Origin of the sequence: Sphingomonas alba (assembly GCF_023516555.1) — a bacterium.
Classification (GTDB): domain Bacteria; phylum Pseudomonadota; class Alphaproteobacteria; order Sphingomonadales; family Sphingomonadaceae; genus Sphingomicrobium; species Sphingomicrobium album.
Genome location: NZ_JAMGBD010000002.1, coordinates 559,907 through 652,980 on the forward strand (window position 1 = coordinate 559,907; position 93,074 = coordinate 652,980).

85 protein-coding genes and 1 pseudogene (1 of these 86 cut by a window edge) are annotated in these 93,074 nt (G+C 64.4%); 47 read left to right on the forward strand and 39 right to left on the reverse strand.

Going from position 1 to position 93,074, the window contains the following annotated elements:
- From LZ536_RS12575 to LZ536_RS12605, 7 genes are all read left to right on the forward strand, one after another.
- Positions 1-674, forward strand: partial view of an AMP-binding protein gene (locus LZ536_RS12575; protein ID WP_249849121.1) — the 3' portion only. The gene continues 907 nt to the left of window position 1, outside the view; 674 of the gene's 1,581 nt are visible here — the last part of the coding sequence; its start codon lies off the left edge, out of view; its stop codon occupies positions 672-674.
- Positions 675-750: 76 nt separating this feature from the next.
- On the forward strand, positions 751-2,994 hold the full coding sequence (gene scpA / locus LZ536_RS12580; protein ID WP_249849122.1) for a methylmalonyl-CoA mutase: 2,244 nt from the start codon (positions 751-753) through the stop codon (positions 2,992-2,994).
- Entirely contained in the window at positions 2,991-3,227 is a 237-nt protein-coding gene (locus LZ536_RS12585; protein WP_249849123.1) for a hypothetical protein, read from the forward strand. The genes scpA and LZ536_RS12585 overlap by 4 nt, the downstream gene beginning before the upstream one ends.
- Positions 3,217-5,214 carry an acetyl-CoA carboxylase biotin carboxylase subunit gene (locus tag LZ536_RS12590; protein ID WP_249849124.1) on the forward strand — a complete coding sequence of 666 codons (1,998 nt, stop codon included), beginning with the start codon at positions 3,217-3,219 and terminating at the stop codon, positions 5,212-5,214. The genes LZ536_RS12585 and LZ536_RS12590 overlap by 11 nt, the downstream gene beginning before the upstream one ends.
- 174 nt (positions 5,215-5,388) lie before the next feature.
- Positions 5,389-5,790: a hypothetical protein gene (locus LZ536_RS12595; RefSeq protein WP_249849125.1), complete on the forward strand. Its 402-nt coding sequence runs from the start codon at positions 5,389-5,391 to the stop codon at positions 5,788-5,790.
- Between the two features lies 1 nt (position 5,791).
- Positions 5,792-6,361, forward strand: a complete 570-nt coding sequence (locus LZ536_RS12600) for a hypothetical protein (RefSeq protein WP_249849126.1) — start codon at positions 5,792-5,794, stop codon at positions 6,359-6,361.
- A complete protein-coding gene (locus LZ536_RS12605; protein ID WP_249849127.1) occupies positions 6,358-6,867 on the forward strand; it encodes a hypothetical protein in 510 nt (169 codons plus the stop codon). Before LZ536_RS12600 ends, LZ536_RS12605 begins: the two co-directional genes overlap by 4 nt.
- A 7-nt stretch (positions 6,868-6,874) precedes the next feature.
- On the opposite strand, the gene mce is transcribed toward LZ536_RS12605, so the two are convergent.
- The 3 genes and pseudogenes from mce to LZ536_RS12620 all read right to left on the reverse strand — a co-directional run bounded on the left by mce (position 6,875) and on the right by LZ536_RS12620 (position 9,392).
- Positions 6,875-7,294 carry a methylmalonyl-CoA epimerase gene (gene mce / locus LZ536_RS12610; protein WP_249849128.1) on the reverse strand — a complete coding sequence of 140 codons (420 nt, stop codon included), beginning with the start codon at positions 7,292-7,294 and terminating at the stop codon, positions 6,875-6,877.
- A gap of 96 nt (positions 7,295-7,390) precedes the next feature.
- Positions 7,391-7,849: an OsmC family protein gene (locus LZ536_RS12615; RefSeq protein WP_249849129.1), complete on the reverse strand. Its 459-nt coding sequence runs from the start codon at positions 7,847-7,849 to the stop codon at positions 7,391-7,393.
- Positions 7,850-7,858: 9 nt separating this feature from the next.
- Positions 7,859-9,392, reverse strand: a pseudogene (locus LZ536_RS12620) (acyl-CoA carboxylase subunit beta).
- Positions 9,393-9,552: 160 nt separating this feature from the next.
- Here LZ536_RS12620 and LZ536_RS12625 point away from each other — a divergent pair.
- From LZ536_RS12625 to LZ536_RS12635, 3 genes are read left to right on the forward strand one after another with little or no spacing between them, the layout of a single operon-like run.
- A complete protein-coding gene (locus LZ536_RS12625) occupies positions 9,553-10,725 on the forward strand; it encodes a glycosyltransferase (protein WP_249849130.1) in 1,173 nt (390 codons plus the stop codon).
- On the forward strand, positions 10,725-11,882 hold the full coding sequence (glf, locus tag LZ536_RS12630; protein ID WP_249849131.1) for a UDP-galactopyranose mutase: 1,158 nt from the start codon (positions 10,725-10,727) through the stop codon (positions 11,880-11,882). Before LZ536_RS12625 ends, glf begins: the two co-directional genes overlap by 1 nt.
- Positions 11,869-12,936: a glycoside hydrolase family 43 protein gene (locus LZ536_RS12635; protein ID WP_249849132.1), complete on the forward strand. Its 1,068-nt coding sequence runs from the start codon at positions 11,869-11,871 to the stop codon at positions 12,934-12,936. Before glf ends, LZ536_RS12635 begins: the two co-directional genes overlap by 14 nt.
- On the opposite strand, the gene LZ536_RS12640 is transcribed toward LZ536_RS12635, so the two are convergent.
- Positions 12,937-14,097 (reverse strand): glycoside hydrolase family 26 protein, encoded by a 1,161-nt coding sequence (locus LZ536_RS12640; RefSeq protein WP_249849133.1) that lies wholly within the window; start codon positions 14,095-14,097, stop codon positions 12,937-12,939.
- Positions 14,098-14,236: 139 nt separating this feature from the next.
- On the opposite strand from LZ536_RS12640, the gene LZ536_RS12645 reads away from it, so the two are divergent.
- Both LZ536_RS12645 and LZ536_RS12650 read left to right on the forward strand, forming a co-directional pair.
- Positions 14,237-14,998 carry a histidine phosphatase family protein gene (locus tag LZ536_RS12645; protein WP_249849134.1) on the forward strand — a complete coding sequence of 254 codons (762 nt, stop codon included), beginning with the start codon at positions 14,237-14,239 and terminating at the stop codon, positions 14,996-14,998.
- A complete protein-coding gene (locus LZ536_RS12650; RefSeq protein WP_249849135.1) occupies positions 14,995-15,864 on the forward strand; it encodes an NAD(P)H-hydrate dehydratase in 870 nt (289 codons plus the stop codon). The genes LZ536_RS12645 and LZ536_RS12650 overlap by 4 nt, the downstream gene beginning before the upstream one ends.
- Here the strand turns inward: LZ536_RS12650 and pyk are convergent.
- Positions 15,861-17,327: a pyruvate kinase gene (gene pyk / locus LZ536_RS12655; RefSeq protein ID WP_249849136.1), complete on the reverse strand. Its 1,467-nt coding sequence runs from the start codon at positions 17,325-17,327 to the stop codon at positions 15,861-15,863. The genes LZ536_RS12650 and pyk overlap by 4 nt on opposite strands.
- Positions 17,328-17,428: 101 nt before the next feature.
- Here pyk and LZ536_RS12660 point away from each other — a divergent pair, with 101 nt between their 5' ends.
- The 6 genes from LZ536_RS12660 (at position 17,429) to LZ536_RS12685 (ending at position 20,730) form a co-directional block, all read left to right on the forward strand.
- The gene (locus LZ536_RS12660) at positions 17,429-17,671 is read left to right on the forward strand and encodes a DUF2312 domain-containing protein (RefSeq protein ID WP_249849137.1); all 243 of its coding nucleotides are present in this window, start codon (positions 17,429-17,431) and stop codon (positions 17,669-17,671) included.
- Positions 17,672-17,681: 10 nt separating this feature from the next.
- On the forward strand, positions 17,682-18,425 hold the full coding sequence (locus LZ536_RS12665; protein ID WP_249849138.1) for a YebC/PmpR family DNA-binding transcriptional regulator: 744 nt from the start codon (positions 17,682-17,684) through the stop codon (positions 18,423-18,425).
- Positions 18,400-18,942 (forward strand): crossover junction endodeoxyribonuclease RuvC, encoded by a 543-nt coding sequence (gene ruvC / locus LZ536_RS12670; protein WP_249849139.1) that lies wholly within the window; start codon positions 18,400-18,402, stop codon positions 18,940-18,942. Before LZ536_RS12665 ends, ruvC begins: the two co-directional genes overlap by 26 nt.
- Position 18,943: 1 nt before the next feature.
- A complete protein-coding gene (locus LZ536_RS12675) occupies positions 18,944-19,606 on the forward strand; it encodes a class I SAM-dependent methyltransferase (protein ID WP_249849140.1) in 663 nt (220 codons plus the stop codon).
- A 129-nt stretch (positions 19,607-19,735) separates the two neighbouring features.
- Positions 19,736-20,332, forward strand: coding sequence for a Holliday junction branch migration protein RuvA (ruvA, locus tag LZ536_RS12680; protein ID WP_249849141.1), 597 nt, complete (start codon positions 19,736-19,738; stop codon positions 20,330-20,332).
- Positions 20,329-20,730 (forward strand): GFA family protein, encoded by a 402-nt coding sequence (locus LZ536_RS12685; protein ID WP_249849142.1) that lies wholly within the window; start codon positions 20,329-20,331, stop codon positions 20,728-20,730. The genes ruvA and LZ536_RS12685 overlap by 4 nt, the downstream gene beginning before the upstream one ends.
- A gap of 3 nt (positions 20,731-20,733) precedes the next feature.
- Here LZ536_RS12685 and LZ536_RS12690 read toward each other — a convergent pair whose 3' ends face one another.
- A complete protein-coding gene (locus LZ536_RS12690) occupies positions 20,734-21,861 on the reverse strand; it encodes a dipeptidase (protein WP_249849143.1) in 1,128 nt (375 codons plus the stop codon).
- A 191-nt stretch (positions 21,862-22,052) separates the two neighbouring features.
- Between LZ536_RS12690 and ruvB the strand changes: the two genes are divergently transcribed.
- Genes ruvB through pal form a run of 8 tightly spaced genes read left to right on the forward strand, consistent with a single transcriptional unit; the run spans position 22,053 to position 28,542 of the window.
- Positions 22,053-23,096, forward strand: a complete 1,044-nt coding sequence (gene ruvB / locus LZ536_RS12695) for a Holliday junction branch migration DNA helicase RuvB (RefSeq protein ID WP_249849144.1) — start codon at positions 22,053-22,055, stop codon at positions 23,094-23,096.
- On the forward strand, positions 23,096-24,286 hold the full coding sequence (locus LZ536_RS12700; protein ID WP_249849145.1) for a DUF3089 domain-containing protein: 1,191 nt from the start codon (positions 23,096-23,098) through the stop codon (positions 24,284-24,286). The genes ruvB and LZ536_RS12700 overlap by 1 nt, the downstream gene beginning before the upstream one ends.
- A 41-nt stretch (positions 24,287-24,327) precedes the next feature.
- A complete protein-coding gene (locus tag LZ536_RS12705; protein WP_249849146.1) occupies positions 24,328-24,795 on the forward strand; it encodes a YbgC/FadM family acyl-CoA thioesterase in 468 nt (155 codons plus the stop codon).
- A complete protein-coding gene (gene tolQ / locus LZ536_RS12710; RefSeq protein ID WP_249849147.1) occupies positions 24,788-25,477 on the forward strand; it encodes a protein TolQ in 690 nt (229 codons plus the stop codon). The genes LZ536_RS12705 and tolQ overlap by 8 nt, the downstream gene beginning before the upstream one ends.
- Positions 25,477-25,920 (forward strand): protein TolR, encoded by a 444-nt coding sequence (tolR, locus tag LZ536_RS12715; RefSeq protein ID WP_249849148.1) that lies wholly within the window; start codon positions 25,477-25,479, stop codon positions 25,918-25,920. The genes tolQ and tolR overlap by 1 nt, the downstream gene beginning before the upstream one ends.
- On the forward strand, positions 25,917-26,699 hold the full coding sequence (locus tag LZ536_RS12720) for a superantigen-like protein SSL4 (RefSeq protein ID WP_249849149.1): 783 nt from the start codon (positions 25,917-25,919) through the stop codon (positions 26,697-26,699). The genes tolR and LZ536_RS12720 overlap by 4 nt, the downstream gene beginning before the upstream one ends.
- Before the next feature lie 8 nt (positions 26,700-26,707).
- Positions 26,708-28,003 (forward strand): Tol-Pal system beta propeller repeat protein TolB, encoded by a 1,296-nt coding sequence (gene tolB, locus LZ536_RS12725; RefSeq protein WP_431357954.1) that lies wholly within the window; start codon positions 26,708-26,710, stop codon positions 28,001-28,003.
- Between the two features lie 17 nt (positions 28,004-28,020).
- Positions 28,021-28,542: a peptidoglycan-associated lipoprotein Pal gene (gene pal, locus LZ536_RS12730; RefSeq protein WP_249849151.1), complete on the forward strand. Its 522-nt coding sequence runs from the start codon at positions 28,021-28,023 to the stop codon at positions 28,540-28,542.
- Positions 28,543-28,548: 6 nt separating this feature from the next.
- Here pal and LZ536_RS12735 read toward each other — a convergent pair whose 3' ends face one another.
- Both LZ536_RS12735 and panC read right to left on the reverse strand, forming a co-directional pair.
- Positions 28,549-28,851 (reverse strand): SEL1-like repeat protein, encoded by a 303-nt coding sequence (locus LZ536_RS12735; RefSeq protein WP_249849152.1) that lies wholly within the window; start codon positions 28,849-28,851, stop codon positions 28,549-28,551.
- Positions 28,852-28,910: 59 nt separating this feature from the next.
- Positions 28,911-29,786, reverse strand: coding sequence for a pantoate--beta-alanine ligase (gene panC, locus LZ536_RS12740; protein ID WP_249849153.1), 876 nt, complete (start codon positions 29,784-29,786; stop codon positions 28,911-28,913).
- Between the two features lie 92 nt (positions 29,787-29,878).
- Between panC and LZ536_RS12745 the strand changes: the two genes are divergently transcribed.
- Both LZ536_RS12745 and pgmG read left to right on the forward strand, forming a co-directional pair.
- Positions 29,879-30,676: a division plane positioning ATPase MipZ gene (locus LZ536_RS12745; RefSeq protein WP_249849154.1), complete on the forward strand. Its 798-nt coding sequence runs from the start codon at positions 29,879-29,881 to the stop codon at positions 30,674-30,676.
- Positions 30,677-30,708: 32 nt separating this feature from the next.
- Positions 30,709-32,088, forward strand: a complete 1,380-nt coding sequence (gene pgmG / locus LZ536_RS12750) for a phosphoglucomutase/phosphomannomutase PgmG (protein WP_249849155.1) — start codon at positions 30,709-30,711, stop codon at positions 32,086-32,088.
- Here the strand turns inward: pgmG and LZ536_RS12755 are convergent.
- Entirely contained in the window at positions 32,085-33,809 is a 1,725-nt protein-coding gene (locus LZ536_RS12755) for a lysine--tRNA ligase (RefSeq protein ID WP_431357955.1), read from the reverse strand. The two genes, pgmG and LZ536_RS12755, sit on opposite strands and share 4 nt — an antisense overlap.
- On the opposite strand from LZ536_RS12755, the gene LZ536_RS12760 reads away from it, so the two are divergent.
- Complete coding sequence (locus LZ536_RS12760; protein ID WP_249849157.1) at positions 33,706-36,405, forward strand: ATP-dependent DNA helicase; 2,700 nt, start codon at positions 33,706-33,708, stop codon at positions 36,403-36,405. The two genes, LZ536_RS12755 and LZ536_RS12760, sit on opposite strands and share 104 nt — an antisense overlap.
- Positions 36,393-36,902 carry a SixA phosphatase family protein gene (locus LZ536_RS12765; RefSeq protein WP_249849158.1) on the forward strand — a complete coding sequence of 170 codons (510 nt, stop codon included), beginning with the start codon at positions 36,393-36,395 and terminating at the stop codon, positions 36,900-36,902. The genes LZ536_RS12760 and LZ536_RS12765 overlap by 13 nt, the downstream gene beginning before the upstream one ends.
- Here the strand turns inward: LZ536_RS12765 and LZ536_RS12770 are convergent.
- The 7 genes from LZ536_RS12770 to LZ536_RS12800 form a co-directional block, all read right to left on the reverse strand.
- On the reverse strand, positions 36,899-37,300 hold the full coding sequence (locus LZ536_RS12770) for a MerR family transcriptional regulator (protein WP_249849159.1): 402 nt from the start codon (positions 37,298-37,300) through the stop codon (positions 36,899-36,901). The genes LZ536_RS12765 and LZ536_RS12770 overlap by 4 nt on opposite strands.
- 8 nt (positions 37,301-37,308) lie before the next feature.
- Positions 37,309-37,635 (reverse strand): integration host factor subunit alpha, encoded by a 327-nt coding sequence (locus LZ536_RS12775; RefSeq protein WP_249849160.1) that lies wholly within the window; start codon positions 37,633-37,635, stop codon positions 37,309-37,311.
- A 94-nt stretch (positions 37,636-37,729) separates the two neighbouring features.
- Positions 37,730-38,689, reverse strand: a complete 960-nt coding sequence (locus LZ536_RS12780) for a beta-ketoacyl-ACP synthase III (RefSeq protein WP_249849161.1) — start codon at positions 38,687-38,689, stop codon at positions 37,730-37,732.
- Positions 38,686-39,735 carry a phosphate acyltransferase PlsX gene (gene plsX / locus LZ536_RS12785; protein ID WP_249849162.1) on the reverse strand — a complete coding sequence of 350 codons (1,050 nt, stop codon included), beginning with the start codon at positions 39,733-39,735 and terminating at the stop codon, positions 38,686-38,688. Before plsX ends, LZ536_RS12780 begins: the two co-directional genes overlap by 4 nt.
- Before the next feature lie 22 nt (positions 39,736-39,757).
- On the reverse strand, positions 39,758-39,937 hold the full coding sequence (gene rpmF / locus LZ536_RS12790; protein ID WP_249849163.1) for a 50S ribosomal protein L32: 180 nt from the start codon (positions 39,935-39,937) through the stop codon (positions 39,758-39,760).
- 152 nt (positions 39,938-40,089) lie between these two features.
- Positions 40,090-40,761 (reverse strand): MBL fold metallo-hydrolase, encoded by a 672-nt coding sequence (locus LZ536_RS12795; protein ID WP_283938556.1) that lies wholly within the window; start codon positions 40,759-40,761, stop codon positions 40,090-40,092.
- Positions 40,758-42,065: a dipeptidase gene (locus LZ536_RS12800; protein WP_249849164.1), complete on the reverse strand. Its 1,308-nt coding sequence runs from the start codon at positions 42,063-42,065 to the stop codon at positions 40,758-40,760. The genes LZ536_RS12795 and LZ536_RS12800 overlap by 4 nt, the downstream gene beginning before the upstream one ends.
- Between LZ536_RS12800 and pabB the strand changes: the two genes are divergently transcribed.
- Positions 42,064-43,800, forward strand: coding sequence for an aminodeoxychorismate synthase component I (gene pabB / locus LZ536_RS12805; protein WP_249849165.1), 1,737 nt, complete (start codon positions 42,064-42,066; stop codon positions 43,798-43,800). The genes LZ536_RS12800 and pabB overlap by 2 nt on opposite strands.
- Here the strand turns inward: pabB and pdeM are convergent.
- Positions 43,797-44,459 carry a ligase-associated DNA damage response endonuclease PdeM gene (pdeM, locus tag LZ536_RS12810; protein WP_249849166.1) on the reverse strand — a complete coding sequence of 221 codons (663 nt, stop codon included), beginning with the start codon at positions 44,457-44,459 and terminating at the stop codon, positions 43,797-43,799. The two genes, pabB and pdeM, sit on opposite strands and share 4 nt — an antisense overlap.
- A gap of 54 nt (positions 44,460-44,513) precedes the next feature.
- On the reverse strand, positions 44,514-45,020 hold the full coding sequence (locus LZ536_RS12815) for a hypothetical protein (protein WP_249849167.1): 507 nt from the start codon (positions 45,018-45,020) through the stop codon (positions 44,514-44,516).
- A gap of 20 nt (positions 45,021-45,040) precedes the next feature.
- Between LZ536_RS12815 and LZ536_RS12820 the strand changes: the two genes are divergently transcribed.
- Positions 45,041-46,546: a M20/M25/M40 family metallo-hydrolase gene (locus LZ536_RS12820; RefSeq protein WP_249849168.1), complete on the forward strand. Its 1,506-nt coding sequence runs from the start codon at positions 45,041-45,043 to the stop codon at positions 46,544-46,546.
- A 108-nt stretch (positions 46,547-46,654) separates the two neighbouring features.
- Here LZ536_RS12820 and LZ536_RS12825 read toward each other — a convergent pair whose 3' ends face one another.
- The 3 genes from LZ536_RS12825 to LZ536_RS12835 form a co-directional block, all read right to left on the reverse strand.
- Positions 46,655-46,930: a hypothetical protein gene (locus LZ536_RS12825; RefSeq protein WP_249849169.1), complete on the reverse strand. Its 276-nt coding sequence runs from the start codon at positions 46,928-46,930 to the stop codon at positions 46,655-46,657.
- A 35-nt stretch (positions 46,931-46,965) separates the two neighbouring features.
- Positions 46,966-47,967, reverse strand: coding sequence for an extracellular catalytic domain type 1 short-chain-length polyhydroxyalkanoate depolymerase (locus LZ536_RS12830; RefSeq protein WP_249849170.1), 1,002 nt, complete (start codon positions 47,965-47,967; stop codon positions 46,966-46,968).
- A 163-nt stretch (positions 47,968-48,130) separates the two neighbouring features.
- Positions 48,131-50,635, reverse strand: coding sequence for a ligase-associated DNA damage response DEXH box helicase (locus LZ536_RS12835; RefSeq protein ID WP_249849171.1), 2,505 nt, complete (start codon positions 50,633-50,635; stop codon positions 48,131-48,133).
- Positions 50,636-50,664: 29 nt separating this feature from the next.
- Between LZ536_RS12835 and LZ536_RS12840 the strand changes: the two genes are divergently transcribed.
- Positions 50,665-51,654 carry a ligase-associated DNA damage response exonuclease gene (locus LZ536_RS12840; RefSeq protein WP_249849234.1) on the forward strand — a complete coding sequence of 330 codons (990 nt, stop codon included), beginning with the start codon at positions 50,665-50,667 and terminating at the stop codon, positions 51,652-51,654.
- Here the strand turns inward: LZ536_RS12840 and LZ536_RS12845 are convergent.
- The 8 genes from LZ536_RS12845 to LZ536_RS12880 form a co-directional block, all read right to left on the reverse strand.
- Positions 51,651-51,860, reverse strand: coding sequence for a hypothetical protein (locus tag LZ536_RS12845; RefSeq protein WP_249849172.1), 210 nt, complete (start codon positions 51,858-51,860; stop codon positions 51,651-51,653). The two genes, LZ536_RS12840 and LZ536_RS12845, sit on opposite strands and share 4 nt — an antisense overlap.
- 55 nt (positions 51,861-51,915) lie before the next feature.
- Complete coding sequence (locus tag LZ536_RS12850) at positions 51,916-52,095, reverse strand: hypothetical protein (RefSeq protein ID WP_249849173.1); 180 nt, start codon at positions 52,093-52,095, stop codon at positions 51,916-51,918.
- Positions 52,096-52,232: 137 nt separating this feature from the next.
- On the reverse strand, positions 52,233-52,949 hold the full coding sequence (locus tag LZ536_RS12855) for a GH25 family lysozyme (protein ID WP_249849174.1): 717 nt from the start codon (positions 52,947-52,949) through the stop codon (positions 52,233-52,235).
- Positions 52,950-53,095: 146 nt separating this feature from the next.
- A complete protein-coding gene (locus LZ536_RS12860) occupies positions 53,096-53,296 on the reverse strand; it encodes a hypothetical protein (protein ID WP_249849175.1) in 201 nt (66 codons plus the stop codon).
- Positions 53,297-54,038: 742 nt separating this feature from the next.
- On the reverse strand, positions 54,039-54,494 hold the full coding sequence (locus LZ536_RS12865; protein ID WP_249849176.1) for a hypothetical protein: 456 nt from the start codon (positions 54,492-54,494) through the stop codon (positions 54,039-54,041).
- 249 nt (positions 54,495-54,743) lie between these two features.
- The gene (locus LZ536_RS12870) at positions 54,744-56,573 is read right to left on the reverse strand and encodes a DUF885 domain-containing protein (protein ID WP_249849177.1); all 1,830 of its coding nucleotides are present in this window, start codon (positions 56,571-56,573) and stop codon (positions 54,744-54,746) included.
- A 104-nt stretch (positions 56,574-56,677) separates the two neighbouring features.
- A complete protein-coding gene (locus LZ536_RS12875) occupies positions 56,678-57,535 on the reverse strand; it encodes an RcnB family protein (protein ID WP_249849178.1) in 858 nt (285 codons plus the stop codon).
- Between the two features lie 27 nt (positions 57,536-57,562).
- A complete protein-coding gene (locus LZ536_RS12880) occupies positions 57,563-58,096 on the reverse strand; it encodes a (2Fe-2S)-binding protein (protein ID WP_249849179.1) in 534 nt (177 codons plus the stop codon).
- A gap of 64 nt (positions 58,097-58,160) precedes the next feature.
- Here LZ536_RS12880 and LZ536_RS12885 point away from each other — a divergent pair, with 64 nt between their 5' ends.
- Positions 58,161-58,943, forward strand: coding sequence for an alpha/beta fold hydrolase (locus LZ536_RS12885; protein ID WP_249849180.1), 783 nt, complete (start codon positions 58,161-58,163; stop codon positions 58,941-58,943).
- A 72-nt stretch (positions 58,944-59,015) separates the two neighbouring features.
- A complete protein-coding gene (locus LZ536_RS12890) occupies positions 59,016-59,894 on the forward strand; it encodes a transglutaminase-like cysteine peptidase (RefSeq protein ID WP_249849181.1) in 879 nt (292 codons plus the stop codon).
- On the opposite strand, the gene LZ536_RS12895 is transcribed toward LZ536_RS12890, so the two are convergent.
- From LZ536_RS12895 to LZ536_RS12915, 5 genes are read right to left on the reverse strand one after another with little or no spacing between them, the layout of a single operon-like run.
- Positions 59,891-61,150 (reverse strand): HlyD family type I secretion periplasmic adaptor subunit, encoded by a 1,260-nt coding sequence (locus LZ536_RS12895; protein WP_249849182.1) that lies wholly within the window; start codon positions 61,148-61,150, stop codon positions 59,891-59,893. The two genes, LZ536_RS12890 and LZ536_RS12895, sit on opposite strands and share 4 nt — an antisense overlap.
- A 21-nt stretch (positions 61,151-61,171) precedes the next feature.
- Complete coding sequence (locus tag LZ536_RS12900) at positions 61,172-62,197, reverse strand: cell wall hydrolase (protein ID WP_249849183.1); 1,026 nt, start codon at positions 62,195-62,197, stop codon at positions 61,172-61,174.
- Complete coding sequence (locus LZ536_RS12905; protein ID WP_249849235.1) at positions 62,194-64,344, reverse strand: type I secretion system permease/ATPase; 2,151 nt, start codon at positions 64,342-64,344, stop codon at positions 62,194-62,196. Before LZ536_RS12905 ends, LZ536_RS12900 begins: the two co-directional genes overlap by 4 nt.
- Positions 64,345-64,371: 27 nt before the next feature.
- The gene (locus LZ536_RS12910) at positions 64,372-65,802 is read right to left on the reverse strand and encodes a TolC family protein (protein ID WP_249849184.1); all 1,431 of its coding nucleotides are present in this window, start codon (positions 65,800-65,802) and stop codon (positions 64,372-64,374) included.
- A 60-nt stretch (positions 65,803-65,862) separates the two neighbouring features.
- Complete coding sequence (locus LZ536_RS12915) at positions 65,863-74,424, reverse strand: DUF5801 repeats-in-toxin domain-containing protein (RefSeq protein ID WP_249849185.1); 8,562 nt, start codon at positions 74,422-74,424, stop codon at positions 65,863-65,865.
- Positions 74,425-75,033: 609 nt separating this feature from the next.
- Between LZ536_RS12915 and LZ536_RS12920 the strand changes: the two genes are divergently transcribed.
- Entirely contained in the window at positions 75,034-75,351 is a 318-nt protein-coding gene (locus LZ536_RS12920; protein WP_249849186.1) for a 2Fe-2S iron-sulfur cluster-binding protein, read from the forward strand.
- Between the two features lie 33 nt (positions 75,352-75,384).
- The gene (locus tag LZ536_RS12925) at positions 75,385-77,688 is read left to right on the forward strand and encodes a bifunctional salicylyl-CoA 5-hydroxylase/oxidoreductase (protein ID WP_249849187.1); all 2,304 of its coding nucleotides are present in this window, start codon (positions 75,385-75,387) and stop codon (positions 77,686-77,688) included.
- Here the strand turns inward: LZ536_RS12925 and LZ536_RS12930 are convergent.
- The gene (locus LZ536_RS12930) at positions 77,685-77,951 is read right to left on the reverse strand and encodes a hypothetical protein (protein WP_249849188.1); all 267 of its coding nucleotides are present in this window, start codon (positions 77,949-77,951) and stop codon (positions 77,685-77,687) included. The genes LZ536_RS12925 and LZ536_RS12930 overlap by 4 nt on opposite strands.
- 210 nt (positions 77,952-78,161) lie before the next feature.
- On the opposite strand from LZ536_RS12930, the gene LZ536_RS12935 reads away from it, so the two are divergent.
- The gene (locus LZ536_RS12935; RefSeq protein ID WP_249849189.1) at positions 78,162-78,860 is read left to right on the forward strand and encodes an energy transducer TonB family protein; all 699 of its coding nucleotides are present in this window, start codon (positions 78,162-78,164) and stop codon (positions 78,858-78,860) included.
- Position 78,861: 1 nt separating this feature from the next.
- Here LZ536_RS12935 and LZ536_RS12940 read toward each other — a convergent pair whose 3' ends face one another.
- A complete protein-coding gene (locus tag LZ536_RS12940; RefSeq protein WP_249849190.1) occupies positions 78,862-80,211 on the reverse strand; it encodes a L,D-transpeptidase scaffold domain-containing protein in 1,350 nt (449 codons plus the stop codon).
- Positions 80,212-80,217: 6 nt separating this feature from the next.
- Positions 80,218-80,778, reverse strand: a complete 561-nt coding sequence (locus tag LZ536_RS12945; protein WP_249849191.1) for a YMGG-like glycine zipper-containing protein — start codon at positions 80,776-80,778, stop codon at positions 80,218-80,220.
- Positions 80,779-81,013: 235 nt separating this feature from the next.
- On the opposite strand from LZ536_RS12945, the gene zwf reads away from it, so the two are divergent.
- The 5 genes from zwf (at position 81,014) to LZ536_RS12970 (ending at position 87,714) form a co-directional block, all read left to right on the forward strand.
- Positions 81,014-82,456, forward strand: a complete 1,443-nt coding sequence (gene zwf, locus LZ536_RS12950) for a glucose-6-phosphate dehydrogenase (RefSeq protein WP_249849192.1) — start codon at positions 81,014-81,016, stop codon at positions 82,454-82,456.
- A complete protein-coding gene (gene edd, locus LZ536_RS12955) occupies positions 82,453-84,267 on the forward strand; it encodes a phosphogluconate dehydratase (protein ID WP_249849193.1) in 1,815 nt (604 codons plus the stop codon). The genes zwf and edd overlap by 4 nt, the downstream gene beginning before the upstream one ends.
- An 83-nt stretch (positions 84,268-84,350) precedes the next feature.
- Positions 84,351-84,686, forward strand: coding sequence for an STAS domain-containing protein (locus tag LZ536_RS12960; protein WP_249849194.1), 336 nt, complete (start codon positions 84,351-84,353; stop codon positions 84,684-84,686).
- 30 nt (positions 84,687-84,716) lie between these two features.
- On the forward strand, positions 84,717-85,679 hold the full coding sequence (locus tag LZ536_RS12965; protein ID WP_249849195.1) for an MBL fold metallo-hydrolase: 963 nt from the start codon (positions 84,717-84,719) through the stop codon (positions 85,677-85,679).
- A 22-nt stretch (positions 85,680-85,701) separates the two neighbouring features.
- Positions 85,702-87,714, forward strand: coding sequence for a CHASE2 domain-containing protein (locus LZ536_RS12970; protein ID WP_249849196.1), 2,013 nt, complete (start codon positions 85,702-85,704; stop codon positions 87,712-87,714).
- Here the strand turns inward: LZ536_RS12970 and LZ536_RS12975 are convergent.
- Together LZ536_RS12975 and LZ536_RS12980 are read right to left on the reverse strand one after the other, a co-directional pair.
- Positions 87,711-88,295 carry an OmpA family protein gene (locus tag LZ536_RS12975; RefSeq protein WP_249849197.1) on the reverse strand — a complete coding sequence of 195 codons (585 nt, stop codon included), beginning with the start codon at positions 88,293-88,295 and terminating at the stop codon, positions 87,711-87,713. The two genes, LZ536_RS12970 and LZ536_RS12975, sit on opposite strands and share 4 nt — an antisense overlap.
- Positions 88,292-88,726 (reverse strand): FecR family protein, encoded by a 435-nt coding sequence (locus LZ536_RS12980; protein WP_249849198.1) that lies wholly within the window; start codon positions 88,724-88,726, stop codon positions 88,292-88,294. The genes LZ536_RS12975 and LZ536_RS12980 overlap by 4 nt, the downstream gene beginning before the upstream one ends.
- A gap of 44 nt (positions 88,727-88,770) precedes the next feature.
- Between LZ536_RS12980 and LZ536_RS12985 the strand changes: the two genes are divergently transcribed.
- The 4 genes from LZ536_RS12985 (at position 88,771) to LZ536_RS13000 (ending at position 92,944) form a co-directional block, all read left to right on the forward strand.
- On the forward strand, positions 88,771-89,193 hold the full coding sequence (locus LZ536_RS12985) for an ATP-binding protein (RefSeq protein WP_249849199.1): 423 nt from the start codon (positions 88,771-88,773) through the stop codon (positions 89,191-89,193).
- Between the two features lie 85 nt (positions 89,194-89,278).
- Positions 89,279-90,745, forward strand: coding sequence for an efflux transporter outer membrane subunit (locus tag LZ536_RS12990; RefSeq protein ID WP_249849200.1), 1,467 nt, complete (start codon positions 89,279-89,281; stop codon positions 90,743-90,745).
- Positions 90,742-91,905, forward strand: a complete 1,164-nt coding sequence (locus LZ536_RS12995; protein WP_249849201.1) for an HlyD family secretion protein — start codon at positions 90,742-90,744, stop codon at positions 91,903-91,905. The genes LZ536_RS12990 and LZ536_RS12995 overlap by 4 nt, the downstream gene beginning before the upstream one ends.
- A 1-nt stretch (position 91,906) precedes the next feature.
- Positions 91,907-92,944 carry a DUF2955 domain-containing protein gene (locus tag LZ536_RS13000; protein WP_249849202.1) on the forward strand — a complete coding sequence of 346 codons (1,038 nt, stop codon included), beginning with the start codon at positions 91,907-91,909 and terminating at the stop codon, positions 92,942-92,944.
- The last annotated feature ends 130 nt before the right edge of the window (positions 92,945-93,074 follow it).

Sequence of the window (93,074 nt, forward strand, 5' to 3'; positions counted from 1 at the left end):
GCCTCTCCGCGGGCGAGCATCTTCCTGAAGCGATCTGGCACTCGTGGAAGGACCGCACTGGCATCTCCATCGTCGACGGCATCGGAGCGACCGAGATGATGCATATCTTCATCTCCGAAAGCGGTGACGCGATCCGCCCGGGCTCCACCGGCCGCGCAGTCCCCGGCTATGTAGCCACCGTCCTGGATGAGGCCGGCGAGCCCCTCGCCGAAGGCATCGGCCGCCTCGCCATCAAGGGCCCGACCGGGTGCCGTTATCTCGATGACCCGCGGCAGCGCGATTACGTCCAGCACGGCTGGAACATCACAGGCGACACCTACCGCAAGGATGCCGACGGTTATTTCTGGTATGTGGCGCGCAGCGACGACATGATCGTCAGCTCCGGCTACAATATCGGCGCGCCCGAGGTGGAGAACGCGCTCCTCGCCCATCCCACCGTTGCCGAATGCGCGGTCATCGGCGTCCCCTGCCCGGAACGCGGCCAAAAGGTGAAGGCGTTCATCGTCCTTGCCGGTTTCGCCGAGCCGAGCGACGAGCTCGCCCAGAAGCTGAAGGACTTCGTCAAGGACGAGATCGCCCCCTACAAATATCCGCGCGAGATCGAGTTCGTCGACGCCCTGCCCAAGACGGCGACCGGCAAACTGCGCCGGGTCGAGCTGCGCAACGCTTCCTGACACTGTCGCCCAATCGCAATCCCGTGACGTCCGATTGATTGGCTTTGCGCGCGCCCGGCGCTAGACCGCGCCCGACATGACGAACAAGCATACACGCGACGATTGGGAAGCTTTGGCCGACAAGGAGGCGAAGGGCGCCGATTTGTCGCGCGAAACGCCCGAAGGCATCCGCCTCAAGACCGTCTACGGCCCCGGCGGCGTCGCCCATATCGACAGCGGCTACCCCGGCCTGCCGCCCTACACGCGCGGCCCATATGCGACCATGTACGCGGGCCGGCCCTGGACCATCCGGCAGTACGCGGGTTTTTCGACCGCCGAGGAGAGCAACGCCTTCTACCGCCGCAACCTGAAGGCGGGGCAGAAGGGCCTCTCCGTCGCCTTCGACCTCGCTACCCACCGCGGCTACGACAGCGACCACCCGCGCGTTGCCGGCGACGTCGGCAAGGCGGGCGTCGCCATCGACAGCGTCGAGGACATGAAGCTGCTGTTCGACGGCATCCCGTTGGACAAAATGTCGGTCAGCATGACGATGAACGGCGCGGTGCTGCCGATCATGGCCTTCTTCATCGTCGCTGGCGAAGAACAGGGCGTCGAGCGAGTGAAGCTCACGGGCACCATCCAGAACGACATCCTGAAAGAGTTCGCGGTCCGCAACACCTACATCTACCCGCCCGAGCCGAGCATGCGCATCGTCTCGGACATCATCGCTTTTTGCGCGGCGGAGATGCCGAAGTTCAACAGCATCTCCATCTCCGGCTATCACATGCATGAGGCCGGGGCGACGGCGGTGCAGGAACTCGCCTACACGCTCGCCGACGGCATGGAATACGTTCGCTGCGCCATCGCGGACGGTTTGGACATCGACGACTTCGCGCCGCGCCTTAGCTTCTTCTTCGGCATCGGCATGAACCTGTTCATGGAGATCGCCAAGCTGCGGGCTGCGCGAACCTTATGGGCTAGGATCATGACCGATCTTGGTGCCAAATCGGAGAAATCGAAGCTGCTCCGCACCCACTGCCAGACCAGCGGTGTGTCGCTGACCGAGCAGGACCCGTACAACAATATCGTCCGCACGACGGTCGAGGCGCTGGCGGCGGTTCTGGGCGGCACTCAGTCGCTGCACACCAACAGTTTCGACGAAGCCATCGCGCTGCCGACCGACTTCTCGGCGCGCATCGCCCGCAACACGCAGCTGATCCTTGCCGAAGAGAGCGGCGTGACCGCCGTCGCCGATCCGCTCGGAGGAAGCTGGTATGTCGAGGCGCTGACCCGCGAGTTGGAGGACAAGGCCTGGGCGCTGATCGAAGAGGTCGAGCAGCATGGCGGCATGACCAAGGCGGTTGCCGAAGGCCTGCCCAAACATCGCATCGAGGAGGCCGCCGCCGAGCGCGCCGCCAAGGTCGACACCGGCGAGACGGTGATCGTCGGCGTCAATCGCTACCGGCTGGAAGACGAGCCGCACCTCGACATCCTCGAGGTCGACAATGCCAAGGTCCGCGCCGGCCAGATCGCGCGGCTGGAGAAGATGCGCAGCGGCCGCGACGAGACCAAGGCACGCGCGGCGCTGGATGCGCTGGAAGCGGGCGCAAAAGCTCCTCCCCGGAACGGGGAGGGGGACCAAGCGCAGCTTGGTGGAGGGGACCGGGCAGAACATTCCCCTCCGTCAGCCGCTTCCGCGGCTGCCACCTCCCCCCTTGGGGGAGGATCAAATCTCCTCGCCCTCGCCGTCGATTGCGCGCGAGCACGCTGCTCACTGGGCGAGATTTCGGATGCGCTGGAGCGGGCCTTTGGCCGCTACCACACCAACCCCGAGCCGGTGCGCGGGATTTACGGCAAGCGCAGCGATGCGCGCTGGTCGGAGGCCGTGGAGGGCACGCAGCGCGTGGCGGACCGCCTCGGCCGCAAGCCCCGCATCCTCGTCGCCAAGATGGGCCAGGACGGCCACGACCGCGGCGCCAACCTCGTCAGCTCGGCCTTCGGCGACCTTGGCTTCGAAGTGATCGCCGGCCCCCTCTTCCAGACCCCGCGCGAGACAGCAGCAATGGCGGTCGAAAAGGACGTCGATGTCGTCGGCGCCTCCTCACTGGCGGCGGGCCACAAGACTTTGATCCCGGAGCTGATCGCGGCGCTCAAGGAAGCGGGCCGCGCCGACATCAAGGTCGTCGCCGGCGGCGTCATCCCGCCGCAGGATTATGCGATGCTGCGCAAGGCCGGCGTGCAGGCGATCTTCGGCCCCGGCACCAACCTCGCCGACGCCGCCGACGAAGTGCTTCGCCTGCTCGGCCACAACAAGCCGCCGATGGACGAGGCGGCGGAGTGAGATATCGCCTAGGCTGCGCCGCCTTCGTTATCGCTGGCTTGGCGTGGCTTGGGTACTTTTTGTTCGAGTTTGTCGCCACTTCAATGGGTGATTGCGCCGACGACAGTGCTTGCGATTTTTACCGCGGCTATGTCGAAGGTTTCGTGGTGTGGCGCGGAATTGCAGTCGCGCTAATGCTGATCCTGGCGTTCTTGGCGTTCCGGTTTCTCTATAAGGAAGACAATGTTCAGTAAGATCCTGATCGCCAATCGCGGGGAAATCGCGTGCCGGGTCATCCGGACGGCGAAGCGCATGGGCATCAAGACGGTCGCGGTCTATTCCGACGCCGACGCGCGCGCGCCGCATGTCCGCATGGCCGACGAAAGCGTCCGTCTCGGCCCTGCGCCGGCATCTGAAAGCTACCTGAAGGCCGAGCTGATCATCGACGCCTGCAAGGCGACCGGCGCCGAGGCGGTCCACCCGGGCTATGGCTTCTTGTCCGAGCGCACCAGCTTCGCCGAGGCGCTCGAAAAGGCCGGCATCGCCTTCATCGGCCCGCCGCCCAAGGCCATCGCCGCCATGGGCGACAAGATCGAATCCAAGAAGCTGGCGCAGAAGGCCGGCGTCAACGTCGTCCCCGGCTACCTCGGCGACATCGCCACCACCGACGAGGCGGTGAAGATCGCCGGCGACATCGGCTATCCGGTGATGATGAAGGCCAGCGCCGGCGGCGGCGGCAAGGGCATGCGCCTGGCGTGGAGCGAGAAGGACGTTCGCGAGGGCTTCGACAGCGTCAAGCGCGAGGGCCTTAACAGCTTTGGCGACGACCGCGTCTTCATCGAGAAGTTCATCGAGAACCCGCGCCACATCGAAATCCAGGTGCTCGGCGACAAGCACGGCAACATCCTTTACCTCGGTGAGCGCGAATGCTCGATCCAGCGCCGCCACCAGAAGGTGGTCGAGGAAGCGCCCTCGCCCTTCGTCCATCCGGAAATGCGAAAGGCGATGGGCGAGCAGGCCGTCGCTTTGGCGCGGGCCGTCGGTTACTATTCCGCCGGCACGGTCGAGCTCATCGTCTCAGGCAAGGATCCGACCGGCAAGAGCTTCTACTTCCTGGAAATGAACACCCGGCTGCAGGTCGAGCATCCGGTGACCGAGGAAGTTACCGGCCTCGACCTCGTCGAACAGATGATCCGCGTCGCGTACGGCGAGAAGCTGAAGCTCAAACAGGAGGATGTGAAGCTCAACGGCTGGTCTGTTGAAACGCGCATCTATGCCGAGGACCCGTATCGCGGGTTCCTGCCTTCAACGGGGCGTCTCGTCCGCTATCGCCCGACCGCCGCGGAACGTGACGACAGCGGCGTAACCCGCGTCGACGATGGCGTCTTCGAGGGCGGCGAAGTCTCCATGTTCTATGACCCGATGATCGCCAAGCTGGTCACCTGGGCGCCGGATCGCGAGACCGCCATCGACCGCCAGATCGAAGCGCTGGACGCCTTCGAGATCGACGGCATCGGCCAGAACATCGACTTCCTCTCCGCGCTGATGCAGCACCCGCGCTTCCGCGAAGGAAACCTCGAAACCGACTTCATCGCCGACGAATATCCCGAAGGCTTTCACGGCGCGCCCGCCGACGAGCGGCTGACCGGCGACCTCTCCGCCATTGCGGCCCTGATCGCCGCCACCCATGACGCCCGCGCAACCGAGATCGACGGCCAACTCGGCCCGCCGGTCCAGATCGGCCTCGACCGTGTCATGAAGTTCGACGGCATCGAGCACCGCGTCCATTTCACCGATGCCGGAGTCGTCATCGACGAGGACGCGCCGGTCGGCGTGCATGCCGATTATGTCCCGGGCCAGCGGCTGATCCATGCCGAGGTCGACGGCCGCAAGCATATCGTCAAAATTGCCCGCAACGGCCGCGGCTGGAAGCTCACGACTCGCGGGGCGAGCCACAAGGTCCAGGTCATGGCGCCGCACGTCGCCGAACTGGCACGGCACATGATCGAGAAGGTGCCGCCCGACCTCTCGCGCCTGCTGATCGCGCCGATGCCGGGGTTGGTAACGCGGCTCAACGTCAAGGCCGGCGATAAGGTCGAGGCCGGCCAACCGGTCGCGGTCATGGAGGCGATGAAGATGGAAAACATCCTCCGCGCCGAAAAGGCCGCCACCGTCAAGGCGACCCCCGTCGCCGCCGGCGAGAGCGTCGCGGTCGACCAGGTTATCGTCGAGTTCGAGTAAACGCGCGCGAAGACTTACCTCAGGATCGGCGAATTGAACGTTTCGGTTCCGGAATAATACTGAGGATTCCGGGCACCACCGGCGGCATTTGTTGCGGTGCGGCACTGACCATGTTGACCGGCGCAACCGTGCCCGCCAAGCGAGGTCACCGTTATTTGGGGGAAATCTAAATCCATGAAAAAGTTTGTTCTTGTTGCGTCCGCATTTGCCGTTTCGCTGGCCGTCCAGCCGGCCGTCGCCGGCGAAAAGAAGGCCTTCGCTATCGTCAACCAGGACGTCGGCGTGCCGGTGTTCCCGTATGACATCAAGGATCGTCCGTACGAGGTCCTCGGCGAAGTGAAGGCCGGCGTCCGCAAGGCGACGATCTTTTCCAAGTCGCCCGACCAGAAGAAGATCTACGGTGAGCTCTGGGAACGCGCCGAAAAGCTTGGTGCCGACGCCGTGATCAATGCCAGCTACGGCGACGCCCACGTCACCGCGTTCAGCTGGGGCAAGGCGAACGCCACGGGCACCGCCATCCGCTTCAAGGCAGACGCCGCTCCGGCCCCGGCCGAAGCACCGGCTGCCGGCCAGTAAGTTGAAGACCCAGATGTTGTTCGCGGCGGCTTTGGCTGCCGCGAGCGGCGCGGCGCGTGCGGAGGACGCTTCGGCTCCTCCGCCGGCTGCACCGCTGCCCGTCGTCACCGTCGCTCCGGCCCCGGTCGTGGCCCCGCAGGCCATCGTCCTGCCCAAGGGCACGATGGTGCGCCTGATGGTCACCAAGGAAATCAACTCACGCGACAGCAAGGCCGGCGATCATTTCACCCTGCGCGTCGATGAAGACGTGAAGGTTGGCGGCCTTACGCTGATCCCGGTCGGCGCGACCGGCTGGGGCGAAGTCGTCACTGCCGAAGGTACCGGCGGGGTCGGCAAAAAGGGCCGCATCAACGCCAAGCTGCTGTTCGTCGATGTGGGCGGCAAGCGCATCCCGGTCGACGGCGAGCGCCAGTCGGCTGGTTCCAACGCCACCGGCGCTGTCGTCTACAGTGTGCTCGCCTTCGGGCCGCTCGGCCTGGTGATGAAGGGCGGCAATGCCTCCCTCAAGGCCGGCGAGATCCTCAATGGCTACACCACGGAAGACGTAGCCTTCGACAAGCCGGCGGCATGATCGTCGCGGCAATCCTGTTGGGCACGGCGCAGGTCGCGGCGACGACCGCGCCTGCTCCGCCTCCTGCACTCCCGCAGTCGGTCGTCCTGCCGGCCTGGACGCCAGTCAGGCTGGTGACACAAGCGGTCATAGACTCCCGGTCGGCCCGCCAGGGGCAGCGCTTCGGCTTGACGATCACGGAAGACGTCAAGCTCGGCGAGCGGATCGTCATCCCGCGCGGCACGCCCGCGGTCGGGGAGATCGAAGTGCTCACCCAGAAAGGCGCCGGCGGCAATTCGGGCCACCTGGTCTTGGCGCCCTTGTTCATCGACTGGGCTGGCGATCGCATCTATCTGCGCGGCCATAGCGAAACCGCGGGCAAGGGGGCGGTGGGCGCGTCGGTCGCTACCCAGGTCCTGCTCTCGCCCCTAGGCTTCTTCATTTCCGGGAAAAGCGCGACCCTGCCCGCCGGCAGTGCCATCGAGGCCGAGATCCGGAACGACGTGAAGGTCGTGCCCGCTCCCTAGGTCGGGACTAGTGAGCCTGTTTCGGGCTCTCCATGATCTCGGTCAGCACGCCGCCCATGTCCTTGGGGTGAAGGAAGAAGATCGGCGTGCCATGGGCGCCGATGCGCGTCGGGCCGAGGATCCGGCAGCCCTTGCCGTCGAACCAGGTGTGCGCAGCCTCAATGTCAGGCACCTCGAAACAGACATGGTGCTGCCCGCCCTCGGGGTTGCGCTCGAGGAACTTCACGATCGGCGAGTCCGCGCCCAGCGGCTCGATCAGCTCGATCTGGCTGTTGGGCGTGTCGACGAAGCAGACGCGAACGCCTTGCGCCGGCAGGTCGAAGGGATCGCGCACGACCTCGGCCCCCATGGTCTCGCGATAGGTCGCGACCGACCGTTCGATCGACGGCGTCGCAACGCCGACATGGTTCAACCTTCCGAGTTTCATGGCACCTCTCCGTCACCCCGGACTTGATCCGGGGTCTGCCTTTCATTGGCGCCGTAAGAAGTGAAGGCGGATGCCGGGTCAAGCCCGGCATGACGGTCAGGACTCGACCACCACCTCGCTCTTCACGCTATTCGCGATGAAGCACGCCTCATGCGCGCGATGATGGAGGTCGGCGAGGGCGGCCGGGTCGGGGCCTTCGTCCTGCCATTCAATGCGCGGCTTCAGCATCACGCGGGTGATGGCGATCTTGCCGTCAGCGCCCTTCTCCATCACGCCTTCCGCCTCGTCGAGATAGGCATCGACCGTCCAGCCATCGCGGCGGGCGAAGTCGAGGAAGAAGAGCATATGGCAGGAGGAAAGGCTCGCAACGAACGCCTCCTCCGGGTCGACCCCTTCCGGGTCAGACCAGGGCGCCGGCACGACATGCGGACTGGCGCTGGCCTTCATCACATGGCCGCCGTCGAACGCCCACTCATGCGCACGGCTGTACTGGCCCTTAGCGAAATCGCCCTCGCCCGAACGGGTCCAGCGGACAGTGGCGGTGTAGGTGCTCATCTCAGCCCCTCACAGCGGGATGTTGTCGTGCTTCTTCCATGGATTCTCGAGCTGCTTGTCGCGCAGTTTGCGTAGCCCCAGCGCCACCCGCCGCCGGGTCGAGTGGGGCATGATCACCTCGTCGATGAAGCCCTTGCTCGCCGCCACGAACGGATTGGCGAAGCGCTGTTCATATTCGCGGGTGCGCTCCGCGATCTTGGCGGGGTCGCCCTTCTCGTCGCGGAAGATGATTTCGACCGCGCCCTTGGCGCCCATCACCGCGATCTCGGCCGTCGGCCAGGCGTAGTTCAAGTCGCCACGCAGATGCTTGGAGGCCATGACGTCGTATGCGCCGCCATAGGCCTTGCGGGTAATGACCGTGATCTTCGGCACCGTCGCCTCGGCATAAGCGAACAGCAGCTTGGCGCCATGCTTGATGATGCCGTTATGCTCCTGGTCGGTCCCGGGAAGGAACCCGGGCACGTCGACGAACGTCAGGATCGGGATGTCGAACGCGTCGCAGAAGCGCACGAAGCGCGCCGCCTTCTTCGATGAGTTGATGTCTAGGCAGCCGGCGAGCACCATTGGCTGGTTGGCGACGACGCCGACGGTGCGTCCTTCGATGCGGATGAAGCCAATAATGATGTTCGCGGCATGGGCCGGCTGCAGCTCGAAGAAATCGCCTTCGTCGGCGACCTTCCGGATTAGCTCGTGCATGTCGTAGGGCGTCGTCGCGGACGGCGGTACCAGCGTGTCGAGGCTGTCCTCGATCCGGTCCCAGGCGTCGTCGGTCGGCCGCTCCGGGATGTCGTGGCGGTTCGACAGCGGCAAAAAGTCGAAAAACTCCCGCGTCGCCATCAATGCGTCGATGTCATTCTCGAATGCCACGTCGGCGACGCCCGACTTGGTGGTGTGGGTGACGGCTCCGCCCAGCTCTTCCTGGGTTACGACCTCGTTGGTCACGGTCTTCACCACGTCCGGCCCGGTGACGAACATGTAGCTCGAGTCCTTCACCATGAAGATGAAGTCGGTCATCGCCGGCGAATAGACCGCCCCCCCCCGCGCACGGACCCATGATCAGGCTCAGTTGCGGGACAACGCCGCTGGCGAGCACGTTGCGCTGGAACACCTCGGCATAGCCGCCGAGGCTAGCCACGCCTTCCTGGATGCGGGCGCCGCCGGAATCGTTGAGGCCGATCACGGGAGCGCCAACCTTCAGCGCCATGTCCATGATCTTGCAAATCTTCTGCGCGTGACGCTCGGACAGCGAGCCGCCGAAAACCGTGAAATCCTGGGCGAAGACATAAACAAGGCGGCCGTTGATCGTGCCCGACCCGGTGACGACGCCGTCGCCGGGAATGACCTGCTTCTCCATGCCGAAGTCGACGCAATTATGCTCGACGTACATGTCATATTCTTCGAAACTGTCGGGATCGAGCAGCACGGTCAGCCGCTCGCGGGCAGTCAGTCGGCCCTTGGCATGTTGCGCCGCAATACGTTTTGCCCCGCCGCCCTGCCGCGCTGCAGCACGCCGCGATTCCAGTTCTTCGATGGTGGTCGCCATGGCCTGATTTCCGCTGTTCGCCGCCGCTGTCCCACGCTTGGCCGCAAGGGTCAAATCCGCTTCCGAAATGATTCCCCTTAACAAAGGTTATCCGGAGGGGAACCGGCCTGTTCTCAGGCGGTTATACATTTGGGGAATGCCCGAGAGTGAAGGACGGCGAATGCGTAACGGTGTAGGCGTGAGGAATGCTGGCGAGTCAGGCTCGATAGTGGCGCTGGACAAGCGTCCGGTGCTGATCTGCTTTTCGCACTTGCGGTGGGATTTCGTGTTCCAGCGGCCGCAGCATTTGATGTGCCGGTTTGCGCGCTCGCATTCGGTTCATGTCTGGGAAGAGCCGATTTTCGTTTCGGCCTTGATCGAGCCGCACCTGGAGACCCGCCGCGCGGCCTCCAACCTAACGATCGTCACCCCGCATCTGGCCGAAGGGCTGAGCGAAGAGGCGGTCGAAGCCCAATTGAAGCGCCTGCTCGACGGCTACCATGCCGCGCAGAACCCGCAGGTCCTTTGGTATTACACACCAATGATGCTGCCCTTCTCGCAGCAGCTTGAGGCGGATTGTGTCGTCTATGATTGCATGGACGAGCTCGCCAACTTCCGCTTCGCGCCGCCTCGCCTGCTCGAGCTCGAGAGCGAACTGTTCGAACGCGCAGACCTCGTCTTCACCGGCGGCTATTCGCTCTACGAGGCGAAGAAATCGCGCCACGGCAGCGCCCACCCTTTCCCTTCGTCTGTCGATATCAAGCATTTCGCCCAGGCGCGGGCGATCCCGACCGAGAACACTGTGCCGACCTTCGGCTTCTACGGCGTCCTCGACGAGCGTTTCGACATCGACCTGCTCGCGGCCATTGCCGAAGCGCGGCCCGATTATCGGTTCATCATGGTCGGCCCTATCGTGAAGATCTCGCCAGACGAACTGCCGAAGCGGGACAACATCTTCTATCCGGGGCCCGCGGCCTACGAGGACCTGCCCGGACTGCTCGCCGAATGGGACGTCGCCTTGATGCCCTTCGCGATCAATGAGGCGACCAAGTTCATCTCGCCGACCAAGACCCCGGAATATCTCGCCGCCGGCAAGCCGGTCGTCTCGACCCCGATCCGCGACGTCGTCCGCCACTACGGCCGCCTTGAGGGCGTCAAGATCGCCGCGACACCCGAAGAATTCGTGCAGGGCTGCGACGAAGCGCTCGCGCTCATCCGATCCGACGGCGAATGGCTAGCGGAGGTCGATCAAGCTCTGTCGTCGATGAGCTGGGACATCACCCAGGCACGCATGGCCGGCCTCATCGCTCGCGTCGTTGAAGATTCGCCGGCTTCCGTCGAGGCGGTGGCCTAATGGCGCGGTACGATTACCTCATCGTCGGCTGCGGCTTTGCCGGTTCGGTCCTCGCCGAGCGGCTGGCCAACGAGCACGACGCCCGAATCCTCATGATCGACAAGCGCGATCACGTCGGTGGCAATGCCTATGACGAGAAGAACGAAGACGGCATCCTCTATCATAAGTACGGACCGCACATCTTCCACACCAACAGCGATGAGGTCTTCGACTATCTCTCGCGCTTCACCGAATGGCGGCCGTACGAACATCGCGTGCTAGCGAATGTTCGGGACCAGCTAGTGCCGATTCCGATTAACCGGACGACTTTGAACGAGCTGTTCGGGCTCGACCTTAAGACCGACGAGGACGCGGCCGAATATCTCGCCTCGCGCGCCGAGAAAGTCGATAACATCAAGACCTCCGAGGACGTCGTCATCAACGCCGTCGGCCGCGAGCTCTACGAGACCTTCTTCCGGGGTTACACGCGCAAGCAGTGGGGCCTGGATCCGAGCGAGCTCGACAAGTCGGTGACCGCCCGAATCCCGACGCGGACCAACATCGACGACCGCTATTTCACCGACAAGCACCAGGCGATGCCGGCGAACGGATATACGGCGATGTTTCAGCGGATGCTGGACCATCCCAACATCACCGTCATGCTCGGCACCGACTTTCGCGAGGTGAAGGACGAAATCGACGCCGACCACATCATCTATTCCGGGCCAGTCGACGAATATTTCGACTTCCGCTTCGGCAAACTGCCGTACCGCAGCCTGAAGTTCGTCCATTCGACGATCGACGCGGAGCAGTTCCAGCAGGTCGGCACGGTCAACTTCCCGTCGGAGGACGTGCCTTACACCCGCATCAGCGAGTACAAACACCTGACCGGCCAGGAGCATCGCCAGACGAGCATCACGCTCGAATATCCGAGCGCGGAGGGCGATCCCTATTATCCGGTCCCGCGGCCGGAGAACCAGGCACTTTACAAGAAGTATGAGGCGCTCGCCGACGCGACAAAGGGCGTCACCTTTGTCGGCCGCTTGGCGACCTATCGCTATTACAACATGGACCAGATCGTGGGACAGGCGCTGGCCACCTTCCGCCGGCTGGATGCGGCTCGCCGTGTGAAGCGTTTGGAGAAGGAGGCGCCGCCATTGGCGGTTGCAGCGGAATAGGGGTTCACGACTGACCAACGAGGTTGCAGATAGCGATGTCGTGACTGGCGAGAATGCGCCGCCGGTCCCGGCATCGTTGGCGCGGACCTACGTCAATCCGGTGCTCGACTCCGACTTCCCCGACCCCGCGGTCATCCTCGCGCCCGACGGCTTTTACTACGCATACGCCACCCAGACGCTGCGCGACGGTGATTGGGTGAACATCCAGGTCGCGCGGTCCCGCGACCTTATCCATTGGGAGCATCTCGGCGACGCAATGCCGGAGAAACCGAGCTGGGCGGCTGGCACCCAGGATTTCTGGGCGCCCTATGTCGTTCGTGAAGACGATAAATACCTGATGTATTATTCCGCGACGCCCGACGTTTGTGACGTGCCGGAGCGCGGCCATTGTCTTGCGATCGCCACTGCCGAGTCGCCCGCTGGGCCCTTCGTTGACATGGGCCTGCCGCTGCTGCTCGGAATCGGCTTTGAGTATATCGACCCGATGGTCTTCGACGACCCCGCGACCGGCAAGCGCTTCCTCTACTGGGGGTCGGGGTTCCAGCCGATCAGGGTGCAGGAATTGGCGCCGGACCACATGGCTTTCGCGCCGGGCAGTGAGCCGGTCGATCTGATCTGGCCGAACCCGGTCAAGGGCGCCTTTCCCCGACTGGTGGAAGCCGCCTGGGTCATCCGCCACGACGATTTCTATTACCTTTTCTACTCGGGCGACAATTGCTGCGGACCGCATGCCGAATATGGCGTGATGGTCGCCCGTTCGACCTCGCCGACGGGCCCGTTCGAGACGCTGGAGAAGGCGCGCGGCGTCCCGCACAGCCTGATGCTGTTCAAGAGCGAGCGCTGGCTGGCCCCCGGCCATAATTCGATCATGACCGACAAAGCTGGTGATACCTGGATCATCTATCACGCCATCGACGTGAACCGTCCGCGCCAGCGGCAGGAGGACGAGGTCAACAGCCGCCGCATCCTGCTGATTGACAAGATCGAATGGCGCGACGGTTGGCCCCATGTCGGCACACCTTCCGACAAGCCAATGCCCGCGCCTGTCACCTGATCAGCGGACGATCAGCAGTCGGCTAAGGTTCAAGACGGGTCCGTCGACGCCGAGAATTTCCCGCTGCCGCTTCAGTTCGTCGGCCAGTGGCTCATAGACGTGTCGCCTGCCGTCCGACCCGACCGTGGAGAGCAGGCCAACCTGGCAATGGCGGCTATTGTCCCAGCCGGGATAGGCGGTAACCGGATAGATGCAGATGCCCTGGACGTCGGCGCCCCGCGCGCGAGCATCGCGGACTTCGTCGCAGACATAATGCAGCCAGGCTGGGCGGCCGGACCCTTCCGCGCCGGTCTCGGCGATGAAAACCGGCTTCCGGTAGCGCTCCCCAATCCCGACCAGCATGTCGGCCAGCGGCCGGTATTCGTGATGGCCCATCGGGATGGTCGGGCCTTCGAAATACCATTGGTTGTGCGGATAGAAATTCAGCCCGACGACGTCGACCAGCGATGGATCGCCGCCAAGCTCCGGCTCGGCCAGGCCCATGATCCAGTCATAAGCCTCGTACATGCCCTGCAGGTTGACCTCGGCCGCTTCCTTCGTGCCGCGGCGCTGGTCGTGCGGGGCGATGTGGATCAGCGGCTCCGCCCAGACGATCGCCGAGTCCGGCCACCGCTCCTTGATGGCCCGCGACGCCATGATCCCGGCGCGGACCAATTGCCGCTTGAACCAGCCGGGCTCGTCTGGCCCAACGCGCGGGAAATACCCCTCGGTGTTCGCCCAGGCGTGGAAATTGATCTCATTCATCGGGACAATCGAGGGCGACCGCCTGCTGACCGATTGCTGCACCTCCAGCGCCGCCATTGCGAAGTCGGTGAAGCGCTCGGCAAAGTCCGGTCCCGCCTGGTCGACACAATCCGGTGCGCCATAATGAAAAAGGTCCCAGACGATCTGCAACCGTTCGCGCTCCGCCGCTTCCAGCATCGGCATCCAGCTCGACCAGTCATATTGGCCGGGCGATTTCTCGATCAGGTGCCAGCGAAGCCCGTCCCGCAGGGTCCGGAGACCCAGCTGGGCGCATTGCCGATAATCAGACGCAGCGTGCCGGTCGTGCGAGGTCGCCCGGATGAGGTCCAGACGCACGCCGTCCCGTCGCCGGTGCGACGAACATTCAAAGCCAGCCTGGAAAAAGCTGGCAAAGGGCGTGGCAGATCGATCGATCATTGCTGTCATCAATGCGCGAGCCCGCGGAAATCCGCGCTTCTCGTCCTTCCAAACACACGCTTCACCCCTGTAACGACATTGCCCGAAGCATTGAACAATTGGCGGCTCCGATGTTTCATTCCTGCGGAAAGGAATTTGCATGCGCCAGAATTGGCCGGAGCGACTGTGGCTGGTCCGTCATGGGCAGAGCCAGGGCAATGTCGCTCGCGACAAGGCCGACGCGGCCGGCCACAACGTCATCGAGCTCGATGTCCGTGACGTGGACGTGCCCTTGTCCGACCTCGGCATGCGTCAGGCCGAGGCCGCTGGCCGATGGTTCGCAGCACTGCCCGCCGATGAACGGCCCGACGTCATCCTGTCCTCGCCCTATTTGCGCGCGAGGCAGACGGCGACGGCAATTTGCGATGCAGGGGCGCTCGCCGGCGGCAAGGCCAAGTCCGTGATCGACGAGCGCCTCCGCGAGCGCGAGTTCGGGGTGTTCGACGGCCTCACCACGCGTGGCATTCGCGAGAAATTCCCGGAGGAGGCCGCCCACCGCGCCAAGATGGGCAAATTCTACCATCGCCCGCCCGGCGGCGAGAGCTGGGCCGACGTGATCCTGCGCCTCAGGAGCGCGCTCAACACCATCAACCTGCTCTACGCCGATCGCCGCATCGTCATCGTCTGCCACCAGGTCGTGGTGCTCTGCATGCGCTACATCCTCGACGAGCTCGACGAGGGACAGATCATGTCGATCGACAAGCAGGCCGAGATCCTCAACTGCGGCATTGCAGCTTATGATTTCGAGCGGCAGGAGCATGAGCTGTGCGTGCCGAAGCTGGTGCTCTGGAACCACGGCGCACCGCTCGAGCAGGGCGAGCCGCAGACCGCCGAGCCCGACACGATGACGGGCACGCGATGAACGCAAAGCCGACCGCGCTCAACCGGGCCGAACTCGATAACTTTCCGCTTCCCTCTCCCAAGGCGGAGGACAAGAACGACAAGGGCCGAATCCTGGTCGTCGCCGGATCGGCGGAAGTGCCGGGCGCAGCCTTGCTGTGCAGCATTGCCGCGATGCGCGCTGGATCTGGCAAGCTGCAGATCGCCACCGACATCCACGCCGCGCAGGCCTTGGGAGTTTCCATCCCGGAGGCACGGATCCTCGGCTTCGACCAAGGCCGCGACGGCGGTCTTGCCGCGACGGCCGTTGAAGGGATTTGTGAGCTGGCAGAACAGGCCGACGCCGTTGTCGCGGGGCCTGGCATCGCTCCCGGCAAGGTCAACAAGAAGCTGGTGCAAGGCCTTTGCTCTACAGGCACTCCGCTCATTCTCGACGCCGAGCTGTTGCGCGTCCTTTCTGGCTGCCGGCGTGACATCGCTCGCGCCGACAGCCCAATCCTTCTTCCTCACGCCGGCGAGATGGCTGAGCTGCTCGACGTCGCCGAACGCCAGGTCCAGGAGGACCCGCTGGCCGCCGGCCGCGAATGCTCCCGTCGCTACGACGCTGTCACACTGGTCAAAGGCCGCCAGAGCCACGCCGTCGCACCAGACGGCCGCGCCTGGCTCTACACCGGCGGCAGCCCCGGCCTGGCAGTCTCGGGCAGCGGCGACGTCCTCGCCGGGATCGTCGGCGGCCTTAAGGCGCGGGGGGCCGAGGCGCTAACGGCTCTGCTTTGGGGCGTCTGGCTGCACGGCGAGGCCGGGGCCCGCCTCGGCAAGCCGGTCGGCCATGTCGGCTTTCTTGCCCGGGAGCTACCCGGCGAAATCCCTGCCTTGCTGGCGTCCTAAGCTTCCGCAGGGCCGGTATAGGTTTCCAGCTCGTCGCCGGTTACCTTGACCACGTGCAGCACGTTGGTGCTGCCCGACACCCCGAAAGGCACGCCGGCCATGATCACGAGCCGGTCGCCGGCACCGGCGATTTGATGCCTGAGCGCCATGCGCCGCGCCTTGCCGACCATTTCCTCGAAATTGGTGACGTCGCGCGTGTGAACCGCGTGCACGCCCCATTGCAGGCCAAGCCGCCGTGCCACGGTCTTGCTGGCCGTCATGACCAGGATCGGCACCGTCGGCCGCTCACGGGCGACCCGCCGCGCCGTCGAGCCGCTGCTCGTGTAGCAGACCATTGCCTTCGCCGAGACGATTTGGGCAATGTGCTTGGACGAAGTCGACAGAGCATCGGCGGTCGTCGGCTCGGCAGGCGTCGACGTGAAATGCACGCGCGCCGGATAGATAGGGTCGCTCTCGGCGCTGATGGCGATGCGGTTCATCATGTCGACCGCCTCGCAAGGATAATCGCCTGCTGCACTTTCGGCTGACAGCATGACCGCATCCGCCCCGTCGTAGATGGCGGTTGCGACGTCGCTGACCTCGGCCCGCGTCGGGGTCGGCGAGGTGATCATCGATTCGAGCATCTGAGTCGCAACAACCACCGGCTTGCCGTGCTGGCGGGCGGTGGCGACGATCCGGTTCTGCATCGGCGGAACGCCTTCCGGCGGCAGCTCGACGCCAAGGTCGCCGCGAGCGACCATGACCGCGTCCGCCAGTTCGACGATCGCGTCCAGGCGTTCGATGGCCGCCGGTTTCTCGATCTTCGCCAGCAGCGACGCTTTGTCGCCGATCAGCTCGCGCGCCTCGGCGACGTCCTCGGGCCGCTGCACGAAGGACAGTGCAATCCAATCGACCTTCTGCTCCAGCGCGAAAGCGAGGTCGGCGCGGTCCTTTTCCGTCAGAGCCGGGATCGGCACCAGCACGTCAGGCACGTTGACGCCCTTGTGGTCGGAAACCTTGCCGCCGACTTCGACGATCGTCTCGATATGCTCGGCGCTCGCCGATGTGACGCGCAGCCGGATTTTGCCGTCGTCGATCAGCAGCCGGTCGCCGGCGCCGACCGCCTGGAACAGCTCGGGATGAGGCAGCTCAACCCGCTCCGAGTTCCCAAGCTCACCGCTGCGATCCAGGCCGAAATTCTTCCCGGGCTGAAGCACCGCCGACCCGCCCTCGAAATTACCGACCCGCAGCTTCGGCCCCTGCAGGTCGACGAGGATCGTCGACGGCCGGCCCTCATCCTCCAGCGCACGGATGGCTGCGATCTGCGCCGCTTTCTCGCTTCGTTCCCCGTGGCTCATGTTGATGCGGAATGCGTCGGCGCCGGCTTCGCTGAGCTTGCGGATCATCTCCGGGCTGCTGCTGGCAGGGCCGATGGTGGCGAGGATGCGCACCTTGCGGGCGCGGGGCTTGATCAAACTGGTCACGGGCGCCCTGATAGCCTGCATCTGTGACTGTTCAACTGGGTTGAGGGCGAGCCGTGCCTCGCTTAATGCCGCCCGAAATCATTGGGATTCGGAGTTTCATCATGAGCGAAGGCGTTGTCGCAGCAGACCAGTTGCGGCTTTTCATCGAGCGGGTCGAGCGGCTTGAGGAAGAAAAGAAGGGCATCTCCGACGACATCAAGGACGTCTATGCCGAGGCAAAGGCCAATGGCTACGATACCAAGACGATGCGCAAGGTCGTCGCCCTTCGCCGGCTGGAGACCCACGTCCGTCAGGAAGCCGACGCCTTGCTCGAAACCTATCGCAACGCACTCGGCCTGGCGTAAGAGATAGACCATGGCTGGGCATTCCAAATTCAAGAACATCATGCATCGCAAGGGCGCGCAGGATAAGAAGCGCTCGGCGATGTTCTCCAAGCTCAGCCGCGAAATTACCGTCGCGGCGAAGATGGGCATGCCCGATCCGGACATGAACCCGCGCCTGCGCGCTGCCGTGCTGGCCGCCAAGGCGCAGTCCATGCCCAAGGACAATATCCAGCGCTCGATCGACAAGGCGTCGAAGGGCGACGCCGAAAATTACGAGGAAATCCGCTACGAAGGCTTCGGTCCCGGCGGCGTCAGCATCATCGTCGAGGCACTCTCGGATAACCGCAACCGCACCGCGACCAACGTCCGCACGGCCTTCTCCAAGCATGGCGGTAACCTCGGCGCCTCGGGCTCTGTCAGCCACGGTTTCGAGCGCATGGGCCTGATCGAATATGGCGCGGCCGCCGGCGACGCCGACACGGTACTTGAAGCGGCAATAGAAGCCGGCGCTGATGACGTCCAAAGCGACGAGGATGGCCACGAAATCTGGACCACGGTGGACAACCTCCACACCGTCGCCCGCGCCCTTGAAGGCGCGCTCGGTGAGCCGGAAGCGGCCAAGCTCGCCTGGAAGCCGGCGAACGAGGTCGAAGTCCGCGGCGACGATGCGGTGCTGTTGATGAAGCTCATCGACGCGCTCGAGGAAGACGACGACGTCCAAACCGTCTCGGGCAACTTCAACGTGCCTGATGACGAGCTGGAGAAATTGGCCTGATGATCCCTCCCGCGAGCGGGAGGGTGGCCTGACTCTCATCCTCGGCCTCGATCCGGGGCTTGGGACCACCGGCTGGGGCCTGATCCGCGCCGAAGGCAATCGCCTGTCTCACATGGCCAATGGCCAGCTGAAGACCAGGACCGCCGATCCGCTCCCGGAGCGGCTTGCCGATCTGGCTCGCCAACTCGAAGCCCTGATCGACGAGCACCAGCCTGACGCCGCCGCGGTCGAGGAAGTCTTCGTCAACAAGAACCCCCAATCGACGCTGAAGCTTGGCCAGGCACGTGGAGTTGTTCTCATGACGGCCGCGCGCGCCGGTCTGCAAGTCGGCGAATATGCCGCCCGCCTCGTCAAGAAGGCCGTCGTCGGCACCGGTGGCGCTGAAAAGCCGCAGGTCCACGCCATGATCCAGCGCCTGCTGCCCGGGGCGCAGATCGCCGGCCCCGACGCCGCCGACGCCCTAGCGGTCGCCATAACCCATGCCCATCACCTCGCCACCTCGCGGAGAATATCGTAGCGTGCATCAGGACAGGAAAATTGAAGCCGGCCAGGCAGTCTATTCGCCGCTCGTGCTCGGCATCTATGACTTCTACGTACTCGGACTCTCGAACCACCTGCTGTGGCGGTGTCCGACCAGGGAACTGCAGAAGCTCTATGACCGCAACGTCTCCGCCCGGCATATCGATGTTGGCGTAGGCACCGGATATTTCCTGAAAAAGGCGCATTGGCCGGTACCCGATCCGGCAATCACGCTGGTCGACCTGAACCCCAACAGCCTCCGCGCCGCCGCCCAAAGGATCAGTCGCTTTTCACCAACCGAAGTCCTGGCGAACGCCCTCGATCCATTGCCCGTGGCCGGCAAGTTCGACTCCGCCGGGCTTTGCTATCTCTTCCACTGCCTGCCTGGCCCACTCCGGGAGAAGGGCGTTGTTCTATCGCATCTGCAGCCGTTGCTCGCACCGGGCGCGCGAGTGTTCGGGGCAACGATTTTGCAGGGCTCGGCACCCCGTTCATTCGCGGCACAGGCGCTGATGAACGCCTATAATCGTCGCGGCATCTTTTCCAATGCGAATGACCGCATCGAAGACCTCGATGCCCTCCTCCGTTACCAGTTCGATGATGTTGAAATTAGCCTGCACGGCACCGTGGCCCTGTTTCAGGCGACCGCTCGAGCACTCTGATCCGACTCCGAGGACAGGCACGAAATTAGGCGTCATTGCGAGGGGGCAAAGCGACGCGGCGGTCCACCTCCATCGTCTGGATTGCTTCGCTGCGCTCGCAATGACGAAAAAGCTCGCTAGTGTGAGCTAATGATCGCTCGCCTCACCGGCACCCTTGCAGAAACCAGCGCCGACGGCGCCGTCATCGACGTGGGCGGTGTCGGCTACCAGATCCTCGCCAGCGCCCGCACGCTCGATGCGCTTGGCCCCGTCGGCGGCGAAGTGCTGGTGCTCACTGAACTACAGGTCCGCGAGGACGGCTGGACCCTGTTCGGCTTTGGCTCCGCGGGCGAGCGCGAGACCTTCCGCATCCTCACCAGCGTCCAGGGTGTCGGCGGCCGCGTCGCCCTCGCCATTTTATCCACCTTCACTCCCGACGAGTTGGCACGCGCGGTATCATCCGGCGACAAGGCTATGATCGCCCGCGCCAATGGCGTCGGCCCCAAGCTCGCCGCCCGCATCGCCAACGAGCTGCAGGGTAAGCTCGGCGCTCCAGGCCTGGCCGGTGCGGCAGGCTCACCCATCCCCCGTGCGGGAGCCGCTGCCGACGCCATGTCGGCCCTCGCCAACCTCGGCTTCAAGCCGGCCGAGGCCAGCGCCGCCGTCGCCGCCGCCAACGAGGAGCTTGGGCCCGATGCTTCGCTCGATGCACTCGTTCGTCTGGCGCTCAGGAAAGCCGCGAAATGACGACGCGCATCGCCTCCTGCCGTTGCGGCCAGCTGAAAGCCACGGTCACCGGCGAACCGGTGCGAATGTCCGTGTGCCACTGCCTCAATTGCAAGAAGCGCAGCGGGTCGGCCTTCGCCGCCCAGGCTCGCTGGCCGGCCGAGCAGGTGACGGTTGAGGGCCACTCCAAGTCCTTCGACAAGGCCGGCGACAGCGGCAACGTCGCGACATTCCATTTCTGCCCCGAATGCGGTTCCGACGTTTTCTATCTGATCGACGGCAAGTTCGAAGGGCTGGTTGCCATTCCCCTCGGCGCCTTCGACGACCCATTTTTCTTCAAGCCTGAATATTCGGTCTATGAGGGCCGGAAGTACGACTGGCTCGAAATCACCGGCGAAGGCATCGAGCATTTCGACTGAGGCTTACCCGCCCCAGGCATCCTTGTAGACGCGCAGGAAATTGCCACCGAACAGCTTCTCCAGGCGCGACTGGCTCCAGCCCCGCTTGGAAAGGTCGCCCGCCAGCCGCCGGTAGCGGTCGACACTGTTGTAATCCTCAACCCAGGTATAGACCCCGACTGCCTCGCCGGGCGCAGCAATGCCAAGGTCGATGCGCTGCTGCTGCCATGCATCGAGCTTCTTCTTTGTCTCCGGGTCGAGCGTCAGTGGAAGGACGCCGTTATCGGTGCCGATGCCGACATGGTCCTCGCCTGCGACGTTCGCGACATGCTCGATATGGGCAATCAGGTCCAATCCCTTGGGATGGCTGTCGAGCGTCAGGAACGGCATGAAATAGACGCCGGTGACGCCGCCCTTGTCGGCAACCGCCTTGATGGTCGCATCATCCGTATTGCGCACATGGTCCGCAAGCGCGCGAGCGCCGGTATGACTGATGACTAGCGGCCGCTTCGCAAACGCCGCAGCCTCGGCCATCGTCTTGGCCCCGCCGTGGCTGAGGTCGAGCAGCATTTTCTCCGACTCGATCCGCTCGATGGTCTTGCGGCCGAGCTTGCTGAGGCCCGCGTTGGCCGGCTCCAGCGAGCCGTCGCCGGACAGGTTACGGTTGTTATAAGTCAGCTGGATGGTCATCACGCCATCCTTCTTCATCTGCGCCAGCCGATCGAGTTCCGGTCCGACCATGCACGTGTCCTGCGTGCCGATGACGACGCCGAACTTCTTCTCGCGCTTGGCTTTCAGGATTTCGGCGGCGCTGCGCACCAGAAGCAACCGGTCCGGGTTGGCATTGATGATGTTGTGCTTGTCCTGGATGCTCTTCTGATAGTCGCCCCAATTGTCCGTGCCGTTGCCGACAGGAAACACTGTGTCGCGGACCACGGTGACCCCGGTCGCCACCGTTTCCGCCCAACCACGGTCGGTGTAACGCAGCTGGTCGTCGGGGGAATAGGGATCGCCAAGCCCGCCCAGCGCATCGATGACGATGGCATTGTCGTACCAGCCCGGCCCGGCTACGGCTTTGGTCTTCGCAAGCGCAGGCGCGGCGACCAATGCGGCAGCTCCGGTGGCCATCATCGTACGGCGATTGATCAGCATTAGATTTCCTCCCTTGACGCTCAGGCTAGCATCGGCGCGCGCGAAATCCACTGTCCTACCGGCGAACTCTTGTGCAACATGGCCGCCATGGGCGGGATCCATTCTCGATTGGCGTTTACGGGAGGCCGGAAGCGCATAGGTTCGCAGGACATGGTCGCGCATCCCAAGACAATAGTGAACTTAGCGAACTTATGAGCGCCACCGACCCCGCCCGCATCACGACCCCGGAACGAACCGCTGAGGATGTGGACCATGCCCTGCGGCCAAAGAGCCTCGAAGAATTCATCGGCCAGAAGGCTGCGCGCGAGAACCTCCGCGTCTTCGTCACTGCCGCCAAGGGCCGCGGCGAGGCGCTCGACCATGTCCTGCTCCATGGCCCGCCCGGGCTCGGCAAGACGACGCTGGCCGGCATCCTCGCCCGCGAAATGGGCGTCGGCTTCCGCGCTACCAGCGGCCCGGTCATCGCCAAGTCCGGCGATCTCGCGGCACTCCTGACCAACCTTGAGGACGGCGACGTCCTTTTCATCGACGAGATCCACCGCCTCAATCCCGCAGTGGAGGAAGTCCTCTATCCGGCGATGGAGGATCGGGCGCTCGACTTGATGATCGGCGAGGGTCCGTCGGCCCGCTCGGTGCGGATCGACCTACCCCGTTTCACCCTGATCGGCGCAACGACGCGGCAAGGCCTGCTGACGACCCCGCTCCGGGATCGTTTCGGAATTCCGGTGCGGCTCAATTTCTACACGGTTGAGGAACTGGAACAGGTCGTGCGCCGCGCTGCGCGTCTCCTCGGCGTGCCGACCACCAATGAGGGCGAGCATGAGGTCGCCCGCCGCTCCCGGGGTACACCGCGCATTGCCAGTCGCCTCCTGCGCCGCGTCCGCGATTTCGCCCATGCGGCTGGCACCGACACCATCGACGCAGCGGTCGCCGACCGTGCGCTCGACCGGCTGGAGATCGACAGCCTCGGCCTCGACGCCATGGACCGTCGCTACCTCACGATGATCGCCGATCTCTACGGCGGCGGCCCCGTTGGCATCGAAACGCTCGCCGCGGGCCTCAGTGAGCCGCGCGACACGATCGAGGACGTCATTGAGCCCTATCTCATCCAGCTCGGCCTCATCGCCCGGACGGCCCGCGGGCGCTGCCTCAACGGCCGCGGCTGGAAGCATCTCGGCCTCAACCCGCCGGCCAATTCGCAAAACGGTCTATTCGATTCTGACGGAGTGAAATAATGCGCCTTCTGATCGCGGCGGCAGCGTCGCTCCTTGTCGCCATAACTCCTTCATCTGCCCAGCCCACAAAACCGGCAACCGTCGATTATGCACAGGATTCGAGCTGGCTGTGCCTACCCGGTCGGGCCGATGTTTGCTCAGCGCCCTTGGCGACGGTGGCGCTGAACGCCAGCGGCTACGGCTCAATCGGCAAGAGCGTTCCCGCCAAGGACCCCCCGCTCGACTGCTTTTATGTCTACCCGACTGTGTCGCGCGACAATGGCATGAACAGTGACCTCAACATGAATGAGGAGAATTTCGCCGCCGCAGCCCAGGCCGCGCGCTTCTCGTCCGTCTGCAAGGTCTATGCGCCCAAGTACCGCCAGATGACGGTGGGTGCGATCCTCGCCTTCTCGGCCGGCCAGGACATAAGCGCCTCGGCGGTGCTGGCTTACTCCGACGTCCTGCATGCCTGGCGCAACTTCCTCGCCACCCGCAATAGCGACCGGCCTTTCGTGCTCATCGGCCACAGCCAGGGCTCGCTGCACCTCATCCAGCTGATCGCCCGCGAAATCGAGACCAACCCCACCGTCGCCAGTCGCATGAAGCTCGCCATCATTCCGGGCTTCGATGTCATGGTTCCCCAGGGCAAGTTGGTCGGTGGCGACTTCAAGAAAACGCCGCTTTGCTCGAAAGCCGGTGAAACCGGCTGCGTCATCGCCTGGACCAGCTTCCGCGAAAATAACGTCCCGCCGGCCGGCGCCATCTTCGGCATCGCCACTCAGCCCGGCATGACCGTCGCCTGCGTCAACCCAGCGAAGCCCGGCGCGAAGGATTGGGTACCGCTCGATTCTTATTGGGCGTCCAAATCGACCTACGACGTCCCAGGCGGGCCCATTGTCTGGTCGACCGAAGGAGACCCGCCCACTCCCTGGGTGCGTGTCGACGGCCTCAATTCCGGCCAGTGCGTCAACGACGGCCAGCGTGGCTATTTTTCGATCCGCACCAACGCTGATCCGAAGGACAAGCGAACCGACCGAATTGGCGGCGAAGTCGGCGTCGCCGGCATGTTCATCCCCGGCTGGGGCATGCACCTCGCCGACATGCCATTGGTTCAAGGCGATCTGATCCGCCTTGTCGGCGACCTGAATGTCACTGCCTCCCTGGAAAAGACGGGAACCGGTCCAAAACAGGCAACGAGCCGCCGCTAGCGGTTTGACCCCATGACTCCGCCCTGTCTAAGGCTGGGGGCATGACGTCACGGGATCTCGACACGCCCTATCGCGGCGGTTTCGTCGGCGGCGAACACCGGTTCGCGTTGACCGTCTATTTTGAGGATACCGACACCGCCGGCATCGTCTACTATGCCAATTACCTGAAGTTCATGGAGCGGGCGCGGTCCGACATGCTCCGCGCCGCCGGCATCGACCAACGGGCAGCGAAGGAGGCGGGCGAAGGCGTCTATGCCGTCGCCGAGGTCAATATTCGCTACCTACGGCCCGCCAAGCTCGGCGAGGACCTCCTCGTCCTGTCGACAGTCGAACAGGTCCGCGCCGCCAGCGTCCTCATTCATCAGCGAGTCATGCGGGGAGACCAAACATTGGCCGATGCCCGCGTTACCGCTGCCTTCCTCGATCCATCGGACCGGCCGAAGCGCCAGCCCAAGCCTTGGGTCGAGACGTTCAAAGCCATTAGCGAGGGCGACAGTCTGAATGCCTGAATTCCAAGCCAGCAACGACATGATGTCGCCGCTGACCCTGTTCCTCCACGCCGACATCGTCGTGAAGGTCGTCATGCTCGGCCTGCTCGCCGCCAGTATCTGGACCTGGGCGATCATCTTCACCCATTCGATCCGCCTCAAGCGCATCAACCGGGCGACCGAGAAGTACGAGGCCGATTTCTGGGCCGCCGACGACATCGACGCCTTCCACACCAAACGCAGCAACGAGAAACTGCCGAGCGCCGCCATCCTGACCGCCGGCATGGATGAGTGGCGCCGCTCGACGCGGACCCGCAACATCGATCGTTCGGGCACGCGAGAGCGCCTTGCAACGCGGATGAATGCAGCCGTCGCCGCCGAGCTCGACCGCCTCGGGGACCGCCTCAACATCCTCGCCACCGTCGGCTCGGTCGCGCCTTTCGTCGGCCTATTCGGCACCGTGTGGGGGATCATGCGCAGCTTCACGTCGATCGCCGCGCAGAACAATACCTCGCTCGCCGTCGTTGCCCCGGGCATCGCCGAAGCCCTCTTCGCGACCGCCATCGGCCTGTTTGCCGCCATCCCGGCAGTCATCGCCTATAACCGCCTGACCCACGGCCTCGACCGGCTCGAGGCAAGGCTGAGCCGCTTCGCCGACCGCTTTCACGCCACGCTCAGCCGCGAACTGGAGGCCGAAGGCTGATGGGAGCTAGCCTGGGCTCCAAGAGCCGCGGTGGCCGTTCGCGCCGCGCGCCGATGGCGGAAATCAACGTCACGCCGCTGGTGGACGTCATGCTCGTGCTGCTGATCATCTTCATGGTGACGGCGCCGCTGCTCGTCGCCGGCGTGCCGGTGGACCTGCCCGAGAGCCGCGCCGGCGCGCTCGACCAGCAGGCGAAGCCGGTGCAGATCGCGCTCGACAAGGATGGCGCCCTCTTCATCGATGACCAGCCGGTCAGCGACGCCGCCTTGCCGCAACGCCTCTCCGCCATCGCCGCCGAACCCGCCCCACCCGAAGGCCGCCGAATTTATCTGCGTGCCGACAAGGCGCTCGACTACGGCCGCGTCATGCGCGTGATGGGCGAGCTTAATCGCGCTGGCCTCAACCACGTCGCCCTTGTTTCAGTCGGCGAGGAAAAGACATGAGCCCCGACCGCGCCGAAATTGCTGGCACTGGCGCGGCGATCGTTTTTCACGTCGCGCTCATCGCGGCGCTATCGACCAGCCTCGCTCATATGGCACAAGCGCCCGAGCCACCGTCCATGGAGGTTGAACTGGTGGACGATGTCGGCCTGCAATCCGCCGCGCCGCAGACCGTATCGACCCCGCCGCCGCCAAGCGAGGCGCCGGAGATGGGTCAGGCGATCGAGCCTGCTCCAACGCCTCCCCCTGAACCGGTGACGGCCCCGTCGGTCCCGGCGCCCAAGCCCATGATTACCTCTCAGACCGCTCAGAAGCCGCAGAAGCCGACCGCGACTCCTCGACAGGCCCCAGCCAAACCCGCTCCGCGCGTCTCACGGATTGGCGACGACTTTCTCAAGGGAATCACAGGTTCGGACGCGCCGTCCCGTCCCGCCCGGCAATCGGGAGCGACCTTCGACGCCAAGGCCAAGGCCAGCGTCGCTGCCCTATTCCAGCGCCTCGTTCAGCCCTGCGCCGACAATCAGGTGAATCCCGGCAGCGGCGCCAATCGCATCCGCGTTACCGTCAACCTCCGGTTACGGCCCAACGGCTCGCTCGCCAGCGCCTCGGTGGTTCGCGTCAGCGGCGTCGATGACGATAATGCCAGCTACGAAGAGCGAGTGAAGGATCTCGCGGTCGCCGTTTACCGCGAATGCGCACCATTCCGCGGCCTGCCGCCCGATCTCTACAAGACCGACCAGGGCGGCTGGTCCAACATCAACCTGACCTACAAACTGCCATGAGGACCGACATGCGCCGATCCCTGACCTTGCTTGCACTGCTCCTTCCCGCCGCCTCGGCGCTCGCGCAGGACGAAGGCGCGCCGCCGGTCGAGGTCGAGGTCGTCGGCGGCCAGAACAGCCAGCTGACCGTGGCCGTCCCCGAAATGCCGGGCCAGGCAATCGGCCGCAGCATATCCGAGGTCATCGCTTCCGATTTGCGCTCGACTGGCGGCTTCACACCGATCGGGCCGTCCGGCGTCCCAACGTATGGCCAGGCCCAGGCCGCCAGCCCCGCGTTCGGCGAATGGCGGAGCACTGGCGCCGGCGCCCTGGTCACGGGCTATGTCGAACCCCGTGCCGACGGCCGCGTCACCCTGGCCTGCTATCTCCACGACGTCACCGCCGGCCGCCTGCTCGCCAATCAGGGCTTCACGGTCGCCCAGGCCGACTGGCGCCGCGCCGCGCACAAGTGCGCCGACCTCGTTTACTCCCGTCTCTCAGGTCAGGGCGCCTTCCTCGACACCCGCATCGTTTACGTTGCCGAGAGCGGCCCCAAGACCAACCGCGTCAAGCGCATCGCCATCATGGATTCAGACGGCTCAAACCACCGCTACCTGACGGCGGGCAAGGCGGTTGTGACCATGCCGCGTTTCTCCCCGCGCGGTGACCGCTTGGTTTACACTGGCATGCTGGCAAGGAAGCCGCGCGTCTTCGTCCTCGACATCGCCTCGGGCCGCGAGCGCCTGCTCGTGCCCGGGGGCGCGCTGACCTTCGCACCTCGGTTCTCGCCGGATGGCCGGCGGATCGTCTTCAGCTGGGCCAATAACGGCAACACAGACATTTATGTCATTGGGGCCGACGGTGGGACCCCGCAACGGCTGACCAGCGCACCCGGCGCCGACACCTCCCCCAGCTACTCGCCTGACGGTACCCGCATCGTCTTCGAAAGCGATCGCGGCGGCACGCAGCAGCTTTACGTCATGAATGCCGACGGCACCGGCCAGCGCCGCATCAGCTTCGGCGCCGGCCGCTACGCCTCGCCGGTCTGGAGCCCGCGCGGCGATCTTATCGCCTTCACCCGCATCGCCGGCAGCTTCAATATCGGCGTGATGAGCCCGTCAGGCGGCTCACCGAAGATCCTGACTGACGGCTGGCAGGACGAGGGTCCCAGCTGGGCACCCAACGGCCAGTTCGTCATGTTCAACCGAATTGCGCGCGGCGGCGGCTCCAGCCTCTACGCCGTGCCCATCAGCGGCGGTGTCGCGCGCCGCATGCCCACCCCGCAGGACGGATCCGACCCAAGCTGGTCGCCGCTCCAGAGCTAATCCCAAGGAGAATTTGAATGCGTAAGACTTTTGTTATCGGCGCTGCCGCCATCGCCATCGTCGTTTCCGGCTGTGCCAAGCGGACCCCACCGCCCGAAGTCACCCAGCCGCCGGCCGAGGCGGTCGGCCCGAACGGCGAAGCAGTTAACCCCGCCGACGTCGAGCTTCAGGAACTTCCCGCGCAGCAGGCGGACATGATCGCCAAGGCCGGGTCCGACACCGTCTATTTCGGCACCGACGAATATCAACTGGACGTCGCCGCTAAGGCGACTCTGGCTGCGCAGGCCCGCTGGCTGCTCGCCAACACCAACGTCCGCGCTTCGATCGAGGGGCATTGCGACGAGCGGGGCACGCGCGAGTACAACATGGCCTTAGGTGAGCGCCGCGCCAATGCTGCGAAGGACTTCCTGCTGTCGCAGGGCGTTCCGGAAGCCCGACTGCTGGTCACCAGCTGGGGCAAGGAGCGTCCGGTCGCGGTCGGCTCCAACGAGGAAGCCTGGGCCCAGAACCGCCGGGCCGTGACCGTCCTGGTCCGGTAAGAATTACTAGGCTGCGTAGCGCTGGGTGCCGGTGGCGCCCAGCCATGCGCGCGCCTGGCGTTGCGCCTCGGCGATTTCGCGCGCCGTCATTTCCACGCTGATCTCGGCGCGGCACATTTGCGAGCGTGTGTCGCCCGACAGAGCCGCCAGGTTGAACCATTTGTGCGCCTCGATGAGGTCGACGGAAATGCCGCCCCGGCCGGTCGAATAGGTCACGCCAAGCTCGTAAAGCGCATCGACATTGCCGCGAGCCGCGTCGGCAAGCCGGCTGCGGAGGAGGAAATCGGCACTCTTCTGACTAATCGCCATGATGAACTGTCCCCTGTTCGTCGTTGGGGGCAATTCAACAGCCAGACCCTATGAAATGGTTAACGCGGTGGTGACCCAGTTTCCGAAACTGTGTCCGAAATGACACTTACGTTATCGATCAGGCGGGTTTTGCCGATGGTAGCGGCCGCGATCAGGCGCATGTCGACGGTTGCTTCGGAGAGTGGCACTAGGGTGCTGGCATCTACCAAAGCGAAATAGTCGATCTTAAGGAAGCCGGCGTTCACGAGGGCCTGCTTCGCGGCCGCGAGCGCGGGGCCAACAGGCTCTCCGGCGGCAATCTGCTGCGCTGCATCCCGGAGTGCTTTCGGTAGTGCCAGAGCCCGCTCGCGTTCGTCCGGGCTCAGATGCGCATTGCGCGATGAAAGGGCCAATCCAACGGCATCGCGAACCGTCGGTACGCCAACAATCTCGACTGGCAGACCAAGGTCGGCGACCAACCGACGGATAACCGTCAGCTGCTGGAAGTCCTTCTCGCCGAACAAGGCGACGTCGGGTTCGCATGCGATCAGTAGCTTGGCGACCACGGTCGCGACGCCATCGAAATGGCCAAGGCGATGCTCGCCTTCCCAGCGTTTGCTAATCCCAGTCACGCTCACCGTCGTCGCGAAGCCGTCGGGATACATGTCGCCGGCTGTCGGCAACCAGGCGATTTCGCAGCCTGCCGCTTCCAGCATCACCAGGTCCTGCTCCTCCTGCCGTGGGTAGCGAGCAAGGTCGGCCGGATCGTTGAACTGGGTCGGATTGACGAAGATGCTGGCTGCGACGGCGTCGGCGTGTTTGGCCGCTTCGTTCACCAGATGGACGTGCCCGGCGTGCAGCGCGCCCATGGTCGGCACCATCGCCAGGGATTTGCCGCTATCTTTCAACGCCTTGACGGCCGCCCGCAGCGATTGTGGATCACGAATGATTTGCAACGGATTCAGCCGTCCGATACACCTTGTCGAAGGCCGCGCTTGTGGGGCGGGGGCGGCTTGCGATCAAGAGTTTCAAGGGGTTTCCGGGGGAAATGGGTCAGCCGCACTTCGTCGTCTTCGCCAATGAAAAGGGCGGGACGGGCAAATCGACAACTGCTGTCCATACGGCCGTGGCCCTGGCTGCTTCGGGCCACCGCGTCGGCGCTTTGGACCTCGACAGCCGCCAGCGTACCCTCACCCGCTACCTAGAGAACCGCGCCGCGACCATCCGCCGGCTCGAGGCCGATTTGCCGCAACCGGCCTTCGAAGTGCTTGACGACCACAGCGAGGCCGGGCTTGACGCCGCCATTGGCCGTTTGTCGCAGCTGGCCGACGTTATCGTCATCGACACGCCGGGCCGCGACGATCCCATCGCTCGCGCCGCCATTCTCAAGGCCGATACCTTGGTTACGCCGATGAACGACAGTTTCGTCGACCTGGATCTTATCGGCCAGGTCCACCCGGACAATTACAAGATTACCAAGCCGAGCTTCTATGCCGAGCTCATCTGGAACAGCCGTACTCAGCGCGCCAAGGTCACCGGCAAGAGCGTCGACTGGGTCGTGCTGAGGAACCGCCTGCAGCACATCGCCTCGCACAACCTCCAGCGGGTCGGCGCTGCCCTCGACGAACTGGCCCGCCGCGTCGGCTTCCGCGTCATCCCCGGCCTCGGCGAGCGCGTGATCTATCGCGAGCTCTTTCCCAAGGGCCTGACGCTGCTCGATCTTGCCGAATTGGGCGAAGTCGGCATCGGCCACATCACCGCAAGACAGGAGCTGCGCGAGATGATCGCCGGCCTCGGAATCCCGGGCTCCGGAGAGGACGAGCAAAAGGTTGCGGTTGCAGGCTGAACCCGCAGGCCGCTAGGGCCGTTTGCGCAGCCATGACCCACACATTCCACCCGTCCATCCTGCGCGAATATGACATTCGCGGAATCGTCGGCTCGACGCTTACGGAGAAGGATGCTTATGCCCTTGGCCGCAGCTATGCGGCGCTGGCCGTCAACGAAGGTGTACGCTCGGTCGCGGTCGGCCGCGACGGCCGGATCCATTCGCCCATGTTGGAGAAGGCCCTCATCGAAGGCCTTACCGAGGGCGACATCGACGTCGTCCGCATTGGCATGGGGCCCAGTCCGATGCTCTATTATGCGACGCACGAGCTTGATGTTGGCGGCGGTGTCCAAGTCACCGGCAGCCACAATCCGGGCGACTATAACGGATTCAAGATGCTGCTGAATGGCCGGTCGGTTTTCGGCGAGGAAATCCAGAAGCTGGGCCGCATTGCCGCCGGCGGTGAATGGCCAGAAGGTCATGGCCTGGCCACCGACAGCGACGTGCTCGACTCCTACGTGAACCGCCTCGTCGGGGATTTCCAGGGCGGCAGCTTCCGTATCGGCTGGGACGCCGGCAATGGCGCCGCCGGTCCTGCGGTCGAGAAGCTCGTCCGGAAGCTTCCCGGCGAGCACTTCACCCTCTTCACCGAGGTCGACGGGAGCTTCCCCAATCATCACCCGGACCCGACGGTCGAGAAAAACCTCGCTCACCTGAAGGAACTGGTGCTCGCGAACCATTTGGATTTCGGTATCGCCTTCGACGGCGATGGCGACCGCATTGGCGCGGTAGATGGCCGCGGGCGCGTAATCTGGGGCGACCAGTTGATGATGCTGTTCGCGGGCCCGGTGCTCAACGAAAATCCCGGCGCGACCATCATCGCCGACGTCAAGGCGAGCCAGGCCCTGTTCGATCGCATCAGCGATCTTGGCGGCCAGCCGCTCATGTGGAAGACCGGCCACAGCCTCATCAAGTCGAAGATGAAAGAGACCGGCGCGCCGCTGGCCGGCGAAATGAGTGGCCATATCTTCTTCAAGCACCGCTGGTACGGTTTCGACGACGCGCTTTATGCCGCCGTCCGGCTGATCGAAGCCGTCGCGCGTTCGGGCGAGAGCCTGACCTCGCTGGTCGACCAGATGCCGCAGACAGTGGCGACGCCGGAAATGCGCTTCCCCGTCGATGCCTCGCGCAAGTTCGCAATCGTGCAGGAGGTGTTGCAGCGATTGAATGCCAGCGGACACCGCGTCGATTCCACCGACGGCGCCCGGGTCATGACCTCAGATGGTTGGTGGCTATTGCGCGCCTCGAACACACAGGACGTGTTGGTCGCTCGCGCTGAATCCAAGGACGATGCCGGTCTCGCCCGCCTCGTCGCCGAAATCGACCAGCAACTGGCCCTCTCAGGCGCCGCGCGAAACCACGCCGAGCACTAGGCCGCCAGAGCCTCGGCGATCAGCCGGCGGCTGTTGTCGACCCCGTACAGCGCGATAAAGCTGCCCATTCGGGGGCCTTGCGAGGAGCCGAGCAGCGTCTCATAAAGCGCCTGGAACCAGTGGCGCAGGCTCTCGAACGGATAATGCTTGCCGACCTCGAAGACGATGTTCTGGATGCGGTCTGCATCCGCGTCGGCCGGAAGCGCCGCCAGCTCGGCGTCGAGTTCCTTCAGCGCCGCTACCTCGTCGCCTTGCGGGGCGCGGCGCTTGAGTGACGGCGCGACGAAATCGCGGGCGTAATTGACGGCGAGGCCGATCAGCTCGTCGAGGGCAGGATCGGCCTCCGGCGAGCAGTCCGGCGAATAACGCTGGACGAAGCGCCATGCCGTCTCTTTGTCGGCGACGCCCGGCAGGCTGGCAAGGTTCAGAAGCAACCCATAGGTTAGCGGCAGGCCACCCTCCGGCACCTTGCCGCCGTGGATGTGGTGCACCGGATTGCCGAGCTTCTGCTCGATCGGCTGGTCCGGATAATTGCCGCGGAACTGCCAATATTCGTCGACCGCGCGCGGGATCACGCCAAGGTGCAGGCTCTTCGCCTTCTTCGGCTCGCGATAGGCGAAGAAGGCCAAGCTCGGCTCGCTGCCATAGGTCAGCCATTCCTCGAGGCTGAGGCCGTTGCCTTTTGACTTGGAGATCTTCTCGCCCTTTTCGTCGAGGAACATCTCGTAATTGAAACCCTCGGGCGGCCGGCCGCCGAGGATGCGGGCAATCTTGCCGGACTGGATGGTGCTGTCGATCAGGTCCTTGCCGGCCATCTCATAATCGACACCGAGCGCGACCCAGCGCATCGCCCAGTCGACCTTCCACTGCAGCTTCGACCGGCCGCCAAGCGCGGTCTGCTCGATGCGGGTGCCGTCCTCGTCGGTGAACGCTATGAGGCCGAGTTCGGCGTCCATCACCTCGACCGGGACCTGCAGCACGCGACCGCTCGACGGCGAGAGCGGAAGCACTGGAGAATAGGTCTGGCGCCGTTCCTCGCGCAGCGTCGGCAGCATCACGCCGAGAATTTCGTCCCACTTGCGCAGGACAGCGCGCAGCGTGTCGTCGAACCGGCCGCTGGCATAATATTCGGTCGAGGACGCAAATTCGTAGCCGAAGCCGAACCGGTCGAGGAAGCGCCGCAGCATCGCATTATTGTGATGCGCGAAGCTCTCGTGCGTTCCAAACGGATCGGGGATCTGGGTCAGCGGCTTACCGAGATGTTCGGTCAGCATCGCCTGGTTGGGGACGTTGTCGGGAACTTTGCGAAGTCCGTCCATGTCGTCGGAAAAGGCGATTAGCCGCGACGGCGCGCCGCCGGTCAGCTCGTGGAAGGCGTTACGGACGAAGGTCGTGCGAAGCACCTCGTTGAACGTGCCGATGTGCGGCAGGCCCGACGGCCCGTACCCCGTTTCAAAAATCATCGGCTCGCCATTGGGTTTCCCGTCCGGCCAGCGCTTCAGGAGCTTGCGCGCCTCCTCATAGGGCCACGCCTTGCTGGCCAATGCGGCGGTTCGAAGGGTTTCAGCGTCCAAAGCTCGTTGCTCTTTTGTTCTTGAGATACCAATGATTGCGGCGATGGCCGCTCCTTTGCCCCTTCCGGCGCTGCACGCAACCCATGCCGGCATCTGGATCGCCGACGCGGGCGGCGAGCCGCGCGAGGCTTCGCGCGGCGAAGCCATTTCCCGGGCAGCGGAAACGCCGCACATCCTGCTGAATGCACCGCTAGTCGGTCAGCGACTGGGTTATCCCGAATTGAGCGGGCTGGACCTGCTGGAACTGTTCGCCTTCATCCACCCCGCACGATTCGCGGTCCCGACGCCCGCGGGACTAAGCCGGGCGCTCGGCCTTCAGCCGCCCGAGTCCGAAGTCGACGCCGCCGCTGCTCTTGGTCGCATCGCCGAGGTCCTGCTTGACCGCCTGGCGGACCCGGACTGGCCCGAGCGGGAAGGCGCCTGGACCTCCAACGCGACATTGCAGCGTCTCGGTTGGGGCTGGGCCGGGCTGATCGGCAATCGATTGGAACGGCCCGAGCGAAGCGAACGAATGCTGTTCGCCCGCCTTCCGCAATGGGAAGAATCGGCCGAGCGGCCGCCGCCAAGGACGATTTCTGTTTCAGAAGATGACGCGCGCGATCGACTGAACGAACTTACCGGCAAAGGCGCCGAGCCCCGAGACGGCCAAAAAGCCATGGCGGCCGCGGTCGCGCACGTCTTTGACCCGCGATCCAAACCCGACTCGCCGAACATGCTCCTCGCGGAGGCCGGAACCGGCATCGGCAAGACCCTAGCCTATCTGGCACCCGCTTCGTTATGGGCGGAACGGGCCGGCGGAACGGTCTGGGTTTCGACCTTCACTAAGGCGCTGCAACGGCAGCTCGATGCCGAGGGTGCACGGATCATCGCCGATCCTAAGGAGCGTGCGGAACGGATCGTCATCCGCAAGGGCCGTGAAAACTATCTCTGCCTCCTCAACCTAGAGGACGCTCTCCAAGGGGCTTTTTCCGGCCGCGCCGCGATTCTCGCCCAGCTTGCGGGGCGCTGGGCCGCCTACAGCCGCGATGGCGATATGGTCGGCGGCGACCTGCCCGGCTGGCTTCCGAGCCTGTTCCGCCGCGCCGGCGCAACCGCGCTCACCGACCGGCGCGGCGAGTGCGTTTATGCCGGTTGTCCGCACTACCGCCGCTGCTTCATCGAGCGGGCTGAGCGTGCAGGCCGCGAAGCTGACCTCATCATCGCCAATCACGCGCTCGTCATGGTCAATGCAGCGCGAGGACGGCCAGATGCACCGAGCCGCATCCTGTTCGACGAGGGCCACCACCTGTTCGACGCTGCGGATTCGACCTTCTCGGTCGCGCTTGGCGGCCAGGAAGCGATTGAACTCAGGCGATGGATCGTCGGGCCCGAAGGCCGTTCGCGCGGACGCCGGCGCGGCCTGGCGGCGCGGCTGATGGACGTTGCGAGCTATGATGACGAGGGCGCCAAGGCGCTCGATGCGGCGGTCGAAGCGGCCAAGGCGCTCCCTTCCGATGGCTGGCTCCAGCGGCTGGCGGAACGCGCGCCGTTCGGTCCCATCGAGGCCTTACTCGCCGAGGTTCGCGGAACGGTTTACGCTCGCGCGAAGGCGCAGGATGCGGGCTATGGTCTCGAAACCGAGCTGGCCGAGCCGGACGGCGCGCTCGTCGAAGCATCGGCTCGCGCGCTGGAGACTCTGGAGGCCCTGCAGCGTCCGCTGGCAGCTTTGACCCGACGGCTCGAAGCCGTGCTCGAAGATGCGCCGGACTGGCTCGACAGCCAGGCTCGGGCGCGCGTTGACGGCGCGATCAATGGCCTCGCCTGGCGCCGCGAGGCGCTCTCCGCCTGGATTGCGCTGCTCGGCCGCATCGGCGGTAGCGCCGACCCCGATTTCGTCGACTGGCTCGCGATCGAACGCGTTGAAGGTCGCGAATATGATGTCGCCATCCACCGTCACTGGCTCGACCCGACCCGGCCATTGGCAAAGGCGGTGTTGGCGCCCGCGCACGGCGTACTCGTCACTTCGGCGACTCTGCGTGGATCGGAGAGCTGGGACGCCGCGGAAGCGCGCACCGGGGCATTGCATCTGCCAAGCCCGGTCGCCCATTTCGAGACCGAAAGCCCGTTCGACTATCCGGAAGCGACCGAAGTGCTGGTCGTTACCGATGTTGGCCGCAACGATGTCGCAGCGCTGGCAGGTGCCTATGCCAAGCTGATCGAAGCCGCAGGCGGCGGAACGCTCGGCCTGTTCACCGCCATCCAGCGACTGAAGGCGGTGCACGCGCGCATTGCCGACCGGCTGGCGCGCGAGGGCCTCCCGCTCTTTGCCCAGCATGTCGATCCAATCGATGCTGGCACCCTTGTCGACATGTTCCGCGACGACCCGCACGCCTCGCTGCTCGGAACCGACGCGCTTCGCGACGGCGTCGATGTGCCCGGCGATTCGCTGCGGCTGGTGGTGATGGAGCGCGTTCCGTGGCCGCGACCGACGGTCCTCCACGCGGCCCGGCGGCTCGCTTACGGGGGCAGCGCTTATGACGACCGGGTCATCAAAGCGCGGCTCGCTCAAGCATTCGGCCGCCTCATCCGCCGCCAGGGCGACTGCGGTGTGTTCGTGATCTTGTCGGCGGCAATGCCGTCGCGACTGCTCACGGCATTTCCGCCAGGCGTGCGAGTCTCGCGCGTGCCGCTCGACGTCGCCGTCGAACGAGTTAAACAGCGCCTCGGCGCCATCGTCGAGGAGAAGACCGCGTGCGAAGCCTGACCCTGTTGCGGCACGCCAAGTCGAGCTGGGACGATGAGTCGGTCGACGACTTTCATCGCCCGTTGAACGAGCGGGGCTGGCGTTCGGCCAAGGCGATGGGTGAATATCTGGCGACGCATGAAAAACAGTTCAATCTCATCCTCGCCAGCCAGGCGGAACGGGTCGTGCAAACGCTTAGGGGCTTGGCGGAGGGCGGCTGGCAACACGGGCCGGTGCAGTTCGATCCCGCCATTTACCATGCTGGCTATCAAGAGCTGCTCGGCATCATCCGAGCGACATCGGAGGACGTGCAGCGCTTGCTGGTTGTCGGCCACAATCCGACCATCGGCACCCTCGCCGCTCAGCTCAGCCGGAATGGCGGCGAAGAGGTCCTGGGCAAATATCCGACGGGCGCCTTGGCCGAAATCGAGCTGGATATAGGCGGGTGGACCGAGCTCGAGCCGAATAACGGCCAGCTGACCACGTTCGTTACCCCGAAATCTCTGTTCAAGGATTAGTCGGTCAGCGCGTTGCGCAAGCGGTCGCGGAGTTCGATGAGCTTCTCGACATCGACACCGCCATTGTCCGACGGGACGATAGCCGGAGTGAACATCGCAGGGTCATGACGTGGTGCAGGCTCGACCTCGGGCGTTATAGCTGCAGCTTTGGGCTGCTCGCGCAGCAGCTTCTGGACGCCGCGGACCGTATAGCCCTCGTTCGACAGGAGGTTGTGGATGCGCCTCGCCAGGGCGACATCGGCCGGCCGGTAATAACGCCGGTTGCCGGCGCGTTGAAGCGGACGCAGCTGCGAGAACTTGGTTTCCCAGTAGCGCAGGATATGCTGGGCGACCCCTAACTCTTCGGAGAGTTCGCCGATTGTGCGGAAAGCCTCCGGATCCTTGTCGGCGGCTGTCACCTACACCCCTATTTCGCGACCTTATCGCGCATGATCTGGCTGGCGCGGAACGTCATCACGCGTCGCGGCGCGATGGGCACTTCCACACCCGTCTTGGGGTTGCGGCCGATCCGCTGTCCTTTGTCGCGCAGGATGAAGCTGCCGAAGCCGGAAATCTTCACGTTCTGCCCTTCGGACAGAGCGTGGCACATATGGTGGAGCATACGCTCCACCAGGTTGGCGCTTTCGGCGCGCGACAAGCCAAGCTTGCGGTGGACGACGTCCGACAAATCGGCCCTGGTCAGGGTACCCGCGTGAAGTCCGTCGTGAGTCCGGGCGATACCCGCATCCGCCATAATGAACCCCTTTGCCCCGTTCGCTGGCGAGCAGCAATTTTAGGAGCCTAACCAAAAAGATGCCGGTCGGCAATCCGATCCGACATGAAGTCTGTTAATAGCGTAAGGCGGCCGCACCCCAGGTGAAGCCGCCGCCCATCGCTTCAAGCACGACGAGATCGCCGCGCTTGATGCGACCGTCGCGCACGGCGGCATCAAATGCAAGCGGTACGGAGGCGGCGGACGTGTTCGCGTGACGGTCGACCGTCATCACCACCTTTTCGGGCGGCAGGCCGAGCTTGCGGGCGGTCGCATCCAGAATTCGCGCATTGGCCTGGTGCGGCACGACCCAATCCACGTCGGATGCCTGAAGGCCGGCGTCCGCCAAGACTTCGGTGAGCACTTCGGCAAGGTTGACGACCGCGTGGCGGAACACTTCCTTGCCCTTCATCCGAAGCTTGCCGACCGTCTGGGTCGTTGACGGTCCACCGTCGACGAACAGCAATTCATTGTGCCGGCCATCCGCGTGAAGCTTGGTCGTAATGATGCCGTCTTCGCCTTCCTCGGCCTTCAGCACGAGCGCGCCGGCTCCATCGCCAAACAACACGCAGGTCGCGCGGTCTTCCCAATCGAGGATGCGGCTAAAGGTCTCCGAGCCAATGACGAGCGCCGTATCGGCCGAGCCTGACCGCAGCATCGAGTCCGCCACGGTCAGTGCGTATAGGAAACCGGTGCAGACGGCGTGGACGTCGAAGGCGATGCAGTCATTGATGCCAAGCATCGCCTGCACCTTCGTCGCCGACGACGGAAAGGTCTGGTCCGGAGTGGCCGTCGCGAGCACGATTAGGCCAACCTCGCTCGCGGCGATGCCGGCATGCTCCAGAGCCTTGACCGAAGCTTGGTGGGCCAAGGTCGCGGTCGTCTCGCCGGCATCGGCGATATAACGGTTACGGATGCCCGTCCGCTCGACGATCCACTCGTCCGAGGTATCGACCTGCGCCGCCAGCTCGGCATTAGAAACACTGCGCTTGGGGAGGGCCGAACCGACGCCCTTAACAACAGAACGACGGGTCACTCGGCGGCCTCATGACTGAAAGCGTGGGCACGGAAGTTGTCGAGGTCCTCCCCGATCTTTCGGGTGATGTCGTTGGCGACCATCCGGGCCGCGACACCGATGGCGTTGGCGACGCCCTTGGGATTGGCGCTCCCATGGCTCTTCACGACGAGACCGTTAAGGCCGAGGAAGACGGCGCCATTGTGATTGTTGGGGTCAAGGTGGACTTTCAACGTATGCAGGGCCGGCGCTGAGAGCGCGAAGCCGGCCTTGGAGCGAAGCGAACTCTTGAAGGCGCGCCTCAACAGGTCGGTAACGAAACGCGCCGTCCCTTCAGCGGTCTTGAGCGCGATGTTGCCGGAAAAGCCGTCGGTGACGACGACATCGATATTGCCGCGCGACAATTGGTCGCCCTCGGTGAAGCCGTCGAAGGTCATCGGCAGATAATCCGCTTCCCGAAGCAGTGCTGCCGCTTCCTTCAGCTCGTCGGTACCCTTCAATTCCTCGGTGCCGATGTTGAGCAGTTTCACCCGGGGCTTCCTGATCCCAAGGACAGTCCGGGCATAAGCGGAACCCATCACCGCGAACTGGACCAGGTTCTGGGCGTCACATTCGGTATTGGCGCCGAGGTCCAGCATAACGCAATCCTGGTCGCCAAGAGTCGGTAGCAATGCCGCCAGCGCGGGCCGGTCGATGCCGGGCATGGTGCGTAGAGCCAGCTTCGACATCGCCATCAGCGCGCCGGTGTTACCGCCTGAGACTGCGGCGTGAGCGAGCCCGTCCTTCACCGCGTTGATCGCCATGCCCATCGAGGTGGTGCGAGCGCGGCGGATGGCCTGGCTCGGCTTTTCCGAGCCCTGAATGGCGTCCGTGGTGTGATGAACATTGACCGCGCCTTTTAGGCCCGGATGCCGGTCCAGTTCCGGCGCGATCAGCGCCTCGTCGCCGAAGACCTCAAAGCCAATGCCGTCGACCTTACGGCGCGCACGAGCCATCCCGGCGACCATGGCCGCCGGGCCCGTGTCTCCTCCCATGGCGTCGATGGCGATGCGCGGGCTGGCGTCCACGGCCAATGCGCTCTCGCTTCGCTCAGGCCTCGGTCGAGGTGACTTCACGGCCATTGTAATGGCCGCAAGCAGAACAGAGGTTGTGGGGCAGCTTCAACTCGCCGCAGTTCGGGCATTCCTGGAAGCTGGCCGGCGTCAGCGCATGATGGCTGCGGCGCATGTTGCGCTTGGACGGCGATGTTTTTCTCTTGGGGACGGCCATTGCGGCACCTGTCTCTTCAATTGTTCAAAAAAATTAGCGACTCTCCTCGCCTATTTCAGCGGGAAGTCCCGCAGCGGCGGCCGGATCGTCGCGAACCGGGCGTCCTATAGCGCAATAGCCGCAGAGCGCAAGCGCAGCGACGCCCATTAAGCTCAAGCCACCACCGCATCTCCGACGAAAGGATTGCTGGCCCGCTCATGGGCGAAGGTCGACACAGGCCCATGACCAGGAACGAACGCCGTGTCGCCGCCCATGGGCCACAGCCTCTGGGTAATCGAGTCGAGCAGGTCCTGGTGATTGCCGCGGGGGAAATCCGTGCGGCCGATCGAACCCTGAAAGAGAACGTCGCCGACGATGGCCAGCTTTGATCCCGGGTGATGGAAGACGACATGGCCTGGTGTATGGCCAGGACAATGGCGGACGTTCAAAGTGACCTCTCCAACGGTCACAGTATCGCCGTCCACCAGCCAGCGGTTCGGTTCGAATGGCTTTCCGGGAACGCCGTAGCGCTTGCCGTCATCATCCAGGCGGGAGATCCAGAATCGATCCTCCTCGTGCGGTCCTTCGATCGGCACGCCCAATTCCTCGGCAAAGATCCCGGCCGACCCGCAATGATCGATGTGGCCATGCGTCAGCAGGATTTTCTCGATCGTGACGCCAGTCTGGCGGATCGCCTCGCGCAATTTCGGCAGATCGCCGCCCGGATCGGTAAAGGCGCCGCGCATTGTTTTGGTGCACCAGATGAGACAGCAATTTTGCTGGAGCGGTGTCACCGGGATGATGGCGACGCGCAAAGGGGGATTAGTGGGCGGCGGTTCGCTCATTGCGACGGAGCCATGTCGAGGTCGGACAGTGCTGCTGGCTCGTTCTTCATCGAGGCCGAAACCACTTCCGCCTTGCGCAGCGCCCGAAGCACGTTGCCGCCCGCCAGCTTGGCGAGGTTCTCGTCGGACCAGCCGCGACGGATCAGCTCGGCGAAAATCCGAGGATAATCCTGGACGCCCGTCAGGTCCTCCGGCGTGTACGGGATGCCGTCGAAGTCGCCGCCGAGACCGACATGATCGTATCCCGCGACCTTGACGACATGCTCGATATGATCGGCAATTGCGGCGACTGTCACAGACGGCCTCGGGTGCGCCGCCTCCCATGCCTTCAAGCCAGCCTCGACCTCGGCCTTGCTGTTGCGATGGAAGACCTTCAGCCGCGCTTCCTCGGCATTTTTCTCGGCACCCCAGCGCCACACGGCGTCGGAAACGAAGTCGGGCACGAAGTTTACCATGACGACGCCGCCGTTGGCGGGAAGCAGCTGAAGAACGTCATCCGGAACGTTGCGCAGGTGGCCAACCAGCCCGCGGGCTGACGAATGGGAAAAGATGACGGGCCCTTTGCTAGCTGCGATGGCGTCCTTCATCGTATCTGCCGAGACGTGGCTGAGGTCGACCAGCATGCCGATGCGGTTCATCTCGTGGACAACCTGGACCCCAAATGGACTGAGCCCGCCATATTTGGGATCGTCAGTCGCACTGTCCGCCCACTCGGTCGTCTGGTTGTGGGTCAGCGTCATGTAGCGCGCGCCGAGGTTGTAGAACTGCCGGAGCGCGGCGAGTGAACCGCCAATCTGTCGTCCGCCTTCCACGCCGATCATGGAGGCGACTTTGCCGGACTTGTGGATGCGCACGACGTCGTCTGCAGTGCGAGCGAGTTCGAGGTCGCCAGGATAGGCGTCAATCATCCGGCGAACGATGTCTATCTCCTCGATCGTCTCGCGGATTGCCGCATCGCCGGTCACCTCTCCGTTGATGAAAACCGACCAGAACTGTCCACCCACCCGACCCTGGTGCAGTCGTGCCATGTCGGTCATCAGCGGGTGGTCGGGTCTTTTGTCGGTTCCGCTAGCGAGGCCGGTGATGTTCCGCCTGTAATTCTCCGCCAGCTGTTCGGCGATGTCGTTGTGCCCGTCGATCAGCGGCGTGGCCTTCAGGATGCGGTCGATCCGCGCCTGGACTTTGGGATCGATGGACTGCGCGTCGGCGGGCACGGCGAGGGCGGCCAGTGCCGCGGCAAGGAGAAGGTTTCGCATGGCGCGCGACTTTACGAGGGGGCGGCGCAGCGTCAATGCGTGATGCATGGAGCAGCCCTTCGCCCTGTTCGACGACATGCGTCCCCATGGTGCCGGCTGCCGCCTGTACGAGCAGGCGGCCGGGGAGATCGTGGCCTGGTCGATCGAGGAAGTGCGGCCAGCACTGGAGGGGTTGCGGGCCGCTCACGGCGCAGGCCGGCATCTCGCCGGCTACATCGCTTATGATGCTTGCTACGCTCTGGAACCGAAGCTCTGGCCGCTGGCGCGGCAAGGCGGCGGGCCGCTACTGTGGTTCGGGATCTTCAACAGCTTCAGCAGACCGGCAGCGCCGCCGCTGCCCGACGGAGCTGGCGGCTGGACGAGCCGGCCAGTGCCGCGCATCTCGCGATCCGACTATCTCGCCGGCGCGCAGGAGGTCCGCGATCACCTCTATGCCGGCGACTTCTACCAGGCGAATTTGACCTTCGGTTGCGATGTCACAGTCCTTGGCGATCCCTTGGCGGCCTATGCCAGGCTGCGCCAGCGGTCGCGGGCAGGTTGGGCGGGAGTGCTGCGTCATCCCAGGGGCTGGCTGTTGTCGCTGAGTCCCGAGCAGTTCTTCACCATCAAAGGCCGGACCATCGAGGCGAAGCCGATGAAGGGGACTGCGCCGCGGCGGTCCGGCCCTGAATTGGACAGAGCAGAGGTTTCCAAACTCGCTGCTGACCCGAAGCAACGTGCTGAAAACATGATGATTGTCGATCTGCTCCGAAACGACCTTGCGAGGGTTGCAGAGGCGGGGACCGTCGAGGTTCCGGAGCTGTTTTGCGTCGAATCCTTCCCCACGGTGCACCAAATGGTGAGCCGGGTGACCGCGAAACTTCGCGAAGATGTCGATCCCGTCACGGTCTTTGAGACGCTCTTCCCGTGCGGGTCGATTACCGGGGCACCGAAACTGGCGGCGATCCGGGCGCTCCGCCGCCTCGAGCATGAGCCGCGCGGCGCCTATTGCGGGTCGATGGGCTGGATCGATCCCAATGGCGATGCCAGCTTCAACGTCCTCATCCGCACGCTGGAGTTGCAGGACGGCAACAATGTTGCACGGTTGGGACTCGGTTCGGGGCTTGTCGTCGACAGCGTGCTGGAGGATGAATGGGCCGAGTGTTTGCTTAAAGGGGAATTCGTGGCGCCGGACGTTCAAGAGTTCGACCTCATCGAAACGATGAGATTCGATCCGCACCAGGGCGTCATCGACCTCGACCGCCATCTCGACCGGCTGAAGAATGCAGCCGCCGACTTCCAGTTCAAGTTCGATCGCCACGCCGCGCGCAACGAGCTGCAGGCGGCAACCTTCCGCCGCAAGGATTCGGCGATGGTCCGGCTGATGCTGTCGCCCAAGGGCAGCATCGCCATCGAAGTAAAGGAATTGCCGCAGACGCCGTCCGGCGCGGTCGAAGTGGTGGTGCGGCCCCTTCCCGTCGATCCATCGGACTTTCGCCTGCGCTACAAGACGACGGCCAAGGATGTGCTGAAACAGGTCCGCCGCGACGCCGATGCCTTCGAGGCGGTGTTCACGGATCCTGAGGGCCGGCTGACCGAAGGCAGTTACACCAATATTTTCGTAGAGCGGGACGGCAAGCTGCTGACGCCGCCGCTGGAGCGCGGGCTATTGCCGGGGCTGCTGCGGCAACGGCTGATCGACGAGGGTCAGGCCGAAGAACATGATCTGACGCCCGACGACCTTCGCCAGGGCTTCCTGATCGGCAATATGGTCCGCGGCCTCATCAAGGCGCGGCTGGCCTAGGCCGCCAGCGGGAACTTCAACAGGCGATTGGCGACGGGGACGAGCGCGGCAGCGCCCGGCCCGGCCTTGCGCATAATCTCGGAATGATGAGCGTCGAGCCCGCCGGTCAGCGAACCGTAGGCGGGCAGGATGAGCTTACAATCGCTGGCGACGAAGCAGCGGCGCGAGACATTGCGGCCACGGAGCTGCAGCCGGAGCTTGGGGTGAAAGTGGCCGGACATTTCCGGGCGCGTTTCGCCCTCGTCCGCCTCATGGCGGAGGATGATTCCGCCGACTTCGCACTCGTCCTCGATGCGGCCACCGCAATGGTCGGCGAAGCCCGGGTCGTGGTTGCCGACGATCCAGATCCAGTCGAGTTTCGACGTCAGCGCCATCAGCATCTCGCGCGCCTGTTGCGGCAGGCGGTCGCAGCCGAAACGGTCGTGGAAGCTGTCGCCGAGACAGAAGAGTCGCGTTGCTCCGGTCGTCGAAACCTCATCGATCAGCGCCGCCAGCGTCGCCTGGCTATCGTAGGGCGGCAGGAACTGGCCGAGGCGCGCGAACCAACTCGCCTTCTCGAGATGGAGGTCGGCGACCAGCAACGCCTGCTCGGACGGCCAGAACAGCGCGCCGGAGGCGCTCGCAAGGAAATCGTGGCCGCCGAACGAAAGGGGAACCATCTGTCAGCAGTAGGGAGAAGCGGGATTCCGGATCAAGTCCGGAATGACGAAAAATTATTCGAGACCAAGCACATGGTCCCTCAGCGCCCGAGCGTCGTGGAGGGCATTGTGGGGAACGGCGCTGTTTTCGGCGGGGCTGAAGGTGCCGGTCTGGATGAGGCGGAAGACGAGTTCGGGGACCGCTACCATTTGTCCTGGCGCAAAGCTCAGGAGACCGCAGAAGAGCTCGATGTCGGACGGCCAGTCGACGAGGACCTCCGGGGCATCGTCGTGACCCAGATACATGGCGATCGCCTCGGCGGACTGCCGGCGATCCATGACCGGAAGTTTCAGGGATTCGGGAACGTTGCCGATGTAGGGAACGACATTGCGCTCGACCCAGGGATGAATCGGGCCTTCGCAATCGAAGGTCAGGTAGAGCTCCTCGCCGCCGTCCTCCGGCACCAGCGCCAGGCTCAACAGCGCGCCGCCGAAGCCATTATATTCGCAGTCGAGGAAGTAGCGCATCGCGGTGACACTGGACGATTGCGCGACTTGCCGCCAGTCTCCCGTCCGGAACATTTGCCAAGCGGGGAATTAGGATGAGGAAATTCTGGTTGATGGCGGCCGCAGCCGCCGTTCTGTCGACGCCTGTGGTTGCCGCGCCGAGCGCCAAGGACCGCGCGGCTTTGTCGGGTGCGGTGAAGGCCGCCCATGCGACATCGGTGAAGCGCCTGCAGAACTGGATCGCGCTTCCGACGATCGCCAACATGGGCATCAATCACAAGGAAGGCGCCGAATATATGCGCCAGCTGGCGCTGGACGCCGGCTTCCAGCAGGCCAAGGTCATCACCACCGACGGCGTCCCCGGCGTGTTCGCGACGCTGGATGCCGGCGCGCCGACGACCATGGCGATCTATTTCATGTACGACGTGAAGCACTACGACCCGGCCGAATGGTCGTCGCCGCCGCTGGAAGCGCGGATCGTCGACCGCCCCGGCGAGGGCAAGGCCATCGTCGGCCGCGGCGCAGTCAACCAGAAGGGGCCGGAGAGCGCCTTCCTGGCAATGCTGCACGCCTTCAAGGATTCGAAGACCAAGCTGCCGGTGAACCTGGTGCTGGTCGCCGAGGGTGAAGAGGAGATTGGTTCGACCCACTTCTCCCAGATCGTCCTCAACCCGGAAGTGAAGCCCGCCATCGAGAAAGCGGTTGGAGTGATCATCCCGTCGGCGAGCCAAGGCCCGGACGGCGACGTCACCTTGTCGCTGGGCGCCAAGGGCGTCGTCGAGCTGCAGCTGATTTCCAGCGGCGAGAAATGGGGCCGTGGGCCGAAGAACGACATCCACTCGTCCAACATGGCGCGCGTGGAAAACCCGGCCTGGCATCTGGTCAAGGCTCTCAACACTTTGGTCGCCGATGACGGCTACACACCGGCGGTCGAAGGCTGGTTCGAGAATGTGAAACCGCTGACGGCCCGGCAAAAGCAGCTGATCGCCGAGAATGCCGCGAGCACGGACGAAGCCAAGTTGAAAGCATCGATGGGCGTCCAGCACTGGATCAAGGACGAGGATCTGCGGACCAGCCTGGAACGGCTGGCGTCGCAGCCGACCATCAACATTCAAGGCATCGTCAGCGGCTACACCGGGCCGGGCGGCAAGACCGTCCTCCCCGGCCGGGCCGAAGCCAAGATCGATACTCGCCTGGTCCCCGACATGAGCAAGGACGAGATGGTCGCCAAGCTTAAGGCGCACTTAGCCAAACACGGTTTCGGCGACATCGAGGTCAATGTGACCGGCGGCTACAGCCCGACCCAAACGGACGAGAACAGCGCCCTCATCAAGGCGGAAACGCTGACTCTGAAGAATGCCGGTATCAACTACACGCTCTATCCGCGCTCAGCCGGAAGCTGGCCGGGCGTGGTCTTCACCGGAGCGCCGCTCAACCTCCCTGCGGGCCAATATGGCATCGGCCGCGGCAATGGCGCGCATGCGCCGAACGAGTGGTTCCTCATTGAAAGCAGCAACCCCAAGGTCGCCGGGCTGGACGAGCAGGCAATGCTCTACGCCGATTTCCTCTACACCGTCGCCGATTTGGCGAAGAAGAAGTAGGAAAAAGCATCCTGTCTCGTCATCCCCGCGAACGCGGGGATCCCGCTAGAATTTGGTCGGAAGGAAGAAGCGAGATTCCCGCTTTCGCGGGAATGACGGGATTGGGAATCAGGCCGCAGGGCAAATATCGTCGGGGAGCGCTTTGCCCTTACGGCAGCGCTCCTCGAGCTTGCGGGCTTCCTTCGCTCGCTTCTCGTCCGCCTCGCGCATTTCACGCCCGCGTTTTTCGTCCGCTTCGGACTGGCTTGTCGTCGCGGCATCGACGCCGGCGGCGACAACTTTGACCGGCAATGTAGCCACCGCAACGGCGGTGTTGGCGACCGCGCCGACGACGCAGCCGGAGAGGAATGGGGTCATCGAAAGCATGACAAGCGTCTTTCTCATGGCTTGAGCATTACCGGGAACGAGTTACAAAACAATCACTTAAGCGACGAAAAGAAGTCCCACATGCCGTCATTGGCGCTGATCGCCCTGCTGGGGTCCTTGTTAGCGCGGCGGGATTGCGATCCTGGCCAGCTGTGACCGCCGGTGGTCGTGACACAGAGCTCGACGGGTGCCGGACCGGCGTGAACTTCGCAGGTTGCGCCAGCGGATTTGAGGACGGTCTTCGGCTGCGGCGACGCCTTGTCGATCGCCGTCCATTTGGCGATCGTCGCCGGGACGGACGTGAAATCGTTGACCGCGCCCATGTTGCGGAAGCTGGCCGGGCCGGCGCCGCCGTTGAAGAGGACGTGGTCGTCATCCCTTGCGTGGAAATGGATGACTGGGACGGGCCGCGACGGCGTGCAGGTTTTGGTGTTGTCGGTGCCAGCAACGGGGGCGATGGCGCGGATCAGCTCCGGCGCTTCACAGGCAAGGCGGTAAGCCATCATCGCGCCGTTCGACATGCCGGTGGCGAAGATGCGTTTCGGGTCGATGGCGACCTGGCCCCGAACCCGAGCAATGACGGCTTTCAGGAAGCCGACATCGTCGATATTCCGGTCACGCGCCTGGCCGCAGCATTGGCCGGCGTTCCATGTGCCGAGGATACCGCTCTGGAAGCGGCTGTAGCCCGAGGGGAAAACGGCGATAAAGCCGGCCGCGTCGGACTTTTCGACAATGCCGTAATTTTCGGCCTGGAAGTCCATATCGCCGCCGCCGCCGTGGAGTGCGAGCAGAATGGGCGCGGGATGGCCCGCCGCTTTTGCGGGGACATGGACCAGATAGTCGCGGCGGATCCCGCCGGACTGGAAGTTGAAGCGGTAGGTGCCGGGGGCGGTGATCTTGGTCGCGTTGGGATCGCTGGGTCGGTCGCGCTTTTCCTTCGCGCGCTCCATCAGCGCCTTCATCTGGCTCATCCGGTCCTGCGCGGGCGCGGTCGAGGCCAGCCCGGCGGTGATCGCGAGCAGCAATGTGCTGCCGATCAGGAAACGAGACGCCACAAAATTCCCCTTTGGTGACTTGTGCGGCGCAGATTTCATTCCGGCGCGTGAACGGAATCTGAGGCACGCGTTTCTGCGCCGTTCATCAAGTCGCGAGGGGTGCGTGCCGTCACTTGCGCTCACTTTCGCAATGCTGCGCATTGCTGGCCCTCGCTTCGTGACGTCAGTCCTCACTTCGTGAGGCTGGCCGGCGTTCGGCAGCTCTACGCGCTGCTCCGGCGGCGCTCCGCACCGGCGTCGCTGCGCTCGGTGCCTCCGGCTCCATCGCCGCCGCCGCCAGCGCTTCCGCCTCGTAAAGCAAAGCCTCGTCAGCGGTCCCGGCCGGCGCCGCCTCGCGGCCGACGATCACCATCAGCGGTACGGCCATGGGCGTGATCCGGTCGAGTTCGACATGGACCATGGTCGCCGCCGCCCGGTCGACCAGCCGGACAAGGCGGCCAAGCTCGGTCATGCGGGTGCGGGCATCGTCCCAGGCGGCGCGGAGCAGCAAATGGTCGGGTTCGTATTTGCGCAGCACATCGTAGATGAGGTCGGTGGAGAAGCTGACCTGGCGCCCGGTCTTGCGCTTGCCGGGATGCTGGCGTTCCACGAGGCCACCGATCACCGCGACCTCGCGAAAGGCGTTTTTCAAGAGGAAGCTGCGCTCGACCCATTCGGTGAATTCGCGCTCGAGAATGTCGGGCGAAAAGAGGGATTGCGGGTCGGTAATGGGTTCGAGGCCATAACAGGCGATGCCGTAATCGTTGGCGACAAAGCCCAGCGGCTTGAGGCCCGCCTTTTCCATCCGCTTGGTCAGCAGCATGCCGAGCGATTGGTGCGCGTTCCAGCCTTCGAAGCTGTAGGCGACCATGTAATGGCGGCCCTCGTGCGGGAAGGTCTCGACCAGCAGCTGGTTGGGCTCGGGCAGCAGCGAGCGCTCGGACTGGACCTCCAGCCATTCGCTGACGTCGCCGGGGAAGCGGTGCCAGTCGTTGCGGTCCGCGAGCATGCCGCGAACGCGGTTGGCAAGGTGGGTCGACATGCTCATGCGCTGGCCGCCGTAGGTGACCGGCCGCGCCGTGCGCTTCGACGCCTGCACGATGATGTCGGTGTCCTTCATCGACAGGACTTCAAGGCTGAGGCCGGCGAAGAAGAATGTGTCGCCGGGGGTGAGCGTCGAGCCGAAGCCTTCTTCGACCGTGCCGAGCTTGCGGCCGCCCTTGAAACGGACGTCGAGCAAAGGCTGTTCGACGATGACGCCGGCATTCATGCGGTGCTGCTGGGCGATGGGCGGGCGCGAGAGGCGCCAGCGGCCGGGGGCTTCCTCCAGGATACGGCGAAAGCGGTCGTAGGCCTTCAGCGCATAGCCACCGGTGGCGACGAAATTGAGGATTTCCTGGAAGCGGTCGGCGGTGAGCCCCGCATAGGGTGCGGCCGACTGGATTTCGGCGAGGAGTGCGGCTTCTTCGAAGGGCCCGGCGCAGGCGATGGCGAGGACGTGTTGGGCGAGCACGTCGAGCGTCCCGGGGCGGAAGATGTCGGGATCGAGCTCGCCGTCGCCGATGGCGTCCAATGCTGCGCGGGCCTCGAGATATTCGAAGCGGTTGCCGGGCACGATCATGCCTTTGCTGGGCTCGTCGAGGCGGTGGTTGGCGCGGCCGATGCGCTGCAGCAGGCGCGAGCTGCCCTTGGGGGCGCCCATCTGGATGACGAGGTCGATGTCGCCCCAGTCGATGCCGAGGTCGAGGCTGGCGGTAGCGACCAAAGCGCGGATTTTGCCGTCCGCCATCGCCGCCTCGATCTTGCGGCGGGCTTCGACGGCGAGGCTGCCGTGGTGGATCCCGATGGGCAGCGACTGGTCGTTGACGGACCAGAGCTTCTGGAAGGTGAGCTCGGCCAGCCCGCGCGTATTGCAGAAGACGAGCGTCGTCTTGTGCCGTTCGATCAGCCGCATGATGTCGGCGACCGCGTGATAGCCGGAGTGGCCGGCCCAGGGGATGCGGTTTTCCGGGATCAGGATCGAGAGGTCCGGGTCGGCGCCGGGCTCTCCGAGGACGAGGTCGACGAGGTCCTCATCACCGTGCGGGGCGAGCCAGCCGCGATAGGCGTCGGGGTCGGCGACGGTGGCGGAAAGGCCGACGCGGCGGAGGCCGGGCGCGAGGGTCTGGAGGCGAGCGAGCGACAGGGAGAGCAGGTCGCCGCGCTTGTCGCGGGCGAAGGCGTGGATCTCGTCGACGATGATGTTCTTGAGGCCCGCGAACATCAGCTCGCTGTCGGGATAGGAGAGCAGCAGGCTGAGCGATTCAGGGGTGGTCAGCAGGATTTGCGGCGGGCGGATGCGCTGGCGGGCCTTGCGGTCGGAGGGTGTGTCGCCGGTGCGGGTCTCGACGCGGATGGGCAGGCCCATCTCCTCGATCGGCGAGAGGAGGTTGCGCTGGACGTCCACCGCCAGCGCCTTCAGCGGCGAGACGTAGAGGGTGTGGAGGTCCTCGGCGGGGTTTTCGGCGAGGTCGCAGATGGTCGGGAGGAAACCCGCGAGGGTCTTGCCGGCACCGGTGGCCGCGACGAGGAGCGCGCTCCGCCCTGCCCTCGCCGCGGCCAGCATGTCGAGCTGGTGCCGGCGCGGCCGCCAGTCGCGCTCCACGAACCAGCGCTCGACCACCTCCGGTAATGGGAACCCTTCGGCCATTGTGCCGCTATAACGACCCGATGGGCCGCTTGGGCAAATGGATCGAGCCGCACCCCGACGGCATCTACGTGAAGCCGGCGGATGCGTGGATAGATCCGTCGCAGCCGAAGGCGACGGCGCTGGTCACGCACGGCCACGGCGACCACGCGCGCGGAGGCCATGATGAAGTGTTCGCGACGGCGGAAACGCTGGCGATCATGGGCGTGCGCTATGGCGACCAGAACGGCGTTCCGGTCGGTTATGGCGAGGCGGTCCGGGTCGGCGATGTCGATGTCGGCTTCGTCCCCGCCGGCCATGTGCTGGGGTCGGCGCAGATCGTCCTCGACTATGCCGGGGAGCGCGTCGTGGTGTCGGGCGACTACAAGCGACGCCCCGACCCGACCTGCGCGCCGTTCGTCGTCACGCCGTGCGACATCTTCATCACCGAGGCGACGTTCGGCCTCCCGGTGTTCAAGCATCCCGACACGGGCAGCGAGGTCGACCGGCTACTCCATCGCCTTGCCGCAGAGCCGGAACGCTGCGTGCTGGTCGGCGCCTATGCGCTCGGCAAGGCGCAGAGGCTGATCATGGAGCTACGCGGGCGCGGCCATGAGGAGCCGATCTACATCCACGGCGCGCTCGAGCGGCTGTGCGCTTTATATGAGGAACTGGGAGTGCCGCTCGGCGAATTGAGACTGGCAACGGGTGTGCCCAAGGAAGAGCTCAAGGGCCGCATCGTCCTCTGCCCGCCAGGCGCACTCAACGACCGGTGGTCGCGGCGGCTGCCCGACCCGATCACCGCCATGGCGTCGGGCTGGATGCGCATTCGCCAGCGGGCGCGCCAGCGCAATGTCGAGCTGCCCCTAGTCGTCTCCGACCATGCCGACTGGGACGAGCTGACCCAGACCATCCGCGAGGTCGCGCCCCGCGAGGTCTGGATCACTCATGGACGCGAGGAGGCGCTGAAACACTGGTGCATGATCCATCAGATCAAGGCGCGCGAGCTGAACCTCGTCGGCTACGAAGACGAGGACGATTAGACGCGATTATTTGCGATTTCCCATCGCCGACTCTCCCAGCCGGCCACCCGCGCGTCGAAGCCGGGTGCTCCCTCCAGGGCCTGAACGAGCTTGTCCAGATCGTCAGCAATTTCGCGAAAGGTGTTGGCGATTTCAGGGTCGGCGGTCGCTTGCGCTTCTTCTCGGCACCTTTGGGCCAGTTTCACCGGATCATGTTTCGTCAGCATAGGCGTTCCCCTGTCGCAAAAACGCACCCCGACGCTACGCTACGACTGCCCGCAATCACGGATCCGAGGTCAGCTCGTTCAACAAGTCGCAGGTTTCGCGCACTTCGCTTTGAAGCTCCCGCCGCTCTTCCTTGGTGAGCATGACGGAGCGCTCGTTCCAGGCGTGGATGATGACCTGCCTGAGCTGCCTCAAGTCGTTGATGATGCTCTCAGCCTCGCCGACCTTGCGCGGCATGGCGGGATCCCCTCCGCTACCGGCGTCATGCCTTCATAGGTAACCGAGGTTAGAGTGTCTATAACAAGTGATGGATTAGAATTAATCGACATTGGGGCCGCGGTCGGTTCCATGCGGCGAACAAAGGCTCGCATCAGTCATTCTGACAATAACGCCGGCTTTCTTGCGACATTCCAGTCCACGCGGCCGTGCACTCCAGCCAATTTGCGGGAGCTCGACGACTGCCAGATCGTCCAGCGACGTGCGCCGAAGCCAGGCTCCGATCGGAGGCTTCGAAGCCATAGCGGGCGGTGGAAGGTTGCGCTGACCCGATAGTGCCTGTCGAACTTGCGGGTGAGATACAGAACGGCAGGCTTGCCGTAGTGAGCCTCTACCATTCGAAGAAAATCGCCGAGCTCCTTGTGGAATTTCGCCCGAGAAGGACGGCGTCCGCAGTTACCGGGAAACTCAAGGTCAACGGCTGGCGGCAGTGCAGCCGCTTCAGTGGGTACGTGCCGCAAAAAATGGGCCGCCTGATCCTGCCCGCTCCGGCACAGCGTGAAGAAGTGGTAGGCGCCTCTTCGGATACCGGCCGCGTGGGCTGCACGCCAATTAAACGAGAATCGGTGGTCGATATGGTCGGCGCCCTCGGTTGCCTTGATATAGGCGAAGTCGACACCCTGCCGCGGCAGCTTCGTCCAGGCGATACGCCCCTGGTAGTGCGAGACATCGACACCTTGGTAGGGGTAGCGCCTTTCGGAAGGATGCCAACGGCCGGATCCGCGAGGCGCGGCAATGGTACTGGCAATAGGCATCACCGCGACTGAGATCAGCACGATCCACTTGCTGAGGGGCCAACCCGCACGACGCATCATTGTTTGCCCTGATTTTCGACGCAGATACATTGAGTTACGAGAAGGCGCGGCTTTGCCACTATCGGCCGCCGGTAATGGTTCCCCCCGAGAATGTGGCGCCGAGTTCTCGGGGGCGAACCCTTCCATCGCTCTTGACGCCGCTGCGATCAGCAACTGGCTCGGGGCCAGTAGAGCTTGCGCCGATGTCGCAAGACGATTGTTCCCCTGGAGTTCCGAACCTCGGCCTGTTCAGCTCGACCTGCATCGACGGCAGCGATCGCCTGTTGCTTCACATCAACCAAGCGATCGTCAAACAGCTCGGTGCTGATCAAGTGATCATGGCGAAAAAGATTGATCCTGTAGGTCATGACGGTGCGCCTCCCTTCCCTCCGCACCAGTGGCACGCCTGCCGTGGGCAAAAGCCTCCGGCAGGCGCACCCGCGTCTGCTCTGGGCACATGACGCCTTGTCAGATTCTGTCGATTGGCGAGTCGTCGGAACCCGGGGAAGCTTGTAAACTTTCTCAGGGGATTCCTGAGGGTTAGCCGGATTTCGGGACATATCTGCGGATTCTGAAAGGAGACTGGAGCAACAATCCATGTTAGACTGCGGGCGCCGAGTCAGTGCGTTTGGGGGAAGTGCGTATGAACGGTCTCGATTACCGCCGGGCCGTGGGTTCCAGGATATGGCACTGGAACTCGAATTGCCCGAAATGGCCAACAAAAGCCTTCGAGTGCAGCCGGGCCAAACCCGTGGCTGAGGGCGAATGCCAGGAGTGCGCTGCGCACAACTAATGCAGCGCAAGAATGGCGTGAGCCGTCGGACTAGAGCCGGCGACTGCCAGTTTCGCCGACAAAGCGATCGATTGCCCAAACCTCCCATTTGACGGGATGTTTTCTCGCGTTCGCGATCTCGAGCGCACGATTGTCATTCGGCGCAAGGAGGTGTTCCGCCGTGTTGAATCTATGCGATTCGTCGAAATGGCAGAGCCGATAATAGGTCATGTCGAACCTCTTGCCCGCCCCCATCTGGACAGGATGGCTATCGCGCTAAGTCCTTTCAATCAGGACGATTTCCGAGGTCTCGTAATGACCAAAGAGGAAGCCAGACGTCAGAGCGTTTTGTCTCTCGCTGCGGATACGCCGGGGCGGGGCCGGCCAACCCGGACTGTGATCGTCTGCTTCTTCCAGTCGGTGATCCGCACCTGCTTGACGGTTGCGGCTGCATTGAACTCACCACCGAAGTGCGGACAACCGGCGGCAAGGCCGGCACTCCGGCTGCTGCTGAGCTTGAGGCGCAGGAGCGTCTTGCTTTCCCCGGTTTCCGTCAGGACCAGTTTCCGGTTGCGATCCGTCAGCCGATAATTGCCCGAGACGTGCACCGGCTTGCCCTGGCCGATCTGGGCCGCCGCGACGCCGTAGAACGGTGCCTTGCTGTTCCCGGATGAGGGACAGGTCGCCGGCCTCGGCACGGCCTGGGCCGCTCCCGAGCCGATGGCAGCCACTCCGCCGGCCATAAGGATTAACGCGGCAGCCTGCTTTTGCGCCCTGCTGAATTTCGCCAACATGCTTGTTCTCCCCCAGCGTTGCGGGAGCGTGCAGATGCTGCCGCTTGGCGGTGGAGAAACATCCGGATTTGTCCGGAGCCGGGCAGTCCGCTGCGCGACCAAGGGTGCCATTAGTCCGCAAGAGCCGGCGCGGGAGTAAATCCCGCGCCGTCGGTCCTGTCTAGCCTTCACGGCTGATGCCGTTCGGCTCGCAGGCCGTCCGCTGCTCCGCGTCTCTCGCGCTGTTCCGGCGGCGCTAACGCGCCGGCGTCACTGCGCTTGGCGCTTCGCCGCGATCCAGGCGTCGATCTTGCGTTCCAGGATCGCCATCGGCAGCGCGCCGGTCATCAGCACCTGGGCGTGGAAGTCGCGGATGTCGAACTTCGGGCCCAGCTCCTTCTGTGCCTTGGCGCGGAGGCGCTGGATGGTGAGCGCGCCGATCTTGTAGGCCAGGGCTTGCGACGGAATCGCGATGTAGCGCTCGACCTCGTTCTGGGCGTCCGTCTTGCCCATGCTGGAGTGGGCCAGCATGTAGGCGATCGACTGGTCGCGGGTCCAACCCTTGGAGTGGATGCCGGTGTCGACGACGAGGCGCATGGCGCGCAGCATCTCGTCATCGAGCGTTCCCATCCGCTGGTACGGATCCTTGTAGAAGCCCATGTCGTAACCGAGCGTTTCGGCATAGAGCGCCCAGCCTTCGACGAAGGCCGTGTTGCCGCCAAAGCGCATGAAGGCGGGCAGCGCCGCATTTTCCTGCGCCAGGCTGATCTGGAAGTGGTGGCCCGGCTCGCCCTCGTGGAGGAACAGGGTCGTCATTCCCGGCGTGGTGCGCGACGGCAGGTCATAGGCGTTGAAGTAGAAGGTGCCGGGGCGCGAGCCGTCGGGCGTGCCCTGTTCATAGCTGCCACCGGCCTGGTACTTCTCGATCACCGGATCGTAGGGCCGGATTTCCAGCTTCGCCTTCGGGATAGTCGAGAAATATTCGGGAAGCTTGGCCGCGACCTTCTTGCCGATGTCGTAATAGCCCTGGGTCAGTGCCTCGCGGGTCGGCTCCTTGAACTTGGGATCGGTGCGAAGGTACTCGAAGAACTCGGGCAGCGTTCCCTTGAAGCCGACTTCGGTCTTCACCTTCTCCATCTCGCCGGTGATGCGCGCGACTTCCTTGAGGCCGAGCGCATGGACCTCGGCGGCCGACAGCGGCAACGTCGTCGAATCGCGGACCATCTTGTCGTAGAGGACGGCGCCGCCCTTCATCGATGACAGGCCGACCTGGTCACGCGCGACCGGCAGATATTCGTTCTGCAGGAAATCGCGCAGTCGGGTCATCGCCGGATAGATATGGTCCGTGATCGCAGCGCGCGTCTGCGACGTCAGCCGCTCCTTGTCCGCAGCCGAAATCGAATCGGGGAAGGCCTTGACGGGGCCGTAGAACTGCGATTGCTCGGGCTTCTGCTTCAGCTGCTCATTGAGCTGGTCGATGACGTTGCGGATCGTCAGCTTCGTGTCGACGACGCCGCTCTTCATGCCCTGGCGGAAGCGCTCGATCGAGCGGTCCAGCAGCAGCGCATAGTCGGCGTGGCGCTTGATGTTGTTCTCATAGTCGGCGACCGTCTTGAAGGGCGCGGCGCCCTTGCCGCTGGCGAAGGTCGGGTAGAAAGTGTGGAAACCCGAGAAGTGGTTGATCGGGCGGACCACGTTCGGGTCGAAATAGCGCGGCTCGAAGCCCTCCAGGCCCTGCTTCGTCGAATATTCGAACACGTCATAGGCGATCTGGTCGGTCGGGTTGAGCGCGGAGCGATTGATCTTGTGGAGGTTGGCGAGGTCGGCCTCGGTCGCCGCCTTCTCCTTCGCGAAATATTCATCGGTAATATAGTCGCCGAGGCCCTGGTCCGCATAGCGCAGGTCGCCGCGGAAAATGCCGCTGATCGGGTTGCGCTTCAGGCTGTCTTCGTCGCTCTGCTTGAAGAGGTTGAACAGCTGGTCGTGCGCGCTCTGCTGGCTGGCGGTCATGGCCGGTGCGGCCTGCGCGGAAGCGGCGGACGGGATTGCGAACAAGGTCGTCGAAAGGAGTGCGGCGAAGATCGCCGTGCGCTTGGTCATCACGTTTAAGCCCCTCATGCTCTTAAGCTGTGTTAGCCCCATAAAACAGCTAGGGCGTCACCGCAAGCGCGGCAACGCCCCTTCGACCAAAGGTCTCTAGCCGTCTACCAGAAGAAGTTGTGGATCACGTCCACGACCTGACCGGTGTAGATGTTCACCATCAGGGCATCGTCCCAGTAACGAACCCAGCGGTACGGGCCGTAGGCCGGCGGCAGTCGATACTGCCAGGGGTCGTTCAGCCAGAAGCTCTGGTCGTAATAGCTCGGGTACATGTACGAGCCGATCGACCACGGGCGATAGTTCCAGCCGAACGGATCGCTGTAAAAGCCGATCGAGAAGATCGACCGGTGATAGTTGCGATAGCTGTTCCAGTCGTAGCGGCGATCATGGCGCCAGTTGTTGGTCCAGCGCGTGTAATTGCCGTTGCGATAGTCCGTGCGGCGGCGATTCTGGAACGCCTGCTGCTCGGTGCGGCTCGGGCCGCGAGTGACATTGGTGTCGGGAACGGTCCGGACCCGCCGCTGGCGATCCTGCCAATTGGCCTGGTTGCTGCCCTGCCAGTTGTTCTGGCGGCCCTGCCAATTGGACTGGCTGCCATTGCTATTGCCCTGGCGGGCTTCACGAGTGCGCTCGTTGCGGCCGGACTGGACCTGGGTAGCCTGCACCTGCTGTTCGCGCTGGGCGCGGAAGCGCTCGCGCTGCTCGGCGAAGCCTGACTGACCCGACTGGCCGGACTGCGCCGCCTGGTTTACCTGGCCGCGCTCGACCCGCTCGGTGCGGACGCGCTGCTCGCCGCCATTGCTGGGCTGCTGGACTTCGCGGGTGCGCTGCGGACGGCTCTCCGACTGCTCGGACTGGTTGCTGTCGCGGTGATGACGGCCATTGCCATTATCGTCGCCAGGCTGGGCGAGAGCCGGCACGGCCGCCGATGCGAGAAGGAGAAAGAGAGGCAATTTACGCATGGGGGGTAACTCCAAAAACACACCCTGTTACTGCGTCGCTTTCTGTTCCTCCGGCGATGAGCCGTTGCTGAACCGTGACGATATCGGCGGTTCAGCATTCGGCGGGCCGCTTGCCGCCATCGCCGCGGCGGCGCGATCGATGGCACGGCGGATGCGCGGCTGAGCGCCGCAGCGGCAGATGTTGGGAAGCGCCGCGATCTCGGCCTCGGTCGGACGCGGGCTGGCTTTGAGGAGCGCCGCGATGGCGAGGATCATGCCCGGGTCGCAATAGCCGCACTGGCTGACCTGCTCGGCGGCCCAGGCCTGTTGCACGGGGTGGGCGCGCTCGCTCGACAGGCCTTCGATGGTGACAACGTCCGCGCCTTCCAGCTGGCCGATGGTCAGCGAGCAACTGAGCACCGCGCGCTCGTCGACGATGACGGTGCAGGCCCCGCAGCCGCGGCTGTCGCAGCCATATTTGGCGCCGGTGAGGTTGGCGGCATCGCGCAGCGCCCACAGGAGGGGCGTTCCGGGATCGAGATGGAAGCGGACCGCTTCGCCATTCACCGTCATGCTGGTCATTGCTGGCAAGGCTAGTCGCGGCGCCCGCCCTTGCAAAGCCTCTGCCGCTCGGCATCATGAGGGGATGGCGGCGATTGCGACAAGCAGCGGACGGATCGGCTTTGTGGAAACGGGCGGCAGCGATGCCGTGCCGATCGTCTTCCTGCATGGCGTGGGGTCGGACAAAAGCGTCTGGCGGCCGCAGCTCGAACATTTCGGGCAATCGCGGCGGGCGATCGCCTTCGATTATCCGGGCTATGGGGAAAGCGGGTTGCTCGACGGCGCGAGCCGCGACGACTTCGCGGCGGCGATCTTGGCGGCGATGGATGCTCTGGGTGTCGAGCGAGCGCATGTGTGCGGCCTGTCGCTCGGCGGGGTCGTTGCCATTGCCATGCACGCGCGTGCGCCCGGGCGCTGCGCTTCGCTGATCCTCGCGGACACGTTCGCCATGCATCCCGACGGCCAGGGGATTTTCGAACGGTCGACCGAGGCGAGCCGGACGATCGGCATGCGGGCGCTGGCGGAGGGACGGATCGACGTGCTGCTTGGCAGCGAGGCGACGCCGGAGCTTCGCGCCGAATGCGTGGAGGCGATGGCTGCGATCGACCCTGCCGCCTATCGCATGGGCGCGGAAGCCGTATGGCTGGCCGACCAGGTCGAACGGGCGCGAGCGATCGGCGTCCCGACGCTTGTCCTCTGCGGGTCGGAGGACCGGATCACCCCGCCGGCGCTGTCGGAGGAGCTTGTGGGGCTGATTCCCGGCGCCAGCTTGGAACCGATCGAGCGTGCTGGCCATCTTGCCAATGCCGAACAGCCGGCCGCGTTCAATGCCGCCGTCGATAAATTCCTCTCGGCGGCGGAGCAATAAATCACACAGTAAACAGCGCCTTAACCATGGACCTGAACCGTATCTTTGCCTTGCTTTGCGAAAAGCAGGGCCATGTCCAGGATCGCTCTCGCTTCCGCCGCTGCTCTTGCGCTGTCCGCCGCGCCGGCCGCCGCGCAGACCGTCCAAAGCTATACGTCCAGCAAGACCTACGCGATCCTCGGCGGAGAGAGCCGGCTCGCCCAGCTCCTGGCACAACAATCGGGCCAGCCGCCCCTCGCTCAGCCTGCTGTCGCTCCAGCGAGCTATGGCGCGCCGATGGTGCAGGCGGTGATGCCGACGTACCGGCCGGCGATTTCGATGACGGCACCGGATGTGTTCAATTCGGTCGCCTTGCCGATCGGCCACACGACGCTCGACCGCCGCTGGAAGAAGGTCGAGAACGGCCCGGTCGGGGCGGCGTCAGGCGCTTATGCGGCCGGCCTCAACGGACGCGGGGCGATGGAGAAGCTGGTCGCCGTCAATCACTACGTGAATTCGCGAGTTCGCTTCGTCGACGACATCAAGCAATATGGCGTTGCCGATTTGTGGACCTCCGCCGCCCAGACGCTGAGCCGCGGCCGCGGCGATTGCGAAGATTATGCGATCGCCAAGATGCAGCTGCTGCGCCGCGCCGGATTCGCCGAGAGGGACCTGTACCTGGTCATCCTGCGCGATGCCCTGCGCCGTGCCGATCATGCGGTGCTGGTCGCCCGCGCCGACAACCGGCTGCTGGTGCTGGACAATGGCACCGACCGCTTGATCGACAGTTTCGAGATGGTGGATTACCACCCGATCGTGACCTTCTCGGGCAACCACGTCTGGACCCACGGCTATCGCCGCGAGCTGCCGCCGATCACCTATGCGTCGAATGACAAGGTTGCGACCCCGCCGGTAACGATTGCCGCCGCTGCCGGCGTCGTTGCAGTGACGCCGGGCGCCGCCGCCAATTAACGCTCGCGCAGCGCTTCGCTGCGAGCCTTCAGAACCGGCTTCAGCAAAAAGCGCATGACGCTCTTGTGGCCCGTGATGATCTGCGTGTCGGTGATCATGCCCGGCGTGATCGGCAGACGATGGGCTCCGGATTCCAAGTAGCTCTTCTGAGTTTCCACGATCACGGTGAAATAGGGCTGCTTCTCGTTTTCGTCATAGATCGAGTCCGCCGACACCTGGACGACCTTGCCCTCAAGCCCGCCATAGGTTGAAAAGTCGTATGCGGTGACTTTCACCAAAGCCTTGTCGCCGACCTTGATGAAGGCGATGTCGCTTGGCTTCACACGCGTTTCGACGAGCAGCTTCTCGCCCATCGGCACGACTTCCATGACCTTCTCGCCCGCGGCGACGAAACCGCCAATCGTCGTCACCTTGACGTCATTGACGACGCCGTCGACCGGAGATCGTAGTTCGCGGCGGCCGAGCGGTCCCTTGCCGCCCAGCGATTGCTCGTTGACCGCGATCTTCTGCTCGACCTGGCTGCGCTCATTCAGCGCGTCCTGGCGGAAGGTGAAATTGGCCTCGTTCGCCTGGTTGCGCGCCTCGCTGATGGCGGCGGCGGCCCGGCCGGCCTGCTCGCGGGCGCCGGCGATGCGGCCCTGCAAATCGACCACCTCGCGGCGGGCATCGAGGAGCTCGGTCTGTGGAACGATGTTTTTCGCGGCCAGCGGCTCAAGCATCGACACGCGCTGCCGGGCGAGCTCAAGGCTGTTGCTCAGGCTGCTGACGCTGGCATTGGCTTCGGCCATCTCGCGACGGCGCTGTTCGGCGGTGGCGTTGAGCGCGGCGACGCGGCTCGAAAGCGCTTCACGGCGGACCTGCGTCAGGGTTGCTTCGTCGCTGTCGAGGTTACCGGCCGAGGAGCCGAGGCCTTCCGAAGCAAGGCGGGCCGAACGCGCTTCCAGCGCCTGCGTCTCTGCCTGCAATTGGCGGCTCTCCGGATTGTCGAGGCGGGCCAGCAGCTGGCCGCGCTTCACCTGTTGCCCGGACCGGACCAGCAATTCGGAGATGGTCGACGCTTCGGTCGCCTGGATGAGCTGCACCTTGCTCGAGGGAATGACCTTCCCCTGCCCGCGCGTCACTTCGTCGACATCGGCCAGCGCTGCCCAGAGGATGAACAGGAAGAAGCCGATCGTCGTGATGACGATGACACGCTGCGAGCCGGTCAGCGGCTGACGATGCTTGGGGATCGTCGGGAGGAAGGAAAGAGACGCCATATACCAGTGACTTCTACTAGATCAGCGTGAGGCAATCACGCGGGTTTCGGCGGCTGCGTCATTTTGGGTCGCCTGAGCCGGCATCGGCGTGCCCTGGCTCGCCGCAATGCGCTGCGTCGCGGAGCCCGTCTCGTTTGGCATCGGGATGGTCAGCGTCCAGCCCTTCGTCGTGTCCAGCAGGCCGCCGACATCGTTGGGCGCGCGGTGCAGGACCGTGCCATCGGTAATCGGACCCTGAACGATCGGCTGGCCGTCGCCGGTCGTCAGCTTCGCCAGCACAACCGGCGGGCGCATCGAGACAGGATCGCGCGGCTCACCGATATAATGGCCGGTGAAGGCGGCCGGCTGCCCCCAGGCGCCCGGCCAACGATAGAAGATATGCGCGCCAAGCTGCGTAATCTTGGTCAGCATCGGCGCCCAGTACGGAGCGACATAATCGGCGTGATAGTGGGTCGCGTTGCCGACGGAGCGCTCGACATAGCCCGCCAGTGCCGCGCGAGCGATCTGCTCGGCCTGCTTCCAGGCCGCAGCCTCGGGCTTGCGGAAGAGCGAGCCGTCGCAAACGAAGGTGAACTGGCAGACCGGCGTAGAACTATGCTGGTAGACGACGCCGCAGACGGACTTCGGGAAGGCCGGGTGCCTCATGCGGTTGAGCACGACCTGCGCAACTGCGCGACGGCCTTCGATCGGTTCGAAGCCCGCTTCGTAATAGACCGCCTGGGTCAGGCAGAGGACGGCGCGGCGCTGGTCGAGCGTCTCGCCAGCGGGCAAAACGAAGGCGCGCGCGGCGAGGACAGGTGCATCGCTGAACGGCAAAGCTGCGTTGATGACCTTGGCCTGCTCGCCGACAGCTTCGACCTTGTTGGCCTCATCGCCGGTCGTCGCCTGGATCAGCGCCGCTGCCTTGCCGGCAGAAATCGGGCGGCTGTCGGACGCGACCGCCGGTTCCGATAGCGAACTCATGGTGAGCGCCGCCGTACCCAGGAAGGCGAGCCCAGCGCCTGACAGCAGCATCCCCTTTGTGCGGGGGATATGAAGGACGGTCATTTCTCCGTTCCTTTCTTCGCTGCCTGCTGGGTCAGGCCGCCGAGGATCTGGTCGCGAGGACCGTCGGCGAAGATACGGCCGCCATCGATGACGATCAGGCGGTCGACGATCGACAACATCTGGTGGCGATGGGTCGACACGATCAAAGTCTGATCCGGCGCCAGGGCCGTTTTCAGATGTTCGATGAAGTAGTTCTCGGTTTGCGTGTCCATCGCGCCGGTCGGCTCGTCGAGGAACAGCATCTTCGCCGGGCTGACCAAGGCACGGGCGAGGACCAGCAGCGACTTCTGGCCTCCTGACAGGCGCGAGCCGCGCTCGCCGACCGGAAGGTCGAAGCCGGCCGCATCGCGCGACAGGAAGATGTCGGCACCGGAGCGGACCACCGCATCGATCAGCTGGGCATCATCGGCCTTGGCCGCGCCCAGCATGAGGTTGTCGCGGACCGAACCGCTGAACAGTTCGGCATCCTGGCCAACGTAGCGGAAGGACTCGCGGACCTGGTGCGGATGGAACTGGCGGCTGTCGAGGCCGTCGATGGTCATGACGCCGTCGGTCGGCGCGTAGAGGCCGCAGAGCAGGCGGCCGAGCGTCGACTTGCCCGAAGCGACGCGGCCGATGATGCCGATGCGCTCGCCCGGCTCAATCTTGATATTGAGGTCTGAGAGGTTGTCGCGGGCCGCGCTCGGATAGCGGAAGTTGACGTGGCTCAGTTCGATGGTGCCGGCGCGGATTTCCGGGACGATCGAACGGGAAGCCGCCTGGCGCTCGTCCTCTTCGTCCATCAGTCGCTGCAGCGAATCCATCGTCGTCAGCGCCTGGCGGGCGCGGGTGATGATGAAGGCGAACTGGCCGACAGGCGCCATGGCGCGGCCGGCGAGCATGACGATGGCGATGATCGCGCCCATCGACATCTTGCCTTCGTTGAACTGGTAGAAGCCGCCGATGAGCAGGCCGATGCTGATCAGCTGCTGCGACAGCGAGGCGAGGTTGACGGCCACCGCGGTGAGGCGCCGTTGTTCTTCGGACGTCGCCGCCGACATGTTGGAATAACGCTTCCAGCGCCCGAGCATCTGGCCCTCGGCGCGAGCCGCCTTGAGCGTCTCGATGCCACCGATGGATTCGACCAGCACCGAATGCTGCAGGCTGGAGTCCGCCTGCGCATCAAGCGCGGCGCGGGCCATGGCGCGACGCAGGCTGAGGCCGGCGCCGATCATGAGCGCGATGCCGGCGATCGGGACGAGCACCAGCCAGCCGCCGAGTACGATGATGAGGACAAGGAACAGCAGCAGGAAGCTGATGTCGACCAGCAGGACGACCGTGGTCGATGCAAAGAAATCGCGCACGAGCTCGTATTCGGAAACCCTTTTGGCGAGCGCACCGGTGCTTCCCGACCGCGCCGCCATCGGCAGGTTCATGACCTTTTCGAAGAGCTTCTGGCTAAGCTTCTCGTCGAGCTTCCGGCCAATTTCGTCGACCAGCCGCGAGCGCGCGAGACGCAGGGTGAAGTCAAAGGCAAGCGCGAGCATGACGCCGAGCGCCAGGACCCAAAGGGTCGGGATCGCCTTGTTCGGGATAACCCGGTCGTAGACGTTCATCGTGAACAAAGGCATCGCCAAAGCGAGCAGGTTCACGACCAAAGCGGCCAGCATCACCGGCCAGAATTGGCGGCGAACCTTCCAGGCTTCCGACCAGAACCAATGCTTGCGGCGCGCTTCGTCCCAAGGACGTTCGGACTCGCGCTCGCGGGTGGGGTCGGCTTCGACGAAGACCGCACGGCCCGTATAGGCCGGCTCGATTTCGCGCAGGTTTACCCAGCTCGGCTCGGCAAGGCCCGGTGCATAGAGAAGGCCGTCGGTGCCCTTGGTTTCAAGCAGGATCGCCGCGCGGTCGTCTTCGAGCTCGAGGATGGCAGGCAGCTTCTGGAGCGGCCAGCCGCGAAGGCGGCGCACCATGGGCTCGCCGCGCATCCCGACCTGGTCGAGCGCCGGCTCGATCTGGTGAAAGGGTAGCGTTCCGGTGTCGGAAAGCGCCAACCCCGCGCGCAGGAGGACCGGGGAAGACGGCCGGTCCGCCTGGCGCGCGAGGAAGGCTAGGCAGTCGAGGACAGGGTCAATCTCACGCGAGGGCGTGGAATCCAGCCAATGCATGAAACTCAACGCCTGTCCCCTTCACACTCAGCGTCCGCCGGTCGGCGCGGGCGGACCCATCACCGGCTGCGGCATGCTATTTTCTTGCAGGTCCTCGGCCGGGATCGGATTGACCTTGTAGTGCGTGCGTTCATCGCTCCACGCGGCGGCGGGCATCTGAACGTTCAGGCACTCGATCAGCCGGTTGGACGCTGCAAGCACACGATACTGCGCATAGGTTTTGGCCATGCGCGCGGTCTCAAGTTGCGCCTGGACATTGTAGCGCGTGTTCTGCGCATCCAGGACGTCGAGCAGCGAACGGCGGCCGACATTGAACTGCTCGCGATAGGAAAGCAGCAAATCGTCGGCGACGCGGTTCTGCGTCTCGAGCTCGGTGGCCAGGCGGGCCTGGTTGGTCAGCCGGCTCCAGGCGGAGCGGGCGTCCTCTTCGGCGCGCCGGGTCATTTCGAACAGGCGGGCATGCGCTTCATCGGCGCGGGCCTGCTGCTCACGGACGTTCTTGACGTTGGTGCCGCCGTTGAAGACCAGCCAACGCATTACGACACGAGCCGAAAGGTCGGTCGTGCGGCCCGAAACGCCCAGGTCCAGCGGCCCCCCGTCGACGTCGTCACCGACGCGAGCAGTTGCTTCAAGATTGAAGCGCGGGCCCATGTCTGAACGCGCCGCGGTGATCAGCTCGCGGGCGGTCGACAGATCGGCGATCGACTCCTGGACACGCGGGTTATGCTCGCGGGCCAGCTGCTCGGCTTCCTCGAGGGTCGCCGGCATGCACTGGGTCAGATCCGGCGGCATGGTCACCTGGTCAACCGGGATACCGGCCAAAGTGCGGAACTCGATGCCGGCGGTGTCGAGGTCTTCGCGAGCCTCGGTAACGCGAGCACGAGCCGACTGCAGGCGCTCTTCGGCCTGCTGCTGGTCAGCAATGCTGATCGAGCCCTTGGCGACGCCTTCGCGAAGGTCGCCGGCCAGCTTCTCGTGAAACGACGCATTGTCCTCGGCGATGGCGACGAGCCGCTGCTGAAGGACATAATCGATGTAGGCGCGAGCGACGTTGAGCGCGACATATTCGGAACGCTCTTCAACGCGGGCCGCCGCGGCATCGGTCCGCGACGCCTGGCGGCGGATCTCAGCGTTACGGCCGCCCATGTCGAACAACAGTTCGTCAGCGGTGACGCTGGCTTCGACCGGCCAAAGCGTATTGTCATCGAGGCCGACTTCACGCCGGGTCGGGTTGTCGAGCTTGCGAACGCCCGCCGAGGCCTCGACCGAGATACGCGGATACCACAGGCCTTCCGCCTGCTCACGCTCGTGCCGGGTCGCTTCCGTATTGTGAACCGCCTGGCGGATTTCAGGGTTGGTATTGAGGGCAGCCTGGACGGCATCCCTCAGTTCGATCGCGGTAGCCGGAGTCGCGCAAAGCAGCAACGCTCCGGGAATCAACATCCATTGCTTCTTCATGTCTTCCCCCTTCTGGTCTTGCGAATAAGGGCCCCCGTCCACCAGGGGCCCTATCCGTGATCAGCCGTGTACGACTGGCTGAACTGCATCATGATGAAGCACCATTGGCTGCGTCATGATGTTCGTGGCGCCGAACGTAAAGGCACCAGCATGCCCCATGTCCCAAGTCGGCACGTCGTGGCCGATCTGGGTTGCCAGGCCGTTGAGCCCAGCATTGTCGCCGAGTCCCGCGCCGGGCAGCGCGTTCAACAAGGCGTTAATGTCCATGCCGCCCGAGCCGCCGCCGTGCAGCGCGTCAGCGACGATCTGCTGGACCTGGCCCGTATGCTGGATACCGAAGCTGCTGGTCGCAGCTTCCATACCCGATGCCGACGCGACCAGCGCATGGATCGAAGGCATTCCCACAGCCATTGCGGTCGGCATGGCCTGCAAGTGCATGGCGCCGCCGAAGTCGGTGGCATCGAGCAGGGCTCCGGGGCCATTGCCGATCGAGAAGGCCGAAGTCAGCTCGCCGATATGGCTTGCAGCGATCGCGGTGTGCGAAGTGCCGGCCAACTGGAACGAGCTTGCTTCGAAGCCGCCGCTGGACAGGGACGACAGGGCCGAGAAGTGGCTGCCGCTGTCAAAGCTGGCATCGCCCGCATAAGCCACCTTGCCGACGATCGCCGCGCTGATGGCCGCTTCGGAGACGCCGAAGGACGGAGCCGTAGCCGCCGCAGCCGAACTGGCCGCAACGCCCGCCGCCGCAACCGCCGCCGCAAGCGCGGTGCTGTTGCTGTTGGCCGCGACACGCTCGACTTCCTGCGTGGCCTTGGCGGAGCCCGTCGAGAAGGAAGCGTCGGCTGCCTGGCCCGTCGAGCCGTCCGACTTGGTGTAGGTGGACGTACCCGCCACACCCACGTCGCCGTTCGCCGCCGTATAGGCAATGCCGTCGCTCACCAGGTTGATGCTGGTGATGCCGGCTTCGGCCAGGCTGTGCAGCTCATTGGCGTCGACGACACCGTTGCTGTTCGCGTCATTCCAGACGGCGAACTGGGTGAAGTCGGCGTCGCTGGCATCCAGCTGGGCGCCATACTGGGCATGCAGCGCTTCCATGTCGGTCACGCCATTGCCGCCGAAGACGATCTCCGTGCCAGTGACGTTGCCGTCATGATTGGCGTCCCGGACCAGGATGCCGTCATCGGATGCCGCCCAGGCTGTCGACACCAGGCCTGCGCCGTAATCGAAGTTCACACCGGCATCCCGGCTCAGGAAGTGGACACCGTCACCGTTCAGGTCGAGGACGACCGGCGGTGTGGCGGCATCGGCGTGGATTGCCAGGTTACCGCTGGAAACCACGTCGCCATCCTTGTCGACGATGCTGATCGGAACGCTCAGGTCGAGCGGTGCCGCAGTCGTCGTAACCGCACCGAAGCCGGCGAACTTGAAGTCGTCGCCGCCGATGTTGGTGACCACCAAGCTGTCGAAGCCGAGCGGGTCGCCAGCCGACGGCACGAAGCCGGCGTTGGTGTCGGTGTAGACCGCGACCGTCGTGGCCGGATTGTCGTTCGCACCGGTGGCACCCTGAACGTTGTGAACGTCCACAGTTCCGTCAAGGTTGAACTGGTAGCTGAAGGTTACACCGTTCAGCGTCACGTTGTGCGAAGCATTATCCACCCGCACAATGTCGCCGCTGCTGAAACCAGTGCCCGAGCTGTTGGTGTACGTGATCACGATCTTAGTGATCGTGTCGATCGTTCCATCGCCGACGATCTGGTCGTTGTCCGTATCGTTATAGGCGGTGAACTTGACGTCCGAGCCCGTCGACTGACGCATCGTGACCGTCGCGCCGTTCGTATACCAGTGGTTGGCTTCGGAAACGGGGTCACCGGAGTTCAAGATGGCGCCGCTGGCATTGCCGTTGGTGAAGTTGTTCGGCGGCGTGCCCGTCAAGTCGACGACATAGTCGATGCGGAAACCTTCGCCCACGCCGACCGACTGGCCGGTGTCGACGCCACCCAAGATACCGCTGGTGTTGATCGACGTATCGTTCGTCGGGGTGATCAACAGGTCATGGCTGTCGTCGTCCACCGGGGTGTCGCCAGGTGCCTGGCCATTCGGAACGATACCGAACCAGCCCTTGTTGCCGCCGATGAAGTCGAACAGCGTGTCAGTGAAGTTGACGGTCTGGGTCGTGTCGATCGTCTGGTTCATGGTGATGGTGTATTCATTGCCACCAACACCGGTCTGCAGCTGGATCGTGAAGACGGTCTCGCCGGCATCGACAACGCCGTTGGGAGTCGTGTCGATGAACCCGGTCAGAGTCTGGCCGCCATTCGTGATGAGGTAGCTGAGCTCCGTACCACCATGCTTGTAATGCTGGTTCGTGAGAGCGTCCGTCGTGGCCGTGGTGAAGATCACCTTGCCCGCGCCGTCCGCACCGAAGTTGTTGGAGACAATGCTGTCGCCACCGGCGCCGCCGTCCAGGTTGGCGCTGGCGCTGCCAGTGCCATTGGTCAGGTGACCGGTGGTGATCGCCGCTGCGCTGACAGCAGTCGGGGCATCATCCTTGAACACCAGGTTTCCGGCGATGCCGACGCTCGACGAAGCGACGTCGCCATCCTTGTCGGTCACGACCAGGTTCAGCGTGATGAGGTTGTCGTTGGCCATGCTGACCGACTGGTCAGGACCGGTATCCGGCGAGTGCTGGATCGCCAGCACCTGGTCGAGCGTGACCAGACCGTTGCTGTCGACGCTGACTGTGAACGCGGTCGCGCCGGCCGGGTTCGGCGTTGCAACTCCGGAGCCCACCTTGCCGGTGATCGTGCCGCCGACATCATAGAGGTAGATCTGGTTGCCGGTAGCGACGTCGAACAGGCCGCTCGCCACGCCTCCGCCCGCAACGGTCAGCACGAAGGCGGTCGTTCCGGCGCCGTCCGCGCCATAACCCGATCCCGCCAGGCCAAGAACACCGGCGAAGCTGCCGCTCGCATTGGTGGCGAGAGTGGTATCGTCGACGGTCAGGGTCGGCTCGGAGCCGCTCGATGCGCCAACGTGCGGCGCGTCGTCCTTGAACACGAGGTTCGAGGCAATGTTGACGCTCGACGAAACGGCGTCGCCGTCCTTGTCGGTGATGGTCAGCGACAGGCTGATGAGGCTGTCGGTGGCCATGCTGGTCGACTGATCGGGACCGCTGTCCGGCGAATGCTGGATCGCCAGCTGCTGGTCGAGAGTGACCAGGCCATTGCTGTCGACCGTGACCGTGAACGAGGTCGCGCCGGCCGGGTTCGGCGTAGCAACGCCGGAGCCGACCTTACCGACGATCGTGCCGCCGACATCGTAGAGATAGATCTGGTTGCCGGTGGCGACGTCGAACAGGCCGCTCGCCACACCGCCCGCACCAACATGCAGGGCATAGACCGTGGTGCCCGCGCCGTCCGCTCCATAACCCGCACCGGACGCGCCCAGGACGCCGGCGAAGCTGCCGCTGGCATTGGTGGCCAGGGTCGTATCGTCGACGGTCAGGGTCGGCTCGGAGCCGCTCGCCGCGCCGAGATGCGGAGCATCGTCCTTGAACACCAGGTTCGAGGCGATGTTGACGCTCGAGGAGACCGCGTCGCCGTCCTTGTCGGTGATGGTCAGCGACAGGCTGATGAGGCTGTCGGTCGCCATGCTGGTCGACTGGTCAGGACCGCTGTCCGGCGAATGCTGGATCGCCAGAACCTGGTCGAGCGTGACCAAACCGTTGCTGTCGACGGTGACCGTGAACGAAGTCGCGCCCGAAGCATTCGGAGTTGCTACGCCCGAGCCCACCTTGCCGACGATCGTGCCGCCGACATCGTAGAGGTAGATCTGGTTGCCGGTCGCGACGTCGAACAGGCCGCTGGCAACGCCCCCCGCGCCCACATGCAGCGCGTAGACCGTGGTGCCGGCGCCGTCCGCGCCATAGCCCGCACCGGCCGCACCGAGGACGCCGGCGAAGCTGCCGCTGGCATTGGTGGCGAGGGTCGTATCGTCGACCGTCAGGGTCGGCTCGGAGCCGCTCGCCGCACCGAGATGCGGTGCGTCATCCTTGAACACCAGGTTCGAGGCGATGTTGACGCTCGAGGAAACAGCGTCGCCGTCAGCATCGGTGATCGTCAGCGACAGGCTGATGAGGCTGTCGGTCGCGATGCTGGTCGACTGGTCAGGGCCGCTATCCGGCGAGTGCTGGATTGCCAGCACCTGGTCGAGCGTGACCAGGCCGTTGCTGTCGACGCTGACCGTGAACGAGGTCGCGCCCGAAGCATTCGGAGTCGCAACGCCAGAGCCCACCTTGCCGACGATCGTGCCGCCGACATCGTAGAGGTAGATCTGGTTGCCGGTGGCGACGTCGAACAGGCCGCTGGCAACACCGCCCGCGCCCACATGCAGGGCATAGACCGTCGTGCCGGCGCCGTCGGCGCCGTAAGACGCACCCGAACCGCCGAGGACGCCTGCGAAGCTCCCGCTCGCGTTAGTCGCGAGAGTCGTGTCGTCGACGGTGAGCGTCGGCTCGCTGCCGCTCGACACACCGAGGGTCGGCATATCGTCGTTGAACGTGATGTTCAGCTGGCCCCCCGCGCCGCCTGCCGGCGAATTGTCGCTGTCGACGATGTGGAAGAGGAGCTGGACGTTAGGCGCGCTCGTTTCATCATTGCCGCCCGCCGCATGCAGGACATTGTCCTCAAGCGTCAGCGTGTAATTGCCGTTGAGGCTGGGGTCGAGAACGACCTTGAACAGCTCGGTGCCGGCACGGGCCTGCGGATTCACACCGTCGGTCGCATCGACAATGGCCCTCAGAGTCAGAGTGGCGTTGTCCCAGGTGAAGTGGACGCGCTCGGTTCCGACCATGCGGAACTGGCCGACCATTTCGGCAAAGCTGATCGTACCAGCGCCGTCGCTGCCGAAATCGGCGTTGAGGTCGCCATGGAAGACCGCCTCGCTCGGATTGACCACTGCGACTTCGCCGACATTGGCGTCGATGTCGTTGGTGCCGCCAGCAGCTGCGCCGGCGAGGCCATCGTCATCGGCCAGGGCAGTGCTGCTGCCCGCCGTCGGGGTGCCGACGTCGAGGATGTTGAACGCCCAATTGGCCGTCGCCGGGTCGCCGTCGCCGTCCGTCACGGTGAAGGTGCCGCTGGTGATGCCCGAGGCATTGTTGTTGGCCTGGAACTCATAATGGCCGTCGGCCATCGCGCGGATCTGGCCGTCGTCGACCGCAATCCACTGGCTCCAGTGGGTGACGCCGTCGAAGACCAACAGCGTACCGTTGATGTGCGTCACACCGCCGCCGTCATTGCCGGTCAGGAAGTCGAAGGTGCCGGACTTGGTGGCACCTTCGTTGACGTCCTGCTGGGCTTCGTTCGTGGCGCTGGGGCCGTCGTCTTCGAAGTGCAGGTTACGTCCGATGTTGATCGACGCGCTCGCCTGGTCGCCATCCTTGTCGGTGACGATCATATTGAGCTTGATGAGGTCGTCCGCCGAAAGGGTTGCGGGCGTGTCCGCCTCGTCCGGATCGGTCGGGTCGCCATGAACGACTGCGCGGTCCTGATCGAGCGTGACTTCACCGTTGGCGTTCACCGAAACGGTGAACACGATGTCGCCGCTGGCGGCATCGCCGAGGCTCGTGCCCTCGCGGCCAACCACCTGGCCGGCCTCGAGGAACAGGAACACCTGGTTGCCCGTGGCCGTATCGACCAGGCCGCTCGGACCGGAGACGATCGACAGGGTGAAGGCCTTCGAGTCGGCGGCCGCCGGGCCGTCGGCACCGAAGCCAAAGCTGAAATCGTCGATGAAGCTGATCGGGCCAATCGCCGTCGGAAGCGTCGTTTCGTCAACCGTCAGAATCGGCTCGGCGAGCGTCGTGACCTCGACGTGCGGGCCATCGTCCTTGAACGTCAGGTTCGAAGCGATGTCGACACTCGATGAAACTGCGTCGCCGTCCTTGTCGGTGACCGTCAGTGACAGGCTGATCAGGCTATCGTTCGCCATGCTTAGCGAATCGTCCGGGTTCAACGCGTTCGGATGCTGAAGCGCGAGCACCTGGTCGAGGGTGACCAAGCCATTGCTGTCGACGCTGACCGTGAACGAGGTCGCGCCGTTGGAATCGGCGGTCGCCGGGCCGGAACCCACCTTACCGACGATCGTGCCGCCGACGTCGTAGAGGTAGATCTGGTTACCGGTGGCGACATCGAACAGGCCGCTGGCAACACCGCCTGCACCCACATGCAGCGCATAGGCAGTCGTACCGGCGCCATCTGCACCGTAACCGGCGCCGGCTGCGCCAAGGAAGCCCGCGAAGCTGGCGCTCGCGTTGGTGGCCAGGTTGGTTTCGTCGACCGTGATGGTCGGCTCTGTTCCGCTCGACGCGCCGATGTGCGGAGCATCGTCCTTCATGGTCAGGTTGGAACCGATGTTGACGCTGGCCGAAGCCTGGTCGCCGTCGCGATCGGTGATCGTCGCCACCAACTGGATGGCGCTGTCGGTGATGGTCGCCGACGGCTGGTCTGGACCGCTGTCCGGAGTGTGGAAGATCGCCCGCGACTGGTCGAGGGTCACCACACCGGAACCGTTCACCGTCACCGCGAAGGCAACCGCACCGTTCGAGTCGGCAACGCCGCCCGTACCGACGCGGCCAACCACGCCGCCCGTGCCGTCGTTATAGAGGAAGATGTGCTGCCCAGTCAGCGTATCGACCAGGCCGCTATCGGTGCCGTTAACCGTGGTGACGGCATAGCCGGTCGAGCCGGCGCCGTCGTTGCCATAATTACCCTGCGTAAACAGGCCGGCGAACGAGGCCGAAGCGTCGGCTGCAAGGTTTGTCTCGTCGACCACCAGGTTTGGCTCGCTGGCGGAATTCGTCGCGATCGAGGGGCCGTCGTCCTTGAACTGCAGGTTCTGGCCAATGTCGACGCTGATCGACGCCGAGTCACCGTCGCGATCGGTCGCGACGAGGTTCAGCTTGATCAGGCCATCCGACGAAAGGGTCGCGGCGCTGGCGCCGGGTTCGTCCGGGTCGGTCGGGTCATTGTGCTGCACGGCGCGAATCTGGTCGAGGGTGACCAGGCCGCTGCCGTCAACACTGACGGTGAAGACCAGCTGGTTGGTGGTGGCCGTACGGCCTTCAACAACGCCGCCGTTGAGGGTGAGGTTGACCTGCTCACCGGTCGCAACGTCGATGATGCCGCTCGCTCCACCCGGGGTGCTCAGCGACCAGACAAGCGCGTTCGCGCCGGCCGGGCCGTCGGCACCGAAGTGCGTGACGGCGACGCCGCTGAAGCTGGCGCTCGCGTTGACGAGGAGGGTCGTATCATCGACGACCAGCGTCGGTTCGCTGATCTGGCCGGTGATGGTCGGAGAATCGTCTTCGACTGTGACGGTAATTGCGCCGCCAATCGTCGTCGCCTGGCCGTCGCTGACGGTGGCGCCGACAACGAAGCTTACGCCATCTTCCGAGCCATGGACCGGATGATCGATCGGCCGTGACTGAGTGACGGTGTAGTGTGCGCCCGCCGCGTCGATGAAATCGATATGGACGGTGATGACGACATTGGCACCTGCCGTCCCGGTGACCGTCTGGCCATCCGGGCTCACCGACCAGGTGATTGCCGTTCCCTGCGAGGTGAGGGACTCGGTCGGCGCGGTCAGCGTGACCGTCAGCGGGTCGCCGTCTGGATCGGAAACCGGCAGGATGCCGCTGTTGATGCGATTATTGGTCGTGTCGGGCGAGCCGACGTTGTCGGGGTTCGGCGTATCAACTGAAGACACGCCCTCGTCCGACACGTTGACCGCCGAAACGCCGATGATCGGCTCTTGATTCTGCACGGGCGGGAACAATTCATGGACCTCGGGCGGCGTGTAATGCAGCTCGGTCGGCGGAATGAGGTCGCCCAGCGGCACGCCCGGATCGAGCGGCGCAACCGGCACCTCGAAGTTGCCGCCTGAGGACAGCTGGTTCGGGCCCTGGTCGCCCGCAGCCGGCTTCGGCTCGGAATCGATCAGCAGCGCTGCAAGGTTGGACGCCGGGACTTCGACGCCATTGACGACGAGCTGCGGCACAAAGACCGCGCCGTCGGGAATGACCATCGTCGAACCGTCGGGAAGCGTGATGACGAGGTCACGACCCTGGACGTGGACGTCGGATAGCTCGACGCCGGCCGGGAGGACGACGGCGCCATTGGCCGTCTGGATCGTCTGCGAGCCCTGCGCATTCAGGATCGGCGGATTGCCGATGGCGATGACGAGCTTGGCCTGGTCGCTGGAACCGGCGGCGTCCGCGAGGGTGTAGGTGAAGGTGTCGGAGACGCCTTCGGGCGAGCCCGCGTTGCGCGCGTAGGAATAATTGCCGTTCGCATCGATGGTCAGCGTGCCGTACTGGCCGGCGACCACGAGGTGGCCATTGGCGTCGAACGAGTCGTCAGACCCGCCTGCGCCGGAAATGGCGGTGATATGGGCGCCTGGTCCCGAAATATCGGCACCGGCCGAACCGCTGACGGTTCCTGTCCCAGTGATGATGTTGCCGGTCGTCTGACCGAAGTCGTTGCCCGCGAGCTGCGCGGTGTCGTCGTGTGCAGACACATGGTCAGTGGCCGAACCCGCCTGAGAAGCATCATCGTAGCGCATAAACCCCACCTTCGCCCTGTTGCGCTGGCCCCTCGGCCGCGGCGCAAAAATGCCATCGCGCTGTCATGACAACCGGTCCTGCCGGTTAACCGGATTTGGTTAACCCATTCAGGGATTGCCCGCGCTCACGAGGAAAAAAGACTTAAGCGAAGCAAAAAGGCAAGTCGGGCACGGTAATCCGAAGTTTGATTCAGCTAACTTTGGACATTTATCATTGGTATTTCTTGGTTAACCTTCAATGACAGTCTTAATGAAGGTGCAGTATAACTAAACATTACATATCGGAAGGGTGGCTCATTTATGCGCTTTATTCTTCCGGCTCACCAGAAGATATGCACGAATAGATTCATCGCTGATTTGAACAGTTAATTTCTGTTAATTTTCTGATCAAAGTTTCTGAAAGGTTAAAATGGGTTGTTGCCGCGATTCATCGGGCCTTCCGGCAAACGGAAGCTTGGGGATGGAAGTGCGGAAAAAAATGCGGCTTTTCGTCTCGAATCGGGACGATACGGCGCGTTCCTGAGGCTTCGTCCCGCCCGACTCGGGCGCGACTCGGAACACCCCGAATCGCGACTTGCGTCGGCATCGCACAGGCCTAAACGGCACCGCATGCCGACCATCCACGTTACCCGCCGAGACGGTCGCCAGGAGGCCGTGGAGGCCACCTCCGGGCAATCACTGAAGGATGCGCTGAAGGGCGCCGGGATCGATGAAATTCTTGGCCTGTGCGGCGGCTTCGCATCCTGCGGGACCTGCCACGTCCATGTCGCCGAGGATTGGCTCGCACGATTGGAGCCGGTCCGGGAAAACGAGGCGGAGTTGCTCGGCTATTCCGATTGGCGCGAGGCCAACAGCCGGCTTGCCTGCCAAATCCCGTTTACCGAGGCCCTGGATGGCATCGTCGTCACCGTCGCGCCCGAGGATTGAGCCACTGCCGTTCGGCGCGCTAGGGTGCGCGGCATGAAGATCGCCTGCGTCGGGGGTGGGCCAGCCGGCCTCTACTTCGCCATTTCCATGAAATTGCGCGATCCGCGCCACGAGGTCGAAGTCTTCGAGCGCAATCCGCCCGGCGTCACCTTCGGCTGGGGCGTCGTCTTTTCCGACCTCACCGTCGACAACATCACCACCAATGACCCGGTCTCGGCCGCGGCGATCACCAGCGAGTTCGCCCACTGGGACGACATTGACGTCCATATCCACGGCGAGACCATCACCTCTGGCGGGCACGGCTTCATCGGTATCGGCCGCAAACGCATGCTGGAAATCCTCCAGGGCCGCGCCCGCGAGCTAGGGGTGGTCCTTCACTTCGATGCGGAATGTGATCCGGCCGACCCGCGGTGGCGCGAATACGACCTCGTCATCGCCGCCGATGGCGCCAACTCCCGTTTTCGCGACGCCGATCCGGATGCTTTCGCGGTGGACATCGACGTTCGCCGCAACAAGTTCGTCTGGCTCGGCACGTCCAAGGTCTTCGACGCCTTCACCTTTGCGTTCGAGGAGACGGAGCACGGCTGGATCTGGGCCCATGCCTATCGCTTCGCGCCTGATTGCTCGACCTTCATTGTCGAATGTTCGGAAGAGACCTGGGAGAAGTTTGGCTTCGATCGAATGAGCCAGGCGGAGAGCATTGCCGCCTGCGAACAACTCTTCGCCAGATATCTGGACGGCCACAAGCTCCAGTCGAACGCCTCACACCTTGTCGGCTCCGCTGCCTGGTTGAACTTCCGCCGCATCAAGTGCGACCAATGGTCGAACGGCAATGTCATCCTGCTTGGAGACGCCGCTCACACCGCCCACTTTTCGATCGGCAGCGGCACCAAGCTGGCGCTTGAAGACGCTATCAAGCTCGCGGAAGTCCTCAATCGTCCGGACCTCGCCCTTGCCGATGCGCTCGAAGAATATCAGGCGGAGCGGAATCTCGAGGTTCTGAAGCTCCAGAACAGCGCCCGCAATTCGACCGAATGGTTCGAGACACTGGAGCGCTACACGCATTTCGAACCGCTGCAGTTCGCTTATTCGCTCCTCACCCGTAGCCAGCGCATCAGCCACGAGAACCTGCGCCTGCGCGACCGCGAGTGGCTCGAAGGTGTCGAGCGCTGGTTCTGGAAGCGGGCGACCGAAGGACAATCGAACAAGACCGCGCCACCGATGTTCGCCCCCTTCAAGCTGCGTGACATGGAAATCCAGAACCGGATCACGGTTTCGCCCATGGCCATGTATTCGGCGGTCGACGGCGTCCCCAACGACTGGCATTTCGTCCACCTGGGAGAGCGTGCGGTCGGCGGCGCCGGCCTGGTCTTCACCGAGATGACCTGCGTCTCGCCGGAAGGCCGCATCAGCCCGGGGTGCACCGGCATGTGGAACCACGAGCAGGTCGAGGCGTGGAAGCGGATCGTCGATTTCGTCCATTCGAACAGCAAGGCAAAAATCTGCCTCCAGCTCGGCCATTCCGGCGCCAAGGGCTCGACCAAGCTCGGCTGGGAGGGCGACAATGAACCGCTGGTCGAGGGCAATTGGCCGGTCATGGCCGCGAGCGACGTGCAATGGTCTGCAGACAACCAGGTGCCCAAAGCCATGACCCGCGCCGACATGGACGAGGTCCGCGACCAGTTCGTCGCCGCTACTCGCCGGGGCCTGAAGGCCGGCTTCGACATGGTCGAACTGCACGCGGCTCATGGCTATCTACTCAGCGGCTTCATCACGCCACTGCAGAACAGGCGCACTGACGAATATGGTGGCTCAATCGAAAACCGGCTGCGCTTCCCGCTCGAAGTGTTCACGGCAATGCGCGAGGCCTGGCCATCGGATCGACCGATGTCGGTGCGCATTTCGGCAACCGACTGGGCGGGCGAAGACGGGATAACCGCTGCGGACGCGGTACTAATCGGCGAGGCGTTCGCCGAAGCCGGCGCCGATCTCATCGATGTCTCGGCGGGCCAGACCTGGGAAGGCCAGCAGCCGGTCTACGGCCGCATGTTCCAGACGCCGTTCAGCGACCGCATCCGCAACCAGGGCAGACTTGCCACCATGGCCGTCGGCAACATTTATGAGCCCGACCATGCGAACTCGATCCTCGCCGCCGGCCGGGCCGACCTGATTGCCCTGGCCCGCCCGCACCTGGTCGACCCCTTCTGGACCCTGCGCGCGGCGGCCCAATTGAACTACCGCGACATCCATATTCCGCCGCAATATCTCAGCGGCGTGGCGCAACTCGCCCGCAATCTGAAACGCGAGGCGGAAATGGCGGCAGCGTTGCGGGTCTAGTCCAACTCCGGCGGGTCGAGGAATTGCCCACCGGCCTCGAAGCCGCGTGTCCACTGAATGCGTGCCCGCATCGGCTTGTCCATTGCGACCTGCAGCTGCACTTCCTCGCGCTCAACGAGTTCCGCACGCGACTGCAGCCGGAATCCGTCCCGCGATACCTCCGTGATGACCACATCGATCTTGCAACCGTCCGGCTCAATGAGCACCGCATCGCAGTGTGTGGTGATCCGTGCCGCGCGCCTTTTATAGCCGCGCGGTTTCATTCTCTTTGGCCTTCATGTCTGATCCCCCAGATTACTGATGGTAGACCGGCGTCCACTCCGGTCGATCCACAAAACGCAGCCTTATTAATGGCATGCGCTGTTAACTGAGAGATAAATCGACGTGGTTAACAAAAATTTACATTCGGCAGACAGGGCGGGCTGTGAGCCAACCATCCGGCGCCTCGTGCGTTGCTTCAATCGGAGCCGGTCATGGCAGGATATCGCCAAAGCAACCCCGACAGGGCCAAGGCCGCCGCGGCGGCGCTCGTCGTGCATATCGCCATTGGCGCGGCCTTCCTTACCGGCCTGGTCACCCACGTTTCCCAGAGACGAAGCGATGTGCTCGAAACCTTCGACGTCACCTTGCCTCCGCCGCCCCCGTCTGTCGTCGAGCAGAAGAAAAGTCCGGCCAAAGGCGACCCCGGCGAAGTCGGGAAGAAAGCCAACCCGACGCCGGTCGTGGCACCCAAGCCGAAGATCGAGGTGCCGGCCACATCGCCAATTGTGGCCGCCCCGGTCGCCGGCACTGGCAGTGCCGCGTCCGCCGGAGCCGCCAACGCAGGAACCGGAACGGGAGCCGGCGGCAATGGCAACGGTCTCGGCGGTGGCGGCAATGGGGGCGGCGGTTTCACCCCTGCGCAAAAGGTCACCAAGATCCCCGATCGCGAATATCGCCGGATCCGGGAGATGAGCGGTATGGCCCGCGGCAGCGTCGGCCTTAGCATCCGCGTCGGCGCCGATGGCGTGCCGTCCAATTGCCGGATCGTCCGCAGCAGCGGCCACTCAGGCGTCGATGCGCTGATGTGCCAGTTGACAACGACCTGGGTCCGCTTCCGCCCGGCCCGCGACCCGCAGGGCCACGCGGTGGCCCAGGACATTACCTGGTACCCCGACTGGTCGCCGCGCTAGTTCAGCGAGCCGCCATCACCGGCGAGCCCACTGCCGCCAGCCTCTCCTTGTCGCGACCATAGACGTCCGGATAGGTCGCCAGCTGCGACCCTTCAGGCAAAACCGTGAAGTAAGTAATGTAGACCGGCACGGGCAAAGCGAGGTCGACCCTATGCTCCGTCTCGCTCGACGTTCCCTGGATATCTCGCCCAAATAGCCAGCGCCCGAGGCGTGGCGCATCTTCCAGGCGCACGCAGCCGCCGCTGAACATCCGCGAGGCTTCGGTCAGCAGCTCTTTTTGCGGCGTGTCGTGCAGGTAGACGCCCTGGCTGTTGGGGAACATGAACTTCATCACCCCCATCGCATTGGCGCGGCCCGGAAGCTGGCGGACATGGATTTGCGTCGTGCCGTCGGCGACCCCCTTCCAGTCGATCGTCGATGGGTCGATCACCGTGCTGCTGTCGTTCCAGTCCGTCATCACCTGATAGCCCTGGTGCTTCAGGTAGGGCAGGCCTTCCTTCAGGACGTTAGGCGCGATCCGCTCGGCAGCGAGATCGGTCGGCACGTACCAATAGGGGTTTAGGGAAGCGAAGCGGATCAGCGCCGCCATCATCGGCGTGGGGTTCTTCGGTTTGCCGACGACGACCTTCATGGAATCGATCGGTTGGCCGTTTTCGTACATCGTCAGTTGCTGGGCGGTGGCGTTGACGAGAATGTAACGGCCGTTGCCGCTTGGCAGGGCGCGAGCGCGCTCGAGGTTGAGCCGCAGGAGCTGCCGGTCTCCCTCGCCATTGACGATGGCGCGGCGAAGGCCGGCGTAAATGGGATGCATCCAGCCCATGTTCGAAACCCACGCTTCCAACGACGGCGCGCCGGCTGCGGTATCGAGCAACTGACGTGGAGTGGGAGCACGCGGCTGCAGCTCCGGGTCGACCCAGATCATGCCGGATGCGGGGATGGATTTGAGGTCGCGGACATAGGCGACGAATGCCTGGCTCAGCAGCCGGTCGGCCTTGCCAACTTTGGACCGAGATCCGCCCCAGGCTGAGCGAAGCGCCTTTTCCAACTGCGGCAGCGGATAATTTGCGGAGTTGAGGCCATCGGCGTCGGCGGTCCGCAGGAAATTCATCAGGGCATTGGCGGCCTCGCCGCTGCTGCCGTCCTCGCTTAGCCAAAGCGGGCGGCCATCGCGGGCGGCGTAGAAGTCGTCGACCGATTGGCCGGCTTGGGCCTGCGCGACAGCCACGGAAGCAGTCGCGGCCTCGGCCGGCATCGGCAACGCTGCCGCAAGGAATAGCGCCCCAATGGAAAGGCGCGCCGAACGCACGAAGCGTCCGGCGCGCAGTTCACAAGGCGCAAATACGCGCGCCATGGTTGGTTAGCCGCGCTCGCCAGCGCCCATCGGCGCCGGAGCGGCCGGCGGCGGATTGGTCTGCGGCGTACCGGCATAATATTGGCCGTTGTACATATAGCCGTCGACCCGGCCGTCATTGTTGCTGTCGGCCCAGATGGCACCGGCGAGACCGCCGACGACCGCGCCCGCGATCGCGCCTTCAAGGACGCTGACGCCCGGGATCAGGGCGCCGGCGCCCGCACCGACAACGCCACCGACAGCAGCGCCAGTCGCGACATGGCCGAGAGTATTGTCATAGCCAGCCGGCTGGCCGGCATAGTAATTGCCGTTGTAGGTATAGCCATCGACCCGGCCGTCATTGTTCGAGTCGGACCAGACGGCGCCGGTAAGGCCGCCGATGGCCGCGCCGACGACGGCGCCCGTGATCGGGCTGACACCCGGGACAACGGCGCCAACAGCGGCACCGCCAAGAGCGCCGACAGCGGCGCCGGTTCCGACGTCCGACAGGCGAGCGTCGTCAACCGAGGTGCACGCACCAAGGCTGACTGTGCCGGCGAGCAGAACGGCGATAATGGACTTCCTCATCACACAGTCTCCCTTTTCATTCAGTGGCCTATGCTCCCGGGCCCCCGTGGAAGCCCCCCTTGGCGTCGGCGCATGAGGTCGATGTGCGGAACGACACTGGCCCGAAACGGTTCCCGTAGGCCGCCGCGATTTCCCGCCAGTCCGGGGCGAATTTCCGCCATTTTTCGTTACGGATACGAACCGTCCGGCCGCCGCGCCCTTAACAGCGGCCTTGCGACCGATTAGGCCATGAGCGATGGAAAAGGTCGCCACTCTCCTGCTGTTCGGCGCCACGGGCGACCTTGCCCGCCGGATGCTCCTGCCTTCGCTTTACGGGCTAGACGCCGATGGACTGCTGCCTGCCGACCTGCGGATCGTCGGCACCGCGCGGACCGAGCTCAGCACCGAGGAATATCGCGAACGCGCGCTTGAAGCGCTTCAGCAACATCTGCCCGACGGATTCTATCACGCCGCGGTCGCAGAGAAATTCCTCGCGCGACTGTCTTACATCGCCGTCGACGCCACTCGCCTCGAAGACTTCCCGAAACTGGCCGATGCGGTCGGCAAATGCGATTCCGGCCTGGCGATCTTCCTGTCGACGGCCCCGTCGCTGTTCAAGCCGACCATCGACGGGCTGGCGTCGGTCGGCCTCGCATGCGCGGATGTCCGAATGGCCCTCGAAAAGCCGCTCGGCAGCGACCTTGCCTCGAGCCGCCAGATCAACGACGCCGTCGCTGCCCACTTCCCCGAAGAGCGGACGTTCCGCATCGACCATTATCTCGGCAAGGAGACCGTCCAGAATCTCCTGGCCCTGCGGTTCGCCAACTCGCTGTTCGAGCCGCTGTGGAATTCGTCGCATATCGACCACATCCAGATCACTGTGGCCGAAACGGTCGGACTGGAGGGCCGCGGCGATTATTATGACGGCGCCGGTGCCCTGCGCGACATGGTGCAGAACCACATGCTGCAACTGCTCGCGCTGGTGGCAATGGAGCCGCCAGCGGGGCTGGATGCGACTTCGGTTCGCGACGAGAAAGTGAAGGTGCTCCGCTCGCTCCGGCCGATGACTCTCGCCGACACCGTGATCGGCCAGTTCGGCAAGGGCGCGATCGATGGCGAGCCGGTGCCTTCCTATGATGAAGAACTTGGCCGCGACAGCCAGACCGAGACCTTTGTCGCGCTGAAGGCTCATGTCGACAATTGGCGCTGGAAGGACGTGCCCTTCTACCTCCGTACCGGCAAGCGGATGCCGGTCCGCGACTCCGAGATCTACATCCAGTTCAAGGCGGTGCCTTACGACATCTTTGCCAGGCGCGGGGCGGTGTCACGGCCGAACAGCCTGCTCATCAGCCTGCAGCCCGAGGAAACGATCAGCCTGGAGCTGATGGCAAAGACGCCGGGCCTGGGCCGCGACGGTGTTCGACTGCGCGACGTCCCGCTTAACCTCGGCCTCGCCAATGCCTTCAGCGAATATCGCCGCCGCATTGCCTACGAGCGCCTGCTGCTCGACCTGATCGAGGGCGACCCGACCCTTTTCGTCCGCCGCGACGAAGTCGAAGCGCAATGGGCCTGGATCGACGAAATTCGGGCCGGGTGGACGGCAGCAGGCGTAACGCCCAAGCCTTATGCGGCGGGGACATGGGGACCGTCATCGGCCATCGCACTGGCGGAGCGCGACGGCGTCAGCTGGCACGAATGACAAGCCTTCATCCGACGATCTCGCGCGTCACCGACCGGATCATCGAGCGTTCAAAGCCGACGCGCCGCCGCTATCTCGACCTGATGGCCGCGGAGAAGGAGCGCGGCATCCGCCGGGCGCGCCTCAGCTGCGGCAATTTCGCGCATGGCTTCGCCGCCGCCGGCGAGGACAAGGAAGCAATCAAGCGGCTGGCCGGGCCGAACATCGGCATAGTCACGGCCTTCAACGACATGCTGTCGGCGCACCAGCCGTACGGACGCTATCCCGAGCAGATCAAGATTTTCGCCCGCGAAGCCGGGGCGACCGCGCAGGTTGCCGGCGGCGTTCCGGCGATGTGCGATGGCGTGACGCAGGGGCAACCGGGCATGGACCTGTCCCTGTTCAGCCGCGACGTCATCGCAATGGCGACGGCGGTTTCCCTCTCGCACGGCATGTTCGACGCCGTCGCCATGCTCGGCATTTGCGACAAGATCGTCCCCGGCATGCTGATCGGTGCGCTGCGCTTCGGGCATTTGCCGACGCTGCTAATTCCCGGCGGGCCAATGCCTTCGGGCCTGGCCAACAAGGAAAAGCAGCGGGTTCGCCAGCTCTACGCCGAGGGCAGGGCGAGCAAGGAGGAGCTGCTCGTGGCCGAGGCGGCCTCCTATCATTCCGCTGGCACCTGCACCTTCTACGGCACCGCCAACAGCAACCAGATGATGATGGAGCTGATGGGCTTGCACGTGCCAGGTGCAGCCTTTGCCAATCCGAACACGCCGTTGCGCCAGGCGCTGACCCGCGAAGCCGTCCATCGCCTCGCCGCGCTTGGGAAGTCGGGGAAACGCCCGCTTGCCGAGGTCGTCGACGAGAGAGCCATCGTCAATGCGGCCATCGGCCTGCTTGCCACCGGCGGCTCGACCAACCATGCCATTCACCTGCCGGCGATCGCGCGGGCCGCCGGCATCGCCATCGACTGGCAGGACTTAGACGAGCTCTCGTCGGCAGTCCCGTTGATCGCGCGCGTCTATCCAAGCGGATCAGCGGACGTGAACGACTTCCATGCCGCCGGCGGCACGGGCTTTGTGGCCTATACTTTGGGCAATGAAGGTCTGCTCCACACCGACGTCCTGCCGGCTGGCGCCGACAACCAATCGGCCTATATCGGCATGCCCGAAATGCACGGCGACGAGCTGGTCTGGAAGCCCGCGGAGGAAAGTAGCGACATCGACGTCCTGCGGCCCGCGACCGAGCCCTTTCTTCCCGACGGCGGCATGCGCCTGGTCAGCGGCAACCTCGGCCGCGCCATTTTCAAGACCAGCGCCGTCGACAAGGAGCGCTGGACGATCGAGGCACCGGCGCTCTGCTTCCCGAATCAGGATCAGGTTCTCGAGGCCTTCCGGAAGGGCGAGCTTGATCGCGATTGCGTCGTCGTTGTCCGCTTCCAGGGCCCGCGCTCCAACGGCATGCCGGAATTGCATAAGCTGACCCCTGCCCTCGGCGTGCTTCAGGATCGCGGCCATCGCGTCGCGCTGGTCACCGACGGCCGCATGTCCGGCGCCAGCGGCAAGGTTCCCGCGGCAATCCATGTTTCGCCCGAGGCCCTGCCTGACGGCCCGCTGGCGCGCCTTCGCGACGGCGATGCCGTCCGGCTTTGCGGACATGACGGCGTGTTGGAGGCGCTCGGCGCAGACCTCGACTCTCGCGATGCCGCCGAAGCGCCGCCGCCTCCGGTCGGCACCGGCCGCGAGCTGTTCGCGCCGATGCGGCAGCACGTCGATGAAGCCGAAAAGGGCGCATCGGCAATGCTGTCGGCGATGGCCGCCGAACTGTAAGCACAGCTCCTACCGACTTACCCTGTTTGCACGACCGGCCCGATTGCCGGTATCCACGCCGAGTCCGTTCGAAGGGGCGAGGCATGGACTATTCTTTCGACGAGCGCGGCGATGCGATGGTGGTCGCGATCCGCGGACGGGTCGACGAAGCCACGTGGGTGGCCTTCGGGGTCGGCCTGAGCGACGGCATCGAGAAGGCGCAACAGGCGCGATTGAAGCGCATGATCATCGACCTGACCGGCCTCGATTATATGTCGTCGCGCGGCCTGCGCGTGCTTACCGTCGCCAAGCGCGAAGGACAGGAAGCCGGCGTCGAGGTCGAGCTCGCCTCACCTAACGACGTGATGCGCGAGATCCTGGCGATCAGCCGCTACGACAAATTGTTCAAGATCACCGACACGGTCGAGGCCGCGCCCTAGTTCGGGCGCAAGCGGAGGGGCAGCGGGAACATGCTGGCGCGGTTTTGGGGCACTCGCGGATCGCTGCCGGTCGCGCCGACCGCGGACATCATCCAGAAAAAGATCGCGCATGCTTTGGTCGCCTCAGACGGGCGCAAGTTCGCGGACGAGGTCGAGGCAGAGAAGTTCGTCGAGAACGACCTCAGCTTCGCCGCCGGCGGTACGTATGGCGGCGCCACTCCGTGCGTTGAAATCGAAGCCGGCAATGGTTCATATCTGATCTGCGACATGGGGAGCGGCCTCAGGCAATTCGGTCTCGACTCCATGCGACGCAACGCCGGCGGTCATCCCAAGGTCTATAATTTCTTCCTGTCCCACCTGCACTGGGACCACATCATGGGCTTCCCGTTTTTCGTGCCGGCGTTCGATCCGGAAGCGATGATCCGCATCCATTCCGGCCACCCCGATGCGGAGGAAGCGCTCCGCCGCCAGCAGGAGGAAATCTCCTTCCCCGTCCCGTTCGACTGGCTGCGCGCGACTTTCGAATTCGTCACGCTAACCCCCGGCGAGACTTACGAGATCGACGGCGTGAAGGTGGAGACCAAGCTGCAGCACCACAGCCACGGCAGCTACGGTTATCGTTTCACCGACATCACCGGACGGTCGGTCATCTACAGCACCGACAGCGAGCACAAGCTGGAGAAGATGGCGGTCGAGGCCGCCTTCATCCATTTCTTCCGCGAGGCCGATCTCGTCATTTGCGACACCATGTACTCGCTCGCCGACAGCGTTTCGATGAAGGAAGACTGGGGCCATTCCAGCAACATCGTCGCGGTCGACCTGTGCCATGAAGCGAAGGCGAAGACGCTGGCCCTCTTCCACCACGAGCCGACCTACGACGACGAGGACATCGAGCGGATGCACCAGGAGACGATCCGCTACGAAGAACTGACCCGCGACGGCCCGGCGCTGAATGTCATTTGTTCCTATGACGGACTCGAAGTCCGCCTCTGAATTTTCAGGGCCACGCCGCCGGGTGCTCTTCACCTGGCTGGCGATGACGCTGATCGCCGTGCTCCTCAGCCTTGCCGTTGGCGAGCGAATGCAGCGCGGGGTGTTCGACGGCTGGCAAAAGGTGATGCCTCGAGATTTGTCCGGGACCGACGTGCGCGTCGTCATGATCGACGACTTCAGCATTCAAATGATCGGCCCGTGGCCCTGGTCCCGATATTATCTGGCGCGACTGACCGAAGAACTGAAGGCGCGCGGCGCGAAGGTCGTCGCCTTCGACATGATGTTTCCCGAACATGACCGGGTCAGTCCCGAAACGCTGATATCCATCTACCCTGAGTTAAGCCCAGCTGTCGTCGCGGAAGTGCAGCGCATGCAGCCCACCGACCAGATCTTCAGCACCGTCATTGGACAGTCGCCCGTTGTACTTGGCCATGCGGGCGTGGAACGCGCACCGGAGGAACAGCCGCAGCTTGCGGACGCTCCGATTACGGGCAAGCTACCCTCGAAAATCGATACCTTTCCTGCGGAGCTCGCATCGATTCCGGAACTGGACGAGGTCGCGCTCGGCACCGGGCTGATGAACGGACGGCCCGATAATGACGGGGTTGTGCGCGACATGCCCTTGATCCTCCGTGTCGGCAGCCGGCCGAGGCTGAGCCTGTCGGCGGAAATCGCGCGCAATGCCGTCGACGCCGAAAGCGTAAAATCGACGCCCGCCGCGCTCGCCATCGGCCATCGCAAAGTGCCGGTGGACGCGCATGGCAGGGTGCGCCTGCACTTTGGCCGATTCCCGAGCGACCGGATCATTTCGGCGGCCCGGATCCTGGGCGACGACAAGCCGCTGAAGGCCGATGTCTTCAAGGGCAAGCCGGTGATCGTCGGCATGACCGCCGAAGGCACGGCCGACATTGCAGCCACGCCGCTCAACTCCGTCGAATTCGGGCCGCTGATCCAGGCCCAGTCGGTGGACACGATCCTGCGCGGCGGCTGGCTGCAGCGCCCACGCTGGGCGCCCGCCGCGGAATGGGCGGCAGCCGCCATGCTCGCGTTCCTGGCTTTGGGAAATGCCCTGTTCGGCCGCGGCTATCGTTTCCTTCTCGCGATCGTCTTCGCCGCGCTTCCGGTGGCCAGCTGGCTCCTCTTCGAGAACGCTGGCCTGCTCCTCGACCCGGCCCGCCCAGCTCTTGTCGGTCTCGGTTCCGTCGCCGGAGTCGCGATGGGATTGTTCGCCTTGGCCCGGATCGAGCGCGAGCGGCTGCGCGACGCCCTCGTCCATGAGCGGGTTGCCGCTGCCGAGACGCAGGGCGAACTGCAGGCGGCCCGCGCGATCCAGCTCGGCATGGTTCCGGCCCGTACCCGACTCCAGAAGCTCGACCCGCGCGTCGATCTCGATGCACTACTTGAGCCCGCCAAATCCGTCGGCGGCGACTTCTACGATGCGATGATGATCGGCCCGGACCGGCTTGGCTTCGCCGTCGCGGACGTCACCGGCAAGGGCGTTCCGGCGGCCCTTTTCATGGCCATGTCAAAGGCACTCACGAGCGCGGCCTTATCGCGGATGCAGGTCGACGTCGCCGGCATGGCCGATGCCGTCAACCTGGAGCTGCTGAAAGACAATAGCGAGGCGATGAGCGTCACTATGCTGCTGGGGATCCTCGACCTCAAATCGGGAGCCATCGAATTGGTTTGCGCGGGGCATGAGGACCCGCTGCGCCTCGATTCCGACGGTAACATCGAGCGGCTGAAACTCGACGGGGGGCCGCCGTTCTCCATCGCCGAATTCCCCTTCCCGCTGGAGAAGATCCAACTCCAGCCCGGCGAGACCTTGGTACTCGTCACCGATGGCGTCACCGAAGCCCAGAACGCTGCGGAAGAGCTTTTCGGCCGCGACCGTATCCTCGGTGGAAAAGACGCATGGGCACGGAGCGCGACTGCGATCTGCGAAGCGGTCCGCGATGAAGTGCGCAACTTCGAGGCGGGCACGGAAGCCACCGACGACCTGACAGTGATGGCGATCCGTTACATCGGCGGTTAGCGGACGATCACCTCGACGCGGCGATTGGCGGCATTGTCGGTGTTGTCTTCCGTCGCAACCTTGAGGTCGCGCTCACCGCGCCCGACCGCGGACATTTCGGAGCGGTCAAAACCCTGGCTGACCAGCCATTCCAGGACCTGCTCGGCCCGGCGTACTGACAGTTTGTCGTTATCCTCGGCGCTGCCGACGGTGTCGGTGTGGCCGATAACTTCGACCTCCGGCCCCGACCGCGATGCGATTTCGGCACGAAGGTTGGCGAGCACGCCCGCGGACGACGGCACGAGATTGACGGTGCCCTGGTCAAAATAGAGCAGGAAGCTCTTCGCCGGCGGCGGCAGGTTGGTCAGGAGCGCGGCCTCATCCTTCTTGAGCCCATCCGCACCTAATGGCTTCGAGTTCGGAGTCGCATCGCCGAGCTTGGTCCGGCTCTGTTCGGAAATGACCGCTTCGGTCGGCTTGCCGTTCGCCTCGAGCACCGCCACCGAACCCTGGTGTCCTTCGTCGTCCGGCATGAGCACAAGCGATGAGGTCGCGCAGCCGGCAAGCAGCAGGGGCGCGGCGATGAGCCAGGCGCGGCTCACTGTGGGACCTCGACGATGAACTTGGTGCCACGCACCCCGAGCAAGGTGTTGGGCGTCCGCACTTTCATCGCGTCGCGGTTCGACTTCGCAATCTTGCCGGAGACGACCGCGAGCGAGCCGCGGTCGACCTGAGTCACCATCGCGCCCTTCTGCTGCGTCCGGTCATATTGAAATTCGCTGACCGACACGCTGCTGTTCGGACCGACGGCGAAGCGGGTGTTGTCGATGAAGGTAACGGCCATGCGGCCGTCCTTACCGGTGACGAGCGTGTCGCGTGCCTCCAGTTGCAGGCCGGGCGCCGGCTTCAGTTTCTGGCTGCCGCGAACGACTGTTGCCGTTCCGCTCGATGTCTTGATGCGCGCGATTTCCGCTGCTGCGTCCGAAGTCGCGATGAGGGCGATCAGGCCCAGTCCAATAGCAATGCCCCGCACGGTAGGCCTCCCAACCGTTACGGGAAAGTGACATAGCGATTCGCGTGAGCTCAAGCGAATCGAATCCGGAGCGCGCGACTTTGCGGCTCAAAGGGAGCGACGCCGTCGGCCAGGCATTGGCGGCCGCCCGCGCCTTCGCCGAGGAACAATGGCTGACCGATGAGGAAACGGCCCGGCTCTGCATCATCATCGAGGAGCTGCTGACCAATCTCTACGACCATGGCGGCCTGACCGCCGACCATGAGATTGAGATGAGCCTGATAGTAGAGCCGGATGGCCTGCACCTCACCTTGGTCGATCCCAGCCCGGCGTTCGATCCGCGCGCGGCCCCGAGCGGCAGGAGGAGCGATCGCGGCGGCGGGGCAGGCATCGACATCGTCCGCGCCTGGGCTGAGATCATCGACTATCGGGAGACGCGGGAAGGCAATCGGCTGGAAGTGTTGATGCCTGTGGGCATGGCCGGCTGAGGACTTTCCGCCTCAGGATTATTACCCAGTCGATTTACGGAATCCCCTAATTCACCGCAATTGCCGCCCCTTCATAACGGGAGACATGAGGGCGGAGCATGGCAAGCCGAAGCGAGCGCTGGCGCGCCTGGCGGCGACGGCCTGCTGCGCCTCGATTCTGGCGGGCTGCGTCCAGGGCCCTGACTACACCAGGCCGATGGTCGAAGTGCCCGACGCTTATCGCACGGCAACGCTTCTGACGCCTTCGGAAATCCGGGATCATTGGTGGACAGGCTATGGCGATCCGCGGCTTGATGCGCTGGTCACCGAGGCCTTGTCGAACAACCGCGACCTTCGCATCGCCACCGCTCGCGTCGACGAATTTGCAGCGGTGCTAGCCGGCACCCGTTCCCAAGGGTTCCCGCAAGTGGGCTATGGGCTCAGCGGCAATCGTAGCCGCGCCAGCAAGGAGATGATCCCCTCCATAGTGGATCCGCTGAGCACGACCTGGAGCGGACTGCTGTCGGCCAGCTGGGAGATCGATCTCTGGGGCCGCATTCGCAGGGAAACCGAAGCAGCGCGCGCGAATTTGCTGGCAAGCGAGGAAGCTCGCCAGGGCGTAACGCTCACCCTGATCTCGTCGGTCATCATTGGCTACGTCACCTTGCTCGACCTCGACGAGCAACTGCGGGTTTCGGAGCAGACGGTGGCGGGGCGCGCGAAGTCCGTCGATGTCTTCGAAAAGCGGCTTGCCGCCGGCTGGATTTCCGAGTTCGAAATGGCTCAGGTCCGCAGCGAATATCAGGCGGCGGTGGCGTCGCTGCCTCCAATCCGTCAGGCCATTGCACAACAGGAAAACGCGCTGTCCGTCCTCGTCGGCCGCAATCCGGGCCCGATTGCACGAGCAACGCCGGCCGAGATTGCCAATTATGGCCAGCTGACGATCCCGGCAGGCATTCCGTCCGAGCTGTTGGCGCGACGGCCGGACATCCGGCAGGCGGAACAGCAACTCATCGCATCCAATGCCTTGATTGGATCGGCGCGCGCCCTTTTCTTCCCACGCATCACCCTGACCGGCCTGCTCGGTCTCGCCAGCCCATCGCTTGGGCGGCTATTCTCGGGCGATGCTCACACCTGGTCGTTTACAGGCGACGTCGCCGGTCCAATCTACACGGGGGGCGGGCTAACCGCCGCCGTCGACCAGGCAACCGCACGCCGTGACCAGTCACTCGCCAATTATGAGAAGGTTATCCAGAACGCCTTCAGGGATGTCGACGACGCTCTCGCTGCCGTCCAGCACGCCGCCGAATTCCGCGAAGCCATTCGCCTTCGTGTCTCCACGCTCCAGCGCGGAGTTGAGCTCGCCAATGAGCGCTACGAAAACGGATACTCAGACTATCTCGAGGTGCTGGATACGGAACGCAGCCTGTTCAACTCAGAGCTTCAATACGCATCCGCGCGCGGCGACTATCAGCGCGCCCTGGTGAATCTCTATCGCGCGCTCGGCGGCGACTGGGTTGGCGCTCCGGCCAATGCCGCATCCACTGTTCAATCGGGGGGAAGCAAGAAATGACCGAAGGCGCTCAGCCGGCGTCGGCTCCATCTGGTACAGCGCCCGGACCGGTCGCAACCGAAATCGATATCGGGCCTGCCAAGCCGCCGGCAAGCCCGATGCGCAAGGTCATCCTGGTCGCGCTGATCCTGCTTCTGGTGTTGTTCGTCTATCACGTGCTCGCCGACCGCTACACGCCCTATACGTCGCAGGCGCGGGTCGAGACTTTCCTGACCCAGGTAGCGCCGGAAGTGGCCGGCGATGTCGTCGAAGTCGGGGTCAAGGACAACAGCGCGGTGCGCAAGGGCCAGCTGCTCTTCCGCATAGATCCCGAGCCGTATCAGGTCGCACTTCGCTCCGCCGAAGCCAATCTGTCGGTGGCGCTGCAAGCGGCCGACGTCTCCGTCGCCGATGTCGCATCGGCGCAGGCCATGCTGACCAAGCAGCGGGTCGATCTTGCTGCCAACCGCCAGCTCGGCGGGATCGTCACCGGCCTTGTCGACAAGAAGGCGCTTGCAGAAACCCAGGGAATTCGGGCCCGCGCCGAGGTCGCGAAAACCGAAGCCGACCTGACCCGCGCGCAAGCGGATCTCGAAAAGGCCAGGGCCAATCTTGGGGCGCCCGGCATGAACAACCCCAAGGTCAAGCAGGCGCTCGCCGCCGTCGACCAGGCGAGGCTTGACCTGCGCAATACGGAAGTGCGCGCGCCGGCCAACGGAATCGTCACCAACCTGAGGCTGGCGCGCGGCCAGTATGTCGGCCCTGGGCAGCCGCTCTTGAGTTTCCTTGACAGCGGGCCCCGGTGGATCTCGGCCGATCTGCGTGAAAACCAGCTGGGCAATGTCGAGCCCGGTCAGGACGTCACCGTCGCCCTCGATATCAAACCGGGCAAGCTGTTCCGCGGCAAAGTGCAGAGCGTCGGCTGGGGCGTCAGCCAGGGTGACGAGGCGCCCAACGGCCAATTGTCATCAAACCCTCCGGACCAGGGCTGGGTGCGCGATCCGCAACGCTTTCCTGTCCGCATCCTCATCCTGCCAGACGAAGCCAAGGACGCCGGCATCGACGTCGGCCGAAGCGGCGCCCAAGCGAACGTGATCATCTTCGCTAATGACGGTTCGCTGATGAACCCGATCGGGCGGCTCTGGATCCGGCTCGTCGCACTCCTCAGCTACCTGCAATAAAATGGGCGAGGCAGCCCTGCCGGTCAAAGCCGCCCGCAATCCGGCGGACTCTGCGCGCATGCACTTCGTCCTGCGCTTCGCATTCGGAACGACCGCATCCTTTCTTGCCTGCGAATATATGGGGTGGCAGCCATCGGCGCTTGCCCCCGTACTCACCGGCGTCTTGCTCGCCAGCCTGCCGGTCGCACCACCACCCAAGGTTGGCGTGGTTTTGGTCGTCGTGATGGCGCTGTCGGCGTGGCTCGCTTTCTTCCTCACCATGTGGCTCAGCCAGGCACCCTATGTGCTTTTCATGGCCGTAGGCTTGATCATGTTCCTGGCGTTCGCCGGACTAGCGCATGGCAAGGGGGCTCTGCCCCTGACGCTGCTCCTCATTTGCATGGCAGTGATTCCGGTGGTCTCACTGACCGTCTCGCAGTTTGCCGGCGTCCTGCCGGGAATGCTGGTTCGGGCAATGCTCCTAGCCGTCCTGTTCGATTGGCTGAGCTTTGCTATCTGGCCTTTGCCTTCGCCTAAGAGCCCCGACCCGCCGGCGCCTCCCGCCGAGTATCCGGTGACGGTCGCACTGGTCGGGACAGCGATCGTCCTGCCCGTCATGCTTGTCTACCTGTCGTTTGGGCTGACCGACGCGATCCCGGTATTGCTGACCACCGTCTTGCTGATCGCGAAGATGGAGGAGGAACGCGGCGCCGCCGCTGGGTGGGCAAAACTGACCGGCAATTTCCTCGGCGGGTTTGTCGCCGTAGCCGCATTTTACCTGCTGAGCATCGCACCTTCGCTCGCGTCGCTCGGCCTGATCACCTTCATCATCGGCGTCGCGTTCGGAGACCGGATCGTGAAGGGCGGTGTCCGCGGCGGCAATGCCTTGCTTGCCTACAATGCGACGATGGTCATCTTTGGCCTGGCCTTGCTCAAGGGCGCCGGCAACAGCGGCACCTGGGGCGCGCGTGTTGTGCAATTCGCCATCGCCGTCATCTTCGCGGTCGGCATGATGCGGCTGCTGATGCCGCTTGCAAGACCCAAGTCGGCGCGCTCCTGACAGGCAAAATATTGGCCCGCCGGACAGGGAGGCCGGCGGGCCAGGCTCTCGAATCCGGCGGGAGATCAATGCCGGCTCAAGGGAGGGTTTCGGTTACCCGCGTTCCGGCTCCGGCGGCGGCGGCGGAGGC

Coding starts and splice junctions, on each gene's coding strand:
- LZ536_RS12845 (WP_249849172.1), bottom strand. CDS start 51,860: ATGCTGACGAAACATGATCCGGTGAAACTGGCCCAAAGGTGCCGAGAA.
- scpA (WP_249849122.1), top strand. CDS start 751: ATGACGAACAAGCATACACGCGACGATTGGGAAGCTTTGGCCGACAAG.
- LZ536_RS12865 (WP_249849176.1), bottom strand. CDS start 54,494: ATGTTGGCGAAATTCAGCAGGGCGCAAAAGCAGGCTGCCGCGTTAATC.
- LZ536_RS12645 (WP_249849134.1), top strand. CDS start 14,237: ATGCGCCAGAATTGGCCGGAGCGACTGTGGCTGGTCCGTCATGGGCAG.
- LZ536_RS12885 (WP_249849180.1), top strand. CDS start 58,161: ATGGCGGCGATTGCGACAAGCAGCGGACGGATCGGCTTTGTGGAAACG.
- LZ536_RS12615 (WP_249849129.1), bottom strand. CDS start 7,849: ATGAGCACCTACACCGCCACTGTCCGCTGGACCCGTTCGGGCGAGGGC.
- pgmG (WP_249849155.1), top strand. CDS start 30,709: ATGACCCACACATTCCACCCGTCCATCCTGCGCGAATATGACATTCGC.
- LZ536_RS12660 (WP_249849137.1), top strand. CDS start 17,429: ATGAGCGAAGGCGTTGTCGCAGCAGACCAGTTGCGGCTTTTCATCGAG.
- tolQ (WP_249849147.1), top strand. CDS start 24,788: ATGCCTGAATTCCAAGCCAGCAACGACATGATGTCGCCGCTGACCCTG.
- LZ536_RS12910 (WP_249849184.1), bottom strand. CDS start 65,802: ATGAAGAAGCAATGGATGTTGATTCCCGGAGCGTTGCTGCTTTGCGCG.
- LZ536_RS12745 (WP_249849154.1), top strand. CDS start 29,879: ATGGGTCAGCCGCACTTCGTCGTCTTCGCCAATGAAAAGGGCGGGACG.
- LZ536_RS12930 (WP_249849188.1), bottom strand. CDS start 77,951: ATGAAACCGCGCGGCTATAAAAGGCGCGCGGCACGGATCACCACACAC.
- LZ536_RS12705 (WP_249849146.1), top strand. CDS start 24,328: ATGACGTCACGGGATCTCGACACGCCCTATCGCGGCGGTTTCGTCGGC.
- LZ536_RS12760 (WP_249849157.1), top strand. CDS start 33,706: ATGGCCGCTCCTTTGCCCCTTCCGGCGCTGCACGCAACCCATGCCGGC.
- LZ536_RS12905 (WP_249849235.1), bottom strand. CDS start 64,344: ATGCATTGGCTGGATTCCACGCCCTCGCGTGAGATTGACCCTGTCCTC.
- zwf (WP_249849192.1), top strand. CDS start 81,014: ATGGAAAAGGTCGCCACTCTCCTGCTGTTCGGCGCCACGGGCGACCTT.
- LZ536_RS12825 (WP_249849169.1), bottom strand. CDS start 46,930: ATGAGAAAGACGCTTGTCATGCTTTCGATGACCCCATTCCTCTCCGGC.
- LZ536_RS12875 (WP_249849178.1), bottom strand. CDS start 57,535: ATGCGTAAATTGCCTCTCTTTCTCCTTCTCGCATCGGCGGCCGTGCCG.
- pabB (WP_249849165.1), top strand. CDS start 42,064: ATGGAGCAGCCCTTCGCCCTGTTCGACGACATGCGTCCCCATGGTGCC.
- LZ536_RS12625 (WP_249849130.1), top strand. CDS start 9,553: ATGCGTAACGGTGTAGGCGTGAGGAATGCTGGCGAGTCAGGCTCGATA.
- LZ536_RS12595 (WP_249849125.1), top strand. CDS start 5,389: ATGAAAAAGTTTGTTCTTGTTGCGTCCGCATTTGCCGTTTCGCTGGCC.
- LZ536_RS12720 (WP_249849149.1), top strand. CDS start 25,917: ATGAGCCCCGACCGCGCCGAAATTGCTGGCACTGGCGCGGCGATCGTT.
- LZ536_RS13000 (WP_249849202.1), top strand. CDS start 91,907: ATGGGCGAGGCAGCCCTGCCGGTCAAAGCCGCCCGCAATCCGGCGGAC.
- LZ536_RS12690 (WP_249849143.1), bottom strand. CDS start 21,861: ATGCTGATCAATCGCCGTACGATGATGGCCACCGGAGCTGCCGCATTG.
- LZ536_RS12835 (WP_249849171.1), bottom strand. CDS start 50,635: ATGGCCGAAGGGTTCCCATTACCGGAGGTGGTCGAGCGCTGGTTCGTG.
- LZ536_RS12795 (WP_283938556.1), bottom strand. CDS start 40,761: ATGAGCGAACCGCCGCCCACTAATCCCCCTTTGCGCGTCGCCATCATC.
- LZ536_RS12800 (WP_249849164.1), bottom strand. CDS start 42,065: ATGCATCACGCATTGACGCTGCGCCGCCCCCTCGTAAAGTCGCGCGCC.
- LZ536_RS12735 (WP_249849152.1), bottom strand. CDS start 28,851: ATGGCGATTAGTCAGAAGAGTGCCGATTTCCTCCTCCGCAGCCGGCTT.
- LZ536_RS12755 (WP_431357955.1), bottom strand. CDS start 33,809: ATGGCTTCGCCGCGCGAAGCCTCGCGCGGCTCGCCGCCCGCGTCGGCG.
- LZ536_RS12890 (WP_249849181.1), top strand. CDS start 59,016: ATGTCCAGGATCGCTCTCGCTTCCGCCGCTGCTCTTGCGCTGTCCGCC.
- tolR (WP_249849148.1), top strand. CDS start 25,477: ATGGGAGCTAGCCTGGGCTCCAAGAGCCGCGGTGGCCGTTCGCGCCGC.
- glf (WP_249849131.1), top strand. CDS start 10,725: ATGGCGCGGTACGATTACCTCATCGTCGGCTGCGGCTTTGCCGGTTCG.
- LZ536_RS12915 (WP_249849185.1), bottom strand. CDS start 74,424: ATGCGCTACGATGATGCTTCTCAGGCGGGTTCGGCCACTGACCATGTG.
- LZ536_RS12815 (WP_249849167.1), bottom strand. CDS start 45,020: ATGTTCCGGACGGGAGACTGGCGGCAAGTCGCGCAATCGTCCAGTGTC.
- LZ536_RS12665 (WP_249849138.1), top strand. CDS start 17,682: ATGGCTGGGCATTCCAAATTCAAGAACATCATGCATCGCAAGGGCGCG.
- LZ536_RS12940 (WP_249849190.1), bottom strand. CDS start 80,211: ATGGCGCGCGTATTTGCGCCTTGTGAACTGCGCGCCGGACGCTTCGTG.
- LZ536_RS12895 (WP_249849182.1), bottom strand. CDS start 61,150: ATGGCGTCTCTTTCCTTCCTCCCGACGATCCCCAAGCATCGTCAGCCG.
- ruvA (WP_249849141.1), top strand. CDS start 19,736: ATGATCGCTCGCCTCACCGGCACCCTTGCAGAAACCAGCGCCGACGGC.
- LZ536_RS12965 (WP_249849195.1), top strand. CDS start 84,717: ATGCTGGCGCGGTTTTGGGGCACTCGCGGATCGCTGCCGGTCGCGCCG.
- LZ536_RS12820 (WP_249849168.1), top strand. CDS start 45,041: ATGAGGAAATTCTGGTTGATGGCGGCCGCAGCCGCCGTTCTGTCGACG.
- LZ536_RS12700 (WP_249849145.1), top strand. CDS start 23,096: ATGCGCCTTCTGATCGCGGCGGCAGCGTCGCTCCTTGTCGCCATAACT.
- mce (WP_249849128.1), bottom strand. CDS start 7,294: ATGAAACTCGGAAGGTTGAACCATGTCGGCGTTGCGACGCCGTCGATC.
- LZ536_RS12990 (WP_249849200.1), top strand. CDS start 89,279: ATGAGGGCGGAGCATGGCAAGCCGAAGCGAGCGCTGGCGCGCCTGGCG.
- pal (WP_249849151.1), top strand. CDS start 28,021: ATGCGTAAGACTTTTGTTATCGGCGCTGCCGCCATCGCCATCGTCGTT.
- LZ536_RS12920 (WP_249849186.1), top strand. CDS start 75,034: ATGCCGACCATCCACGTTACCCGCCGAGACGGTCGCCAGGAGGCCGTG.
- LZ536_RS12590 (WP_249849124.1), top strand. CDS start 3,217: ATGTTCAGTAAGATCCTGATCGCCAATCGCGGGGAAATCGCGTGCCGG.
- LZ536_RS12935 (WP_249849189.1), top strand. CDS start 78,162: ATGGCAGGATATCGCCAAAGCAACCCCGACAGGGCCAAGGCCGCCGCG.
- LZ536_RS12850 (WP_249849173.1), bottom strand. CDS start 52,095: ATGCCGCGCAAGGTCGGCGAGGCTGAGAGCATCATCAACGACTTGAGG.
- LZ536_RS12880 (WP_249849179.1), bottom strand. CDS start 58,096: ATGACCAGCATGACGGTGAATGGCGAAGCGGTCCGCTTCCATCTCGAT.
- LZ536_RS12870 (WP_249849177.1), bottom strand. CDS start 56,573: ATGACCAAGCGCACGGCGATCTTCGCCGCACTCCTTTCGACGACCTTG.
- LZ536_RS12855 (WP_249849174.1), bottom strand. CDS start 52,949: ATGATGCGTCGTGCGGGTTGGCCCCTCAGCAAGTGGATCGTGCTGATC.
- LZ536_RS12995 (WP_249849201.1), top strand. CDS start 90,742: ATGACCGAAGGCGCTCAGCCGGCGTCGGCTCCATCTGGTACAGCGCCC.
- LZ536_RS12945 (WP_249849191.1), bottom strand. CDS start 80,778: ATGAGGAAGTCCATTATCGCCGTTCTGCTCGCCGGCACAGTCAGCCTT.
- LZ536_RS12925 (WP_249849187.1), top strand. CDS start 75,385: ATGAAGATCGCCTGCGTCGGGGGTGGGCCAGCCGGCCTCTACTTCGCC.
- LZ536_RS12640 (WP_249849133.1), bottom strand. CDS start 14,097: ATGATCGATCGATCTGCCACGCCCTTTGCCAGCTTTTTCCAGGCTGGC.
- ruvB (WP_249849144.1), top strand. CDS start 22,053: ATGAGCGCCACCGACCCCGCCCGCATCACGACCCCGGAACGAACCGCT.
- edd (WP_249849193.1), top strand. CDS start 82,453: ATGACAAGCCTTCATCCGACGATCTCGCGCGTCACCGACCGGATCATC.
- tolB (WP_431357954.1), top strand. CDS start 26,708: ATGCGCCGATCCCTGACCTTGCTTGCACTGCTCCTTCCCGCCGCCTCG.
- LZ536_RS12775 (WP_249849160.1), bottom strand. CDS start 37,635: ATGGCGGATGCGGGTATCGCCCGGACTCACGACGGACTTCACGCGGGT.
- LZ536_RS12860 (WP_249849175.1), bottom strand. CDS start 53,296: ATGACCTACAGGATCAATCTTTTTCGCCATGATCACTTGATCAGCACC.
- LZ536_RS12900 (WP_249849183.1), bottom strand. CDS start 62,197: ATGACCGTCCTTCATATCCCCCGCACAAAGGGGATGCTGCTGTCAGGC.
- rpmF (WP_249849163.1), bottom strand. CDS start 39,937: ATGGCCGTCCCCAAGAGAAAAACATCGCCGTCCAAGCGCAACATGCGC.
- LZ536_RS12960 (WP_249849194.1), top strand. CDS start 84,351: ATGGACTATTCTTTCGACGAGCGCGGCGATGCGATGGTGGTCGCGATC.
- LZ536_RS12605 (WP_249849127.1), top strand. CDS start 6,358: ATGATCGTCGCGGCAATCCTGTTGGGCACGGCGCAGGTCGCGGCGACG.
- pdeM (WP_249849166.1), bottom strand. CDS start 44,459: ATGGTTCCCCTTTCGTTCGGCGGCCACGATTTCCTTGCGAGCGCCTCC.
- ruvC (WP_249849139.1), top strand. CDS start 18,400: ATGACGAGCTGGAGAAATTGGCCTGATGATCCCTCCCGCGAGCGGGAG.
- LZ536_RS12685 (WP_249849142.1), top strand. CDS start 20,329: ATGACGACGCGCATCGCCTCCTGCCGTTGCGGCCAGCTGAAAGCCACG.
- LZ536_RS12650 (WP_249849135.1), top strand. CDS start 14,995: ATGAACGCAAAGCCGACCGCGCTCAACCGGGCCGAACTCGATAACTTT.